Origin of the sequence: Paenibacillus endophyticus (genome assembly GCF_014192395.1) — a bacterium.
GTDB classification, from domain to species: domain Bacteria; phylum Bacillota; class Bacilli; order Paenibacillales; family Paenibacillaceae; genus Pristimantibacillus; species Pristimantibacillus endophyticus.
The window spans coordinates 239,054-354,396 of sequence record NZ_JACHXW010000003.1 but is presented as its reverse complement, the minus strand read 5'-3'; the positions used below and the strand labels follow the sequence as shown (position 1 = coordinate 354,396).

The following is a 115,343-nucleotide window of genomic DNA, read 5'->3' as shown; positions in this document are numbered from 1 at the left end:
ATGAGCGGCAACGTGGTTCCCTATGCGGATTCATTGGTGCATTTCCAGGTAGAAGGTGCGGGTAAGCTGCTCGGTGTCGGCAATGGCAACCCAAGCAGCCATGAATCAGATAAAGCAAGCAGCAGAAGGGCGTTTAATGGCCATGCGCTGGCTCTTGTGCAGGCAGGTCTTGGCCATGGAAGCATAACGCTTAAAGCAACGGCTGCAGGCTTGCATTCATCGGAAGTAGTCATTGGGGTCAGCGCCGTATAACGGAAAACGAATGAATATTGATGCAGCAAGAGAAAGGAGAATGGAAAATGGCGGTTGAAGCGATAGAAAAGTTGTTATCAAACGTAAAGGTTGAGGCGTTCATAAGAAGATACGAGAATGCTGCACAACTGGAGCAGTGCGAGATGACCTTGGAGGGAGCAAACGGGAGAACAGTAACGGCTGTAGGCGCGGAATGGAATGTAAGGCTGGATACAAAAGGCGATCCTGATCGGTTGGAGGGACTAGAGTTGACTGCAGTATTCCGATCAGCCGGTTATTCGGAGCAGACGGCTGCCTCGCTGTCGTTTTGCTTCAGCGACTGGTCGGAGCATAACTATGTGCTTGTTCCTGGAGCTGTATACAACGGCAACCGTTTCAACGTGCGCGAGCTGCCCTATGCGCCATGCTGGACCAAGCTTGCGGAGCGCGGTCCTGACATACCGACGACTATTACGGATGTTCCAAGGTTATCGGTTGACCGAGACCATGCATCTGCTTTTCATTTGCTGACCGGTGATGCTTCGACACCTGCAATCGGCGCATTCGACGAGAAGTCCGGCAATGGCTGGTTGTTTATAACCGAGCAAGCGACGAGCCTTGGCGACACCTCCATGCATATGGAGGAGAGCGATGACAGGCGTTCTGCCCAAATTTCGTTTCAAGCGCCGGGAGTCCGGCCTGATAGGAAGTACGAAATGACGACAACAAGCGTGCCAAGCACGGACAGGGGGCATGATTTCAAGCCAGGCGAAACCGTCGTATTGAAAACCAAGGTTTATCGGTTTCCATGCGATTCTGTAAACGGCTTGTTCGAGCAATTTGCAAAGGTTAGGCAGCAGGGCATGCCGAGCTCCCCGCTGGCGCCAAGTTTGCCGCTCTCCGCTGCGTGGGAAGTTCAGGAGCAGAAATACAATGCACTGAACTGGAATGAGCAGCTAGGCTATTACGCAGTCGGGACCATCGATATGAAGCATCAGGATTGGCAGATAGGATGGGTCGGCGGCGGTATGTCGAGCTATGCGCTGCTTTTGGAGGGCAATGAGCTTTCCGCTCAGCGGGCGCTGGACACGCTGCGGTTCATGTTCAGCAGCCAGACGGAGTCGGGCTTCTTCCATGGCGTCTGCTATAAAGGGCAATGGTACGGGGACGAATTCAGCGATGCTCCGGACCGGGACCATCCCGAGCAGTGGCATATATTGCGGAAGAGCGCGGATGCTTTGTATTTCATCATGAAGCACTTCATTGCTCTGGGGCAGGTGATGCCTGCATTCGTTATACCTGAGAGCTGGCTTGAAGGATGTAGACGGCTAGCTGATGCTTTTGTAAAGCTATGGCGCAGCTATGGGCAATTCGGCCAGTGGGTTCATTCCGGAACGGGGGATATTTTGGTTGGCGGATCGGCAGGCGCTGGAATTGCGCCTGCGGGACTAGCGCTGTTCGGTGCTTATTTCAAGGAGGACGCGTATATAACAGCTGCCGAACAGGCTGCGGAATATTTCTACCGCCAATTTACGAAGCAAGGAGTCACGACCGGAGGCCCTGGTGAAATATTGCAATGTCCGGACAGCGAGTCCGCGTTTGCGCTGCTGGAGTCCTACATGGTGCTGTTCGAAGAGACCGGTGATCAGGTTTGGCTCTCGCGTGCGGAGGAGGCAGCGATGCAGTGCATGAGCTGGTGCGTCTCGTATGATTTCCGTTTTCCACAAGGCTCAACCTTCGATCGGCTCGGCATCCGCACAACGGGCTCCGTCATTGCCAACGTTCAGAACAAGCACAGTGCTCCAGGCATTTGCACATTATCAGGCGATTCGTTGTTTAAGCTGTACCGGGCTACCGGCAACGGGCTTTATATGGAGCTGCTTAGAGAAATTGCCGGCAACATGGCACAATATTTGTCGCGGGAGGATCGTCCGGTTAGGGGATGGGATGGCGATGACATGCCGGCTGGCTATATGAGCGAGCGGGTCAACATGAGCGATTGGGAAGGACAGGCGTACGTAGGCGAGGTAATTCCGTATTCATGCTGGTGCGAGGTGTCTCTCATGCTCTCTTTTGCCGAGCTTCCCGGCATCTATGTGAACAAGAAAAGCGGCTCTGTGACTGTCATTGATCAAGTGGATTGCAGTCTTGTGGCTGCAGGCAAGGATGGATTAAAGCTTACCATTCACAATAAAACGAAGTTCCCGGCGCACATGAAACTGCTGGTGGAATCAGAGGATGAGGCGAAGCAGCCGCTCGGCCCATGCGCTTCCGTTTCATGGAAACGGGTTTCTGTGCCTGCAGGAGAAACGTTTGCACTTATCGTGTAATATTTGCGGTTATTCGAAAAATGTACAGCTGGATTATACATCGTTTGGCGAATTGTACACTTTGATTTTCATTACGTATTGGTCATGCTAAGAGTAACAGCAGCATTCACTCGGCGAGTCGGCTTATAGCGGAAGCCTTTCCCTGAAAGGGGTATCCGGCTAAGCCGGCTTCAGCATGAGCAAGCATCCTGCCGAAGACTGCCAAGCCCAGTGAGCGCATGCTATCTGAAATGAGAAAGGAAGATGAATGATGCCAAGAAAGCCCAAAAGTAAACGTATGTCCAAAAGTAACAAGCGGTTCATCAGCTTGTTATGTGCGGCAACACTGCTGCTGCCTGCATTGCCAATCTCTACCGCTTATGCTTCTATGTCATTAAATGTAACCGCTTACGGAGCAAACGGGAGCGATGAGCTCGATGATTTGGCTGGCATTCAGGCAGCCATTGATGGCGCAGAGGCTGGCGATACCGTTGTTATTCCGCCAGGCACCTACTACATATCCGATACAATTGAAAGCAAATCGGATATTAAGCTGATCGGGGAAAACCGCGATACGACAATTATCAAATATACGGGTGATTCCGTTGGTTATTTGATTTCGTTGAATGGCCGGAGCCATGTGGAGGTAGCGCAATTGACGCTCGATGGCAATGGGAACGCCAATGCCGATGGCGGCATCATCGCCGACGATACGGTTTCAGAGGGCAGTGGGGGACATTATCTGCACCATAATCGCATTATGAATATGACACGAGCCGAAGGTTTTGGTCCATTCGGGATTCTCATCGCCCATAATGATCATGCGGTCATAACGGACAACGATTTCAATGATATTGGCGTGGACTCGATGTGGGGAGCGGGAATGCGGGTTGGCTACGATTCCAATTATCCGACTATTCTTCGAAATACGATTGCGGATACCGGACGCGGAGGCATCTTCCTGAATGATGGCGTGGAAGGCGCAGTTGTCAGAAACAACGTTGTATCCGGTTCAGGGCATACAGATCACGGCTTGTCGATTGAGCTTCATACCAATGTAAACCATTCTTTGGTCGAGGATAATGTGGTCGACCACTGGCTAAGCGTAGTAAGGTCTGAGTATAATGCGATTCGCCGCAATACGATACAAACCGCTGGCGATACCGTTAAAGGCATGGGGCTGGAAATCATGTCCAATCATTCGATTACGACGGATAATCTCGTCGATGGTGGCCAGCAGGTCGGCATGCAGCAATCGCCGGGCACCGGTTATCAATACTGGGGCTTCAACACGATTCAAAACCTGGTGATGTGGGGCATGCAGCTTCAAGGCGAGGGTACGGGGGAGATCGAGCAAAACCAATACTTCTATAAGAATACGTTCCAAAATACGCAAACCGGCCATCCATCGGTCGCTTATCCAGGTTACGACGGCTATGCCGTAAGGATACACGGGAACTCGCGGAACATTACGTTCGACAGCAATGTCATTCGCGATAACGGCGGGAAAGCGATAGATATTACAGGCGCGGCAGGCGTCGACCGCATTAGCTTCATTAATAATACGATTACAGGCAACGCCGGCCCAACGATTGAAACCTATCCAGAAGCGGCAGTGGACTTGGAGTGGAGCGGCAATACGGTTAGCGGCAACGGGACAGATACACAGCTGGAGTCCCGTGGATTCGCAGATCCGAAGCCGACTGCGGACTTCGAAGCTCCGTTTACAGCCGAGACGGGAGAATTGGTCTCATTCACCAATGAATCAATGCCAAACGGCGGCACGATTGTCGAGAATCTTTGGGACTTTGGCGATGGTCTGCCAACAACGGACATCAACCCAACCCATACGTATTACGAGCCTGGCACTTACCGTGTAACGCTTGTCGTATGGAGCGACCTAGGCCGTGCGAGCTTGAAGGAGCAAGTGATTACGATTAGCGCTCCGCTCGATAAGGAAGCGCCGAGCGCACCAACCGGACTATCGGTTTCGTCGAAGTCTGACACAAGCATCAGCATCGCTTGGACGGCATCAACCGATAATGTCGGCGTGACCGGCTATGATATTTTGGCAGACGGGCAGCTTGTAGGCTCTACGGCTGATGCTGTAGCTTTCACGGCTTCGGGTCTGTCAGCTAACACGGCTTACAGCTTCACAGTTATTGCCAAAGACGCCGCCGGGAATCGGTCTGCGCCAAGCGCACCGCTGAGTGTCACAACGAACGGCTCTTCGTCGCCGGTTGAGACTACGCCGAAGATTCCTCCGATCAACCCTCATCCAGCCTCATATGCCGTTAAAAATGATGAGCTTGCTTCGTCAAACGGCAATGGCACGGTTACGGTTAAGGTGGAGAAAGGCATTCAAGATATTATCCTGCCCGTTGATGCAAGCACGCGGTTAGGCAGCAATGAGCTCGAGCTTAAATGGGAGCAGATTGCATTCACCGTACCAGCGGAGGTGCTGAAGCAGCTAGCTGAATCCGTTGCAGCGGCGGACCGGGCTGACAGCAAGATCGTGCTCTCGGTCAAAGAACTGTCGAAGGCCGAAGCCGATGCATTATTGGCGAAAGCAAACAGCTCTGCCCATTTGTCGGTCAAGGCTGACGGCTCCATATTTGATCTCACATTTGCACTGCGTAAGCGTGACGGCCAATTGTCGGAGTTATCTACGTTCACGAGTCCGATTGGCATTCGTTTGAAGACAGCTCAGCAACAAATCGGCAGTAAGCCAGGCATCTATAGAATTGCTGATGACGGCAGCTTGTCCTATGTAGGCGGAGAGTCAATAAATGGCGAGCTGGCAGGGAAAACGAACCATTTCAGCAAATATGCAGTACTGACGGTATCCAAAAATTTCACTGACGTACCGGATTCCCATTGGGCCTACGATGCGATTCATGAGCTTGCATCCAAAATGATGATTCAAGGCACGAGCGATGCTTCCTTCGAGCCAGGCCGCGAAATAACGCGAGCAGAGTTTACAGTCATGCTTGTTCATGCCTTGCAAGCACAGCTAGCGGAGGATGACGACGTGCAGCCGCCTTCTTTTACCGATGAGCAGAAAATAGGCGCTTGGGCGCTTAAAGCTGTTTCGCAAGCGACGCAAGCAGGCTGGATTAACGGCTTTGAGGATGGCAGCTTCCGTCCGCAGTCTGCCATAACACGGGCAGAAATGGCCGTTATTGCGGCTAAAGCACTTGCGCTGCAGCCCGCAGCAGAGCAAGCGGCGCCATTTGCCGACAACGATGCTATTCCGCAATGGGCGAAAGAGGCGGCGCATAATTTGGCGAGTGAAGGGCTGATCAAAGGGCGTTTAAACGGTGAATTTGCGCCTTCAGCAGCTTTGACACGCGCCGAAGCAGCAGCCATTATCGCTAACCTACTGAATCATTCCGAATAGCATTGTAACGGCGACAAATCCCGTCCTTCATCTGAGGGACGGGATTTGTGTAATTCTACTAATAATTAGGAGGAATTATTTGGACCATTCCTACTTTATCCACAAATACGTAAATTATATAGCGTTATATTGCATGGATTAGCCAATTGTACAGTTTCAATTGCGGAATAGATTTGGCATGATGGCTGTAGAAAGATGCAGGAGTGACGCCTTACTGTACATGTTAGAAGGGGGAGGCTGGTTGATGCAATAGGTCGCTTTTTGAAAGATACCGCTATACCATTCGATAAGGGAGAGGATGTTTGAAGATGAATTTCAAAACGATGAAATCGAAGCTGCTCGGTATTTCTTTATCTATTGCGTTGGTGCTTCCTATTATTCCATTGCCAGGCGCTTTTGCAGCGAGTTTAAATGTAACCGCTTACGGAGCGAGCGGCTCAGATGGGGCAGACGATAAAACGGCTTTCCAGAACGCGATTAATGCCGCTGTTTCCGGCGATACGGTATATATACCTGCCGGAACTTATCATCTAAGCGGTGCGGTTACGGGTAAAACAGGCGTAAAGATCAAAGGTGAAAACCGCGATACGACCATTATTAAATCCACCTCTACCGGGCAAGAAAGAATGTTCAGTTTCTATAATCTATCGAATGTCGAAATCTCCGATCTGACGCTTGACGGCAACAGCAACAATTCCGTGTTGTCCGCGGTCGTTTCCGAAGGCGGCAGCAATAACAAAATGAGCCAGCTGCGCGTAAAGGATTTTACCGCTTCGGCGGGATTTGGTCCATTTGCCCTGTATGCGATCGGCTCGCCGAATATCGAGATTAGCGATAATATCATTACAAATATCGGCGTAAACTCGGCTTGGGGCGGTGCAGTAAGAGCGGGCTGGGGCTCTAACTACGCGAAAATACTAAATAACACGATCCATGATACCGGTCGAGGCGGCATTTTCGCGAATGACGGCTGCCTATATGTTGAGGTTCGCGGCAATAACATTACGGGAACAGGCCATCATACGGAAGGCCTTGGCATCGAGCTTCACACGGATTGCGATTATTCATTAATCGAGGATAACCATGTCGATCACTGGATCAGCGCCGTGCGCTCCAAATACATCGCGGTCCGCAACAATGTGGTGAAAGCAACCGACGGCTCGGTTGGATACATGGGCCTTGAGGTTATGGTCGAGCACGGCGTTACGACAGGCAATCTTGTAGACGGCGGACAGCAAGTCGGCATGCAGCAATCGCCGGGAACAGGCTACCAGTATTGGGGCTACAATACGATTCAGAATATGGTCATGTGGGGCATGCAGCTCCAAGGCGAAGGAACAGGGCAAACCGAGCAATATCAATATTTTTATAAAAACACGTTTAAAGACGGACCGCGTGACAATCCGCAGGCTGCTTATGCCGGCTACGGCGGAAATGCGATCCGTATTCACGGCAACTCGCAGAACCTGACGTTCGACAGCAATCAGATCATCAACAATGGTCGAAAAGGCATCGAAATTACGACAGCTTCAGGCGTTGACCGTTTAAGCTTCATTAATAACACGATTACAGGCAACACGGGGGAGTCCATTGACCAATACCCGTCAAGCGCCGCGAATCTCGAGTGGAGCGGAAATATCGTTAGCGGCAACGGCACGAATACGCAGCTTACAAGCCGCGGCTTCTCGAATCCGAAGCCGGTAGCAAACTTCACCGCACCGGTAACCGTTCAATTGGGATCACCGATTACGTTTACGAACACGTCGACGGACAACGGTTCGATTTCTGAGAATCTATGGGATTTCGGCGAAGGTGTTCCAAGCACGACGGTAAGCCCTAGCTACACATACCAGAAAGCTGGCACATACCGCGTTACGCTCGTGGTTTGGGATAACGAAGGAAGAGCAAGCTTGAAGGAGCAAACAGTTAACGTGAATGCAGGCCCGCCGGATACAACGGCACCAAGCGCACCGGCAAGCCTGGCTTCCCCTTCGAAAACGGACGTATCCGTCAATCTGACATGGTCGGCTTCAACGGATAACATAGGGGTATACGGCTATGAGGTTTACCGCAACGGCACGCTGATTGGCACAACAACAGGTGTCGGCAGCACAGCTTATACCGCAGCAGGCTTGACGCCAAGCACGGCATACAGCTTCACGGTCAAAGCAAAGGATGCGGCCGGCAATCTCTCGGCGGCAAGCAACACGCTGAATATTACTACGAATGCGCCAGACACGACGGCACCATCGGTACCGGCAAACCTAGCTTCACCGTCCCATACGGATGTAAGCGTCAGCTTAACTTGGTCGCAATCTACCGATAATCTTGGCGTAACGGGCTACGAGATTTACCGTGGCGGCGTACTTGCTGGAACAACAACAGGCGTGGGCTCCACTAGCTTGACGGTTACAGGGCTTACACCAAGCACGGCATACAGCTTCACGGTCAAAGCGAAGGATGCGGCAGGCAATCTATCCGCAGCGAGCAGCGCCCTTAGCGTTACGACGAATGCGCCAGCCGTAAATACGTACATCAGTGATTTGACGTGGTCATCAGCAACAACGGGCTGGGGCAACGTACAAAAGGATAAGAGCAATGAGTCGCGTACCATTACATTGAACGGCGTTACTTACGCCAAAGGTATCGGCACGCATGCGAATTCCGAAATTACTTATAACTTAAACGGTAACTATTATCGTTTCCAATCCGATATTGGAGTGGACGATGAAGTGTTGGCCGTGAATAATGGCACCGTTACATTCGAGGTATGGCTGGACGGCGTCAAGGCGTACGACAGCGGAATCATGAATGCCAGCACGGCTACCAAAAGCATTGATCTGGATGTGACCGGCGTCTCTGTACTGAAGCTGGTCGTTGGGGATGCAGGTGATGGAACTGGTTACGATCATGCGGACTGGGCCAATGCTAGATTATCGTCCGCTTCCGGCGGAAACCCGAATCCAGGCGATACGACAGCGCCAAGCACGCCGGCGAATCTTGCATCGCCAAGCAAGACAGCAACGAGCGTGAACCTGACATGGGGAACGTCTACCGATAATGTTGCTGTAACCGGTTATAACGTTTATAACGGAAGCACTCTTGCAGGAACAACAACGGGAGCGAGCGCGACATCGGTCACGATATCGGGTTTGACCGCAAGCACGGCATACACCTTCACGGTGAGAGCGAAGGATGCGGCAAACAACTTGTCGGCTGCAAGCAATGCGCTTAGCGTTACGACTAATGCGGCTGCAGGAGACACGACTGTGCCAAGTGCGCCAGCCAATCTAGCATCTCCTAGCAAAACAGACACGAGTGTCAATCTGACTTGGAGCGCATCTACCGATAATGTCGGCGTGACGGGCTACAACGTATACAACGGCAGTACGCTTGCAGGTACAACAACTGGAGCGAGCGCAACATCGATCACCGTGACAGGTCTGGCTGCGAGCACGGCATATAGCTTCACGGTGAAAGCGAAGGATGCGGCAAACAACTTGTCGGCTGCAAGCAATGCGCTTAGCGTCACGACGAATGCCAGCTCTGGAGGCGGTACAGGCAACGGCTTGCTTGGGCAATATTATGCAGGCAACTTCGGAAGCTTGGAGATGGAGCGTACGGATGCCACGATCGATTTCGATTGGGGCGGTGACCGTCCGACCGTCAACGTTCCAGGAGAATGGTTCACTGTTCGCTGGACAGGTAAAGTACAGCCGCAATATACAGAAACGTATACGTTCTACACGCATACGGATGACGGTGTGCGCCTTTGGATTAACGGCGTGCAAGTCATTAACCAATGGCAGTCTATGAACGGCGAGCTAAGCGCAACAGTTTCTCTTACTGCAGGAGTGAAATATGACATCAAGATGGAATTTTTGGAGAATGGCGGAAACGCGCATGCATCACTCTCATGGTCAAGCGCTTCCCAATCGAAGCAAATTGTTCCGAATGCAAGATTGTTCCTGAACTAATGCAAGTGTAGTTAGAAGGACTTCTCCAACACAGTTATTCTGAGAAGGGCAGCTACCTAAGCATGTAACATAAGGTTGAACTAGAACCTTCAGCTCCACTTTTATAGTGGCGCTGAAGGTTCTTTTAGCATGTTATGGAGGCATAGTCACCCGAGTTCGCCGGTTAACGAAAGCAGGCGACGATATGCTCCGCGGGCATGAAACGGATAAGCTCATCGATAAGGAGTCGACCCAACTGTCCATTCGGGCATGTAAAGGAAATTGTAATAATATCCCATCAAATCCTCTCTTGCCCATGTAGTTAAGTCCTGAACGATATAGGCGAAAAGCCCCGTCAGGGCTTATTTAATTTAGAGAGTAAGCTCAGAAGCATGGCTAACTCCTGACCGCTCAGTTTGCTCATTTTGTCCGTAATGCGTGCCCGGTTCTCTGGCAAATGGTTCAACAATAGCGTTTGTCCCTCAGGCGTAATGGAAATGATGGTTTTTCTGCCGTCACTCGGATGGCTCGCTCTTTGTATGAAACCTTCATTCTCAAGCGGAATAAGCAGCAGTGTAACGTTGGATTTGGTGACGCCTATTTTCTGGGCAAGCATGGAGGGCAGAATCGTACCGCCTTCCTTCATGATTTCGACGAGGATACGAATTCTTGCGCCGTTTTGCCCTCTGGATTGCCAATATTTCTCCGAGACATCCACGAGCCTGGCGGTTGTTTCCACCAATGAGAAAAAAACCTGTGTGGGCAGAGGCAAATCATGTACATAATCTTGAAGGTCTTTCATCGTATTCCAATCACCGCCGATAAGTAGTTAAGTCCTTAACTAAAAGGAATGTACTATGCAAGGATAGATTTTGTCAATCGACTATCTAAAAGAAGGGGAGTAGATTCGAAATCATCGTTAATTGGTCCTATAACAAGATTTTGTTAGCTCAATCAAGCCGCTTTGCAAGTATTTGTTAAAGCGTTCAAGCTGTGTCAGGCCTATAGTAGAGGAAGTTGCCGAGCACCAAACCACAGCAGTCAAGCAGATAGAGGAGTGGCTAACCAATGAATACGAACATGGAGTTTGTTCAACCGCAGAAGGAAGCAGCAAGTTTAGGGCATCGCTTTAGAGCTAGCCTTAGGAATGAAGGCAAGCTGCTGCGCCGGGATTTGTTTTTGTATCTATTAGTATTTCCCGGGCTATTATATTTTCTTGTTTTCAAGTACATCCCGATGTGGGGAGTGCTCATTGCCTTTCAGGAGTATTCTCCTTATCTCGGTTTTCTTCATAGTGAGTGGGTAGGAGTGGAGCATTTCCAACGATTATTCGCTAATCCTGAATTTTACCGAATATTCAGAAATACGATGGCAATTAACGCTTTAAGCCTAATTTTCTTCTTCCCATTGCCGATCTTGCTTTCTTTAATGATGAATGAGTTGAGGCTTCAATGGTTTAAGAAGACGATTCAATCGATCGTTTATTTGCCTCATTTCTTGTCATGGGTAGTCATTGTAGGCATGAGCTTTCTTATGCTTTCGCAATCGGAAGGGGTTATTAATCAGCTGCTTGCTGCGTTCGGGCATGAGAAAGTAGATTTTCTGACCAATCCTGATTATTTCTGGGTACTGCTTACATTGCAGTCGATCTGGAAGGAAGTGGGGTGGGGAACGGTTCTGTTTCTGGCAGCGATCGCAAGCGTGGACACGCAGCAATATGAAGCGGCGAAGCTGGACGGAGCAGGCAGATTGCGCCAAATGTGGCATGTCACTTTGCCTGCAATCCGCAACGTAATTATCATTCTATTGATTCTTCGTATCGGCCATATCATGGACGTGGGCTTCGAACAGGTATACCTCATGATGAATGGCGCAGTGTCGGAGGTGGCCGAGGTGTTCGACACCTATGTCTATCGAGTAGGCATCTTGCAGGCCCAATTCAGCTACAGTACGGCAGTCGGGCTGTTTAAATCCTTTATCGGTGTGGCATTGGTCATATTTGCGAATTGGCTTGCAAAAAAATTCGGCGAGGAGGGCGTGTATTAATGAGCAAGATTCCCAAAACGGCGATTCGGGAAAGCGGCTTTGACCGTGCCTTTGGCGCTATAAACGTAACTATTCTGCTGCTGGTAGGCGCTTTATGTTTGTTCCCGTTCTATTATGTTTTCGTCATTTCATTCACGACGCCGGAAGAGTATCGCCAAGGAGGCTTGCTGCTATTTCCGAAAACGTGGACGCTCGTTTCCTACGAGTATTTGCTGTCAACCTCGACGTTTTTGAGGGCAACGGGCATCAGTGCGTTTCTGGCGGTCGTTGGTACGTTGTGCAGCTTGATCATTACCTCTTCCTTGTCCTATGGTCTTTCGCGAAAGCGAATGAGAGGCAGGAAACCGCTTATGTTTCTTATCCTGTTGACTACGCTGTTTAATCCAGGCATAATTCCGGGCTATTTAGTCGTAAAAGAGCTCGGAATGATTGACAGTCTATGGTCGCTAATCATACCGGTTATAACAAGCGGTTGGTATGTTCTGCTTATGAAGGGTTTTTTCGATTCAATTCCCGTCGGCTTGGAGGAGGCTGCCCGCATTGACGGCTGCAACGATATGAGCGTATGGTTCCGCATCATTCTCCCGCTTTCGCTGCCTTCACTCGCCGCCTTTGGTTTATTTTACGCGGTTTCATATTGGAACACGTTTTTTAGTGCGGTGCTGTTCATTAATGATACAGCCAAATGGCCGCTGCAGATCTTGCTGCAAAACATGCTGATCGATTCCTCGACAGCGATGGGAGGGGCGGCTGCCAGCGATACCGGCATGGCGAGCATCCCGTCCGAAACGAAAAAAATGGCGGCTGTCATCATCTCCACCATTCCTATTCTTCTGGTATATCCATTCCTGCAGAAGCATTTTGCAAAAGGGGCCATGGTTGGCTCTGTCAAGGAATGAGAGATATAATAAAAAGACCGATCAGGGAGGCAAAATGTAATGATTAGAAAGAGAAATTGGTTTGCGGGTTTAACAGCTGTTCTTGCTTTTACGCTCGTCATTTCCGGCTGCGGGGGCAATGGCAACTCAGCTCAGAACAACACGGGCAGCGAGGTGACAGACAAGGGGCCGACTGACTTGAGCGTGCTGACGATCTACTATCAGAAGGAACCGCCGGCGCCAGACAATCGGATTTTGAAGGAAGTCGAAAAGCGAACGAATACGAAGCTGGACATCACGTGGGTAACGCCAAACAATTTCAATGAAAAGGTAAACGTAACGCTGGCTTCCGGAAAGCTTCCGGATCTCATGCTTGTTACGGATACGAGCAATGCCGCATTTCAGAACATGGCCAAGCAGGGCGCGTTTTGGGATTTAACGGAGCTGATCAAGGATTATCCGAATCTAATGAAATTTCCAACGATTACGTTTACAAATAACCTTGTTGAAGGAAAGCTTTATGGCGTGCCGCGCGTTCGGCCGACTGAAGGAAATGCCCAGCCGTTAATACGGACGGATTGGCTAGAGAAGCTGAACCTAGCCGTTCCAACGACGATGGATGAATTATATGCGGTTATGAAAGCATTCAAAGACAATGCTCCGGATGGCCAAAAGGATACAGTAGGATTGTCCGGTTACGTCAATCAAGCCGATATGGGTCAATTTACTTTTATTCAGGAAGCATTTACGGGTACGGGCGGCAAGTATAAAGCCGTTGACGGCAAGCTCGTCGATATGACGTTTGACCCATCCATGCGTGATGCGCTGGAATGGCTGAAGAAAGCATACGATGAAAATCTCATTCCGAAGGACTTTGCTTTGCTTAAGCATGATCAAGCCAAGGATTTAGTGTATGCAGGCAAAGCGGGCATTTTCCCGGATAAGCCGAATCAAATACCGACGATGGTCAAAGAGCTTCAAGCTGCCGGCAAAGCGGATGCCGATTTGGAATGGACACCTTATTTGGAAGGGGTTAACGGAAAGTATGCAGCAAAGGGAACCGGCCACTTCGGGATGTTCGTCATTTCAAAAAGCGTGAAAGAGGAGAAAGTGAAAAAGCTGCTTGCTTTCCTCGATTACGGTGCGTCCGATGAAGGGCATGAGCTTGCAGCGTATGGCATGGAAGGCGAGGATTTTACTAAAGATGGCGTTAATTATGTGTTGACTGAGGCTGCTACTAACGATCTGAGCTTCCAGTTTATGCAGAACATATTCATGAAATATGATAAATATGGGAATTTAGGCACAGGCTTGCCTGCGGATAAGCTGAAGCATGAAAGAATGCTGATTGATCAAGCTGCTGATGCTAGCGTATCGAACCCTGTAGCGGGATTAATTACGGAGACGGGTTCGAAGCTAGGCAGCGATTATGATAAAAAGATTCAAGACTTGAAAACAAAGATCATTATGGGCAAAGCCGCGCTTGAGGATTGGGATGCTTTCACAGCTGAGCTACAAGCGGATCAAACCTATCAACAAATCATTGAAGAAATGAATGCAGCTTATCAAGCAAGAAATAGCACAAAATAATGACAGCGCCCTCAACTGCTCCCTGGAGAAGCTGAGGGTATGCTGTATTTAGTTGCCAGGCATGCAAAATGGATTTGTTTTCGGGGGTATGACATTGAGCAAGAGATGGACGTTGCGGGCTAAAACGGGGATGCTGCGAGGGGAATATTTTCGCAAAAGCTTAGTGCTCGTCCTGCTGATTACATGTATTCCTGCCATTATTATCGCAGCGAGCAACTATGTAATCGGCAAGAACGAAATCGAGAAGCAGGTATTCAAGACACATACACTCCGAATTGCGCAATTTGCCGATATGATGAACAGTCAGTTCGACCAGATTTCCATCGTAATGAGCCGTTGGTCGAACAATCCGATGTTCGGGAGCTATTTGGAAAATTATACATTTCTGGACCATATCGATGAAACACAGGAGCTTATGCAGACGATGACGGTCGTAGGCAGCTCAAGCCTACTGGTGAACGATGCGTATTTGTTTCTAAATGAGCAGCAGGCGCTATTGTCGGCAGATGGCATTGAATACTTGGAGCCGAGCAGCTTAGAGGCTTATCACGATGACCTTAGCCAAAACACAGGTCTGTTCTTATCATATAACCTTGCGATTAGTGCTCGGGGCAATACATCGCCAGTCTCGATTATATTCAAGCTGCCTTGGCATTCCAAGCATCCGTTCGGGGCATTTGTCCTTGCGATCAATCCGGCTGAAATCGAAAGAAACGTAGCTTATTTGCAGGCGGGCGATAAAGGAACGTCATTTCTGCTGCAGAGGGCGGGACAGTTTGTGCTTGAGCCCTCCGCGGGCCAAGCGGGGTTGTCGGCTGCTTTGAAGCAGCATGTGCTTGAGCATCATCCCGATCAGGGAACGTTCCCCTTCAAATGGAAAAAAGAAACGTATATCGTCTCGTTTGGCCAGGTTGAGCTTGCTGGATGGACCTACGTAACCGCAACGCCTTTAAGCGAATTGACGGAACCGGTCGTCCTCTCGTCTAGATGGATATTAATATGCAGCCTCGCTGGCTTGATGCTTGCCTTGCTGCTGTCATGGTATGCGTCACTTCGGCTATACAAGCCAATTGGAAGGCTGCTCGCCTTGCTTGGCACGGATAGAAACGGCGAGCCTGCCGCCGAGCGCGAAATGGAGTTTCTGGAACAGAAATGGATGACGGTCATGAATGAAACGAGAACGTTAAAGGAGAGGCTCCAGCAATCGGTGCCGTCCCTGCGCGAGGGATTTCTCCTACAGCTTGTCCAAGGCCATTTGTATGCGAGCAATGAAGCAAGCTTGAGGCATAGAATGGATCAACTAGGTTGGCCATCCGAGGATCGGCAATTTTCGCTGCTCTTAATTCAATTATCGGGCCTTCATGAAGACGGAGCTCGGTTTCGGGAAGATGACCGGCAGCTTATCTCTTTCGCAGCGGGCAACATCTCCGAAGAGCTGGCTTCCAGCAGAGGCATCGAAGCGAATCTTATTAATTTCCAGGACATGTCCGTCGGCCTGCTGTGCGCAGCCAGCATCCATATGACTGCAAAGGAACGCAAGGACATGCTGCAGGGTATGTCGCAGGCGTTAATCTCAACGCTTTCGGAAGTGCTAAGGCTGCGAGTAACAGTAATCATTTGTAGATGGACAGAGGAAATCGGCCGCATTCCTGAGCTGCTGGAGCAGACGAGGCAAGCGATCAGCTACCGTGCCTTGCAGGAAACCCACCAGATTATCGCTATGGAGGATCTTATCCCGCTGCAGCTAAATGATGCACAGTATCCATTCGTACAAGAGAAGGAGCTGCTGCATGTTATGCGCCTTGGTCTGAACGAGGAATCGGCATTGCTATTTACGGAGTATATGAATGAGCTGGAGCGGATCAGCATGCATGAGCTGAGCGTTCGGCAAGGGCTTCTGCAGCTGCTTGGGAGCGTAAGACATATGCTGATAGAGCTCGGTTTCGTGTCACATCCGCTGTTCAAGGAAGGGAATTTGTACGGCGATCTGTTGGCGTTGCCGGATATACTCGCCATGCGCGGCTGGTTTATGGACAAAATCATTAAACCGTACTTGGATGAGTTCAACCAAGCGCAAAACATAGGCGCTAGACGGGTTGTTGAAGAGGCGGTCCAGTTGCTGAAAAATGAATATATGCGTGATATATCGCTTGAAGAATGCTCGGAGCGGTGCCATACGAGTCCTTTTATGCTGAGCAGGTCGTTCAAGCAAGTGACAGGCTTCCATTATATCGATTACATTATGCGGCTTCGAATCGACAAAGCAAAGGAGCTTATTACAACAACGCCGCTCAAAATCAATGAGATTGCGGAAAGCGTCGGGTACCAGCATTCGTATTTCAATAAAGTATTTAAAGGCGAAACAGGCATGACCCCTACTGAATACCGGAAAAAATACAGCCACATCGAATAGGAGAATAGCTAATGACTAGACTATTTCAAACAAACGAGCATCGAGAGGTGCACTCTCTCGATGGCAGTTGGGATTTTGCAATAATCGGAGAGGGAGAGCCGAATTTAGGCCGCCTTTCATATTCGAATACGCTTATTGTTCCAGGCTGCTGGGAGATGCACCCCGATTTCTTGACTTATAGAGGAAGAGGCGCCTATCGGAAGCGAATTAGCCTAAAGAAAAAAACTTCGCTTCGCTTCGTGTTCAAAGGCGTGAGCCACACTGCGCATGTCTATTTAGACGGGCAGATTCTCGCGGAGCATTATAACGCTTATACGGCTTTTGATGCCATTGCAATAGACGTTGAACCAGGCGATCATGAGCTTACCGTCATCGCAGACAATCGGTTCGGGCCGGATTCCGCACTTCATATTCCGAATGATTATTACACGTATGGCGGGATTAACAGACCCGTTGCAATGGAGCAGCTGGACGAGCTTTATATCGAGAGGATCGCATTCACGCCGATCTGGGAGAATGGGAAGTGGAAAGCACGCATTCAAGGCTTTGTCCGTCATTTGCGCGAAGGCGGTCATCCATATCGCCTGCAAATCGAGCTTTGCGGCAGGAAGCTTCAGCTGGACATATGTTCGCCTATCGAAGCAGGCATAACCAGAATGGAAGGTACGTTTGATTTTAACGAAGCCGAGGCTTGGTCACAGGAAAGCCCGGTCCTGTATGAGCTGAAGTCGCAGCTCGTAGTAGACGATGCTGTTGTCGATGATCTGATTGAGCGTGTCGGATTCCGAGTCGTGACAACCGAAAAGGGGAAAATACAGCTTAACGGCAAGGATATTGTATTTAAAGGGGTTAATCGGCATGAAGACCATCCGATGGTCGGTTCGGCTCTACCGCTTCAGCTTATGGCGTTAGACGCTGATTTGATAACAAATATGGGCTGCAATTCGGTACGGACAAGCCATTATCCAAACGATGAGCGGTTTCTAGACTTATGCGATGAACGAGGCATTCTTGTGTGGGAGGAGAATCATGCGAGAGGGCTTAGTCTAAGCCAAATGCAAAACCCGAATTTTCACTGGCAATGCAAGCAGGTAAACCGCGAAATGGTGGAGCAGCATTACAACCACCCATCCATCGTCATATGGGCGATTCTAAATGAATGTGCAAGCAATACTCCCGAGGGACGTGAAATGTACAAGGAGCAGCTGGAGCAAATTCGTGGACTTGATGCCAGTCGCCCGCTTACCTTCGCATCCCATCATCGGGACAAGGAGCTTTGTTTTGATTTGGCGGATATCGTTTCATTCAACTTATATCCGGGCTGGTACGGAGATGAAGATCCGGGCGAGCTCTGCGATCTTGCCAGAGATTGGGCAGACGCAAGCGGCGGTTCAGGCAAACCGATGATCATGAGCGAGTTTGGCGGAGACGGCTATTACGGACATCGCGATGCCAGCAGGGTGCGCGGAACGGAAGAGCGCCAATCCGATATTATAGAAGCCAATTTATCTGCCTATACATCGAGAGGGCATATTTCTGGTATGTTCATCTGGCAATATTGCGATTGCAGGGTAACGGAAGGAACGGATTGGCTCATTACGAGAGCGGGTACGCAGAATAGCAAAGGGATCGTTGACCGTTACCGGAGGCCGAAGCTGGCTTACGCGACTGTACAGAAATATTTCAATCGCGAAATGGAGTAGTTCGATTTCATTTACAAATTTACCCTATAATGGTATGTTCAATGGATCGTTTTTCAATGACTGATTTGGTTTGAGAAATTCGAACAATGGATGACTTGATGAGGGGGGAATATGAATACGTAAATTTAAAATTTACCGCATGATTCTACTCTTAAGCTTGCTTGCACTGTTGACATCGGGATGTAAGTCCATATTTGAATCGAGATCGTCAATGATTGAACAGGGAAATATGCCAGCTGAAATGTTATTGACCCACGTTGATCTATTTAAGGGTGCTGGAGCAAAGTTTCAACCTTTCCTAGGCCCAATGTCCGGTGCGTTTGAGCTGAGCTATAAAGGAACAAAACCAAATGTATGGTTGGATATCGATATTTGGAAGCAAGGCAAAAAAGTATCATCGGGAGGCTCCATTGGCGATTTGTTTTTTCATCCTGATCTTCAAAAGAATCATAAAGTAGAAATCATCATATCCATCGAAGCCGTGTTCATTGATGGACAATATGAATTTAACACGATTAAAGTTAGAGCCGGAAACGATTCGGGATCGAGTCTCTCTACGTTTACTGTTCCGTGGGACAAATCATTAACATCAAGAGGCCTCATCTTTCCGAGCGACCCGCTAACATTCAAAGCGGATGATTCCATACCTGTATCGACGAGCACTAATATGATAAGTACCGCAGATTTATCGCCGGATTCTTTGAAAGGGCTTGAATCCGCTATTATTTTCACTTTAAGATTTGAGGATTAGCCGATGGAACACGCTTTAGCAAAACCATGCAAACAGAAGCACGATAAGCCATAATAGGGTAACCCTACACTGAACACTTTGAACATAGTGTTTAGCGTTGGGGTACCCTTTTCAACTATTAGAGTAAACAATTTCATGCCTTATGTTACTTTCAAGTAACTATATAACTCCAAAGTGCGTACTTTTTATTCCTCCCCGCAGCATGCACAATGAGGATGAGACCATAACGGATGAGGAGAGATACTTATGAGGGTACAGGAAACGCTGCCGCGCAAAACGGCACTCGTCGTTGGAGCCAACGGGGTTATTGGGAGAAATCTGATTGATTATCTCGAGCAGCTTCCCGATTGGGATATTATCGGCGTATCGCGGCGTGGCGGAGACACAAGAGGAAACGGGCGAACGCGATACGAAGCTGTCGATCTGCTAAATGAGAGTGAAACGCGCGAGAAGCTCGGTTGTTTAACGGAAGTCACCCATATCTTTTACGCCGCCTATCAAGACCGGCTTACTTGGGCTGAGCTTGTTGCCCCAAACCTCTCCATGCTCGTCAACGTCGTGGATGCAATCGAGCAGGCCGCGTCTAGCCTTCGGCATGTGAGCCTAATGCAGGGCTACAAAGTATATGGCGCACACCTGGGTCCCTTCAAGACACCCGCCCGAGAAACGGACGCCTACCATATGCCGCCGGAGTTTAATGTCGACCAACAGCAGTTTCTCGAACAGCGGCAGCCGGGAAGCAGCTGGACCTGGTCTGCGCTCCGGCCTTCGGTTGTATGCGGGTTCGCATTGGGCAATCCCATGAACTTAGCAATGGTAATATCCAGCGACCGGTTTCTATTTTTAACGAATTAATTCCCACATCTAATCGAGGCGTTCCAGACAAAATCTTGATCTTATCGCCATAAGCGCGCTCGGCATGCCGATCTCCCCATCTACACATGAGATGAAGAATCTCTTTTAGGCTCCAACCGTACTCGGTCAGCTCATACACGACTTTGGGCGGCACTTGATTGTATGATATTCGGTTAATGATGCCATCCTCTACCAGTTCCTTCAACTGCTGGGTTAGCACTTTTTGCGTTACCGCTGGGAGCAAGCTTCTCAGCTCGCCGTTGCGTTTCTTTCCGAACGTTAGATGGAAAAGGATGACCTGCTTCCATTTGCCACCGATAACCTCAAGCGTTACCTCTACTGCCGTATTGTATGTTTTCCCCGGTTCCAGCATATGTTCACATCGCCTCCCTGACCTTTACGATATCGTCTTAAGGCTATGCGCGCAAGTATCGCCTCTCCTGCAATCGTTCGAGATATCCGTTGTTTTTGGCCAACGTAATGGCTGTTCGACTCGATGCACGGTTTTTACCATTACGTTTTGTGTCTGAGCTGCTGGAATCGGCTGTAATATATATGACGAATCGCAAAACCGCAATCATATTCGAGAAAAAATAGCTGTACATATCCCAGCTGTTTGGTCCAATGATAAGTGATCCGAAATTTGTTCAATCAATAGAAAAAAATATTAATAAATAGAGCATGCTGTGCTAATCATTATATAGAAAGCTTAAGCTATCGGATATCAAGAGCTCAATAAAGACACGCTGTAATATCTTCGCATACCGGAGCGGCAGGAAAGGGGCCATCATTGGACTTTTTGCAGCCAAATAGCGTACACTATTCCCGTCGATAACATCATGCAAATGGAGGCTGAGAAATATGGGTAAAATTGCGATTTTCGGATTTGGCCGCATAGGCAGAATACTGCTGCGCGTAGCGCTTCAAGACAAGCTTTTCGTTCCGGTTTCGGTATCGGATATCAAGGACGTTGGTACACTTGCCGCGCTGTTCGAAGTGGATTCCAACTACAAGCGTTGGCACGAGGACGTATCCGCCGCAGAAGGCGCAATGGTCATTGGTGGGCGAGAGATTCTATATATTAATTCCTCGCAGGAAGTACCGGACTGGAAGGCGCTTGGCGTGGATCTCGTCGTCGATTGTACGGGCCGTGCCGTCGTTCGTTCCGTCGCGCAGGTGCATCTGGACCGCGGCGCGAAGCGCGTCCTGATCAGCGGGCCTAGCAAATCCCTCGATGATTGCGACGCAGTGCTGCTAAAAGGCATCAACCTCGACAGCTTCGATCCAGACAAGCACCGAATCATCAGCATGGCTAGCTGCACGACTAACGCCTTGGCTGCCGTCGTCAAGCTGGTCAAAGAAAACTACGGAATTAAATTTGGGCTGTTCTCCACGGTCCATTCCTATACCAATACACAATCGTTGACGGATCAGCCGATGCGCGACCGCCGGGACTCTTGGGCAGCGGCCGAAAACATCATTCCATCTTCGTCTGGCGCCGCCAAGGCGCTCAAGTTTATCTGGCCGGACCTCCAGATCACGGGCAAAGCGTACCGTATACCGACCCGCACAGGCAGCATTGCCGAGCTGAACCTGATCACGGAGAAGCCGTGCTCGGTGCAGGAAGTGAATGATATGTTCCGCCGCGCCTCGCGGGAAGGCGATCTGAAAGGCGTCATGGACGTGCTCGAAGGCGAATGGGCGTCGTCGCGCATCGTCGGTGACCCGCATACGTCGATCATCGATCTACCGCTCACGCATGTGGAAGGAGAACTCCTATCCGTCGCAACATGGTACGACAATGAATGGGGCTTCGCTACGCGTCTGGCGGAGGTTGCCGCGTTCTTGGCTAGTAAATAACAGATACTGCCCAGGCTTCCCGGTGACGGGGGAATTTTCTCCCCATGATAGAACAGAGAGAGCCGCTCATGTGAGCGGCTCTTCTTTTTATGAAACATGAGGAAAAGAAATTCCGGACCTATCAATCGTTCAGCTTCATTATCCGCTTAAGATTACGACAAATGGTCCATGCATGGCGATATGACCAGCCGGGCATACATTCTGTACCTTTTCTGAGAGTTAAACTTTTAAGTGGTCTCAAGCTAATCAAGGGTCTTCTGCTTTCTCATTTTAGAAAGAGGAGGGCAGTAGCTTAGAGAGTCGGTAAAGTGCTGGCTGCTTGTACAAGACTATTTATGATCCTCTCAGTGGCATCTGTTATGGCTGCTTTGGATATCTTTAACGATTGGATCTGCTTGATTGCCTCTTTCCCCGTATTCATCATTTCCATGATCAACTGTGTCTGCTCTACGTGCGTAGTTGCGTCATTTAGCTTGCTTTGCACCTTGTATAGCTCGCTTTCAAATGCACTCATAATGCTCTGAAGGATGACAGCCGTGTCTTTGTCAGGCATTAGGATTACTTCTTTCTCAAAGATGACTTTATTGCTGCCATAAGGATTAACGAGCGCTGCTTGAATGATTGCGGTTGCATTATACGTCCCTTCAGGAATGGAGACGGTCCCGTCTGGCGTTACACGGATATCAGGGCTTCCGGATACCTTCTTCCATAGCAGCGCTTGAGGAGGAATGTCTAAAGAATCTACCTGCAAGCTGTAATTATGCTGATAGCCGCCATTGCTTACCTTCACTGATTCCTGCGCCTTTAAGCGGATAAAAGCAATATTCATCGCCTGAATGGCCGGCACGTCATGTTCCAGCCTGCGTTGGAAATTTTGCAAAGTCAGCTGTATATCATAGGTATTGACGTTTAAATTCCTCAGCATCTTGCTGATTTTATAATAGGTTGTTTGCAACAGCTGATTATTGATTGCATCCATGAGGACGTCCAACATTTTTTGTTTATCTCTTATTAGTCCTAACTGTTCCATCGGAGACAATCTTGATACAAAATAAAGGATTTGACCTTCGATCCCTCTATAATCGTTGCCATCCCCAAATAAGAACGTTAGAACATCCTCGGTTGTCAGGTTCGTTACGCCGCCTGCCGCCGCTATCGTATTCAGCGCCTCCAGCGATTCAGAATCCGACAAGATTTCTACAAGCCCAGTTTCTTGCTCATTTACAGGGAGTGAACCAATCGCCAGGATGATATCAAACAGCTTTTTTTTCAACCAGGCCTGATCAACAGATGCAGGCAGCTTGGTCTTGATTTTGTTCCAAATCGGATCAATCAAGGATAAGTCTTCTATTTGGTCCAGCTCTGCAATCTCGGCGCTCAGCCTTCGTACATCCTCACGATCAGCAGGATCGCCTGCTTCAAGTGCGGCACGAAGTTTGCCGTTCCATTCCAAAAAAGGTGCTTCCGCCTCATAATTCACGGTAAAACGGCTGGTATGCCGAACAACATTCCCGTCCATATCCCTGGCATAGACCAGGAGTGTATGAGTGCCGCTTGGCAATCTGGGGGCAACCGCGGTCAGCGTCCCGGTTGACTCGTCATAGCTGGACGCTACAAGCCTGTCGTTTATTCCGATTCCAGTCATGATTGGATTAATGCCGGAATCTTTATCATACATATGAGCCGTGATTTTCGGCCAAGCCGTCGTTAATAAGTCTCCATCAATAGGAGTCACAGAATCGATAATCGGGCTAACCCGATCCTGAGGCAATGTTGTTGCCGAAGCTGCAGGTCCGTCCGTCGTCCAGCTGCCGTCGGAACGCTGCGCCTCCACTTTGAAGTTGTAAGTCGTTTTTGGCATTAGATCCGTTGCATCCAAAGAGGTGGTGTTGCCATCAACAGACCCAATGAGCAGGCTATTGCCATAAATGCGATAACCCAAGCTCTGAGCGGCGGGCGTCCAGGTTAAACGAAGTGACGCCACATCGACATTCTCCGCTTTCATGCTGCTTTCTTTCCAAATCGAAAGCTGGACGTTGAAGCTTCCATTGTACTCCTGCAATAGATTCATATCACGATCCAACACACCAATATACAAGGAATGAGCGCCATCTTTCAAATCCGAGGCATACGTAATCACCATGCCATGAATGTAATTGATTTGAATCGGATCAATGGGCTGACCGTCAACGATAATGATGATGTCGCCCATATCTGCCAGCGGAATACCTAAAACAAATTGGATGAGTGTAAAGCCCTCGGTAAGCAATGTACCGTCAGGCGGGCTAACATTTCCGATAATGGATGTTGATGCAGTTGGTTCTGTTGTTCTCCCAGTCTCCTCAGCATGGGCAAACGGGGAAATGCAAAGCAGGATGAATAAGGTAACAACGAGTATATAAGATAGCTTCTTAGATAAAGTGTTCATAATTCCCTCCTCAATCCAATTTATTAGATCTTGTAATAACATACCATTAAAGTTCTCGTTTTGAATAACTTTTTGTTTCTGTGGTCGCTGTACGGAAATATTTTTGGCTGGATGCGTATGACTGGCTGTAACAAGTGGAAGGGAGTTAATGGAGAGTGGGGAAATAAAAAAAAGGATGACTCCCGTTCTGCACCGGGAATCATCTTGGTGATAACGGATTGGCAATGCGATTTATGAATTTTTGAATGGTGTTAGGAATATTGATAAAGATATAATAGGATTGATTTTTTTAGTTTGAGGCGTATTTATGATACAAATCTATGTGAAATGGGTAGTATATTGTTGTAACGTGCACATCCAAATACATGTATGGTATGATAGAAGTAACGATTAAAACAGGCCAAAAGCAAAGCTGCCATAATGAAGGAGTTTTTATCTTGAATGATGCGATGATCATGTTGAAGAAAACGAGCCGTACTTTTTATATTCCCATCAGCCGATTGAAAGCAAGTTTGAAAGAAGCCGTCGCATCCGCCTATCTGTGCATGAGGGCAATTGATGAAATTGAAGATCACGAGACGATATCCGACGATTTGAAAGTGGATCTGCTGCAGGGGATTCATGAAGCGTTTCAGTCTTCGGATGTTATAAACGAATCTCAGAAGGTGCTAGCTCCGTACGGTGATGTGCTTGCGGACGTGACCATGCGGATTCATGAATGGGCTCAGCTTTGCCCCCCAACAGTCAATGAAGTCGTCTATCGTCATATTGCCAAGATGTCAAAGCAAATGTCTGAATGGGTCCATGTCAGCTGGATCATTAAAACAGAAGAGGACTTGGACAATTATACCTATAGCGTAGCAGGCATGGTCGGCGAGATGCTGTCGGAGATTTGGCTGTGGTTCGACGGCACGAAAACCGATCAGCACAAAGCAGTCGCCTTCGGCAGAGGACTGCAGGCCGTTAATATTCTACGCAATCGCACGGAGGATTTGGAGCGGGGAGTAGACTTTTTTCCAGATGGCTGGGGATCGAAGGAAATGATCAAATACACGCGTCGCAATTTAAAAATCGCTGATTCCTATATTGCGGACTTAAAGGGCGGTCCTGCTCTTGAATTTTGCAAAATCCCCTTAACGCTTGCTCATGCAACGGTTAATCTAATTGCCGCTGGCGGGAACAAGCTTACAAGGGATGCTGTTATGAAGCTAGTCGGCAGCATCAATTAAGAACGGAATAGAACCCGCACGGCTTAGAGCCTTGCGGGTTCTTATTTTGGCAGGGGGAGAACGAATTGAAGCGGATTTGCCGTATCGTTCTCGCAGGTGCTTATATGCATATTCAAGCGGTTTGGCTAGTTAATGCAGAGGGTAGAAGCGAATATACATTTTGAAGCATGGATAGATTGGGACTAAGCTTGAATGAAGAGCCGGGAAAAGTGCAGCGGTCATAATTGAACCGCAGAGACTGTATATGGATGGTGCAGTTCGTAAATGAACAGCCGATATAATGCGAACCATCAAAGTAAACATCCTCGTTGCGATATGCTTTGTTTGTTATATATTCCATTTGATATATCCTCCTTGGTTAAAGACCCTTTTATATGAGTATATGTATCTATTTCTATTGTTTATAACCTATTCATATTATTTTGAAACAATAGATTTGCGCATCCGTGAGAATCGTTCTTGACAAAACGACAGCTGGCTTTTACTATTAGTTTGAATTCAAACTAATTAGGAGTGGGCCCCGAATGGGAAAAGAAACCTTTATCGCTCGTTTTCCTTGGGAGCATGAGGATAGCAATACGTTATTGATTAAGCTTGCATTTACCAATATTAGGCGTGAGATTGAATCTGCCCTTCGACCGCTTGGATTGACCCCGCAGCAATCGCAGTCGCTTCATTTGCTGGCGATCAAGCCTGGGGCCATGAATGCGGATTTCGAGCAGCTGCTTTTTATCGACAAGTCGAGCGTAACGAGTCTCATCAACGGCATGGTGAAGCGTGGCTGGGTCATTCGCCGCGAGCATGACCAGGATGCCAGAATGAAGCGCATATATTTGACCGATGAAGGGCTTGCGAAATATAAGCAATCGGAAGAGGCGGTCCAGCAAGCAAAAAATAAATCAAGCAATCTGCTCACGAAAGAAGAAACGGTTGTTTTACAGGGTTTATTGAAAAAAATCATAAAAGCGTACGAGCAATAAAGTGTAGCTAGCTCTATTTTTTAAACATTTCGTTTGAATTCAAACGAAGAAGGACAACAGATTAAGGAAGGGTGTATCCAACTTTGGAAGCTGCAAGCACGACTAACAATGGCGAAAAGCTGATGCCTATTTTAGCTTTTACATTAGTATTTTCAATTATGAATGCATCGATGTTCAACGTGGTCATGCCCGTAATCAGCAAGGAGTTCGGCATAACGCCATCGCAGGTAAGCTGGCTGCTCACCGGTTATATGATCGTATACGCCGTAGGCTCCGTTACATACGGAAAGCTTGCCGATAAATACCGCTTGAAAGATTTATTAACGTTCGGGCTTATTTTCTTTGCACTCGGTTCAATTGTAGGTCTTTTGGCGTCTGAATATTGGATGATTGTATTGGGTCGTATTCTGCAAGCTAGCGGAGCCGCTGTCATTCCGGCTACTGCTATGATTGTGCCTGTTCGCTATTTCTCGCCTGAGAAGCGGGGAAGAGCACTTGGTACGGTAGCGGCCGGACTTGCGCTAGGAACTGCTCTCGCTCCGATTGTGGCAGGCCTCGTGACAAGCTTTGCCAGCTGGAGATTTCTGTTCCTGCTATCGATTATCCCGTTGCTGGCATTGCCTTTCTTCCGCAAGTACTTAGACAATCAAAGAGGCAAGGCTCAGAAAATCGACTTTCTAGGGGGAATCCTGCTCGGCGGTGCAGTCGCGCTGCTGCTGCTCGGAATATCTCAAGCCAATCTCTGGTTTGCTATAGGGGGAATCGTTCTGCTTATCCTGTTCATCATCCGCATACGAACAGCAGCAGAACCATTTATCCAGCCGAAGCTATTTCAGAATAAAAAATACTCCTTCGGATTGTTTATTACTTTTCTTGCGACAATGCTGAGCTTCGGTATGCCGTTTGTCACACCGCAGTTTCTTTCAAATCTAAATCAATTGTCCCCTGCCGTAATAGGCCTTGTCATGTTCCCGGCTGCGATTATCTCTGCACTCATGGGCCGCCGAGGTGGAAGGCTTGCCGATGAAAAAGGAAATTCCTTTCTCGTATATACAGCGATTTCGCTAAGCTTTACTTGCTTTGTGTTGTTATCCATCTTTGTTGGTGCTTCGCCATATTTGATCCTGTTTCTGCTGATGTTCGGCAATATGGGTCAAACCTTTATGCAAATCGCAATGTCGAACACGATCTCGCGGACGCTTACGAAAGAGCAAATCGGGGTTGGCATGGGGCTGATGTCACTGCTGAATTTCATTTCCGGCGCCATGACCACCAGCGTTATGGGCAGGCTGCTGGACGCGAAGGAAACTAGCTTTCATTTAAACCCGTTTGCCATTCATAAAGGGGCATTTCTATATAGCAATATTTTCTTTGCGCTTGCTATTCTGGCTGCAGTAATTGTGGGTATTTACTATTTCTCATTCAGTACTACAGGCGGTAAAACAGAGCTAAAGACGAAGCTGAAAGAGCGTGAATCGACTTCTACCACTGCTTAAACGTCTCTAAGCTATAATGTATTGCAGCTTTGGGCAAATTACATGAGTCACCTTCTTTCTTGCGATACGGAGCTTGAAGCATTCGGCATAAGCTCATGCATATAGTCGAAGGACAGCTATACCAAATGGTGTAGCTGTTTTTGTCGCTTGACAATCGCAACTGTATAAACTAATATTACAGTATTATAAAAAGTTACAGTTAAAAAGTGGTCATTGAATGAATTCCGCAAATAGATAACGGGAGTGTTGAACATAATGAAACAGAGCTATATGCCTTTATTTGAAAAAGTGTCTTTGAAAAGCGGAGTGCAATTAAAGAACCGCATTATTATGGCGCCGATGACGAATTTCTCATCGAATGAAGACGGAACCGTGTCGGAAGCCGAGCTAGCGTACTACGGACGCCGATCAGGCGGAGTCAGCTTGGTTGTGACAGCTTGCGTGTATGTATCACCGAATGGGAAAGGGTTCCAAGGCGAATTTGCCAGCGATCATGATGGCATGGTACCGAGCTTGAGCAAGCTGGCTGCGACCATCAAAGAAAAAGGGTCAAAGGCGGTCCTGCAGATTTTCCACGGAGGAAGAGAATGCCCGCCAGGCTTGGTTCCTAATGGAGACGTCGTGAGTGCTAGCGCGGTTGCATCGGAGCAGAGCGCAGGCGTAGTGCCGCGGGCACTATCGGAATCTGAGATTGAACGGATCATCGCTGATTTCGGAGAAGCGACGCGAAGAGCGATTGAAGCAGGGTTTGATGGCGTAGAAATTCACGGTGCCAACGGTTATCTTATTCAGCAATTCTTCTCCGCGCATTCGAATACGCGCAGTGACCGTTGGGGCGGAAGCATGGAGAACCGGTTACGTTTTCCGCTGGCAGTAGTGGATGAAGTAAAGCGGGTCATTCGCACCCATGCGAAGCAGCCGTTTTTGGTCGGCTATCGATTTTCCCCGGAGGAGGCTACTACTCCCGGCATAACGATGGAGGATACCTTTGCGCTTCTTGATGAATTGGCAAGGAAGGAGCTTGATTACCTTCATGTTTCCTTAATGGATTTCTGGTCTCTTCCGAAGCGAGGGGCTGAAGAAACAAAAACCCGCATGGAATGGATTCAAGAGCGGGTGGGACATCTTGTACCGGTTATCGGTGTAGGATCCATCCACACGCCTGATGAAGCTGTGAAGGCATTGGAGACCGGAATACCGTTAGTTGCAATCGGTCGTGAGCTAATCATTGAGCCTGACTGGGTAGAGAAGGTTGCACAAGGACGCGAGAATGATATTAAAACAACGCTCAACAAAGACGACCAAGAACGTTTGGTCGTGCCGGATCCGCTGTGGCAAGCCATTGTTCACACGCCGGGCTGGTTTCCTTTGGGCGATTAATATAGATGAGTGGAGACAGGCCGGAGCTAGCACCGGCCTGTTTTTTTTGACGTTTAGGAAAGCATTTGAGGTTGCTCATGCTTTCTTTATACGTTTCGACGAAACGATGGCGTCTATTGAAAGGATGCCGTCAGGCGTCTCTTCTTAAAATATAGGAAAGTATATCCTTAGGTGATACATTCTCCATGTTTCTCGGAATGAAACGCGCTGCGCCGCCATAGGACGGCGAAGCCGTTTCACCTTGCATGCAAACATTGCTTTTTGATGGCAGCGTATACAAGAAATTCGCAGTTGTTTTAGTACTAAAGTTATTGTATCATTATCAAATAGGTAGGCAACCTACCTAAAGGATTTAAGTAGCAGCCAACAGGCCATACTAAATAAAAAGGTTTAGGAGTGCAGCGCGTATGGAGCATTTGACACAAAAGAAGAAGTTAACCATTATGATTGCGCTGATGGCAGCGATGTTTTTCGCGGCAATTAATCAGACAATCGTAAGTACAGCCATGCCGAGAATCATTGCGATTCTGGGAGGCATTGAGTATTACACGTGGGTAATCACAATCTATATGCTTACCTCGACAATTGCCACCGTGCTTGTCGGCAAGCTGTCCGATATCTACGGGCGCAAGCCATTTCTCTTAGTAGGTATCGTGTTTTTTATCATAGGTGCCTTTTTATGCGGAACTTCTACAACCGTCTTTCAACTCATCACGTATCGAGGTATTCAAGGCTTAGGCGGCGGTATTCTGATGTCAGCTACGGTTACGGCAGTCGGTGATTTATTCGCTCCGCGGGAGAGAGCGAAATGGACGGGTATCATGATGGCCGTGTTTGGTTTCTCCAGCGTAATTGGACCGACACTTGGCGGTTTTCTGGTCGATCATATCGCGTGGAAATGGATTTTCTGGATTTTCCTTCCGCTTGGCGTTGTAGCATTCGGAATGATCTGGTCCATGTTTCCCAAAACAGCAAGGAAAACGACGGAATCGATTGATTACCTGGGTTCATTATTATTGTCATTGATGTTGATTGCCCTGCTGCTTGGCTTCTCATGGGCGGGAACGAAATATGATTGGGGATCAACGCAAATTATTGGATTGTTCGGGGCATCCGTCGTATTTCTAATCATTCTGCTGCTTGTAGAACGCAAGGCTAAAAGTCCGGTATTGCCATTATCCATGTTCAAGAACAGCATCGTGACGATTTCGAATTCGATTGGGTTCTTGATGAATGCCGGCATGATGGGCGCGATGATGTATCTTCCCTTTTTCGTTCAAGGCGTGCTTGGCATTTCTCCGACCTATTCGGGTTTCGTCAATATGCCGATGTCGATTGCAATGATTTTTCTTAGCACATTATCCGGACGCTGGATTTCCAAATCGGGCAAATACAAACGTTTCGCATTGGCAGGCATGCCGTTCATGGTTGTCGGTATGCTTATGATGGCCTTTATGAGCAATGTCGCTGTTGCGGTTGCCGCCATGATCGTTTTCGGAATTGGACTCGGTATTTCAATGCCGGTATTCACATTGACGGTTCAGAACGCTGTAGCGCCAACCCAGCTAGGCGTAGCGACTGCTACGGCAACCTTGTTCCGCAACTTAGGCGGCACGATCGGCATTGCGGTAATGGGTACGGTTATGAATTCCACAATGTCGAGCAAGCTTGAGGCTGCTGTGAAGGCAGGCGAGGGTCCGGATTTGACGCAGGTCGATGCTGATACGGCAAATCAGCTGTCCAGCTTCCTTAATCCGCAAATGCTGCTTGATCAGCCTAAGCTCAAAGAATTGCATGCAACGCTTCCCGAACAGGTACAGCCGTTATTTACTCACATTATCGAGATGGTGCGATCCGTGCTTAGCGACTCGCTCACTGTCGTATTTCTATTCGGTATGTCTTTGTTAATCGTCGCGTTTATACTTGTTTTATTCCTGAAGGAAATTCCGCTTCGCTCCTCGAATGATTCGAAAGCTAAGGCGGATCCGGAAACAACCGATCTAATCAAAAAAGAGCCTTCTCTGCAATAAATGCAAGAGCGGCTCTAATCAATTGGGATTTCGCCAGCGGCAGCTGCAGCTGGCGAAATCCTCTTTCTATATCTATAGGTCATCCGTTTTGTTCGCGTATTCCAAAAACTGAAATACTTGATTCAGCATCAGGATAAGCTGATCGGACTGCTCTTTGCCAAGATCGTCGATGATGCCCTTGAAAATCGAATGGAATCTGTCGATGGCTTTGGCTGCCAGTCTGTTTCCTTTTTCCGTTAATGTAATTTCCGTAATTCTGCGATCTGTTTGATCGGCCGTTCGAATTGCGCAGCCCTCAGCAATCAAGCGGTTGAGCATTTGTGTAACCGTAGGCGAGGTTACCTCTAATATTTTGCTGATTTCGGTGACCGTCGTAGCCGTTGTGCCATTGTCATTGTTTTGCTTTATGCTGACAAGCATTCGAATCTCACTCGCTTTTAGCCCGTCCCACATCGTTTTTTTACGCCAGTCAGCTCGCGCGAAGCGTTGGAAAACCGCGATAAGCTCGGATACGTTCTCGTATTTATTTTCGCCCATTCGATTCACCTCGGTGAACATAATTAATAGATTGATTAGGTAGCCTATGCAATTATAGTAACGTTTGACGGCAGAAGTCAATGCCCTACAAGAAATGAGGATGGACATGCATATGGATGAGGAATGGAAGGAGCTGTACCCGCTATTAAAGAGTGTTTACAAAAAAATGAAAACAGAATGGCACAAAGGACTCGATTGCAGTTTTTCTGTCAATCAAACCAGAATGCTTCAGTATCTGAATCGAAAAAGTCCGATGAAATCAACGGAATTAGCAGAAATGCTGCTGATCACAGCTGGCGGAGTCACGCTGATGGGGGACAAGCTGCTTGAGAGAGGATTAATCGAGCGAGTGCGCTGCGATTTGGATCGACGCGTTGTGCAAATCGCGATTACGGATGAAGGCAAGAACTACATCGAGTCCTTTGATGAACGGGATTCTGCTATAATTGCTTATATAAGTGAACGAATCTCAACTGAGGATTTGCATCATTTAAGTCGTATTTTCAAGCTTCTTGATCAATAGTAGAACGATCCAGCAATGAATAACCCGCTCGGAGCGGAAGGGGAACTAAGCAGCATGTCGATGGAACAGATGCATATGGTCAAAGATTTCAAGCAGCAAATTACGCGGTTCATGATGATGTACAAATTTGCTCTGCAGGAGCTTGAAACGAAGATAGAAATTCTAAAGGAAGAATTTCAATTGCTGCATGAGTATAACCCGATTGAGCATACGAGCTCGCGATTAAAGTCACCGAAGAGCATCATCGAGAAGCTGGTTCGCAAGCAATGCGAGTTTAATTTCACAAGCATTCGCAATGAAATTAAAGATATTGCAGGTTTGCGAATCAACTGCTCCTTTATTTCGGATATTTACAGGATTAGCGATATGCTGCAAAATCAGAGCGATTTGAAATTGCTGTCCGTCAAGGACTATATTAAAAATCCTAAGCCGAATGGCTATCAAAGCCTTCATCTCCTGATTGAGGTTCCGGTGTTTATATCCGACCGCCGCGAGAATGTATGTGTGGAAGTACAGATTCGCACCATTGCGATGGATTTCTGGGCGAGTCTGGAGCACAAAATCTATTACAAATATAAGCATGCGATACCGCCTCATTTACTGAACGAGCTGAAGGAAGCCGCTGATTCCGCCGCAGCGCTAGATAAGAAGATGGAGAGGCTGCATAACGAAATTGCAGAAATCAAGGATGAGCATGAAAATGATCTAGGCGAGGAGATGATTCGTCTGCTAATGGGCAATCAGAATGGGTCAATTCCGCAATTGCTGCAGGAACTCACAAAAGACGTTATGCGAAAATAATAGTCGTGAACCCATAAACAGCGTCATAAAGTGAAAGTAGTGCGTTATCGTGCTGCCAAGCGTAATGCGTTGTTGAAGGGTGGTCATGCGGAGATGGTCATAGCAAGCTTTCAAGCCTTCATTCAGGTGTTTGGTTTATCGATTTCCATGAGCTTAGTGGGCGGACTAATTGGACATTTTGTGAAAAATGGCATTATCGAAATGCCCAAGCTCGTCATTGAATATGACGAGATCGGACTTTCGCTTTCAACGAATTGGTTGATCAGATGGATCCAGCGTCTTTATTATTTTGTCATTTTCGTCATCGGCTTTCGGGATCACAGCAATGCGAAAAAAAAGATTTTTTTCGATCTTGGGTTTTTAGGTGATCTTCTAATTGCCATTGGAACAGGGATTCTGGCGAAAACAGCATTGTCGATGGCGGACACGTCCGATAACTTTGCGGTTGTCAGCAGCTCCCTGCTTGCAGGTTATGCAGGGTTAGCCTATTTGAAGGGCAAACAGAACAAAGAGTTTGCGGATTTGTTCCCGGAGGAAATGGATGATCCAAATCCGCGAACGCCTCCAAAATAACATGCAAGTTTATCAATGTTTTGCGTATAATGACCATAGCTGGTAACCCTGAAGCGATTATGAATCGTTTTCTGATCAAACCATGGTAAGGAGGGTGGAGCACGTGGGGAAAATAACGGTCAAAGTGACCCCTGATGAAATGCAGGAGCTCAAGAAGTTAGCCGAGATTGTCAAAAACCCTCACCTTCCGATGTCTGACCGCCGGATCGCTAAGACTCAGTATGAGTCGATCATCAACTTTGCGAAGAACAGCAACCGCGGCATTATATCTTCTGTCTAAAGAAAATGGCATGGCTTGAAGCTGCTCCTGCGGGGCAGCTTCTTTTATTTGGGGACGTTATGCCTGCAGCGGATGGCGTGGTTATAGCTTGGAACAAACGAAAAAGCAGCTCAGACGGACATGGTCCGTGCGGAGCTGCTTCTTATGGTTGTAGTCCTCATGTCACCTAAGGCAGTTCTATCGTTACTTCACGCTTGCTTGCTGCGGACCGGAGCACACCGTCAATGATCGCTTGGTTATATAGGATCTCCGCGCCAGGAATCGGTGCAGGGCGATTCTCTCTGATGGCGGCGACAAAGTCCCGCACCTTCTCGTCAAACAAATTCAGGCCATGGTCGATGACCGGAATGGAGGATTGAATGTGCTGGTTAACCACATCGTGATAGAGAGTCATGCTGCCAACGCTTCCGTCCCACACGCCGCTCCATGGACCTGAGCCGGCAGGCGTAACCTTTAGGCCTGCATCCGTACCGAGAAACATCGTTGCGCCAAGCGAATCCATGTGCATCGCCCAGCTGGTTTTGTAATTTAATATAATGTCTCCCTCAAGCCTGATCATGGCAACTCCAAAGTCCTCCACGTCGAAATTAGCGGCTTCGCGGTGGTAGAGTGGATTCGTGCCAAAGTGGTTCGAGGTATAAGCCGATACCGTTAGCGGCTTCGGATAACCGAGCGCATTAAGCGCCATATCCAGCGAATAGCAGCCGATGTCAGCCATTGCGCCTGCTCCTGCAAGCTCCTGGCGGATAAAGGTGCCGCCAGGCATGCCGCGCCGTCTGCCGCCGCCGGTTTCTACGAAATAAACCTTTCCTAGCTTTCCGGACTGCACGATTTCTTGGATTAAGGACATATTCGGGTCGTATCTTGGCTGGAAGCCTACGGTCAGCATCTTGCCGCTGCGTTCAGCGGCTTCAACCATTTCAATGGATTGCTGCAGCGTCACGGACATCGGCTTCTCGACCAATACGTGCTTGCCTGCGTTTAAAGCGTTTACAGACGTCTCGTGATGAGCAAAGTTCGGCGTACAAATGCTTACTCCGTCAAGCTCCAGCTCCAGAAGCTTTCTGTGATCCTCGAATGCAGCAGCGTGGACGAGCTCTTCCTGCTCGATAAAGGCCTGCGCTCTGCCGGGCAAGCTGTCAGCCACCGCGACAATCTCTACGTGCAAAGGCATTTTCTTATAAGCGGAAGCATGGGCTCTTGCGATTCCGCCGCTTCCTATAATTCCGATTCGGATAGGTGTGGTCATTGTATGTCCCTCATTTCATCAATATGCTCTTACTTTAGCACAGCTTATTCATGCATGAAATATGAGAAAAGGACATGGCTTCTCTAAAATTATGACATGTACCGGCTGCACCCGCGTTTCATTTTGTACAAAAAAATGCTCACGTTTGTCCATTGTGCGAGCGGCAGCTTTGTTTTACGATGAATGGGCTGCAATTGATAACGATTTTCATTTAAGTCGAACCAAGATTAGGTTAGAGAGGAAGTTGTGTATGCTTCGCCGTTTTTTCGCTTATTACAAGCCTTACAAGAAGCTGTTTATTTTGGATTTCAGCTGCGCCATATTGGCTGCGTTGCTTGAACTTGCTTTCCCGCTTGCTGTTAATCGGGTAGTCGATGATTTGCTGCCAAGCGGCAACTGGAAGTGGATATTATACTCTTGCGTCGGCTTGCTGGGTATTTATGTTTTCAGCGCCGCGCTGCACTATGTAGTCACTTATTGGGGACATAAGCTCGGTATCAATATTGAATCGGATATGCGCAAGCAGCTGTTCGACCGCGTGCAGAAGCTAAGCTTCCGTTTCTTCGACAATAACAAGACGGGGCATCTTGTTTCGCGGATGACCAATGACCTGATGGATATAGGCGAGATTGCGCATCATGGTCCCGAGGATTTGTTTATCGCCTTGATGACGCTGACCGGCGCATTCGCGATTATGCTGAGCATCAACTGGCAGCTTGCGCTTATGACCTTTGTCATCATTCCGCTCATGATTTATTTGTCGCTGTATTTCAGCCGCAAAATGTCGGCAGCCTTCAATCGGATGTTCTCCGATATCGCCGATTATAACGCACGCGTTGAGAACAACGTCAGCGGTATCCGCGTCGTTCAAGCGTTCGCGAACGAGAAGCATGAAATGGCTCGTTTTGCCGAAAATAATGGCCGCTTCCGCTTGACGAAGCTGATCGCTTACCGCGTTATGGCATGGAATTCCTCGATGAGCTTTATTCTAATGAGACTGATTTCATTGTTCGTGCTCGTATGCGGCACATGGTTCGTCATTCAAGGCGACATGAGCTATGGCGAATTTATTGCTTTCGTAATGCTGTCCAACGTATTTCTAAGCCCTATTCAGCAAATCAATTCCGTCATCGAAACGTATCCAAAAGGAATCGCAGGCTTCAAACGCTATTTGGAGCTGCTCGAAACGGCACCTGACATCGATGATGCACCGGATGCCGTTGCCGTTAACCATCTAAAGGGTGATATTCAGTTTAACAAAGTAACTTTCGGTTACGAGAACAAGGATAAAGTTCTAACTGGGCTAAACCTGTCCATTCGTGCAGGGGAGACGGTAGCGCTGGTCGGGCCATCCGGAGCAGGGAAAACGACGCTATGCAGCCTGCTGCCGCGATTCTATGACCTGGAGGAAGGCTCCATTCTAATCGATGACATGGATATTCGCCAGATGACGCTGGAGTCGCTGCGCTCTAACATCGGGATCGTTCAGCAGGACGTTTTCCTGTTTGACGGATCAATAAGGGAAAATATCGCTTATGGCAAGCTTGGGGCTTCTGAAGAGGAGGTTATGCAGGCAGCGCGCCAGGCCCAGTTGGAGGAGCTTGTCCTCTCGCAGCCTGAAGGTCTCGATACCCTTATCGGCGAGAGAGGCGTCAAGCTCTCTGGAGGCCAAAAGCAGCGGCTGTCCATTGCCCGCATGTTTTTGAAAAATCCGCCGATACTGATTCTGGATGAGGCGACCTCCGCGTTGGATACGGAGACGGAAGCTGCTATCCAGCTGGCGCTGGGGGAGCTCTCACGCGGGCGGACGACACTGGTGATCGCTCACAGGCTCGCGACTATTAAAAATGCGGACCGCATCGTCGTCGTCGCTGACCAAGGCATTGCCGAGCAGGGCAAGCATGAAGAGCTGCTTGCAGAGCGCGGCGCATACAGCCGATTGCATCAAGCGCAGTTCGGCACGTAGCAGGAAGCTATGAGGATTGGGTAAGGAGCTGCGGCAGAAGGGAGAGCAGCTTGTCTCTGGCTGCCGCATCCTCTATGTTCCAATCCTGCTCATCAAGCAGATAGCTGAATCCGTTTTTCACTGCAGGGAGATTGAACCAAACGGGGCTGTTCATCAGCTCCTCCATGGCTGCCTTGGACTCGGGACTTTGCGGAAGCATCATGAACACCCGGTCACCCGCGTATTGATGAATGGTTTTGGCCGTAATTTCCTTGTAGGGTCTGCCTGAATTCCAAATTTGCTGGACCTTGCCAGCAGGACGGAAGCCATCGGGATGGTAAAGGATCGAGGAAAGACCGATATTGCCCATAACGAATAAGCGTTTTCCCCTGTGGAAAACAAACACGGAAGCGGTCTCCTCCGGTCGTATAAGCGTCCGAAGCTGCTTCCACATCAATAAAGTATTGCTGTTATGATGAAGAAGCCACTGCTGGGCTTCTTTTTTTTTGCCAAACCACTTACCGAGCATTAACAGCCTGTCATTCAACGAGCCGCGGGAATTATAGGTAAGGGTTGGCGCAATTTGCGAGATTTGCGAATACAGCGCTTCGTCATAATGATCGAAAATGATCAAGTCCGGCGATAGCTTAGACGCCAGCTCTTGACTAAGCGGGTTATCCTTGCAGAAAATATGGTTCTCGATTAAAGGAATGCCCAGCATGTTCATGTCGCCAACCGTTTCACCGCAATAAAGAACCCGGCTCGGGTGCGAAGGGATACGGACTTCATGGCCGTTCCAATCTTTGACGAGAATGTTTTGGCTCATTGATATGGCATATTGCCTCGGCGAAAAGCCCGTCATAAGCCGAAAACGACGGCTGAAATAATATTCGTCGGTGAAGCCTACCCGTTCGGCAATTTCCCGGAGCGTGCTTTCCGTATGAGTTAACCACTCCTTAGCCCTATTGATGCGCAGCTCTGTCAAATAATCGAGTGGTTTTTTGCCGGTAAGCTCTTTGAATATGGACGTAAACTGCCAAGAAGGAACATTAGCCATATGTGCGAGCTGTTTGACGGTTATGTTATCTTGGAAGTTTGTTTGCATGTATTGAATCGTTTGCTCGACCGTTTGGGCAGAACTTTGCAGCTGGTCAACCTGCAAATTATGCTCGAGCAGAAATTCGATGATCTTCTGGAAATGAAGCTGCTGACGATGCGCTTCCAAGTCATGCTGGTTTGTATGTCCGACATACAGCTGGTTGAGCAAATCATTCCACTGCGTTTGCGGGTATATGCGCAGCTCTTGGCGGTCGGGGAATAGTGGTATCACATAAGGGGCTGCCTGGCCGCCTTCAATATGGAATATGCGAAATGAGATTCGGAAATATTCGATCTGGCTGTCATTAACGCTCTCGAACTGATAAGCTGCGGAGGGCGAGAGCAGGAACGTGCTGTCAGGCGAGAAGGAAGCGCTGAATGATTCCGTAAACAGCTTGCCGTTTCCGCTTTTAAATACTAGCAGCATGTAGCTGGAAGTCGTCTCCTCGGCTAAAACTGCGTCCGAAGCATAGTCGAGCAAGTCGACATCTATATAGTGAAAAAGCAAGGAGCGAAGCGGCAGACGGGCTATCGGTGCGGTAGACATGATGTTGCCTCTTTTCAGTAATGAGAATTATTATCAATTAAATTCATTATAGACAAAAAGAAGAAGCTTTTCAACAATAGCTGAAGAGCTTCTTCCGGATTTTATTTAAAAGCGAAATTTACTTTTTCAATAGGACGTTCGGCAGCTCATCGATTAACCATTCTCTGGAGATGGCGTCGCTGCTTGCTTTCAAAATATCAAAGTTGTATACTTGACCGCTTTGAACGGCCGGGAGCTTTTGCCAAATTTCGCTCTTGAGCAGATCGCTAGTGGATTCTTGGGCTGCAGGATCTACGGGATTGAGAATAAAGATACGATCAGCCGCGTATTGGGGCAGCAGCTCGGCGGAAATTTCGGCAAAGCCTGTTTCTTTGTCGATGAGATCTTGAATGATCGGCGTTGGCTTGAAGCCGCCTTCCTCATACAAAAATTGCGGAAGCCCTGCACCTGCCATGATAAATAGGCGGTTGCCTGGATACAACGTGAATACTGAGGCGGTCTCGCCTTCTTTCACTCCGTTCGCATGCAGCTCTGCCCACATATCGGACATTTTGACTGCATGTGCGGCCAGCCAATCCTCGGCTTCTTGCTTCTTATTGAGTAGATCGCCTAAAAAGCGCATCCGCACATCAAGCTTATCGAACGTATTAAAGGTTACGGTAGGTGCAACCTTCGAGATAGCTTCGTATTGTTGTTCGTCGGAATTGGAAAAAATAATAAGATCGGGCTTCAGCGACAAGGATTTCTCTACGCTTAGCGGAAAGCCGACATCTTCAACGTCCGGAAGCTGGTTTTCCATGACTGTACCTGTAATGGCATCAACCATAATGCCAATAGGCTTAACGCCAAGGGCAAGCAAATCACCGGTCGTTTCCCCATGATAAATGACGCGCTGAGGCGTAACGGGAACTTCGACCTCATGCTTCAACCAGTCGGTGAACACGCGGGTAGTTGCTGCAGCTTCCTCCGTTGCCGCAGGTACTTCCGTCGTTTCTGCGACAGGACTTGCCGCGTTGCTTTCGTTGGTGTTGCTGCTGCCACAGCCTAGCAATAATGCCCCCATTAATGCGAAAGTGCTCAGTAGAGCGACAGTTTTGGAACTTCGATACATGTTCGTTCTCCTCCGAAAAAATATTTGAGATAATGAGAATCATTATCGGTATAAAACAATCGTAATGGATAATCGTATTAGACTCAATGGACAAAATAAAGGAAGCCTTTTGGTTTTGTCCAAGTCACTTTTACGTGCATCATTCCTCAATAAATAAAATAAGGGTTGCAAAGCTGAACATTTCTGCCCGCGAGCTGGCGCATGCCGGGCAAATTCCTGGTGTAAAGAAAGCAAGCTGGTAGGCTGAATGATGTTTTAAGAGGTGGGTGAAGGATACTGGATCCTTTTACAGTTAAACGTCTTGCTTCTATAATGGATGGTTATATCGAGCATAAGGTGCCAGGGGATTTGCGCGTATCCGTCAGGCTGCGGCATGAGATTGTAGGCAATCAATTGACGCTTGCGGAGGAGCGCCCAACCGCTAAGCGAAACGAGTGGGATCGTGTCGATATTGTACAGTTTCGGTTAGAATCGCAAAAATGGAAGGTGTACGCGAAAATCGAGGACAATAAATGGTCATTTGTTGAAGTTATTTCCCCAAGCGAAGATTTCGAGCAGCAGCTGGAATGGGTTGAGATGGATCAGGAAGGTCTTTTCTGGAAGTCATAGATTGTCTGTTCCAGCCTTGAATGGTACTGTTAGCTCTGCATATAGCACATTCCGAAGCCAAGCAGGGGATGCCTCTTCTGGTTGAATGAACCTGCGGGTTATTCAAGAATAAGAAGGTAGCAGATCCATACAAAATATGCAACAGATTTAACAAAGAAATAGAGCAATAAGCCGGTATCCTATACGTGGATGCCGGCTTTTTTTGCTTGGATACGATGCTTGTTTGCAAAAATTGCGATAAATGCACAAATATAACGCAGACATAACACTTAATAATTTGCGGCAAATGAAAAAGCTTACATTTTCAATATAACCGTTGTGTATAGCTGAATGTATGGAGGTTAATGAAAAAATACGTTGAAAAAGTATCCGTAATACCGAGAGAAAATGATTTTTATTAATTTGCCGCAAATTATCATTATAAATTAGCCAATTTTTTGTTGACAGAGTGAAAAAATTGCATTACTATCAAAACATGAAATGAAGTTGGTTAGCTTATCTCACATCAATACTGCTGAGTAAGGCTTGGCGCAAAAAAAGACAACGGAGAGTGCGGACATGAGTAAGATTAGAATGGCATTTATCGGCGTAGGTGATATGGGCTCGCATCATTGCATCGGCTTTGACATGTTGGAAGAATGCGAGGTGTTGTATATATGCGACATGAATGAGGCGAATGTAGCGCGTACGATGGCTGAACTAACGAATAGCAAGCCGACAGTGTGTACGGACTACCGCGAGCTTCTTCAGAAAGAGGATTTGGACGCGGTCGTAATCAGTGTACCGAACTATTTGCATCGAGAAGTAGCGGTTGCGTTCTTGGAAGCAGGCAAGCATGTTTTTCTGGAGAAGCCGGTCGCCCATACGTTGGAGGATTGCGATGCCATCATCAAAGCGGCAGAGGACAATCAACGGATTTTGCAAATCGGCCTTGTGTATCGCTACTCCAATGTATACCGCAGGATGGCGAAGGAGCTGGAGCAGGGGCGCCTTGGAGATGTGAAGATGATGTGGTGCAAGGAGTTTCGCGATCCGTTCCCGCCAGCTGACTGGTTCTATGATAAATCGAAATCAGGCGGGGCGATCGTAGAGAAGGACTGCCATCACTTTGATATTTTCAACTGGATGATTAAGGCGAAGCCGGTGCGCGTGTTTGCTTCTGGCGGCCAGCATGTAATGAAGCTAGGCCAAGAAAACCGGATTACGAATTCGTACAGCCATTATCCTGCCAAAAATATTTCGGATCCTTCGATCGTCGACCATGCTTTTATTACGATTGACTACGACAACGGAAGCAAAGCCAACCTGGGCTTGTGCATGTACTTAAAACCAAGAAATTTAATGGGAGACGGACTTGAAATTGGGTTAATCGGGGAAAATGGAGGCCAAATGGTAGCCAAAAACGATAAGACCATTGATATTGTCGGCGGTGAAGATTTGACGAAAGACCATCTCGAGATTGACGTGACCTCTGACTCGATCATGGGCGGGCATACAGGCGGACAAACGCAGCGTAAAGCGTTTATTGCTTGTTTGAAGGAAGGAAAGCAGCCGTTCGCTACCGCACAGATTGGGCGAGATGCATTGCTTATTGCCCTTGCCGCGGAGAAATCGATTATTGAAGAACGGTATGTCTATTTGGAAGAACTAATGAGCTAAGGGGTGTCATGATGAAGAGTTTGAGGAAGTATGACACATTGTTGTTTTTTCTGTTCATAATGCCGTGGATCATCGGTTTTATTACCTTTTTCTTAATTCCGTTCGGAACCTCGGTCTTTTATTCGTTTACAGATGCGAAGCTGCCAGGAGCAGTTGAATATGAGTTTGTAGGTCTCAGCAATTTCATCCATATGATCGATGATCCTATATTTATGAAAAGCCTGCTGAACACGATGTATTTCGTCGTCTTCGGCGTTCCGATCGTAACGGCAGGCATGCTGGTTCTCGCTCTGCTGCTCAATTTCAACGTACGGGGCATCGCCTTGTTTCGTACCTTCTATTACTTGCCTACCTTAGTGCCAATCGTCGCAACGGTCATTATATGGAGACTCGTATTCAACTCCGAGTTCGGCATTCTGAATGCAGGACTTAGCCTGCTCGGAATGGCAAAGACGGATTGGATCGGCGGCGAACATACGATTAAGCCAGTTATTATTTTACTGCAGGTATGGATATCCGGCAGCGGCGTGCTTATATTCCTGGCGGCGCTCAAAAACGTTCCAATGCACTTATATGAGGCGGCTGATATTGACGGGGCCAGCAGATTGAGACGTTTTTTTTCCATTACACTGCCGATGATCAGTCCATCGATTCTCTTCGTTATCATTATTCAGACGATGTACAATTTTCAAATGTTTACCGAGGCCTTGCTGCTTTCAAAAGGCGGCCCGAACTACGCGGCTTATACGTTCGTGTATAACATTTACAAGTCGGCTTTTACGGATTTGAAATTTAGTATGGCCATGTCGCAGTCTATCTTTTTATTCGCATTAATTGCACTGGTCACGTTTGTCCTCATGAAGCTATCAAACCGCTTTGTGTATTACGAAGGCGAGAAATAGGGGGAACATATATGAATGGCGGACAAAAAATGAGCCTGAGCGGTACCGCGCTGAAATATTTCTTGCTGTGCGCAACGCTGATAGTATTTGCAGGGCCTCTCGTCTGGATGCTCTCCACGATGATGAAGACGAAGATGGAAACATATAAGATTCCTCCGTCCTTGTTTCCGGAGCAGCTGACCTTCGAAGCGTTCGATCGACTGTTTACCGTACAGCCGCTCATGTGGAAATGGATACAAAACTCATTCACAATATCGATTTTTGTCGCACTTGGAGCAGTGATATCAAGCTCTATTGTAGCCTATGGTTTCTCGCGTTTTGCAACCAAATACAGGGACAAGCTATTTCCAATTGTATTGCTTACTTTGATGATTCCTCCATCTATAATGATGATTCCATCCTATGTGCTTTTTGCAAAGCTGCATTGGATCGATACATGGCTGCCGCTTATCGTACCGGCATGGCTTGGTGGAGCTTACTACATTTTCTTGTTCCGGCAGTTTTTCCTCACGATTCCGCAGGAGCTTGATGAAGCGACTTATCTCGATGGCGGCAATCGGTGGACCGTTTATGCCAAAGTCATTATGCCGCTTTCAAAGCCAATCATCGTGACGACGATTATATTCGCATTCGTGAATTCCTGGCTCGATTTCCTTGGCCCGTTCCTTTATATCAAGAACAATGAGATGTTTACGCTCAGCGTAGGGCTTCAACTGTTGATCGGGCAAACCAGTCAGGATTTCCCGGCGCTTGCTGCCGGTGCATTCATAAGCATTATCCCGATTGGGCTGCTGTACTTCTTTGCACAGCGGTATATCGTCGAGGGGGTGGTCCTTACAGGATCAAAAGGATAGCTCTAGTAGTCAGGTCCGTATTTATCGTTTTCTAAACTATCTGTAAAAGGGGAACTTTACATGAATACGAAAAGCAAATGGTTGTCCAGCGCTTGGATCATGGTTTTGGCAATGGCTATTATATTTACAGGCTGCGGAAACAATACGAACAGCAACTCAGATGGGGCGAACAAGCCTGACGCCGGCAGCAACGGGAACTCGGCATCCACAGAGCCTGTAACGATTACTTATTCCCAGTGGGGAACAGCTGAGGAACTGCTGCGCACACAGGAGCTTCTTAATACATTTATGGCAGCGAACAAAGATATTAAAGTAAAACTGGAAGGCAAGGATTGGGGCAGCTACTGGGATGGTTTGACAGCCAATGCTGCTGGCGGCACGCTGCCGGACGTGTTCAAAACGAGCTATGCCTACATTGAAAAATATGCAGAGCTAGGTATTTTCAAAGAGCTGGACAGCTTATTGACGGCGAACGCATTTGATCTTAGCAATATTGATGAAAGTCTGCTTGGCCTTCATAAATATCAGGATAAGCAGGTATCTCTTCCGATTGATGCGAATGTCATCGTCTGGTATTACAATACGGCGTTGTTTAACGATTCCAAAACGAATCCGTATGGTGCTTCCACGCCGAGCCTAGAGCCTACTTGGGAAGAAATTGTAGATATCGCAACAAAAATGACGCTCGATAAAAACGGCAAAAATGCCGGTGATGCGGATTTTGACGCAAAAAATATTGCGCAATGGGGCATGTCGATCTCTCCAGGCTCAACGATGGACTGGTTCCTTGAGCCTGAGCTTTGGTCGAACGGTGCAAAGCTAGTGAATGAAGACGGCTCGCTAGCCCTTGATACACCTGAAGCGCTTGAAGTGTTGAACTTCTTTATCGACTTGACGAAGAACAAGAAAATTAACACGACGCCTGCGCAAATCGAAGGACTAGGCGGTCAAGTCAATCTTAGCATCACAACAGGCAAGGTTGCCATGAATCCAGGCGGCAACTGGAATACAACGAATTACAAAGAAGCAGGCATTAAATACGGTATTGCTTACTTGCCGAAATTCAAAACTAACCAAACGGTTGTGCAGCCGGCAGGCATGGCAATCAGCGCCAATACGAAACATGAAGACGCAGCTGTCAGATTGCTTTCGTGGCTTGCAGGACCTGAAGGTCAAACAGAGCTAGCGAAGCAAGGCTATTCGATTCCAGCGAACAAGGCCGCTGCTGATGCGTATATTCAAACGGCAGGCAACGAGAATCAAATATTTTTGGACGCTCAGCAATACGGGATCATTTCGCCATTCACGGCAAAGAAAACCGATCTGGTTTGGACGTACGGAGAGCAGGCTTTGAAGCTACCGCTTTCAGGCGAAGGCGATCTGCAAGCAGCCATTAGCGATTTGGCTTCCAAAATCAAATAGGCCAATCTTATTTCATTCATCTTTATGAAAAGCAGGGCAAACGCAATGGAGCGTTTGCTCTGCTTTTTTGCTTAGACAGCGCTTGTTTTCTTGACATCCTTAGTCGAGGAATATACAATTAATTTTGCGGCAAATTTTAAGATATGTATCTAATTTGCCCCAATAATTATACTTGTATAGATTTGGATTTGTGGGGAGAGGGCTGGAAAATGGCTAAGCTGAAAGATATCGCAGAGCGGGTAGGCGTATCCATCTCGACCGTTTCACGAGTGATGAAAAATGACTCCAACCGCTCGGTTAGCGATGAAACGCGCAAAAAAATTTGGGAAACCGCAGAACAGCTGGGGTACCGAACCAATCGCGTACCGAAGACCAAAAGAAATGACTCCAAGAGCTCGTACCATATTGCCTGCGTTGTCGCGATTCCACAAAATAAATATAATAATCCTTATTTTTCCGTTATTCTGGAAGGCATTGAAAAAGCGCTTGCCCTAGCAGGAATGCGGCTTGAGTTCGTCTACAGCCTTGAGAAGGAGACGGATGTCGAGGCGCTGCGCTCCCTTGTGAAGGAACATCGAATTGACGGCATGCTCGTCGTGGAACGAATTGATTCAGAAGCTTATCAATGGATAAAGGCTAACGTAAGATCGGTAGTCGGAGTCGATCTATCCGATAAAGACGTTCCCGTTGTCAGTTATGACCGCGAGGCAGCGGCTAAGGAAGCCGTACAGCATCTAATTGAGCAAGGACATCGGGAAATCGGCTATATCGGAGGCTCCGAGCTGGACGATGACTTCCGTGACGAGAAGCGTTTTTTGGGATATCAAAGCGCAATGAAAGAAGCGGGGCTGCCCATTTATGATCATTGGGTCATCGACGTGAAATGGGATGTGGCGTTAAGCTACGAGCTGACGAAACAAGCCTTCGAGAAGGATGATCATTCGCCGACCGCTATATTTGCAGCGAGCGATATGATGGCGATAGCAGCAATGCGGGCAGCAACGGAGCGAGAGCTGAAAATTCCGGATGACATTGCCTTTTTTGGCGTGGACAATATTGAGATTTCGGAATTTACCTCGCCGCCATTATCAACGATTCATGTTCCAAAGCTGGAAATGGGGATGTTTGCTGTTAAGCTATTGCTTGATTATTTGGAAAACCAATATACGATTCCGGTCAAAATGATCATTCCATACAAATGTTTGCTGAGGCATTCAACGAGATCCAAAATCGTACGCGAGCTGGAATCATCGAAGTAAAGGCAGTTAGTAGCTGAAATCCCCTCTATCCAATTGGAAGAGGGGGTTTTTGCGTCTACCTGTGCTATAGGATTTTGGATAGCTTGCGGTATTCCCGGGGGGAAATGCCTTCATGTCTTCGAAAAATTCGGCTGAAATAGTGGATATCCGAATAGCCGACGTGATCACCGACGATCTCGATGGATAAATCAGACTCGCGAAGCAGTCTGCGGGCTTCTCTATGGCGCACCGATTGTACGAATTCGCTTGGCGGCATGCCGGCCATTTGCTTGAAGAGCTTTGCCGCATGATCGACGCTCATGTTCATTTGCTCAGCTATGGCTGTGTTAGACCAAGAGGTGGCGGGCGCTGCTTCAATCCGTTCCATGAGCGCTGCCAACCGTCTCCCATGGAGGGTCGCTTGCGTCAGCGTGCGGGATAAGGGAGTGCGCAGCAAATAGGCGAGAATATTCAACATCAGTCCTTTGCAGACCAGCTCATAACCGAGCGCACGCTTGGTAAACTCTTCAACGAGCTGCTCCATCAGTTGGACACATGCAAGCGGCGGCGTGTAGACGGGATGCTCCGTTAAATGGGCTTGTCCTTCTGCGACGGCTTCGAAACAAAATTTATCGGGCCAAACGCTCAATTCATTGACGACCATATCCGCTTCAGTCTGGATGTCTAGCTCATTGAAAAAATCGAAATGAATGCCGAGGAAACGGACGCCTGCGGCAGCTATGACCTCATTCTGGTGATAGACGCCAGAGGGCAGCAGGATGAGCTGCCCGGCTTCGAGGATGTAATGCTGTCCCTGCATGCGCGTGGCTGCCTCGCCATGGCAGACGTAAAGCAGCTCGAAATCATACAGTCTTCGCTCAGGAAGAATCCCCGCAGGCATATGTTGAAACTGAGCGTAGTGGACGCTTGGCGACCATTCGCTCATGCTTGCCGTTCTTTGTTTTGGATAGTGTGCTGGATCGTTATTCAAGCGTTATCATTCCTTCTAGAAATTCCCTTCGAAAAAGAACGGAATAGTCCAAATAATCGCTATTTCAGCTAAATAAATATACTGAATGATCATGTATTATATGTATTATCACATGTGAGTGACTAATATTCAACATCACGTAATTTGTTAAAAAGGAGCTCTAATTATGGATGCTGCCGCGTTTCAGGAAAGTGGAGTCTACTATTGCAGACAGCTGCATATCGATTCGGATAGCTTGTCCGCTGCTTCTATCGACTGGGAGAGCTATGATGCGCTGGATTTGGTTGAAACGGTGACGGGAGCAAAGCCCAAGGAACGAACCGAAGTAAGAGCATGTTGGAGCGCGGCATATTTGCACATCCGCTATGAATGCAGCGATTCTTTTGCCAGATCAACCTTTACAAGACGAGACGAGCCGCTGTATGAGCAGGATGTCGTGGAGCTGTTTATTGACGAGGCAGGGGACGGCAGACGTTACATTGAGCTGGAGGTAAGCCCGCATAATGTCGTGTTTGATGCTCTCATCTCACATGATGGAGAGTCCAACGTAACGGATACCGATTTGGCGTGGCAGTTGGACGGTCTGGTATCCACAGCCGAGCTGCTAGATGGGAATACGCGTGTATATACGATTCATATTCCGGCCGGCAATTTCAAACGTAAGCTTGAGTCCGGGTTGATCTGGCGCGTGAACTTTTACCGTATTGACGAGGACCCTGACGGATGCCGTGAATATCAAGCATGGCAGGCGACCAAAGCGGTAAATTTCCATCTCCCTCGCCAATTTGGCAGGCTGGTATTTATATAATCATTCAAATAGGAGGCTTTCATATGAAAAAGGGCATAAATATTTGGTCGTTCCAAGGTGACGCGAAGATTGCTGATTGTATTCAAACGGCTAAGAAAGCGGGTTTTGACGGCATTGAGCTTTCACTGAATGAGACCGGTGAGCTTAGCCTTGCCGCCTCGGACAAGGAAATCAACGTCATTAAAGAGAGATTGCAAGAGGCTGAGCTGGAAATCGCGGGCCTGGCCACAGGCTTATATTGGTCTTATTCAATGACAAGCGCAGATGCGGGGACGCGAGAGAAGGCGACTGACGTCTGCAAGAAGCAGCTTGAGCTTGCGGCAGCATTAGGCGTGGATACGATTTTGGTTATTCCAGGCGCGGTAGGCGTCGATTTTATTCCGGGCAGTGAGGTCGTCGATTATGAGCATGCGTATGATCGCGCGCTCGAATCCATCAACAAGCTGGTTCCTTTCGCGGAGAGCGCAGGGGTGTCCATCGGCATTGAAAATGTGTGGAATAAATTTCTGCTTTCGCCGCTAGAGCTGCGTTCCTTCATAGATTCGCATAACTCGGAATTCGTAGGCTCCTATTTCGATGTAGGTAATACAGTGCAAAACGGATATCCGGAGCAATGGATTCGCATATTGGGGCACCGCATTAAGAAAGTGCATTTCAAGGATTACCGTCGTCAAGCCGGCGGACTGCACGGTTTCGTCGATCTATTAGCCGGAGATGTCAACTATCCTGCGGTTATGGAGGCGCTGACCGCCATCGGATACAGCAACTATGTAACAGGCGAGATGATACCTCCGTATACGCATCATTCCGAGCAAATCATATACAACACTTCTCGAGCAATGGATGCCATTCTCGGACGTCAAATCGGATAAATTCAAATCGAAAATCGGAGGTCATATCATGTTAAAGGTTGGATTGATTGGGTTTGGGTTTATGGGACGCATGCACTTTGACAATTATGTACGCCTAGCGTCAGAGGGAGCGCCGGTGCAGCTCGTTGCAATCTGCGACCTGCTCATTGAGGAGCTTAAAGAAGGCAAGGCTTCCGGCAATATGGCGACGGAGCAGGAGGTTTATGATCTCTCCCCATACCGCCTGTACGATAACATCGCCGCGATGCTGGAAAACGAGGAGCTGGATATCGTCGATATCACGCTGCCTACTTATCTGCATGCGGATCTTACTGTATCGCTGCTTGAAAGAGGTTTGCATGTATTATGCGAGAAGCCGGTAGCAGGAACCTCGGAAGACGGTTATCGCATGGCTAATGCAGCCGAACAAACAGGCAACACGTTGATGATCGGGCAATGCCTGCGGTTCTGGCCTGCTTATGAATATTTGAAGGCTGCTGTTGCGGATGGCCGTTATGGCAAAGTTACCAGCGGATATTTCTTCAGGGGCTCAGCTGCGCCAAAGGGCTGGTTCCTTGACGGCAGCAAGAGCGGCGGTTGTTTGCTTGACATGCATATTCACGATGCGGATATGGTGCACTGGCTGTTCGGCAAGCCTGAGAAGGTATCAACGCTTGCGCGCAACGTAATTCCGGGCAGCGGCTACGATGTCGTGTCCACGCATTACAGCTATCCCGATGGCAAAGTGCTGAATGCGCAAGCCGATTGGACGCTGGAAGGGGATTATGGCTTCTCGATGACTTACCGCGTCAATTTCGAAGGCGGCAACTTGGTTTTTGAGAATGGCCAGGTGAAGGTCAATCCGAACGACGTGCCGGGCTTTGTGGCCGAACTCTCTGAGGATATGGGGTATTATCGCCAGATCAAATATTTCATCGAATCGGTGAATGAAGGCAAGGCCGTGTCAACATGCATGCCATCAAGCGCTGTCGGCACGCTCGAAATCATTGAGGCGGAGCTTCGCTCAGCAGATCAGGGCGGAACTTGGGTGTCGCTATAAAAGGGTTAGAGCAATGCTATAAATAGGCATAGAATAGGGGCAGTTTCAGCAGCTACGGCTGATGGGACTGCCCCTTTTGGCTTGATATGCCGGCTTGCCTGGATTCATGGCGTTGCGCGGCGTCTCAAATCCCATAAAGCTGGCGATATAAGGTTGGCGTCATGCCTTCATGCTCCATAAACCGTTTATTGAAATAGCTGACGCTCGGATACCCCGCATCTTCGGCAATTTGCCCGATGTTCGTATCTTTGCGCTCAAGCAGCCATTGCTTCGCCATCTGCAGCCTGGAGCGGGTGATGAAGTCCATTGGCGTCATCTCCATGACGCTGCGGAACAGCTTGCAGAAATAATAAGGGCTGACGCCAGCCTGCTCGGCCCATTGCTCCAATACGAAGGGCTGTGCGGCTTCCTGCTGCATGAGGGGCAGCAGTTCAACGATTCGATTGCCTGCGCTGCTCGCTTTGTTGCCGGATATCGGCACGGCTTGTTCGACAAATACGGCAAGAATGGCATAAGTGAGTGCGGAGAGCTTGGTCGGATGCAGCATGCGATGGGTCTCGGCTTCGACGAGCAAATCCTCGTGGGCCTGCTCGAAGGCGGACCGCTGCCTAACTGTCCAAAGCTGGCTTTTGTGAAAGCCTCTTTCAATCATGTAATCCTGCAGTCCCGTTCCGTAGAAATGAAACCAGCGGATATCCCACGGGTCATCCTTGCTGCTATAGTAATGCTGGCGCTGCAGGGGGAAGTATAATACGGCTTCTCCTGCTTCGAGCGTGTGTACCTTGCCATCCCATTCGACATAGCCTTTGCCGGAAACGACATAATGGATGTTAAAATTGTTCAAAGAGCCGGCTTCACGAAGGGAATAATGCTCTGGATGGCTCCAATAATTGCCGACCGATTCGGGAAAGCAAAAGAATGGGTTATTCGGCAGCGTAAGCAGGTGGCTTTGCCTTTGCATGAGGTGCACTCCAATGACAATATAGTTTTAATGTATAACAAAATAATATCATTTTATTTTTGCGGATTCTACATTAAACTAAAAACAAGCACAAGATAAGCGTTTGGTTTTTGTGGAATAACGGACGGCTACGGCTTGCTACCGTAATAATGACAGCTGCGCATAAGTGCTTTGAATCACAATATAGTCATAAATTAATGATTTGAGGTGGCTGATGAAATGACAACGAAAAAACTGAAGTGGGGCATTATGGGCTGCGCTGGCATAGCCAAAAGAGCGGTAATACCGGGTCTTCATCTCTCCGAGTTGAACGAGGCGTCGGCCATTGCCAGCCGCGATGAAGAAAATGCAAAACGAACGGCTGAAGAGCTGAATATTCCAACCGCATACGGCAGCTATGAAGCGCTGCTTGAAGATGATGCCATCGACGTTATTTATATACCGCTGCCTAATCATTTGCATCGTGAATGGGCGATCCGCGCTGCGGAAGCGGGCAAACATATTTTATGCGAGAAGCCGCTGGCTTTGACAGAGAAAGAAGCGGCGGAAATGGCGGAAGCGGCAGCGAAGGCAGGCGTGCTTTTATCCGAAGCCTTTATGTACAGATATCATCCGCGCTATGCGATGATCAAGAACATCATCGATGAAGGGCGAATCGGCGAGGTTAGAAGCATTCGCAGCGCCTTTACTTTCAATAATGCGGGGCACAAAGAAAACGTCAGGTATCGCAAGGAATGGGGAGGCGGCTCATTGTACGATGTCGGCTGCTATCCGATTAATGCGGCGCGCTTGCTTCTCGGCAAGGAGCCGGAGGCTGTAACGGTTCAGGCTATGTTCTCGGAGCAGCATGACAATGTCGATATGATGGCTTCTGGCTTGATTGAATTCGGCGGATCGGTCTCACTGACCTTTGACTGCGGCATGTGGGCTGCATTCCGCAATCCGCTCGAGGTACTCGGAGACGAGGGAATCATCGAGGTTCCTTCCGCATTCGTAACGGGCGAGCCGGGAAGCGGCAATTTCTATGTGAGCGCTAAAGGCGAGCGCAAAGAAATTGTGGTGCCGCATGTAAACGCGTATACGGAGCAAGCGGATCAAATGGCGAATGCGATTCATGGCAAGCAGACAATTCTATATGGCGCAGCAGACGCTTTGGCCAATATGAGAGTCATCGATGCTTGTCTGGCATCTGCTCATTCGCGCACAAGAGTTACACTTTAGGAGCATCTAATAGAGGAGGCTATATAACATGGAATATATTCAAATTAAAGGTTCCCCGAAGCAGGTATCCCGATTAATGAAGGGCTCGGATTATTTCTATCATCATTCCTACGAGAAAGCGGCTGCAAACCTGGATGCTTTCATAGCGATTGGCGGCAACTCTGTCGATACGGCGCATATTTACTGCGGCGGACAGAGCGAGGAAGTTATTGGACGGTATATGCAGGAACGTGGAAATCGGGAGCATATGGTCATTCTGACCAAATGCGCACATCATGACCATAACGGTCCACGCGTGAACAAGGAAGCGATTCTTGCCGATTTGACAGACAGTCTCGCGCGGCTGCAGACCGATTATATTGATCTTTATGCGCTGCATCGTGACGATCCTGCCATACCGGCGGGAGAAGTTATCGAAATATTGAACGAGCATATCCAAGCAGGCAGCGTACGGGCGATTGGGGTATCGAACTGGACATGGCAGCGGATCCAAGAAGCGAATGCGTATGCCGATGCCAAAGGGCTTGTCGGCTTCACGTTCAGCAGCCCAAATCTAAGCCTTGCGAAAGCGAACGAGCCATTCTGGTCCGGCTGTGTTTCTGCGGACGAAGAAACAATCGCTTGGCATGAACAGCAGCAGTTTCCGCTGTTATCTTGGTCCTCGCAAGCGAGGGGCTTTTTTACAGGCAGATTCTCGCCGGAAATTCGTGACAATGCCGATCTTGTACGCGTATTTTATAGCGACGATAACTGGGAGCGCTTGGAGCGCGCGAAGCAGCTTGCTGCTCAAAAAGGCGTCAGCGCGATCCAGATTGCGCTTGCGTATGTGCTTAATCAGCCGTTTCCGACCTGCGCGCTAATCGGTGCGCAGTCCATCGAAGAGCTTCATTCCTGCGACGCGGGCTCGCTTATTGCGCTGACGAAGGAAGAAATGGAGTGGCTGGATTTGGCTGCTCAGAAAGTATAAGCTTGCTGTATATGCAAGAATGGAAGGGCTACTCTACGCGGGTAGCCCTTTCTTTTTTGTATGCTCTCGGGCTAAGGCCGTAGGCGATACGGAATAAATCGGCAAAGTGATTGTAGTTGTTGAAGCCAACGTCAAGCGCTGCCTCAGTTGCGGTTCTGCCCATATGCTCCATGAGCAGTGCAGCCTGCTGAAGACGCAGTCGATTCAAATGCTCGATAATCGTCCCGCCCGTCTCCTGTTTGAATAGATGAGATAGTCTGGAGAGTGACAGTGATGCTGCGCCGGCTACATCCTCGAGCCGAATCGAGCGGGTCATATTGCGAGATAGATATTGCAGAGCAAGCTCAATTCTAGGGTCAAGTCTTTTTTCAAGAAGGCGAGCAGCAAGCAGAATTATTTCGCGCAGCGAATTCTCGCACAGCATATGCCAGAAGCTTGCCTGCTCTCTTGAATCTGTCAGCACATTCTGAATCGTTTGCATTACTCGCTGGAAGAGCTGACCCTCCGGAATGTCAGCGATAATGATTTCGTGGTTCGGCAGGTAGTCGATTTCAGGTAGTTTTTGAAAATGAGCCCAGTAGAAATGCCAGCGTTTGCCCTTCGAGGTTCCGTACTCATGCGGAATGCCGGAACGGAGAAACGCGATTTGGCCGCTTTGGCAAAGCTGTTCTTCCCCGGCAGTCCGCAAGTAGCCTTCTCCTTCCAACGTAAAAAATAGGAGCCAATCCTCCATGCCGCTTGGTCTACGATGCTTGTAGGTGTCCGTTTCATCAAGGCGTCCGCCGAATAGATTGTTGTACGAGGAGCTTATATCAGACTTTGTCTTGTCTGCTGGGATTTAGGCAAGGCGCATTCCTCCATGAAATAATAAATAGCAGAATACCGTTAGTTTTCAGCAGTAAGCTTGCTTCCTTAAAAATAGCGATAGTCTTATGATGATGTCAAGAAGATTAAATGAAAATCAGAGGAGAGAGGCATAATGGCTAATCCGTTCATTTCTTTAAATGAAGAGCAGCGCGAGCAATTTCGTACAGAAGGTTACCTTATCGTCAAAGGTTTGTTCACGGAGGAGGATGTGCGTACCATTGAAGATCGCTTTGAAGCGATTAGCCATCAAACGATACCTGGCTTGTTCGAGCCTGATCTGAGCGAGAACGCTGATGATCCGCTCAAGCGTTATCCGCGTGTCATGCATCCGCATCGCTTCGACGAGGTCGCTAAGCAATTTATGCTTCATCAGCCCGTGATGAATGTACTTGGCGAGCTGTACGGCGAGGAAGCGCTGGCAGCGCAAAGCATGTTCTATTACAAGCCTCCTGGCTCGCGCGGCCAAGCGCTGCATCAGGACAATTTCTATTTGCAGGTTGAGCCGGGCAACTGCATTGCGGCTTGGACGGCCATCGATGCGGCAACGGAGGAGAACGGCGGATTGCTTGTCGTCCCGAAAACGAGCGAGCATGAAATAAGCTGTCCAGAGCTAGCAGATTCTTCGGAATCATTTACGACCCATTACGTTAAGCCGCCTAAGGAGCACAAAGCGATGCCGGTTATTATGGACAAAGGCGATGTTTTGTTTTTCAATGGGAACTTGATCCATGGCTCGTACCGCAACAAGACGAAGGATCAGTTCCGCCGCGCCTTTATTTGCCATTATGCGAACGCTTCAGCAACCCATATCAGCAACCATTACCGCCCCCTGCTTCGTCAAGACGGCACGCCTGTCGATTTGGAAATCAATCCGAACGGAGGGCCTTGCGGCGCTGAATTCGACATGGCGTATCCTCACTAATGATGAACAATTGGCGGAATAAGCTGCTGGTCGAAATGTCGTGGTGGGGGATGGAAGGATTAGCTGGAACGGCAGGATACGCGGCAACGACAGAGGAGAAGATTAAACGAATCGCGGAAAATGGCTTTGACGGCATAAATGCTTTCGTTCCTTCCTCGGATGACAGCCAATTATGGAAGGAAAAGCTTGAGCAATACGGCTTGTCCTTCAGCGTAAACGCATACCCTGCGTCCACTGCGGACATGTCGGCTTTTATTGAGAAAGCCATCCAATTCGGCAGTGTGGACTATATAAATGTCCAAGTGATGAAGCCCTTCCTTACCGGAGAACAGGCACTGGAGCTTCTGTCTGGAATTGATGCGCTATCTAGGCATGCAGGGATTCCGATCTTCATAGAGACACATCGCGGCACCATCACCCAGGATTTGATCCGTACCCGGCAATTTCTTGAAGCGCTTCCGGAGCTTCGGCTTACAATCGATTACTCGCATTATGTGGTGGCTGGCGAGCTGCATACCATTTCCTCGGAGGCGGAAGAGATGCTGCAAAGCCTGCTGCCGCACGCAGGCAGTATCCACACGCGGATATCAAACGGCGAGCAGGTTCAGATCGATCCAGGCGAAGCAGGCGAGCACCCGATGCTACCCCATTTTGCAAGATGGTGGGAAGAAGCCATGGATCAGTGGCGGGCAGCAGAGCGAAGGGAGAGTGACCGCTTCCCCGTTGTTATCGAGCTGGGACCGGCACCTTACGCGATTACAAGAGATGAGGCGGGCGCTAGGCGGGAGGAGCTTGGAGACCGGTGGTCTCAAGCGTTGTATCTGAAGCAGTTGGTGAGGCAGCTTTGGCAGAAGGGATTGCAATAAGGGAAGAACTTTGGGGTGAGCGAAGCTTACCCCTTATTTAAATTTTTGGCAAAATACATATTTGGTCGCAAGCATATTAAAACTTGACTCTTGCAAAAAATTGTTGGGCACCACACCTCAACTGGTTACTTAGAACTGGAATTAAATCCAAAAAGTGACCTGGAAGAATTTGCAGAAGTTTTTGCAGGTTACAAAGACTTGTATCTCATCCATAGCGCCCATTATGAAGACAAAAAAGATTCAACAGACCCCATGGTCCAGCATGTACTGTATTCTTTGGAACAAAAGGGGAATTTGATAGCTCAATTCGAAAATTTAAAATCTAGGAAGTCGGTAAACGGTGAATCTCTGCTGGAGAAAGTTTATGAAGAAACTTCCAAACTGAATAAAGAGCTTTACCCGGATTTCAGCAATCAAAACAACCTAAATGTAAAATAGAAAGTCCTTTCTCAATAGAAGGGACTTTCTATTTTTTTTGTAGTTTCATGATAGGCTATTCGTCATCACCGGTTACGGTAACCTCGAGTACATTGGAGCTTGCCTCCCCGCTAAAGCTTCTTCCGCCTGCGTCATACGTGAAGCGCGCTCTTACATAACCAATCACATCATCGGAGAGAATCGCGTCGGTAACAATTGCCGAGTATACGATCTGCAGGCTTGCGCCAGGCGGAACGCTGCCGAGATACCAAGTTCGGTTGCCGTCATAAGCTTCCGGGCCTAAGCGGGCGCCGTCTACGCGATAGGTTCGTGGCAGCAGATCGACGCCGAAAGGAAAGTCGCTTGTGAAGTAGACGACAGCAGCTAAATTGCCTTTGTTCATGAGGACAGAGCGAACGGTTATCGTATCGCCATACTCAACCACAGGCGGCATTACGCTGCCAGTCAGTTGGATGACAGGTGCAGCTACGGCCGTAGCGACCGTGTTCGAAAGGCTGGTATTGCCTACGACCCTGCCATCTGCAAGGCGAAACGTATAGGCGACCTTTGCCGAATTGATCAAGGGAGCGGTAGATGCGAGCTGCAGCGGTATTTTGGCTGCAAAGGTAACGATGGTTTGAGAATTTCCGAGCAGCGTACCGAGATTCACGCCATCTTCGAATGAAGCGCCAGGCTGTGGAATGCCGTTCAGTTTCAGGCTGTTTGCCATAAATAATATGCCTGCAGGCAGAATATCCTCGAGAACGGCATCGACTGCGGTCGTCTGGGCGTTCCTAATGGCTACCGAATAGAGCAAGATATCGCCAGGCACGGCGATGGTTTGGTCGACCTGCTTGTTAATCAGGATCTCCGGCTTGATGAGAATGACGGAAACTTCGTTCGATTCCGTATAGGTCTGCGCACCGTTAAGCAGGTAGCGGATTGTAGCTTGGCTAATCGATACATATTCGGTTTGATCGGTGGTTTGCGTACGGTACGTGACGATGACGGTCGAATTCGGCCGTAAGGTACCGAGTGGAAAGCCTGATCTTGGATCGGCTCCCGGTGTAATAATTCCGTTTATCGTAACGCTGCCGGGGACAAAAAGTACCCCGACAGGCAGGTTGATAAAAGCAAAGGCATCTCTAAGGCTGAGATTTCCGTCGTTCACGACGGTTAGCTCATAGGTGACATAATCGGAAACGAACGTTTGGTTCGTGCTTGCCCGGAGGCGTGCGTACAGGGAAAGGGCATTGACGGGCGTAACGAGCGTATTGGAGTACGTACTGCTCGTTATTGAACGCCCTTCCGCTGTTTGGAAAACCGCATCAGCCCGGGCTTGGTTAACCAGCTGCAGCGTGGCTGGAATCGACACGACGATAAGCTGGAATACGACGCGAGCAGAAGCTAAGGGCGCCAAGTTTCCGACAGCGATGCCGATGTCCGGATTCGCTCCGGGAGCAGGAGCGCCGTTCAGCAGCACGCTGTTTGCAACGAAGGCGGTCCCTTCCGGAAGCTTGTCGGTTAGGGTTACGGTTCCTGTCACATTTCCGTTGTTAGTCAGAAGCAGCTCATACGTAATCGTGCTGCCGAGCAGTGCTTCACTCTCGAAAGCACGTTTGACAATGGCAACTTGCGTACCGATTAGCGCGGTATTAACCGTATTCGAGTAAGTGACAAGCTCGACGCTTCCGGATGCAAATTGCACGAAGGACTGATTTTGAAGCATTGGGTTGCCGGCAGGTGACGGACTCATATCGTGACGACCACCACTTCGAAGCTAACCGTTGAGCTGGCACCTGCGGCAATCGTACCGACTGAGATGCCGGAATTTGGGTTAGCTGCAGGCACTGGCGAAAAGTTCACGAGCACGCTGCCGGCCGTAAATACGGTTCCCACTGGTACGGGATCGACGAGAATGACATTGTTGACCGGTGCGATGCCGTTATTGGTTACGACGATCGTGTATAGAATCGTATCGCCAACTACGGCATCAATGACCGATGCGCTCTTCACAGCCGTTACATTCGGTGAAGAAACCGGAATCGACAAGACGTTGGACAATATCGTACCCGTCAGCAAACGGCCATCAGGCGGCGAATAGGAGAAATTAGCCGAAGCTTGGTTGATAAGCTGCTGCGGAGAAGGCAGTGCATCGACGGTTACCTCAAGAGTGATCAACACGCTGATTGATCCGCCGGCAGGAACGGTTCCCACAGGTATGCCGGTCGAGGGATCAATGCCCGGCTGCGGGACGCCGTTGATGAGTACGCTGTTAGGTATGAAAGCCGCGCCGGTTGGTATCGTATCGAATACGGTTGCTTGGGCATCGATATTGCCTGTATTCGTAAGCGTTAGGGAGTAGGTAATCGTATCGCCGACCGTTGCATTCGAAGTATTGGCCGTTTTGAGAAGCGCCAGAATCGGTTGATAGACAGGCGTTACAAGCGTGTTGGAGAAAGTATTACCTGAGAATGCGCCTGAAGTAAAGCTGATTGTCGCTCTGTTGCTCAGCGTGGCCGGGCTCGGGAGTGAAGTCACGAGTATGTTGAAATCGATCAGGACGGTTACGCTAGGCGCGATCGTCCCGATAGAGATTCCGACAGTCGGGTCTGCAGCAGGCCTAGGCGTGCCGTCGACGACAACGGTTCCTGCGACGAAGGCTGCGCCGGCCGGGATCGGATCGACAAGGAGCACGTTATTAATATTCACGATTCCGCTGTTCGTTACAGCAATGCGATATGTCACGGTATCGCCAACGACAGCATCAATAACGGTCGTGCTTTTGACAGCTGCCACGTTAGGCGCTGATACCGGAATCGATAGCGTATTCGTATTGAAAGCTCCGTTCAAAGTCCGCCCGTCCGGCAACGTGAAGGAATATGTCGCGGAAGCTTGGTTGACGAGCTGCTGGGAAGGCGGCAAAGCATTGACGACTACCGAGAACATGACGGAGGTCGGAGCAGATACAGCGCCTAGTACGATGCCCGAAGCAGGATCCGCGCCAGGCAGCAGCTGGCCGTTGACGATGACGCTGTTCGTGACGAAGCTTGTGCCTGCCGGAATCGTATCGGTCAGCGTTACGTTGCCTGGATAATTCCCGGTGTTTTGCACAAGAATGGTATAAACGACGGTGTCGCCTATCGTTGCATTGATGGTATTTGCACTCTTTGTGCCAGTCAGAATAGGTTGATAAACGGGAACGATGACAGTATTGGAGAACGTGACGCCGGAGAACACGCCTGATGTAAAGCTGACCGAAGATCGGTTGCTAAGCTCAGCAGGATTCGGCAGCGAGATGACGGTTACGTTGAAGCTAACGATTACGGTTTGGCCCTGAGCTATCGTGCCAATGGCCACGCCGGTCGCCGGGTTGGCAGTTGGTCGGGCTACGTTGTCGACTAGCACGCTGCCGGGAACCAAAGCACTGCCGACAGGCAAAGGATCGGTGAATATGACATTATTGACGGCGGCAATGCCGCTGTTAAGAATGGCGATGGAATAAGTAACGACGTCACCGACGGCGACGGACGTTGATAATGTGCTTTTCGTTACGCTGACGTTAGGCGCCGATACGGAAATAACAACCGTATTCGAGCTGCCGCTGCCGCTGAGCGGCCGGCCGCTTGGCAGCGTGAAGGCGAAGGTTCCATTCGCTTGGTTCGAGAGCTGCTGCGGATTCGGCAGCGAATCGACGATTACCGAGAATACGACCGGAACGGTTGTATTCGGCGCTACCGATCCAACCGCGATACCAGAAACAGGGTCTGCTCCAGGCTGCGGCGCACCTCCGACGAGAACGCTGTTGGCCACGAAAATTGTTCCTGCCGGGATATTGTCCGTCACCGTAACAGTACCGGGATAATTGCCTGTATTGCTGACGTTTATCGTGTAGCTGACCGTATCGCCGACCGTGGCGTTAATGGAACTCGCGCTTTTGGCAAAAGAAATGATCGGTTGGTAGACTGGCGTGTTGACGAGATTGGAAATCGTATTTCCCGAGAATACGCCCGATGTAAACGTGACGTTCGCTTGGTTGCCGAGCTGGCCGGAAGCGGGAATAGAGATGACGCTCAACTGGAAAGTGACGGTTACCGTAGCTGAAGCGATAATGGAACCGAGAGATATTCCGTTGACAGGGCTTCCCGGTACAGGCGTCCCGTTAACCGTCACACTGCCTGACACGAATGCAGCCCCGTCCGGAAGGGGATCTGTCAATACGACGTTGTTGATGGTTTCGATTCCGCTATTGCTGATGGCTACCGAATAAGTAATGGTATCGCCAAGCGCAAGATCAATGGCTGTAGTGCTTTTGACGACGGCAACGTTCGGCGCCGATACGGGAATCGATAGCGTATTGGACACGGCTGAGCCATTCAGCAGCCTTCCGTCAGGAGGCGAATACGTATACGTCGCGGATGCTTGGTTAACGAGAAACTGCGGGCTAGGCAGCGTCGTTACGATAGTTGAATAGGTTACCGGAATAGTGGCGCCTGGAGGGACAGAGCCTACGTTGATGCCGGTCACTGGCGAGACTCCAGGCTGCGGAACGCCTCCGACCACTACGCTATTATCAGAGAATGTAGTACCCAGAGGAAGCAGGTCAGTTAAGTTCAGAAGCGCCTCGACATTCCCAGTATTGCTCACAAGAACGGTGTAAGTAACCGTGTCTCCGAGCGTTGCGTTCGCCGTATTGGCGCTGAGCACCAAGCTGATTTGCGGCTGCGTGACCGGTGTGGTCGTCGTGTTGGATGAGGAAGAGGCCGAGAACGCGCCCGATGTAAAACTTACTGTTGATTGGTTCGTAATCTGTGATGGTACCGCCATCGTTACGCTCACCTCGAATGTTACGGTAGCCGAGGCGCCCTGAGCCAAGGTACCGATTGGAATGCCGGAGGATGGCGATGCATCCGCCCGGGGAGTGCCATTAACGCTTACCGTTCCGCTGACGAAGGCTAGATTCGAGGCGAGCGGATCATTAAGAATAACATTGTTGACCGGAGCGATACCGTTGTTGGTAACGACTGAAGTATAGATGAAAGAATCGCCAACGACTACAGCGGTTGGAAGTAACGATTTCACAACGGATACGTTCGGCGGTGAGACCGGGATGGAAACACTGTTCGAAAGTGAATTCCCGAATATTTGCCTTCCGTCAGGGAGCAAATAGTCGAATGCCGCACTTGCCTGATTCACGAGAAACTGGGGAGTCGGCAGCGAAATCACCGTAACGACAAAGCTGACCTCGAACGTGGCTCCGGCAGGCACGGTGCCGATTGGAATGCCGTCTGACGGGCTGAGACCGGGATAAGGAACCGAATTGATCAAGACGCTGTTCGTATCAAAGGCTGAGCCTGCCGGGATATTATCTGTCAATACAACGTTCGCCGCGGCATTGCCGCTATTGGTTACGTTAATCGTATAGGTGTACGTATCGCCGACAGTGGCGCTAGCCGTACTAGCGGATTTGGCAAGGCTAATGATTGGCTGAAAGACGGGAATACTGACCGGCTCGGAAATCGATGATCCAGTGAAAGCACCTGACGTATAGGCGACGCCTGCACGATTGGTATACGCAGCCGGATTAGGCAAAGAGACGGCCGCGAGCTGGAACATGATGGTTACGGAGGCTGACGGGCTGATGGTGCCAAGTGAAATACCTACGCCCGGATTGGCACTGGATGGAGCTCCGTTGATCGTCGTGCTGCCAGCGACAAAAGCGGTGCCGCTTGGAATATCGTCCGAGACGATTACGTTGCTGACAGGAACGATGCTGTTATTGGTGACGATAACGGTGTAAATGATGATATCGCCTATTGCTGCTGCGGTGTTGCTTGCTGATTTGGTGATGGATACATTCGGCGCTTGCGCGGTCAGTGTTGTCGTATTGGACAAGCTGCTTCCGTTAAGCGCTCTTCCACTCGGCAATTGATAGGAAAAGCTTGCCGTTCCTTGATTGACTAAGGTCGGTGGCGAGGGCAGCGTGTTCAGGGCGACTTGGAATAATACCAATGAGCTGCCTGCAGGCACAATGGAACCAAGAACGATACCGGTTACCGGGCTTTCTCCGGGCCTGCTGATACCATTTACGACTACGCTGTTTGGCACAAAGGACGTACCTGTCGGAATGTTGTCTGTCAGGGTGGTCTGAGCCGCGAGATTTCCGGTATTGTTAACGATAAAGGAATAGGTAACGATCTGGCCTACGGTTGCGCTTGTGGGCGACCCGCTTTTTGTGATGCCAATTATAGGCTGGTACACGGGTGTAGCTATGCTGTTGGAAAGTGAAAGACTCGTAATTGAGCCTGAATTATAGGAAATGGAAGCTTGATTGGCAAAGCTGCCCAATGCCGGAACGGTAACGGCGGTAATGGCGAATGTAACCGTAACGGAGCTGCTTGGTGGAATAGCGCCGATGCTAATCCCGCTTGAAGGGTTGGCTGTCGGCCGGGCTGTTCCGCCTACGACAACGCTGCCTGCGACGAAAGAGGCGCCTGCAGGAATAGCATCCGTCAATATTACGTTAGTGATAGCGGCGATTCCGCTGTTCGTAACGACGACGGTATAGGTCATGCTTTCTCCTACCGCAATATCGACGAAGCTTGCGCTTTTCACGGAAGTTACGTTCGGGAGCCTGACCGGGATCGTTATGGTATTGGAGGCGAATGAGCCTGTAAATATCCGACCATCTGGAATTTGATACGAAAAGGATGCAGTGGCTTGATTCACAAGCTGCGGCGGGGAGGGCAGCGAGTTGACCTGCACTTGAAAGGTAACCGTTGATGCTCCTCCCGCAGCAACGGAACCAATCGCTACGCCAGCAGGCGGATTGGCACCGGGCACAATTACGCCGTTGACGCGGAAGCTGTTCGGAATATAGGTCGTTCCCGCAGGAATATTATCGCTCAACGTGACGGTGGCAGCGTTGCTGCCTGTATTGGATACCTGCAGCGTGTAAGTAACTTGATCGCCTACCGTCGCATTTTGCGTATTTGCGCTTTTGACCATGGATAGATTAGGAGCATATACCGGTACCGTAACGGTATTCGACGGAATCACGCCGGTTATGATCGGTCCGCCGGCAACGCTCTGGAAGGTGAAAGCAGCGTTGGCTGTACTGGAAATCTGAGCGCTGGCAGGCAATGATGTAACAACCGCTTGGTAAGTGACGGTGATTGAAGAGGCTAAATTCAATGAACCGAGCGGAGCGCCTGTTCGAATGTCAAAGGTAGGCTTCGGTACGCCGCCAACGACAACGCTGCCTGGAACAAAGGTTACGCCGGGAGGCAGCGTGTCGGTTAGAACGACGCTTGCGGCATTCGCCGTGCCTGAGTTGCTGACGGTGACGGTAAACGTAATGACGTCTCCGATTGTAGGTCCCGTTGCATTCTCGCTGAGTACTACATTAATAATCGGTGCATTGATATCGACCTGGATTGCATTGGCGTTAAGCACGTATGCATCGCCTGAGGTTGTTAATGAAAGCACGGCAGAGCTTTGGTTATTCGTTAATCTAGCCGAGATATCGACATTTGTAATATCCCAGCCCTGCCGACCGCCGACGATATTAGACCCTGGCGCTCCGTTCGTTTGATTGCGGTTGCCGAACGTTCCGGTAGTATTCAATGCGCCGGCATTGTTATTGATCTGTGAAGCGAAGAAGTTGTTGGCGAAATTGTTCGTTCCCGATAAGGCGACGAGAGTGGCGGCGGTTGGACCGAATAAGGCTTGATCTCCCGTCCGGTTGGCATCGCCTTCTTGCGCGCTGAACAAAGCCCTGCCGCCTAATGCGCCTGAGATTGGCGTAGCGAATCCGGTGATTGTCGTATTAACGGGTCCGGATGTGCTTTGCACGAGTACGGCGCCTGCCCTCAGAGACATATTGCGGAAAGGAAGGGCAGGGTTCTGGTAAATAACCGCCAATGTCCAGCCGGCATGATTCGCTGTGGAATCACCGGGAATCACGATTGTACCAACGACGCTGCCGGTTGAATAAGTGCCAGCCATGCCCGCTTGGACAAGTGAAGTCACATTCGCAGAGCGAACGTAACCGAATGCGCCGCCTCCGAGGTCAAACGTATTGCTCGTTGCCGCATCCGGCGACACGCTTGCTGTGGCAGCAGGGGTAATAAAGGTAACGGGATTGTTGATCGCGGCGCTCAGGTTCACGCTTCCGTTAATGTAGCTCCCGCCCCATATGAGCTCTGCGTAAAGTATGGTGCTGCCTACGGGAAGGACAAGCTCAGCAGCGGCGCTGTTGACTAAATAGTTGCTCGTCGTCCCAAAAGGGTATGTGCCAAAACGAACGGCAGTGTTCGTTGTGGTGAAGGCGCCGATACTGTCGGAGGTTCCCGGGACGCCTGCTGTTTCCGAACGGCTGAGACCCAGCGCATTGCCCGTGAACGTAATGGCGCCGGTAGCATTAAAGGTTGCTCGGACGACCAGAGGTATTGGATTCACCCCCTTTGAATGAATGAATTGCAGCGCGAGTTGCCCATTTTACCCATTCTCCGCTGGTTAAGCTAAGTAGACCTTGTTTTAATTGTATGTGTGAACCTTGAAAAACCTGTTTGTACAACAAAATTTATGCGTGCCCGTCTCCATTGGATACAAATGCATGCCATCTGACATCATAGGGAAGATAAAGCGATTCAATCCTTGTGAAGGTTTAATATTGTCCAACCGCAGGAACTAAATTTGTCTAATTAAACGCTTACATCCAGCGCTTATAATGAAAAAAACGCTTACAAGGAGTTGGGTTTGCGGGAATGGAACAGAAACGGATACAATGGTTGTCTAGTATAGAAGAAGATCGATGGGAAGATAAATCGGCAAAAATCGCAGCTGATACAGAGATCGGCAAACCTAACCTTACGGTCACGGAGGACCAGTATCAATGGTTGGAAGGATTCGGCGGCTGCTTCAACGAGCTTGGCTACGTCTCATTGAAGCATTTGACGGATGAGGAACGAGGCAAAGTAATGTTTGACCTCTTTCATCCCGAGGGAGAGCAAGGATTCAGCATTTGCAGACTGCCGATCGGTGCGAGCGATTATGCGCTGGAATGGTACAGCTTGAACGAAAGCGATGGAGATTTGTCGATGGAGCATTTCTCCATTGACCGTGATCGAGAATATTTAATTCCCTATATATAAGAAGCCTTGAAGCTTAATCCGAATTTGCAGCTCTTCGCTTCGCCATGGAGCCCGCCGACGTGGATGAAGTTTCCGAAGTCCTATAACTACGGAACGCTTCGCTGGGAGAAAGAAATATTGGAGGCATATGCACTCTATTTCGTTCGTTTCGTGCAAGCCTACAAAGAAGAAGGCATAACCATCCATCAAGTGCATGTTCAAAACGAGGTTGTCGCCGATCAGAAGTTTCCATCCTGCGTATGGACGGGCGAGCAGCTTCGCGAATTTATCCGAGACTATTTGGGACCGGCATTCGAGCAGCATGGCTTGGATACGGAGATTTGGCTGGGCACCATTAATGCGCCAGAAGAATGGGATGAATGGCTGAAAAAGAAGTCATCGGATTTCAACGCCTACGCGAACACCGTCTTAAGCGACCCGGAGGCGTATAAGTACGTGAAGGGCGTCGGCTACCAATGGGCCGGCAAGCATGCCATACAGCGCACGGTTCAAAGCTACCCGGAGCTTCGCTATATGCAAACCGAGAATGAATGCGGTGACGGGGAGAATACTTGGTTTTATGCCCGGTATGTATTTAATCTGTATCAGCATTACTTCGTGAACGGAGTGAATGCTTATATTTATTGGAATATGGCGCTCGAGCCAAGGGGTCGAAGCACTTGGGGCTGGGAGCAGAATGCGATGCTTACGATCGACAAGGAGAACGGAAGCGTTACCCGCAATCCTGAATTTTACGTCATGAAGCATTTCTCGCATTTCACATCTCCGAGTGATAGACGGGTCGGATTGCAGGGGCCTTGGGCAGGCAATGCGATTGCGTTCAAGAAACCGGACGGATCGCATGTTGTTATTGTCACGAACCCGTTCAAGGAACAGCGGGATCTGCGCTTAGCCATCGGCGGCACAAGGCTGCCATTCCGGCTCGAACCTGAATCCTTTCATACGATCGTGGTCCCAATCGGATGACGAATGCAAGCAGACTAACGCCAGCAATTACGTGGCGTTAGTTTTTTGCGCCATATTGGCTCGAAATCATTGGAGGAGTTGTACAGCTATGATTTCCAAACTTTTTAGGCTGCTGACGGAGCCATTCCGCCGAAGCATCCGCAACAAATTAATTTTTACGATGATTTTTTTATCGGTTGTTCCCATTATTGCGGTAACGGCATTGGCAGCTGAGAATAACCGCAAATCGATGGAGACGGAAGTCATTAGCACGAATTTATCCAATATGAAGTGGACAGGCATTTATTTGGGCGAGCAATTCGCGCAGCTCAACAACCTCGTCTATACGGTGCTAATCAGCCCTCACTTGAGCGACTATTTGGCGAGCACGGAAGGCTCGGTGCTGTATAATCCCTATGCCGCGCAAAAAAACATAATGGACACGCTCAACAACTTATTTTACTCCGCGGGCAATCACGTTGTCGGAGCCGGGCTTTATCTGAGAGAGCCGGGCAAGCTGTTCAATATCAATGCCAACCAGTACGACCTTAAGTCTACGACAATTACCCCTTCACCCTACAAGAGGCTGTTTGAGGAGGACAAGGACTTCATTATTCAATCGACAAGCGGCGATGAGGGACAATTCCAGCTGGTACGTAGCATTAACCGGTTCGAAAACCGCGATAAGCTGGGAGGCATCTCATTGAATATCCGGTGGTCCATGCTGGATCAGACACTCGCTTTGATCGGTCGAGGCGAGGAGCATAGGGTATTTATTGCTGGCGACGACGGCAGCGTGCTCTATCAGCCTGTCGGGGAAAAACCATCCGATGAAATCATGGACCGCGTAAAGCACGCCACTGAAGGACAAGGCTACTTCAAACTGCCCAAAGCCTACGTGTTTTATAACACGATCGACCCGGTGGGCTTAAAGCTTGTGACGATCATCCCTACCAGCTTTATTAACAAAAGCGCGCAATCGACCATGCGATTCGGACTTATCGTCGGTGCCATCTCTATCGCCGTATCCATATTGATTGCGATCCTACTCGCATGGCGTACGGCGACGCCAATCGTCACGCTAGCGCGTTCGATGCAAGGTCTTGGCTTGATCAAAGAAACGGAGCTGCCGCAAAGCAACCGCGTGGATGAGATCGGACTTCTGGAGACAAAGCTCTACAATATGTCCTACCGGATTAGAGAACATATCAAGACGGAGTACAGCATCAACCTCGAGAAAAAAACAGCGGAGCTTAAGGCGCTGCAGGCGCAAATCAATCCGCATTTTTTGCAAAATACACTCCAGATGATCGGCAGCATGCTGTTCACCAAAAAACCAGCAGAAAGCTACGAAATCATTAGATCTTTAAGCGATATGTTTCGCTATGTCATCCGAGACCCTAACGATCTTGCTAGCCTAAAAGCCGAGATGGAGCACTTAAATAATTACATGCTCATTCAGAAGCAGCGTTTCTCTTCGAGGCTTAGCTATTCGATCGATGTCGACGAGCTTGCGCTCGCCTGCTCGATTCCGAAGCTTACCCTTCAGCCAATTGTGGAAAATGCCTTCTTCCATGGCTTGGAGAATAAATCAGGAAGCTGGGAGCTGTCCGTCTCCGTTGCGCATGCGCAGGATGCGGATGCGGTGCATATTCGCATCCAAGACAACGGGGTAGGCATTCAAGAAAAGAAGCTCGCGGATCTGAAGCGGAGGCTGAACAATCAGAGCGGACAGGTGTGGACGAGAGGCAACCGCATCGGCATACAAAATGTCGCTTCCCGCATTGCGATGCATTTCGGGACATCATACGGGATAACGGTAGAGAGCGAGCATGGAGCGGGGACGCTGGTAACGGTCATCATACCAAAGGAAGCAAGAGGTGAGCTAGGTGATAAAAGTATTGATCGTTGACGATGAAAGCTGGACAAGAGATATTATTAAAGCCTTTGGAGATTGGGAGCAGCTCGGCATGGTCATTGCCGGGGAAGCGGAGGATGGACAGGATGCTCTTCGGCAGACGGAGGAGTTGGCGCCGGATATTATCATTACCGATATGCGGATGCCTGGAACGGACGGCGTCCAGCTGCTACAGCTGCTTAACGTCCGATTTCCTCAGATTAAGACGATCGTCGTAAGCGGTTATGATGATTTCCAATATGCCAAGCATGCTCTGCGATACAAAGCGATGGACTATTTGCTAAAGCCCGTGGATCCAAAGGAGCTTAATACGGCGCTGCTCCATTGCAAGAATAGTCTGGAAGCTGCGCAATTGGATCGCGGAGCTTGGTCGCTGGACTTGGATATTTCCATAACGCTGGGCACATACAAGCAGCTCGTAAAGTCCCATTACAATGAACTGAACAAGGAAGGCATAGTGTCGACTCTTACCCAGATGATGAATGAGATTGAAAAGATCGGAAACGGTAAGCCGGCTATTCTTGAGCAAGTGATTCAAGAGATGATTCTGCTGCTCAAAGAGCTGATGATTGCTAATTCGCAGGACACTGATCGTTTGAGCGCGATTTATGGGCAGGAAGTGATAGGATCCAGTACAGCGACGTGTACGTTTCTCACTCTTTATTATGAGGAAGCCTTGGATCAGCTCATCCTGCATCGCAAATTCAAAAACAAATTGAATTTGGACGAAGTACGGCATTACATGGATAAGCATTATTCCGAGTCGGTAACACTAGAACAGCTAGCAAGAGCTTTTTTCGTAAGCAAGGAGTATTTAAGCAAAATGTTCAAGCAGGAGTATGGCCGCAATGTAACGGATTATATGCTGCATTTGCGTATGGTGAAGGCTAAGGAGTGGCTGCTCGACGAAACCATTCCCATTAAAGCGATCGCAGAGATGGCGGGTTATGAGGATATCACCTATTTCTACCGCGTATTCAAAAAGCATTTTGGCATAGCGCCAGGTGAAATGAGAAAAAACAGCGAGGTTTAAAATTGTCCAACGAAAGTGTCTAATTCCGTCCAATTATACGCTTTCAAAAATCTATTACAATGAAAGCGTAAACAAAACAAGCTTCTGGGAGGTCAAATTAGATGAAAAAAATGATCAAGGGTCTACTCGTTACCGTACTTGCTACTACGCTGCTTGCAGGCTGCGGCAATAATGCAAATAATGCGGAAAGCACGAATGAAGGGGCAAGCGGCGGGGGAGAGGCCAAGAGCGTCAAGCTGAAAATGTTCATCGCGCAGCCGCGCTTCAAAGAGCATTATGACAAATATATCGCGGATTTCGTAGCGAAAGAGAAAGCCGAGAAAAATATCGACGTTTCCGTTCAACTGGAAATGCCGACTGCCGATAACGCTGCTCAAATCTTGAAAACAAGATTGGCTTCGAATGATGCGCCTGATATTTTCGCTCTGCATGCGATCAACGAAATTCCTTCCTACTATAAAGCCGGATACTTGGAAGACTTGTCCGACCAGCCTTTCGTGGGCAAGCTGCTTGACAGCGTCAAACCATCCGTGACGACAACGGACGGCAAGGTTGTAGCACTGCCGCTTGAAACTCTGTCTTGGGGCTACCTGTACAACAAAAAAATATTCACGGAGCTAGGCTTGACGCCGCCAACGACATTAACAGAAATGAAAGCCGTCGTCGAGAAGCTGAAGTCCAATAATGTAACGCCTTTTGTGCTCTCTTATAAAGAAGCGTGGATTCCGCAATTGGTACTGCCGCTGGCGGCTGGCGCGATTATCAACACGAAGGATAAAGATTTCATTGAACGTATGAACAAGGATGAAGGCTCCTTCACAGAAATGAAAGAGATGTTCGATATCTTTGATCTCATCAACGCCAATGGCACGGAGAAAGCAACAGAGGTAGGCGGCGATGACGGCGCGGCGGCATTCGCGGCAGGTAAAGGCGCAATGTGGCTGCAAGGTCCTTGGTATGCAGAAACGATTCTGAAATCGAACCCGGATTTGGATTTCGGAGTGGCTCCGCTTCCAATCAACGACGATCCTAATGCGACTTTGATTAACCTGAGCGCATCTACTTCGCTGGCTGTTTCGAAGACGACTAAAAATAAAGAGGTTGCGCTTGATTTCATGAACTACGTGCTTGACGATACGGCTTCGAACGGTTTCTTCCAAGCGCTGAAGTTCAACCCGCTTGCAAGCGTTCATACCTACGAAAGCTATCCATGGGTGAATGATGCGACAGCTTACGTCAAAGAAGGAAAATCCTATCAGGATCCAGCTATACCGCAAGCTGTTAAAGACGAGGTAGGCAAAGGCTTGCAAGCGTACTACGCAGGCCAGATTTCACAGGACGATGTGCTCAAAGCGCTTGATAAAGCGTGGAAATCGTACAACAAAGTAAACAAGTAATGTAGATATGCCTAGGGATGAAGAGGAGAAGGTTTCCCGTCTTCGCTTCATCCCTTCTATACTTAGAGACACATAGGAGAGGGGCGGATACTGTGCCGATCAAGAGCTACAAAAAATACATCTCGCTGTTAACATTCGTCGGGCCTGCATTTATTTTATATGCCGTCTTCCTGCTTATTCCAACGCTCGGGGGCATGTACTACAGCTTCACGGATTGGAACGGATTAAATAGAGATTATGATTTCATTGGCTTCGGTAACTTCGTCGAGGCGCTTAAGGAAGATCCTGATTTCGTATCTTCGATATTTTTCACGTTGAAATACGTGCTGTTCATGGTCGTGCTGCAAAACGTATTCGCGCTGCTGCTAGCCGTTTTTATTGAATCACGCAAAAAGTCGAAGGGCTTCTTCCGTACGATCTTCTTTATGCCCAACATGATTTCTACCATTATCAGCGCTTTTATGTGGACCTTTGTGTTCGCGCAGGTTATTCCGCAAATTGCCGAAAAAACGGCGATCTCGTTTTTGGACCAGGCTTGGATCGGCGATCCCCAAATCAGCTTTTTCTCCATATTGACCGTATCGCTATGGAATGGCGTCGGATACATGATGATTATTTATTTGGCCGGTTTGCAAGGCGTGCCACAAAGCTTGAAGGAAGCAGCGGTCATCGACGGCGCTTCCGCTTTCCAAACGTTCCGTAACGTCACGCTTCCAATGATTACGCATGCGATTACGATTTGTTTCTTCCTGACCTTGAATGGCGCATTCAAAGTGTTTGAGGTTGTGTACGGCTTAACCGGCGGCGGTCCTGGACGGAGCACGCAGGTCATTACGATGAATATTTATGAGGAAGCCTTCTCGAACAACTTCCGGTATGGGTATGCCAGCGCCAAATCGGTTATCTTGTTCGTCATCATCCTCATTTTCACATTGATTCAAATTCAAGTCATGAAGAAAAGGGAGCTGGAAGCATGAATCAGAAAAAACCAACGTCGATTCTCATTACGGTTCTGCTGTCCATCGCAGCGGCCATCTCCTTTTTCCCTATTTACTTAGCGGTAATCAATTCTTTCAAGACTCAGGGGCAAATGTTCGCATCATTCGTTTCCTTGCCTACGAGCATTTCATTCGACAACTACGTAAACGCGTTTAAACAAATCAATCTGCTCAACAGCACGCTCAATTCGATCATTATTTCAGTGATCGGCATCGGCGGCATCGTGTTATGCGCGTCGCTCGCCGGCTATAAGCTATCCCGAACCAGCGGCAAAATAAGCAGCATCCTATTTTTCCTGTTTATCGCTTCGATGCTCGTTCCATTCCATTCGATTATGATTCCGCTAACGAGAATGGCTAAAGCGTTATCGGTGCAAGGGACTACCTACGGGCTAGCGATCATCTACATCGGGCTTGGCGTCAACATGGCGGTCTTCCTGTACCATGGCTTCGTAAAGTCGATACCGAGAGAGCTTGAGGAAGCTGCGCAGATCGATGGCTGCAACGAATATCAAACGTTTTTCCGCATTATATTTCCGCTGCTCGTGCCCATTACGGTTACGATTGCGATTCTGGATTTCCTTTGGATTTGGAATGATTTCCTGCTGCCGCTCCTAATGCTGACGGACGTTGAGAACTACACGTTGATTCTGTCAACGAATACGTTGTTCGGAGAGTACAACAAGGAATGGGCGCTCATCCTTGCAGCACTCGTACTGACGGCAATTCCCGTTATCATCATCTACTCCTTTTTCCAAAGATTCATTATGCATGGGATTGCCGAAGGTGCGGTTAAAGGTTGATTGGAGCGGGATAATCCGTCTTTATTAATCCAAAAAACGACGCTCGTGAGTGCGGTCAAGGAAGCGGGCTTATGGCATGCTGAACAGGAGCTTGCTTTTCCGATTGTCGTTAAATCAGGCAAGAACAAAGCGGGCAGCTTTATTCGCTATTATTTCAACTACTCGGCTGCCGCTGTTTCATTCCCTTACGTGCAGGGCAGCGGCGTGGAGCTTATGTCAGGGTGCAGCATCTTGAGCGGCGAGACGATGGAACTGCAGCCTTGGGGCTTTCTGGTGATTAAAGAAGCGATCTAAGAATAGAGACATGCAAAGGCTGGAGCAGGATTGACTTGCTTCGGCCTTTTTTGTAATAGAGGAAAGGATATCATTTCACCATACTTTCTCTCTATTTTTAGCCGCCAGAGGAGGGATTCAATCGATTATGCTTGCGTAAGCTAATAGGCGTTGGTGCATAGCTATAGGCATATTTCCTTGACGAAATCAAATTGCTTATGTACCATTACTTACGAATAGTAACTACGGTGCGAGAGATAGATAACGATAGGTCTGCCGCAGGAAAACGAACGAAAGTGGTGTTAGTCATCAAAGAGGAAACACATCAGTCTGGCTTGCTTCCCACAGAGAATCAGCCGCTTGATTTTGAATTCGGCATTTATACGTTGGGAGATTTAAGCACGAGTCCCGCCAACGGATTATTGGCGAGTCCGCGTGCTCGGATGAAAGAAATTGTAGCCGCTGCGATGCTGGCCGACGAGGCAGGCATTGACGTGTTCGGCGTAGGCGAACATCATCGGCTTGACTTCGTTATATCCTCCCCTCCCGTCGTTTTGGCTGCCATCGCTCATGCTACAAAACGGATAAAGCTGACAAGCGCGACAACGGTTCTTGGCACATCGGATCCGGTGCGCGTATTCGAAGACTTTTCAACCTTGGATTTGCTCTCCGATGGACGTGCTGAAATCATTGTAGGCAGAGGAGCGTACGTCGAATCTTTTCCGTTGTTCGGCTACGAGCTTAGCGAATATAAAGCGTTATTCCAAGAAAAGCTCGGCTTGCTGTTATCGCTGAATGAACAAGAGAGAATCAGTTGGTCCGGGCACTATCGTTCGTCTTTGAAAAATGCAGAAATTGCGCCGCGTCCCTTCCAGTCTCGTCTGCCTGTATGGGTCGGAGTGGGAGGCACCCCTCAAAGCGCGGAGCTTGCCGGTCAATCAGGCACCGGGATGGCCCTCGCGATACTTGGCGGCGATCCGGCAAGATTCAAGCCGCTTGTTGACCTTTACCGGTCTGCAGGCCTTCAAGCTGGTCATATGCCGGAGGCATTGCGGGTCGCCATCACAAGCCATGCCTATATCGCAGACACTATTGAGAAGGCAAAGGCTGAATATTATCCATATTATGCGAATTACGTGAGCAGCTTCATGAGTGGACAAGGCAGAGGCGAGACGATGACACGTGAGCAGTTCGATTTGCTTGCGAGTCCGATGAGTGCGTTAGCGGTAGGCAGTCCCGAGCTCCTAGTCGAGAAAATTTTGGCTCAACATGAGCTGTTTGGGCATAACCGCTTCATGGCACAGTTTGATATCGGAGGCATTCCATTCTCAAAGGTGGCCGCGTCCATCGAGCTGCTTGCCGTTAAGGTCATGCCCGTTGTTCGCAGGGAACTGCGGAAATCCTCCATGGATCGTGTGCGTTAATGCTATCTGCATCCAAACTGAAGGACTGTTGCAAGCCATCACAGGCTAGCTTCGGTTCTTTTTTGATGGATATACGCACGCTTACGGCGTGGAAACCGGCACCCATTCTTCTTGTTATTGGCAGGCTGACTCAGGCGGCATCAGTCTCATTTGGATGGCTTCGGATTAAAAGGCAATTCGAATAGCTGAAATGGCTTTGGTGATGGTACAATAATAGGAAAACTGACAGATAAGGGAGAGGCGCATGAAGGCTTCCAAGCTAGATGAGTTAAGACAAGATATAGACCAATTGGACCAAGAAATGATTTCCTTGCTTGCAAAGCGGTTTCAATTGACGGAGGAAGTGGGTATTTATAAGGCAACCCATAAGCTTGCTGCTCAGGACTCCGGCCGCGAACAGCAGCAATTTGATAAGATAAGGCGTCTGGCAGAGAGCCGGAAACTTGACGGAGAGCATGCTTCAGTCATTTACCGTTGCATTATGGATTTAGCGATCGCCAGACATAAGGAGATTGAGCAAGCCCATAAAGAGAGCGCATCTATCCTTTAAATCGCATGTCAGAATCTACCGTTTATTTCATGAAGAAAGGAATGGTATCGTTGATCATATACGAGAAAGAGGACTCATATATCTGTATTGCACAGCATGACCATGCTAGAATTTCTGGCGATCTGCTCAGTGCTTGGGCGGATGAACTGTTCGGCAGCGAGGATAGGAGAGAGGAGCTTAATCTGGCAGCCTATGAGCATGACAGCAGCTGGATTGAGCTTGACCGGATTCCGCTTTGGAACGATGCGGCAAGCGCTCCATTTTCGTTCCGAGATTTTCCAGGCAATATACGTTTCGTCTTCTACTCCAAGGCAATCGACCGCCTGCAGGAAACAAGTGAATATGCAGCGCTGCTGGGCAGCATTCTTTACACAACGCTAGCCGAAAGATTTCGCAACGAAGATACGATCTCCTTTGTCGAAGGCGAGTTTGCTCGGCAAAGCGTCATATTGGAGAAATTGCAGTTAAACGTGAATCTGCTCCAGGAGCATGCCAAAGCACTGCTGCTATGCGACGAGTTATCTTTGTTTGCATGCATGGAGCCGCCGGGGACGCCTCGCGAGCACTACGAGTGGTTTGCGAATGGATTTCCATATTGGTTCGACCGCACGGGCGGAACGAGCTTGATCGCGGAATGGAAAGATGAACGGACGATCGCGCTGGAGCCGTATCCGTTCAGCAGAATCGTTGAAACGAGGTTGTTTTACAAGGAAGTTGGCAAGGCTGAAGCAGCGAAGCTTGGCATTTCGCAAGTCTACCAGAAGGCTGAGCTTCGTGAGCAGGTCATAACGATTGTCCCGAAATGATGATGGTCATGAATTACACGTAAAAGAGGCGATTCCCAACCAAAGGAGGATCGCCTCTTTTTTGAACGGATTTCCATGGTTATTCACGGCAAAAAAATACCACCATGCAGCTGTGCAAGGAGGTATTTCTATAACTTCATGAAATGGTGCAAACAGTGCTGACTGCTTAGGTGCCTGCTTTAAACAACGTTGCGATCGAACCGCCTTCGGTAATGATTTTGATAGCGGTAGCGAGCAGCGGTGACATTGGCAAAACGACGAATTTATTGGACCGTTCTTCTCCGATATCAATCGTATCGGTGATGACAACCTCGCGAATGTTCGGGTGGTCAAGCTTCTCTAACGCATTGGCTGAGAAAAGGCCATGCGTAGCACATATGTATGAATCATGCGCGCCTTTTTTCTTAAGCGCCTCTACCACGTTGACGATCGTGCTTCCCGTGTCGATTAAATCCTCGATAATAATCGGAGTCATGTTTTCTACGTCGCCGATAATATGCGTGATCTCCGATTGATTGTGCGCTGGCCGGTTTTTAATCATAATGGCAAATGGGCAATCAAGCAGTCCTGCAAGCTTCTCGGCTGTCGTGGCTCGTCCCGCGTCTGGAGATACGACGACTGGATTCGTAATTTTTTTCTCTCTTAAATATTCGATGATTAGATCCAGCGCGGTTAAATGATCGACAGGTATATCGAAAAAACCTTGGATCGGATCGGCATGAAGGTCGACGGTAATGATCCGGTTCGCGCCGACAGTCGTCAGGACATCCGCAACCAGCTTAGCTGATATCGGTTCGCGCGGTGCAGACTTTCTCTCTTGCCTTGCATACCCGTAATAAGGCATGACGATATTGATCGTTTTGGCTGATGCGCGTTTCGCAGCGTCGATCATGACAAGCGTCTCGATCAAATGCTCGTTGACAGGATGCGAAAGCGATTGGACGATAAATACATCGCAGGTACGAATGGATTCACCGTAGGATACGTGTATTTCCCCGCTTTGTTGTCTCGAAATCGCAACATTGCCGAGCGGAAGATCCAGCTCCCTGCACACTTCGGCGGCTAGCCTTTCGTTTGAGGTGCCGGAAAATATTTTGACCTTTTGCATGTGATCCTCCTTAGAGATAAACAAAATTCATCAGATTACGACAGTCTTTGCTCAATCATAACAAACAAAGCAAATGAGAACAAATATTTCAGCTATTAATCTCGGATTGGCAGTCGCCGGATATATTCTTTGGTCAAATGCAGTTTTTCCTAGTATGAGCGAGCTCAAACGAGGACAAGGCTGCATAATGGAAGCGCTATAGGAAAACGGCTCTGTTTTTGCAAAAACGGCAGGTGTATAATGGTTGCTAAGAAGGGAGTGGGGGCATGTCCGCAGAAATCAGAGCTTATGAGCTAGTTGCGTTGAAGGAGATCGCTGAGACGCTGAACAGCACGAATGATATGGATGAAATGCTGAACGACGTGCTTGCCAAGCTGCTTCAGGTAACAGGCTTTACGACAGGCTGGTTGTTCATGATGGACAGCCACAGCGAAGAAATATACGTAGCTACCCATAATTTGCCGGAAGGACTGCGAGCAAACAATCAGGAAGTGATGTGCGGCTCCTTGTGCTGGTGCGTTGAGCGCTTCAAGCAAAACAAGCTGGAGCAAGCAGTCAATATTATTGAATGCTCGAGAATTATATATGCGATAAACAATGATCTAGGCGATACCGAGGGCATTTCTCATCATGCCACGGTCCCTCTTCATGCAGGAACGGATCGATTCGGTCTATTAAACGTTGCCCAGACAGGTAAAAGCCATTTCTCCGTGGAGGAGCTGGCATTGCTTCAAGCTGTGGCTTATCAGATCGGCACGGCGATCAAGCGGATTCGGCTCTACCAGGTGCAGGAGAGGCACGCTCTGCATTATGCCAAGCTAGGCGATGTCATTCAGCGAATAAACGCAATTCAGGATATTAACAACTTGCCGCTCCAAGCTGTCAGACATATCGGAGATACGTTCAATTGGCAGCATGTCTCGCTGTTTATGTATGAGCAGCAGCAATTGTCGCTGCGGGCTACATATATGGATAAGCATGTGAAGAAAGAGTGGCTGACTCTTGAGATTGATCAGGGCGGGACTGTCAGCACGGCTTTCCGCGAGAATCGAATCGTAACCTTATCGAACTGTCATCAGGTGCCGAGCTCGTCCCTGTCGTCGATCGGTATTCCGCCCTTTTCATCAGCTGTGGCTATTCCTCTGCGGATTAGGAGCAGACCGATAGGTGTGTTATTTATTAGCAGTGAGCTTGGCAGGCAATTTGACGATTATTTGGAAGATTTTTTATATTCTTTGGGTGATCATTTCACGCTTAGCGTTGAGAATCTTCGCGTGTATGAACAGCGGCGCGAGTTGGCGCGCATGGAAGAGAGGAACCGGATGGCGCGAGACCTGCATGATTCCGTCATTCAAAAAATCTTCTCATTGTCATTTCTTGCCAAAGGCGCGGAAACCGTTCTTGCCGGCAAGGAGCCAATTGTCGAACGCTCGCTTCAAGAAATTAGACAGCTGTCCCAAGAAACGTTGAAGGAAATGCGCACGCTGATCTGGCAGCTTCGTCCTGCCGGCTTGGAGCATGGCCTGCTGACGGCTTTGAAGCAGTATGGAAAAAACATGGGACTAACCGTTTATGAGCATGTGGAAGGCGTACGCGAATTGCCTAGAGCGATTGAAGAAGCATTCTGGCGAATTGGGCAGGAGGCTATGAATAACGTAAAGAAGCACGCCGATACAGAAACTGTCCATGTGATGTTAATGAAATCCGAGCGGCTTGCAAGCATTGAAATTATTGACAAGGGACGCGGTTTTTCACCAGAAAAGCGCAAGGGCAAGCTGACGATGGGGATGCTAACCATGAGGGAGCGGGCTGAGACGCTAGGTGGTGAATTATCCATTACAAGCATCATGGGACATTCGACCAGTGTAAAGGCTACAATTCCGGTCGCGACCGAAACAGAAATGTGGAACGAGGAATGAGGAACGGTAGTGAAGATCAAAATACTTTTAGTTGACGATCATCAAATTGTTTTGAAAGGCATTTCTTTTTTTCTGAATATGCAGCCGGATTTTGAATTGGTCGGCGAAGCGCACAATGGGCAAGAAGCGGTGGAGAAAGCGGAGGAACTAAATCCCGATGTTATTCTGATGGACCTCAACATGCCGATTATGGATGGCATTGAAGCAAGCACGTTGATCGCCAAGCAGAAACCCCATATTAAAGTACTCGTCCTGACAAGCTTCTCTGATCGCAGTCATATTGTGCCGGCGCTTCAGTCAGGCGCAATTGGATATATGCTGAAGGATGTGGAGCCTGATCAGCTTGCTGAAGCGATACGCAGTGCCTATAAGGGTAATATCCAGCTCCACCCCGACATTGCGAGCGCGCTGTTGGCGGAGGTTGCGCCAAATGCCCAACCTGTTAAAGAGGGTCCTGGTCGCGAATTAATGGAGCAGTTAACTCCCCGTGAGCTTGAAGTGCTGCAGTTGATTACGAAGGGCATGAGCAACAAGGACATTGCATCCGCCCTGACAGTAGCAGAGAAAACGGTAAAAACGCATGTAAGCAGCATTTTGAGCAAGCTTAATATGACCGATCGTACGCAAGCTGCGATTTACGCTGTGCAGTTAATGAATGAAAGTGAATAACGCATAGCAGTCAGACTATAGTCGTAAGACCGCGTCTCCGTCTATTCCGACTTTTTTTAATTATTTTTCAGTCTAATTGCCGATGTTTCCTTCCGGAAAACTATATACAATAAAGGTACTTACTAAAAGTAAATCACATATCCTGGAGGGAAACACAAAATGAGTACAGTATTATTTGTTAAAGCGAACGATCGCGGAATTGAAATGGCAACTAGCGTTAAACTATACCATGCATTTCTGGACAGCTACAAAGCTAGCCATCCTGAGGATACAGTAGTTGAGCTTGATTTGTTCCAAGAAGAGCTGCCATATATGAATGCGGATATGATCAACGGCAACTTTAAAGCTGCTCGCGGCTACGACCTTACGGAGAGCGAGCAAGCTGCTGTAACGGTTTCCGATAAATATATCAACCAATTCCTAGCTGCTGATAAAGTTGTATTCGCATTCCCGCTTTGGAATTTCACGGTTCCAGCTGTTCTGCACACATACATCGACTACCTGTCGCAAGCTGGCAAAACGTTCAGCTACACGGCTGAAGGTCCAGTCGGTCTAATCCCTGACAAAAAAGTAGCGCTTCTTAATGCTCGCGGCGGCATCTATTCTGAAGGCCCAGCTGCTGGCGCAGAAATGGCATTCAACTTTATGCGCAACGTAATGGGCTTCTACGGTGTGAAAAACCTTGAAAGTGTCATTATCGAAGGACATAACCAATTGCCTGACCAAGCGGAAGCTATCATCGCAACTGGCCTTGAGCAAGCGAAAAAAGTGGCAGCAGGATTCTAATTTCTACTTCCTTATTAGAGACAGCCGGACTAACGTTCGGCTGTTTTCTGTGTGTACAGGCAAATTTCCTTTATTAAAAGGTTGACTTGATAGGTCTGACCATGTATAAATTATATAGACCAATCGTTATAATCGAGGAGTGAATGGATGTCAGAAAAAATAAATACGCGACATAATATCCTTGAGACGGCAGCAAGGCTTTTTTTTACGAAAGGGTATCATGCAACGGGCTTGAGCCAGATTATTAAGGAAAGCGATTGTCCGAAGGGCTCGCTTTATTATTATTTTCCAGATGGCAAGGAAGAGCTGGCGCTGGAATGCATCAACTGCACGAGAGAACTCGTGATCGAGAAGTGGTCCAGCAAGTTCGCTGAGTTCGATGAGCCTTCTGATGCGGTTCAGGCGTTTGTCCTTGATATGGCGGAGGATGCCGAGAAGTTTGATTACAAGGGCTACATGCCTTTTAGCTTCTGGATGGCGGTAGAAACGTCGTCGATCAGCGAGAAGCTTAGGAGTGCGGGACAAGCTGTGTTTGCCTCCTGGCAAGCGGTCATTTCTGACCGTCTGATTGCCGCAGGCATGGAAAAAGGGAAAGCGACGGAAATCGGAGTCGTTATAATCTCGCTTTTGGAAGGCGCGCTCATACTTGCATTGACGAATCGCGACAAGCAGCCGCTTCTGACTGCAGCGAAATGCTTGCCGTATGTCATTAACCAATGCCCTTCCTTCTGAGTGAAAGGCAAATACAAAGATAGGTAATTATAGGAGAGTGGAATGCTTGCAAGCAACAATGACAGAAACGAAACAACAGCCAGGACAGAAATTTAAAGTCATACCCATTATGATATCCCTGCTTTTAGCAGGCTTCGTTGGGATGTTCAGTGAAACGGCGCTAAACGTAGCGCTTACCGATTTAATTGAAGTATTCAACATTACGGCACCGACGGTTCAATGGCTGACAACCGGCTATTTGCTTACACTCGGTATATTGGTACCCGTATCGGGGCTGCTGCTGCAATGGTTCTCCACAAGGCAGCTGTTTATCGCTGCGGTCAGCTTTTCAGTGCTCGGAACGCTGGTGGCCGCGCTTGCGCCTAGCTTTGAGGTTCTGATGACAGCACGCGTTATTCAAGCGATTGGCACGGCACTTCTGCTGCCGCTTATGTTTAATACGATTCTCATTATATTCCCTGCTGAAAAACGCGGGGCGGCAATGGGCGTAATCGGGCTAGTAATTATGGTTGCTCCCGCAGTAGGTCCTACTATTGCTGGTCTTCTTATTGAAAATTTAAGCTGGCACTGGATTTTCTGGTTATCGTTGCCGTTCTTGGTTATAGCGCTTCTGTTCGGCATCCTGTTTATGCAGAACGTATCTACGATCACAAAACCGAAAATCGATATTTTCTCGCTCGTATTCTCGACACTCGGCTTCGGAGGCATCGTGTTTGCATTCAGCAGCGCAGGTGAAGGAGAAGGCGGCTGGACGAGCACGAAGGTCGTTTCGTTTATGATTATCGGTATCGTCGCGCTTGTCATCTTTGCGATTCGCCAAATTATGATGAAGCAGCCGATGATGAACTTGCGTGCCTTCAAGCATCCGATGTTCGTTGTTGGAACGCTGATGGTCTTTATCTGTATGATGGTCATCCTGTCATCCATGCTCGTACTGCCGATGTATCTAATTAGCGGTCTTGGGCTAAGCGCATTGACAGCAGGGCTTATCCTGCTGCCAGGCGGTCTTATCAATGGTATTATGTCTCCAATCATGGGCGGCTTATTCGATAAATTCGGCCCGAAATGGCTGGTGATACCTGGGCTTGCTATCGTTGCAGCCGTGCTTTGGTTTTTCTCGGGCATTACAACTGCGTCCACAATCGCGCTGATCATTGTGCTGCATTCTTGCCTCATGATCGGTATTTCTATGGTGTGGATGCCTGCCCAGACGAATGGTCTTAATCAGCTTCCACGCGAGCTGTATCCAGATGGTACGGCTATTATGAACACGCTGCAGCAGGTGGCGGGCGCGATCGGAACAGCTGTAGCGGTAAGCATTATGACCGCAGGCATGAACAACTTTATGAAGGATGTCGCTGACCCGACAGATCCGGCCAATGCACCGCTTGCCATGACGGCCGGCATTCAGAATGCATTCATATTCGCAATGGTGGTCGCTATCGTTGGTTTGATTGTAGCTTTGTTTATTAAACGCGTTCATGTTGAGAAGCAGCATTAGTTTTTAGTGCGATTAGTCGTTAACCACATGATTAGACGTTAGCCAAACAGCTAACGTCTTTTTTTGTATGCACTTGAAAATTGGTTGGTTATATTAACAACCAATTGGACGGTTACAGCATGTCGACTCGGAGGTATGCTTATCATATTACAATCGGTAAATAATATTGTTCTGCATGGAAAAGGAGACGATTGACGATATGGGTGAGCAGAAGGTTAAGGTAGCCGTCGTACAAGCAGCTCCTATTTTGTTCGATAAAGAATCTGCCTTTCGAAAAATAGCTGGTTACGTCCAAGAAGCAAAAGGGAATGGTGCTAAGCTTCTGCTATTTCCGGAAGTATTTATTGGCGGCTACCCGCGAGGTTTTTCCTTTGGCGCCAGGGTAGGCAGCCGAACGATGGAAGGACGCGAGGATTGGGCAAAATACGGGAACAGTGCCATTACAATTCCCGGTACGGACACGGATCTATTAGGAGAGATTGCAAGAGAAGCAGGCGTTTATTTAATTATTGGCGTTGTAGAGCGCGACCAAGAATACAGTCAATCAACGCTATACAACAGCATCGTTTACATTGGTCCCGACGGCAAGCTGCTTGGCAAGCACCGCAAACTCATTCCAACGGGTTCTGAACGATTATTATGGGGACAAGGCGACGGCAGCACCCTGACCGTTATTGATACGCCCTTTGGCCGAATTGGCGGCTTGATTTGCTGGGAAAACTATATGCCGCTTGCGCGAATGGCGATGTATGCCAAAGGCATCGATATATTGGTAACGCCGACAGCTGATGCGCGTGATACATGGCAGGCAACCCTTATGCATATCGCTTGCGAAGGGAGATGTTACGTGCTGTCGAGCAACCAGTTCGCCACCAAGGATTCCTATCCGGAGAGCCTCAACGGGTATGCTGAGCTTGCTAATGATCCAACTATTCTTTGCAGAGGAGGCAGCGCGATTGTAGGTCCTTTGGGCGAATATGCAGCTGAGCCTGTATATGATACGGAGACCGTTATATATGCAGATCTGGATATGGCATCCGTTACGGCAAGCCGGTTCGACTTCGATGCTGCAGGACATTATAACAGACCGGACGTGTTCCAGCTGCAGGTGAATGAAGCCAAGCAAAGCATCGTAAGCTTTAGCTGACTGTTTTGGCTATGTTTGCTTAGCGAAACCAGGTGAATGCTGGCGAAGCAAGTTTTGCTTCACAAAACAAAGCATATGCTCACGAAGCAAGTTTTGCTTCACAAAACAAAGCACATGCTCACGAAGCAAGTTTTGCTTCGCAAAACTTTTAGGAGATGATCGAATGGAAGTGCCAGTTGGCGTATGGATTGCGGCGGGCATCATTGTCGCTATATTAGCATGGATAACCTTTTGGATAACGAATAAAGCATATTCCCGCAGGTGGGAGGATCATGATTCGGAGGATAATGGCAATCGTTTTTAATCAAATCGAACGGATTCATACATCAAGCGCGGCTCATACTCCCTTCGTTTATAAATTAATGCTACAATAGTAGAAAAACATGAGGGGAAGTAAACGGGCGCTGCATGAACGCATGACCCGGAATAAACGATGGATGAAACTGAACCTCCAATTACAAAGCCTTGTGCAAGCTGTAAGCAGATGAGGCCGCTGTCAGAGTTTTTGCGTCGGACAGGCAGACGGGCTAGTGCAGGATCACGGCGCGGCGCTTGCCGTACATGCCGAAAGGCTCGTATTGCGAAGCTAGAGCCGCAGACTATCGCCGCTCAAGGCGAGAAAGTCAAAACAGAAGTGGAAAAAGCGCGACAGCTGCGCACCACGCCGCACATGCCAACGATACCGCTTCCTAACGACCCGGCAGCGCTGAAGAAAACGCGCCAGGGTACAGTTTGGATGAGGGGGAAGACGGACAAGGGGCGGCGATGGTATCAGGAAATAGAGCTGGAGCTTGCAGTAACGCTTGTTAACGAGCATGCTGCGGTTATCGTCAATCGGCATACGATTAGACGGTTGTTCAGCAATAAGGAATTTCGGCGGTACATTTTAGAGCGAGATAATCACATTTGTTATTTTTGCGGTGAATTCGGCGATACGATTGATCATATGCTGCCTCGCGCGAAAGGCGGACATACCACACCGCTCAATTGCGTGTGTGCCTGTAACGCCTGCAACCAGTCCAAAGCCGATCAGGACCTGCATGCTTTCATGAACAACGAAGGACCTTTTTTCAAGGAATGATTCCCCCTTGCGACAGGTCCTTTTTGATATGCACAATAGTTTAACTTCGTTATAGACAAAGCTCAAAGTCAAAACTAATGCTTAAGCTCGAAACTAAAACTCAAAACTAAAACTCGAAACTAAAACACAAAACTAAAACACAAAACTAAAACAAAAAACGCAAAACGCAAAACGCAAAACGCAAAACGCAAAACGCAAGCTAAAAGCGCTTATCTCAATGCTCTTAGCAGACCCTGCTCCGCCTTACACGGCCATGCGAAGAGGTTTCTGGTTATTGGAAAATAACTTCCGCTTGAATGAGCACCTTCTCATAGCTAGTGTTTGGGTTTAGGATTCGCCATAGCATTTTATCTACGGCTCTTTTGCCAAGCAGTTCTTTGTCTACGTTAACGGTAGCAAGAAATGGCACCTCGGGATACGTATTGTCAAAGCCGGTAAAAACAAGGCTATCAGGTATGCTTATGTCCATTTGACGCAGGATGTCCAACGCTATCTTGGCCAAAATGTCATTTGCGCATACGAACACCTCAGGCAAGCCATGCTCTGTAAAGGCAGCTTGAAGCGTGTCTTGAATCTGCTCAATCCCTGGTCCGTTCAAGGACGGAATCTGATTCAGTTCAATGCCGTGGTCATCGAGAGCGGAGCGAAAGCCAAGGAATCGTTCATAGAAGCTGTGTGCATCGCGTATGTTCCCCAAAAACTGAAAGCTGCGATATCCTTTCCGTATGACATACTCCATGATCTCCCTCATGCTCGATAGGTTGTCCGTAAAGACTGAATCACAATGAAAGCTTGGCTCGACATGATCAACCATAACGATGGGGATGCCGATTCGTTTGATTTCTTGCAAAATTTGCGTAGAAATCGTACCGACGGTTATGACGCCCATGATTGCTTCCGGCTTCAGCAAGGAAAACATGGACTCATCCGAGGGCTCGGTCAAGGTCAGTATATTGATTCCTTGTTGATTCAGGCGGGAGGAAATGCCGTTAAATACGGGACCCCAATAAACGGAATCCATATTCTGATAGCGAACGTTCGGAAATAGCACAAGAACCGTTCCCGTCCATTGACGCGGTTCCATTGTGTGTAGCTCATTGGACAACTGTCCGGCAGGGGCATCCTTGAAGTAGCCAAGCTGCCCTGCAGCTTTATAAATAAATTCTCTCGTTTGCGGGCTGACGCCGGATTTGCCGGAAAGGGCGCGTGATACGGCGAATTTGGAGAGGCCCGTAAGGTCGGCGATGGATTGTATCGTTACTTTTTTACGCATGGATTTCAGCCTACTTTGTTTGGAGTATTGAGATGATAAGCCTATTGGCTTAATGCTCTGTACGATAATCATTTGATATCTATTTTACAGGAAACGAATGTGTAGTAAACGTTATTTTTGAGATTCGTTTAATTGTTAGTTAGTTTTCTTGAGTGTTATTTTTGTTATGTCATAGTCAGCTGCCGATAAATAGAAGCGTTGGATCGATTATTACTCTAATATTATAGTTTTATAGCAAAGATTATCAAATAATAAACACTAATAAAATAACAAAAACCATTGACCGTTAGGCAGGATGTGTTAGAATATGTTAGGTGAAGTTGGCGTGATAATAACAAAAAAACGAGCCTGACATTCGGGAGGACACAATGAGAGCGACACAACAAGTACTAAATAATTGGAGATTTAAAGCTTGCGAGGAAAAGGAATGGCTACAAGCAGTCGTTCCGGGCTGCGTGCATACCGATCTGCTTCGCAATGGGAAGATCGAGGATCCGTTCTATGCGACGAATGAGCATGACCTGCAATGGATTGATAAAATAGATTGGGAATATGAATCGCAGTTCGATGTGCCTGTGGAGCTGCTGCAGTCGTCTGTGCTGGAGCTTGTTTTTGACGGTCTGGATACTTATGCAGATGTATACCTGAATGGACAGCATGTCCTGTCCGCAGACAATATGTTCCGAGCGTGGAAGGCTGACGTGAAGGCAATCGTGAAGCCTCAACAAAATCAATTGCATATTAAATTCCGTTCACCCGTTCAGGAGGACCTTCCGAAGATCGATAAGCTGGGCTACAACCTTCCGGCTTCGAATGATCAATCCGAGCTTGGCGGGCTTGGTGCTCAGAAAGTTAGTATTTTTGCACGGAAAGCGCCTTATCATTATGGCTGGGACTGGGGTCCTCGATTCGTAACGAGCGGAATATGGCGGGAAGCGAGGCTTGAAGGATGGTCGAACAGCAAAATTGCCGACGTGCATATCCAGCAGGATGAAATAACGGCCTCACAAGCCGATTTGACGGTTTTTGTAGAAATAGATGCGGAGTCTGCTTGGCGCGGTACGGTTAGAATAAGCACGGAAAACTTTACTTGGGAACAGGAAGCGAGCATTGAACAAGGAGTCCAGACCATAGAAATCAAGGCGGTTATCCCTGATCCCAAGCTTTGGTGGAGCAGAGGGCTTGGTGATGCGAATCTTTATACCTTCACGGCTGAGCTACTAAATGGTGAGGACTTGATCGCGGCTCGCTCTGCACGAACTGGCTTGCGTTCTGTTCGCCTAGTGCGCGACAAAGACGAAAAGGGAGCCAGCTTTTATTTTGAACTGAACGGTGTACCTGTCTTTGCCAAAGGCGCCAACCATATTCCGAATGACAGCTTCATTACAAACGTGACCGACGAACGCTATCGTCATGAAATCGTGGCGGCAGTTGAATCCAACATGAATATGCTGCGCGTATGGGGCGGCGGTATATATGAGCAGTCGGTTTTCTATGAGCTGTGCGATGAGTATGGCATTATGGTATGGCAGGACTTTATGTTCGCATGCAGCATGTACCCAGGCGACCAGGCTTTTCTGGACAATGTGCGCCAGGAAGCCATTGAAAACGTAAAACGCCTGCGCAACCATCCTTCGGTCGTACTTTGGTGCGGCAACAACGAAATCGATTCTGCTTGGGCGCAATACGATGAGAACGGCGGCTGGGGCTGGAAAAAGGAATATACGCTTAACCAACGGGCCGTCATATGGGCAGATTACGAGTCGATCTTCCATGAGATTTTACCGGAAGCTGTCACGGCGTTTGCGCCAAATACGCCTTATTGGCCATCTTCGCCGATGATCAACTTGACAGGCGATATAAATCAGCATGCGCATCCGCTATCCACGGAGGGGGATATCCACTACTGGGGAGTTTGGCACGCCGTCGAGCCTTTCGAGAATTATAACGTAAAGGTCGGACGATTTATGAGCGAATACGGCTTCCAATCCTTCCCGGAATACGATACGGTCATGACTTTCGCTACCGAAGCGGATTTGGCATTGGATTCAAAAGTAATGCGGGCCCATCAGAAGAACGGTGACGGAAACCGCCTGATTAAAGAGTACATGGATATATATATGAAGCAGCCAAAGGACTTCCCGGCATTTCTATATATGAGCCAAGTGCTGCAAGCCGAAGCGATGAAAATGGCCATTGAAGCGCATCGTCGCAATATGCCTTACTGCATGGGGACTCTTTATTGGCAAATGAATGATTGCTGGCCAGTAGCTTCTTGGGCAGGCATGGATTATTACGGCAAATGGAAAGCGATGCAATATTACGCGAAAAGAAGTTTTGCCGACACGATGCTTTCTTTCGATCGGACGGATGAAGGTGTCGTGCGCGCATACGCAATTACGGATCTGCTTTCGCCGATAGTCGGTGAGCTGCGGTTGACGCTTTACGATTTCGCTGGAACAATCGTGAAGCAACTTACAACTGAAGTCTCTTTGGATGGAAACAGCTCTGTCGTCGTCGCTGCAATTCATGAGCAGGAATGGATAGCGGGCTTCGAAGCCGGAAGAGTCGTCTTGTACGGAGAACTGCTGCAAAATGGCATCCAGCTGGACAGCAAGACGTATTATTTCACCAAAGCGAAGGAACAGAAGCTATCCGCGGGTTCAATATGCATATCGGAGGTGGAAGGCAGCGACGGCACCGCCTTTAGGCTGAGCAGCAATGTCCTCGCCAAGCAAGTTTGGGTGAAAGCGGAGCATGAGGGCATGTTCGATGATAATTTCTTTGATCTTATCCCAGGCGTAGACAAAGTAATCACATTCTCATACCGAGCTCATGATGAACTGGCAAGCAAGCCTGCTGCTGCAGGGACGGTTCAGGTTCGCTCCATGATCGATTTCTTAGCAGAGGATTAAAGATAAATCTTCTCCAATAAAAGCGCTGAATGATGCTTGTTATGGTCATTTCGCGCTTTTTTTTCATGTCTTACACGGGAATTATTGATGAAATATGTAGTTCATTAAAAAAAGTAAGTGTTGTTGCAACCTTTTTTTGTAAAGCCCGTCTATGAGGAAGGGACGTTCCAAATACTTGATGAGGTGATAACCATGACGAACAAATTCAAACTCGTTACACTAGCAGCAACAGCTGTTCTTACCCTATCCATAGCCGGTCAAAGCTTTGCGGCAGCATCTTCGTTCTCGGATATCGCGAATGTAATTGCTAAGGATAAAATTATCTCTTTGCAAAATAAAGGTTTAGTGAAGGGCGTTAGCACGGACCGCTTCTTTCCAGACGCAACGCTAACGGCAGCGCAAGGCATTCAACTAATCGTGAACGCGCTTGAACTGAACATCGATACGCTTCGCTTTATTAAAGAGCCTCATGCCACTGATTATTTCCCGAAAGCAAACGATGACGCTTGGTATGCGGATGCGCTTATCATCGCAGCGAATAATGACATTGGCTTGCCAACTGATCTGGACCCTGGAAAAACGTGGACAAAGGAAGAGTTCACGCATCAGCTTATCCTTGCGATTGAGAAGCACAGCAACCTGCCGATGATTAAGATCATTCCCATGGCGTTTAATGATCAGGCTGAGCTTTCGGTATCCTATGACGGCTCTGTACAAAGAGCGCTTGTTCTTAAAATCGCTGAGCTTGATGCAGCAGGGAATTTCAATCCTACCGATGAAATTACACGTGCGGATGCAGCAGTTCTCATTTACAATGCACTCGCCTATATTGATGCGCATCCCGCGCCATCAGCTGAATAAGCACGAAAAAGAAACGCGATTGCGAAGCGGAGCCTGAAAGGGCTCTTCTTTTTACATCTTTACTTTACCACTTAAAAGTATTAATGTATTATAGTGATAAAGTTATTTATTATAATCGTGAAGGTGATCTAACTTATGAATCATAATATCGAGGTTCGCGCACGCAAGGCGCTGGACCAAATGAAGCCTTATTCCCCAGGCAAGCCGGTTTGGGAGGTTCAGCAGGAGCATGGTTTGGAGCGTGTCATTAAGCTCGCTTCCAATGAAAATCCGCTTGGACCGTCGCCTTTGGCGCTGGAAGCCATGAGGGAAGCTTTATCCGAGCTGCATAGATATCCGGATGCCCAGGCTCTTCGTTTGAAGCTAACCATTGCAATCCATTATGACCTCGTGCCTGAGCAGGTTATCGTAACAAATGGAGGAGACGAGCTCATCACGTTAATATCGGAAGCATTTCTGGATGCGGAAGACGAAATTGTTGTGCCTAGCCCGACCTTTAGTGAATACGCATTTGGAGCGCAGCTGTTAGATGCTCGAACCGTAACGGTTCCTTTGAAGTCCGATTTCCAGTATGATGTGCAGTCGATTCTAGCGGCTGTAACGGATCGCACCAAAATCATCTACCTATGTTCGCCGAACAATCCAACAGGAACTTTTTTAGCGGAAAAGGATTTGACGTTTATTCTCGATTCGCTGCCGAAAAGGGTACTGGTTGTAGTGGATGCCGCATACAGCCATTTCGTGTCGGATGAATCCTATTCGGATGGCGTTTCATTGGTAAGAAAGGGATATCCGCTGCTTGTCTTGAACACGTTCTCCAAAATTTATGGGCTAGCAGGCATACGAGCTGGCTATGGCATAGCGCCGGAATCGATTATTCAGAGTATATTGAAGGTTAAGGAGCCTTTTAATGTAAATGCATTAGCACAAGCAGCCGCAGCAGCAGCAATAGGTGATACCGATCATGTGAAGAGATCACAGCAGCTCGTATGGGAAGAAAGGGAATACCTCTACCAAGCGCTTAATGAGCTGGGCTGCGGCTATACGGAGAGCATGAGCAACTTTGTGCTTGTCGAGCTTGGTGAGCGCGCAGAGCGCATTTATGAGCAGCTTATGGCAAGAGGAATAATCGTGAGACACGGAAAAATGTGGAATCTGCCGCTGCATGTACGAATATCGATCGGTACGAGGGCAGAAAACGAAAGTTTGCTTGCTGCGCTGAAGGAATTGTGGAAGCAAGAACTTTGATGCTAATGCTTCCTGCATGATAAAGAGACCTGCTCTGGAGAATGCTCCGGAACAGGTCTCTGCTGTATTAGGCCTAGCCGATAAATTCTTGTACCCAAGAACCATTGTAATAAGCTACACCGATCTTCGAAAAGCTGCCGTTTAGAATGTTTGCTCTATGCCCAGGACTGTTCATCCAGTCATTCATGACGCGTTCAGCGGTCGGTTGACCCTTGGCAATGTTCTCGCCGGCTGAGCTGTAAGTGATCTGGAATTGTCTCATCATGTCAAAAGGCGATCCGTACGTAGGAGAATTATGATCGAAATAGTTGTTATCGGACATGTCCTTTGCTTTGACCATGGCCATGTTGGCAAGCTTGCTGTCCATCGATAATGCGCCTAAACCTGCTTTGGAACGTTCGGCATTGACGATTTGCAGCACCTGCTGCTCAAATTGTCCTGTAGCTGCTTTTTCACCGCTAGGATTTTGAGTTGCGGGAGCTTGAGTGCCCGGATTTTGAGTTGTCGGATTTTGGGTCGTAGGCTGCTTGGTTACAGGGTATTGAGTAGTTGGATTTGTTGGATTTTGGATTCCCGTTCCATCGCCGAATAGCCAATCCGGGAACGTAAACTGCGAGCCTCTAAGCGTGCCTGAAGGTCTTCCTGGCATTGTTGTGGCAACCGACGAGGCTCGCGTAACATGCGGTGCTGCGGTAATCAAAGGCGCTTTGTCTTTGGCATACTCATGGGCAGACTGTTTGTGCATCATGTTAGAGCCCGACGAACAGCCGGTAACGACTAATAATGCAGCAATCGCAACGAACTTCTTCATGTAAGTACACCTCGTATGATTAGAATAGAGTGCTTGTCACGCCTTTATATTTTCCCCGGAGGACCGAGGCTATCCCAAGCTTTAATAAAAGATTTTGGTTTTTTTGGAGGAAGGACTTGCGTTATGCAAAAGCCTATGATATATTGTTAATACAAATAACAAATTTAAACCTTGAATTCACATATTGAAAAGGGTTGTCATTTGTATAATGATACTTTTCTCAATGTGTGATTTTTAGTTTTTCTGGAAAAAACATGTTAAAAAACTTATTGGAGGTTTTTATAATGGAACAAGGTACAGTAAAATGGTTTAACGCAGAAAAAGGTTTTGGTTTTATCGAAGTTGAAGGTGGAAATGACGTATTCGTACATTTCTCCGCAATTCAAGGCGAAGGCTTCAAATCCCTTGACGAAGGTCAACGCGTTGAGTTCAACGTAACTCAAGGCAACCGTGGACCACAAGCAGAAAACGTTGTAAAACTGTAGGTTTTACACATCAAGAGCCCTTAACAATCGTTAAGGGCTCTTTTTTTATAGGCCAAAGGAGGATTGTACAATGTATTTTCGTAGAAAATCGTTAGAAGATCATCCTCAAGAGAGCACAGTTATTTGGACCTGTGAGAACGATACCTGCAAAGGTTGGATCCGTGATGATTTTGCATTCGAACATGTTCCAGCTTGCTTTCTTTGTCACTCGGTTATGGTAAGAAGCGAAAAGATGCTCATTACGTTAAACAACTCTAATAAAGACATAAAATCATTAAAGCCAGGCAAGCTAATTTCTTAGAATGAATATTGCCCATATGAAAAGGACGCTGAATCGGTCATCCGACTCAACGTCCTTTTTTTGATGCTTAACGCAAGTTGTGAATATTAATTTCTGGATTCACGTCTGCTTCATAATCAATACCGTCCGTCTCGAAGCCGAACAGCTGGAAAAATTCACGGCGATAGCCTTCCAGATCGGATAGCTCGTACACGTTTTCGGTGGACAGCTTCGCCCATACATCCGCAACCTCGGCTTGAATCTCTGGTCTCATCTCCCAATCGTCGACACGAATCAGACCTTTTTCATCAACAGCCGTTTCGCTGCTGCCGTAAAGTCGTTCAGAGAACAAACGGTACATTTGCTCAATACAGCCCTCATGAATGCCTTTTTCTTTCATGACTTTATAAAGCGCGGAAATATATAGCGGAACAACCGGAATAGCCGAACTGGATTGTGTAACCAGCGCTTTGTTGACTGAGACGAATGCGCGGCCGCCAGCTGCGCCGAGCTGCTCATTCAATCGCTTTGCTGTAGCTTCCAAATCGTTTTTGGCAGCTCCGATCGTGCCTTCGCGGTATACCGCATGCGTAATTTCTGGTCCGATATAGGAATAAGCGACAGTTGTCGCGTCTTCTGCAAGCGCACCTGCTGCTGAAAGCTCATCGATCCACATTTGCCAGTCCTCGCCGCCCATTACGGCAATCGTTTGACGAAGCTCATCCTCGGTAGCCGGCTCAATCGTAGCCTGTGACACCTCACCGCTGTGGAAATTGACGGTTTTGTTCGTATACGTGCCGCCTAGCGGCTTAATGACAGAGGAGAAGGTTTCGCCCGTTTTGGGATGAGTACGGCGCGGTGATGCAACGCTGTAAACGACAAGGTCGATTTGCCCAAGCTCCGTGCGAATTAAGTCAATTGTTTTCGCTTTGATTTCATCGGAGAAGGCGTCTCCCACAATGCTGTACGATTTGCGGCCTGCAGCCGCAGCAGCGTCCTCGAAAGCAGCTGAATTGTACCAGCCTGCTGATGCTGTGCGAGCGCCTTCAGCAGCTTTGTCGAAATAGACGCCGATGGTGTTCGCGCCTGCTGCAAAGGAGGATACGATGCGTGAAGCGAGACCGTAGCCAGTCGAAGCTCCAATGACCAATACGTTCTTAGGACCTGTTATGGCAGGCTGAGCGCTTACATAGTCAATTTGGCGCTGTACTTGCTGGGCGCAGCCCTCGGGATGTGCAGTTGTACAAATAAATCCGCGTGTTTTCGGTTGGATAATCATATTGGAATATTCCTCTCTATTATGAAATTTTGTGAGTAAGCGTTATGTAGTGGGACAACTCTATCCTATTTTACAGATTTTTAGGACAGAAGGGAAGTTCTTAGAAGGCAGACTGAGCAGTTTTTGTGTGAAAATAGAAGGAAGGTAAGAAACAAATAAGCGCCAAGGCAGCATATGGCTGACTTGGCGCTTATTTATGTAGAAATTAACGGCGGCCTGCGAGCTGCTGCTCTGCGATTTGAACGAGCCGGCGAGTAATCAATCCGCCGATGGAGCCCATATCACGCGTTGTCATATGGCCATAATAGCCGTCTTGCGGAAGTTGTATGCCAAGCTCTTGAGCTACTTCGAATTTCAATTGCTCCAGCGCTGCGCGCGCTTGTGGTACAAGAAGTTGATTTGTGCGGTTTGCCATCTTTTCTCAGCCTCCTTCTTGCATCTATTATGCGAAAGTGCAAAGGAGATTATTCGTGAATTCCGCCTAAATTTACCTCCGATTTTTGGAGTAGTTTCATGCTAGAATGGTTAGACGGAAGGAGGCGCCGTTATGTTTGTAAAACCGATGCTTATGACAGAGCATGCTCAGCCTTTTGATGATGATAATTATATATTTGAACCGCTAATTGACGGGCACCGGCTGCAGCTTTCATTCATTCATAGCAAGCCGAAATTATATACCAAGCATTGTAACGACGTGACTAGGCAGTATCCCGAACTACATAATGTTCCTTTGCGAGAGCCGGCTGACGTATTATTGGACGGCGAGGTTGCATATGTGAACCCGGATTCGGGCGTTTTCGATTACCGCGTCCTTCAGGAAAGGTATCGCATCAAAAAAGAGCCGACGATCCGAGAAGCAAAACGGACAAATCCCATTATATTTTTCGTATTCGATCTGCTGTATTATAACGGACTTGATATGAGAAAACAGCCGCTGCTGGAGCGGAAGAGGCTGCTTAACATGGTTTTGGAGGATAATGCCTATTTCAAAAAAATGCAATACGTCGAACGGGAAGGCTCAGCGCTGTTCGATCTTGTCAAAAGCTCTGAATTGGAGGGCGTTGCCTGCAAACGGAAGGATAGCATCTACATGGAGGGCAAGCAGGAAGATTGGATGCAGGTGCTCAATCGCGAATACAAACATTTAGCGATGTGAGCGTGAATCCATGAGAAGACAGCTATATGTAAGTAGGTGAGCAAATGAAAAAGGATACGCTTAGCATAAGCTAGCAGTATCCTTTTTCATTAATATTAAATTGTTTCATTTGTTTTCCACATGGTTAAGTAGATAGTAAACAAAAGACTGCAAACCCTAAAAAAGCAGCTGCAGCCCATCATGTTTATTCATTATATGCAAGAATCCTAGCTAAGAACGCGTCTTGCTGTTACATATTTTTTTGCCCAATAGCTGCTTCCAAGGCTCGTTACCGTAACGCCTAGACTAGTGGAGCTGTGAATGATTTTGTTATTGCCAGCATAAATAGCGACATGGCTAATGGACTTGCCGTTTGTATTGAAAAATACAAGATCGCCCACGCTTAAAGAACCTTTGGTAACCTTCTCGCCAACTCCTGCTTGCGCAGAAGAAGAGCGTGGAAGTTTAACATCCAGGCCTTTGTACAAAAACTGGGTGAATGACGAGCAGTCGAAAGCGTATGTAACGCCAGCTGGTGCGCCGAATTTATAAGGTGTGCCGATATATTCTTTGCCTGTCGAAATTAGATCTAGCGTTTCAGGTGTTGCTGCATGCGCCTTTGGCGCAAATGTGCCTAATGTGATTGCCGACATGACGACCGCGCTGCAAATGCCTGCTTTGGCAATCGATTTCAGTAAATGTGATGTTCTCATGCTGTCAGGATGTCCCTCCGCGTTTCGTTTTATGTGTATTGACTATAACACATAAAAAAACGGCGAAATTCGCAAATGAGAGCGAACGGGTAGCGATTACAGGGATTCTGAGAGTTTATGAGAATTAAATGAAAAAATACTCATAATTAAAGATAGACAGCGGAAATTAAGGCATGTTCACGCCTCTTGCGCTTACTAGCAAGCTGTACCATTGCTCTCGCGTCATGATTTCTGCTTGTTGAACGGCATCTTTACATGCGTTAATGCGCTGTGGATTTATCGTGCCGATTACCGGCTGAATACGAGCGGGATGCTTCATCAGCCAAGCGAGTACGATGGATTCTGGCGTTGTGCCATTCTCATCCGCAATTTGTTTCACCATAGCTGCCGTTTGAACTTCTGCTTCACTTGCATTCTCCGAAACTCTACCCGAGAATCTGCCTTGGGCGAGCGGTCCCCATGCTTGAATTTGTATGTCCTCCATCTGCATGAATTCCATCAAGCCTTCAGAGAAATTATCCTTTAAACCAGCTTTCTGGTTCACATGAATGCCTTGATCAACCCAGTCATGACGCAGCAAGCTAAGTTCCAACTGATTCACAACAATCGGATCCGGGAGCGCGCGCTGGAGGAAACGAATTTGGCCAGGACTCATATTGGAAACGCCGAAGTTACGTACTTTGCCTGCCAGCTTCAGCTTAGTGAAGGCTTCGGCTATTTCATCCGGCTCCATTAGCGGATCTGGACGGTGCAGCAGCAGAACGTCAAGGTATTCTGTTCCAAGCCGCTCCAGAATTCCGTCTACCGATGGCAGGATATGCTCCTTCGAGAAGTTGAAACGACCAGGCAATACGCCGTCTGACAGCTGAATGCCAACCTTCGATTGGATGACGATCTGCTCACGAAGCTTAGGCTGCTGCTTCAACACTTGTCCGAAAATAGATTCTGCTTTGCCTCTCGTATAAATATCGGCGTGGTCATACATCGTTATGCCGATAGAAAGAGCGGCATCAACGGCAGCTTCGGCCTGACGTACATGATCAGTTGTAATCGGGTCTGCAAGATCCCAGCTTCCGCCAAGCCCCATACATCCTAGTGCTAAACGGCTGTCCGATATTCCTCGACGCTCTAAGGGCATCAATTTCATTGTTCATCTACCTCCGAATATTTGGATTATGCTTAGACGGTTTCTATTATACCTTGCAATTTCTTTTGATATAAGCACTGAAAAAAAGTTCACTAACTAACTTTGCAGCGCAAAAGGCGAGCAATAGGCGGTTAACCGTGGTTTTATTTGCAAGCGCTTCATAATGGTGCTACATTACTATGTATGAAGGACAGTACACTTTTACTATATTTCAGGAGGCTTTCCGAATGGCGTTCATTACCTGCAACTTTTATTCCGAAGCACTAGGCCTAAGCACCTCAATGACTGTTATTCTGCCTCAGCAAACGACTTCCCAGATCGGCCTTACCAATCGCAGCAGTCAAAAGCTGCACAAAACCTTGTATTTGCTTCACGGACTCTCCGATGACGATACCATTTGGGCACGGAGAACTTCGATTGAACGCTATGTAGCCGAGCTTGGCCTTGCAGTCGTCATGCCGAATGTACATCAAAGCTTCTACACGGATATGGAATATGGCAATAAATATTGGACCTTCCTTACAGAGGAGCTGCCGGTCATCGCCCGTTCCTTCTTCCCCCTCTCAGACGCAAGGGAGGACAATTATGTTGCAGGCTTATCCATGGGAGGTTATGGCGCATTCAAATGGGCGCTGAGGCACCCGGATCGCATTGCTGCCGCGGGCAGCTTGTCAGGTGCGCTAGATATGGCCAATCATATTAAAGACGCAGCTATGCCGCATATGAACTCCTATTTCCGTCTCATCTACGGCGATAAGGATATTACAGGATCAAATGAAGATTTACTGCATCTCGTTTTGGATCAGCGGGATTCCGCTCAGAAGCCGCTGCTCTTCCAATGCTGCGGCACGGAGGATTTCTTGTATACGAATAATTTGGCTTTCCGAGACGCTGCGAAGCAAGCGGATTATCCTTTGACATACATCGAAGGGCCTGGCACTCACGAATGGGGCTATTGGGATACGCATATCCAACAGTTTTTGAAATGGCTTCCGATCTCCGAATAAGCATTTAGATCATAGGATAAAACGCACCGAATATGATGTATTCGGTGTGTTTTTTTGCGTACAGGACTATGATTCGAAGCGTGTTGCAATATTTTCCGAAATAAGGGTTGCAAATTGTATCCGCTCCCATTATGATTTGTTTAGGATTAATATTTTTATACATGAATAAATAAATATGTTAATTCAATTAAGGGCGATTTATCCACCCACATAAAAAGCGAGGTTGATTTTTTTGGCAAATCGGATAACGATCAATACCGACCTAACGTCGGGTACGATTAACCGCAATATTTATGGACATTTCTCTGAGCATTTGGGACGCTGCATATATGAGGGCATTTGGGTTGGGGAGGATTCTCCAATACCGAACACGAACGGAATCCGCAACGATGTTGTTGCAGCGCTTAAGCAATTGAATATTCCCGTGCTTCGCTGGCCAGGCGGCTGCTTTGCGGATGAATACCATTGGAAGGACGGCATTGGCCCGCGCGAGTCACGCAAACGGATGATCAACACGCACTGGGGCGGAGTGGTGGAGAACAACCATTTCGGTACGCATGAGTTTCTGATGTTATGTGAAATGCTGGAATGCGAGCCTTACATCTCAGGCAATGTTGGAAGCGGCACGGTTCAAGAGATGTCTGAATGGGTGGAATATATGACCTTTGAAGGCGTTTCGCCGATGGCCGATTTGCGTCGCGAGAACGGTCGCGAAGAGCCTTGGAATGTCAAATATTTCGGAGTCGGCAATGAAAATTGGGGCTGCGGCGGCAATATGCGCCCTGAGTATTATGCAGATCTATACCGTCGGTATCAGACGTATGTGCGCAATTACGGTGAGAACAAAATTCATAAAATCGCTTGCGGTCCTAATGTCGACGATTACCGTTGGATGGAAGTGGTCATGCGTGAAGCGCATGGCATGATGGATTCTATCTCTTTGCACTATTACACGATTCCGGGTGCTAACTGGTCAGAGAAGGGTGCAGCTACGGGCTTCTCTGAGGATGAGTGGTACAGCACGCTGAAGAAAGCGCTTTGGATGGACGAGCTGATTACGCGCCATTCTACGATCATGGATAAGTATGACCCTTCCAAACGCATTGGTCTTATCGTTGACGAATGGGGTACATGGTTTGACGTTGAGCCGGGAACGAACCCAGGCTTCCTCTACCAGCAAAATACGATTCGGGATGCGCTCGTTGCAGGCGTGACCCTTCATATTTTCCATGATCATTGCGACCGGGTGCAAATGGCGAATATCGCTCAGGTGATTAACGTTCTTCAATCGGTTATTTTGACCGAGGGAGAGAAGATGCTGCTTACGCCGACGTACCATGTTTTTGATATGTATAAGGTGCATCAAGGCGCTGATTTGCTGACTACTGCTATCGAAAGCCAAGATTACGCGCATAATAACGAGAAAATCCCTCAGGTTTCGGTATCTGCCTCTAAAAACGCCGAAGGCCGCATTCACATCAGCCTATGCAATTTGGATAATGATGCGGCTGCCGATGTAGAGATTGATTTGCGCGGCTTAGCTGGGCTAGGTGTCGCTGTATCGGGCACAGAGCTGACTGCTTCGATTAAAGACGCGCACAATACGTTTGATCAGCCAGAAGCGGTAAAACCGACTGCTTATCATGCTTTCACGGTTAATGGCTCCACAATAAGCGCGAAGCTCTCGCCCATGTCAGTCACAGTGCTTGAGCTCATTTCCGAATAGGAATCATATAGCTATGAGCAATCGAAATGAATGCAAGGGATGCCGGGATGATTACCGCGTGACGGACGAGCAAATCGATCGCATCTTGTCAGCGCCGATGTTTCAATCTGAGATCAGTGTGCCTGATGACATTTACGAGGAGCGCTTGCAGGCATGCCGGGAATGCCCGAAGTTTCAATATGGCACCACCTGCACAGTATGCGGCTGCTTCGTCCGTATCGCTGCCAAATACAAGGACCGCGCATGTCCGAATCCGGGAGACAGCCGCTGGCTGAAGCATGCGTAATCAAATATGACATCGAGTCAGAAGACTGCCCACCGCGCTAATGGTGGGCGGTCTTTTTGTGATTGGAGGGAGGCGATGTCAAATGTACGGCGGAAATTCATAACTTTTAGCCTGATATTACAAATACAATCGGAATTCAAGTTTGTAAAATAAAGGTATCGACAGCACGCTAAGCTTCAATTGCGGTTATGCGGCAATGGCATGCAAGGTCGACAGCGTTTTCCTCACAGGGATGGTGATACGAAACGTATCGCGTATGGACATGAGCAGGCTATACGTATTTTTCGTGAAGACAACTACACATTATACATCGAAAGGGTCGATTGTTATGTTGAATTGTAAGCGTTTTATTTCAGTTGGGATCATGATTATGCTGCTTGCGATGGCATTGCCGAATTTCGTTTTTGCAGCAGAGACTCCTGTTTTTACGCTGCAGCAGGAAAAATCGGATCGTGAGATCCGAGTTGTTTTGACAGCCGATCAATTATCCGATATGTATGCCTTTGAAGTGAAACTCTCCTTCGATAAGTCAAAGCTGCGATTCAAAAGCGCGGCAAGCGGGATGACGGGTTATACGATTACACCGATTGTGGAGGGGGGCCAACTGGTATGCGCAACGACAAAAATCGGCAAAAAAGCAGGTGAAAACGGGAAGCTTGTTCTCTCTACCTTATTGTTTGAGCAATTAGGTACTGGTTCTGCTGACATTAAGCTTACAGATGTGAAACTCGTAGACAGCAAACTTCAGCCGCAAACGCTAAAACCGGAGGTCAAGCTGGCTGCCGTACTTAACGGCACGGGGACGGTCATGAAGGATATCAATGGGCACTGGGCCAAAGCAGCCATCGAACGCGGCGTAGCGCTTGGATTCATAAACGGCTATAGCGACGGAACCTTCCGTCCTAACGCTCAGGTATCCCGTGCAGAGTTCGCAGCTATGCTCGTTCGAGCCCTTGACTTGAAGTCAGGCAGCGCCGGGAACCTGACATTCAAGGATGCTGACGGCATTCCAAGCTGGGCGGCAGAGGAAGTTGTCGCTGCGGTTGCAGCAGGCATACTTACAGGTTACGAGGATCAGACGTTTCGCCCAAGCCAGCCGATCAACCGGAGTGAAATTGCGGTCATGGTGACAAGGGCGCTCAAATGGCCGGTTGATTCGGCGCAAAAATCCGTTTTTGCCGATCGTGAGCAAATTCCGGCATGGGCTGAACCTTCTGTCGCTCTGGCGGCACAAGCGGGCGTTATCAAGGGCAGAGGAGCCAATCTTTTTGCGCCGGCTGCGAATGCGACTAGGGCAGAAGCGGTAACGCTGCTGCTGGCGATCATGGATTTGAAATGAAGACGCGTTGAAGATTGTACGTGATCAAGAAACAATGGAGTTGATGCATTGAAAAGCTCAGTCGTAATCATTGGCATGTTTATTGCCGCAACGCTCTTTGGCATGCTGCTTATTTTCCAATCGGACGAATCCAGCGAAGCTGAGGGGAAGAAGCTAAATGCTTCTTCCCTCGAGAGCGTCCTTAGCGTGAGTCAAGAAGCGGCATTGCACCGTAAGGCAACATCAGGGGTAAAGGCTCCAACCTTTACCCTGAAGGCGGTGGATGGGAATACGTACACATTAGGCGAGACGTATGAAAAGCCGATTGTTTTGCAATTTTGGGCCAGCTGGTGCGAGGCATGCAGCATTGAGGCGCCAACCTTACAGAAGCTTCACGAACGGTATCAGGGCAAGATCGATTTCTACGGCGTGAATTTATCCTCAGAAGAGAAGCAAGCTGATCAGATTAGTGATTTTATCCAAAAAAATGGGTGGAAATTCACGAATCTGCTGGATGCGAACAAACGAGCCTCGTATTTGTATGAACTGCATGCATTGCCTACGACATTTATTATCGATACGGACGGCACGGTGCTGGACACCTTCCATCTGATTGATCCGCTGGAATTCGAGAGCAAGCTGAACATGCTGTCCGAAGGGAGGTGAGCAGAGCTAGAGACTAATGCAGGAAAGAAAAGAGCAGGCAAGGCACGAAACGCAAGTCTGCAAGACCGCAAGACCATAGATTGAGGGAGTGAAGCAGGATGAGGTTCAGCGCAAAGCTGAAGACATGGATGGCAATACCGCTCATTTTTTCCATGTACGCAAGCCTGTTTATGCCGGCCATGCATGTGGAGGCTTCAAATGAGCCAGAACCGGGATTTTTCGAGGATCATTTCAATCGTTCGGTCATTAATGAGAATTGGCAAGTGGTTGACGGGGCATGGTCCGTGCAGAACGGTATGATGACTGCCGACAGCGGCTCAGGCTCGAAAGCGTTAATTAAGGAGAATGAATTACAGGATGGCAGCATGGAGGGAGACATTAGCTTCCCGGATCGGAAAGGCGACGCAGGATTTCTTCTGCGGACGATAAGTGCAGCACCGGGTGCAGACAATGTGAAAGGTTATTATGCAGGCATATCCGCCCAAGGAACCGGCAGCGTCTTTCTGGGGCGGATGGATAATAAATGGACCGAGCTGAAGCGAGCCTCGATTCCCGTCAATCCCAATACGAGTTACGCCTTTAAGGTGAGCGCTATCGGCTCGCAAATTAAGTTCTATGTGAACGGAGAGCTTGTTCTGGAGCAAACGGACACAACCTATACGAAGGGGCAGGCAGGCGTAAGGCTGTATCAGTCCAAGCCCACCTACGACAATATTCGCATAGCCGACGATAAAGGAGCTGAACGTTTCGTGGATGCTTTTGATTCGGAGGTTGAATCGGTCGCCCTGCCGAACTGGCAGGCGCTCAAAGGCAATTGGAAGCTGCAATCCGGGGGTATTACGGTGAACGCAGGCCAGCGGCAAGCTCTATTCGTGAAGGATACGCTCTTTCATGATTTCACGGTAGAAACAGACATCTCGCTGCAAGACGCCGCAGGCTCGGCAGGACTCGTGTTCCGGAGCCAGCCTAATATCAAAGACGGGCAGGCAGACGGTTATTATGTTAGTTTGCGAGGAGATGGCAGCCTGGTGCTGAGCCGGCTTCACGAAGAATGGACCGAGCTTAAGACTGTCAAAGCATTGGATACCGTTAACCTTCAAACGTTTTATCAGCTAAAGGTCGTCACTTACGGCTCCGGCATCAAAATATTTTTGGACGATATGCATAATGCCGTTATGGAATACGAAGACGACAGCGAGCTGAAGTGGTCTTCGGGAGGAATCGGAGTGTGGGCGAATGATGCACAATCCGTGTTTGATAACTTTATCGCGACTGATTATGCTGTCCCAGCCGAATCGTTCAAGGAGCCGGTAGCGAATAAGGACCCGCTTGCACAAACGCCGTTTGTACCGCTGCCGTTAGGCTCGGTGAAGGCGGATGGATGGCTGCTCACCCAGCTTGAGCTCATGAAGGAAGGAGCAACCGGGTATGCGGAGGATTTATATGGCGAGCTAAACACGAATTCGGAATGGCTCGGGGGAACTGCGCCAGAATCGAATTGGGAACGTCCTGTTTATTATGTGAAAGGTTTGGTGGCCCTCGCCTATACGCTTGATGATCCGGAGCTAATCGCGAAGTCACAGAAGTGGGTAAGCTGGATTCTGGCGAGCCAGCGCGAGGACGGGTTCTTCGGCCCTGCCAGCGACAATGATTGGTGGCCGCGCATGGTAGCGCTTTACGTGCTCAAGGATTATTACGAAGCGACCGATGATGAGCGGGTGCTCTCATTCCTTACGAATTACTTCCATTATCAGCTGGATAACCTGGACGCGCGGCCGCTCAGAGATTGGGGCCAAGTCCGCAGTGGAGACAATCTGAATGTCGTACTATGGCTGTATAATCGAACTGGAGATCCGTTCCTGATTCAGCTGGCCAAGAAGCTGCGTACGCAAGGGACCGATACGACAGACGTTTTTACGAACAACAATTTCCTCACGCCAGCTAAGAGCAACCCCGACAACTTCTACACGCAGCATACAGTCAATGTCAATCAATCGATTAAAACCTCAGCCATTTATTCTCAAGTCTCGAATAATGAAGCGGATAAATTGGCTTTTCAGGCCGGGAATAAGCATCTCGACCAATTGCATAATCAAATTACCGGCATGAATTCGGGCACGGAGATGCTTGCGGGTCTGTCATCGACGCAGGGCGTGGAATTATGCGCCATCGTAGAGCGGATACATAGCAACGCTGTCGCTGCAATGATTACGGGTGACCCCCAAATCGGAGATGCACTCGAGAAAATTACGTTTAATTCGCTTCCAGGCTCCATGAGCAAGGATCTGAAGACGCACCAGTACTATTCGCTTCCGAATCAGGTGCAGAGCGGCGTGACGGATCATGGCTTCAAGCAAAATTACGACAACGGAACGGTGCAATCGCCGTATTCTGGATTTCCGTGCTGCCGCTTCAACATGCATATGGGCTGGCCTTATTTTGTTAAGGATATGTGGGCAGGCACGTCCGATGGAGGGCTTGGTGTTATCGCATACGGACCTAGCCGTGTCTCGGCTGTCATCAAAGGCGCGAACGTAACGGTGAAGGAGGCAACGAATTACCCGTTCGAGGATGAGATTGCATTCACGATCGAGGAGGCTTCCGAAAGCGTGGCATTCCCGCTCAAGCTCCGTATACCAGAGTGGACAAAGAACGCAATCATTACCGTTAATGGACAGCCGCAGCCTGCTGCGAAATCTGGAGAGTACTATACAATCGACCGGCAATGGAAAGAAGGCGATACCGTTTCATTGACGCTTCCAATGGAAATAAAAACCTCGACTTGGATTAACAATTCCATTGGAATTGAACGCGGTCCGCTTGTTTTTTCCCTCAAGATCGAAGAAAACTGGGTGGAAAAATCGAATCCAGCACCTCATATCAAAACATCTGGCTTTAAAGAGTACGCGATTGATGCCAAGTCGCCTTGGAATTACGGCTTGCTGATCGACCGTGACAACCCTGGAGCTTCTATCGAGGTTGTCACCTCCGAAATGCCGGAAAATCCTTTCCTGCAGGAGACGACGCCAATCAAGCTGATTGCCAAGGGCAAACGCATTCCGGCTTGGGGCAAAGCGCCTAACGGTGTCTCGGTAGCTGAGCCGCCTGTCGGTCCCGTCTACTCCGCAGAGCCGACAGAAGAAATTACGCTAGTTCCGTTCGGAGCGGAAAATTTGCGAGTGTCGTATTTCCCGGAAGCAACGGAGGATGCTGGCGCTATTCCGGCCAAATATGAGGCGGAGCAGGCAAAGCTGTTCAAAGCGACGGCTCGCACGAATAACGTGCACGCATCCGGGTCCAGCTATGTGGGAGGCATTGATTACGCCGACAGCTATGTCAGCTTCGATCAGGTTGAGGCTCCGGCTGCAGGGACTTATAAGATGTTCATTTGGTACGGCCAAAATACCGGCAATTACCAGCCGGCGACGGCCCAAATCATCGTTAATGGCGGTGAAGAGCAGTCCGTGAAGCTTGCAGGCACGATTAATTGGGGCAGATTCATGGCAACGAGCGTTAACGTAGAGCTGAAGGAAGGCACGAACACCATTACGTTCATGAGGGACACAGGACCAAGCTCCGGCTTCTATGAGCTTGATTACATTGCGTTGTCTTCAGTCAGCGATGAACAAGATGAGCCCGCAGCAGCTCCCAAGGCTGTATGGAGCGGGGCTGCAAGCTTGGAGAGCGGTGAACAAGCCACGTATACGCTAGCCGTTCAAGGCGTTACGGATAGCGTGTACCAAAACGTCTACGCGCAAGACGTGACGGTTACTTACGATCCGAGCAAGCTTAGCTTCTCAAGTGCCGTATCGCTGCGCGAGGGATTGGCAGTGCTTGAGCCGAAGGAGCTTGCGCCGGGGAAAATTCGCATTTTAGCCTTCGGAGAGGGAGTTGCTTTGACGCCGAATGAAGCATGGCTGAAGCTTTCCTTCCAAGCCGCAATGCTGGAAGAGGCAGCAGACACGCTTATCTCGGCAGTCGACATGAGTCTGGCTAACAGCGAGGGGCATGAGCTGCCGATTTCTGGAGCACAGCATTCCGTGCATATTCAAGCGGCACCGGCGGACAAAACCGCATTGAATGAAGCTATTTCGACCGCCCAAGCTGCCTATGACGAAGCGGTCACGGGCACGCAGACAGGGCAATACCCTGCGGCAGTCAAGCAGCAGCTGCAAGACGCGATTAACAAAGCGAAGCTGACTGCGGAAGACGCGCAAGCTACAAAGGCTCAAATCGCCGCAGCCATTCTGAAGCTATTCGAAACGCTTGAGCTCTTCCGCTCAGGCATCATTAAGCCGACTGACGGCGACATAAATCATGACAATAAACGCAGTATTGGCGACCTGGCTATCGTTGCTGCCGCTTACGGCAAGTCGAGCAGCGATCCGAATTGGGAGCAATACCGCAACGCAGATCTAAACCGCGACGGAATCGTAGATATCGAGGATTTGGCCATGCTTGCCGCGTGGATAACGGGCTAAACGGACCAAGGAGGAAGACGCATCACTTCCTCCACCTGATTTATTCTTTTCCATATGAATATTTGGAGGTTCTGCGCATGTTGAAACGAAGTAAAGCAATCAGTATGATCGTGGCGTTATCGATGTTGTTCACTTTATTATCTTCTGCCCTGTCTTTCACGCCCCGCGCTGCGGCGGCGGAGGAAGCGTCTGCTCCCGAGTATCACGGCTTGAAGGTTGAATATTGCCTTGCAGGAGGGCCCCCTGATTTCAGCTTCGGTACCTTTAAAGGAACGGGTTATGACCCGAATTTGGACATTTCCAATCTGGAGCCATCGATCAAAATGTACACCGGCCAAGAAAATCGGGTCGGTATTAGATGGACGGGATTTATTGAGCCTGCATACAACGAAAATTATACATTTTACATTACCGGAGATAATGGGTTCCGTTTGTGGATTGACAATAAGCTGACCATTGACCATTGGGCAGCCGATTGGGATAAAGAACAAACCTCGCTTCCGGTCGCTTTGACTGCCGGGCAGAAGTACAGCATCAAGCTTGAGCTGTTCGAGGACAACGGCGGATCGAACGTGCATATGCGCTGGTCGAGTCCAAGCGTTGCGAAGGAGCCCGTGCCGACGGAGGCGTTCTACCTGCCTGACGGCTTCGCGCCGGGAGGTACGGTGCTTGAGGACGGCTTGCATGCGGAGCTGCCTTTTCCGGAAGCATTGAAGCCGCTAACGCCTGAATTTTTGAACCATTTGCGGGTTAGCATCTCGACTGGCAACATCGCGATTGCATCAGCGGCACTGAAGGAAGGTGACGATAAAGTCATCGCGGTTACCTTCAAGGATCCGCTTTATTCGAAGGATGTCGGCAACGTTAAAGTAAGCTACGACGGACTCGGTGGACTGACGACGCAGGCTGGATCAGCGATTCCTGGCTTTGACAAACCGATGCTGAACGGCTCGAAATACCAGATCATGTCGCCTTGGGCGGATGACGTGGACAAAGAAAACGTGCTGCCTGAATACCCTCGGCCGCAGCTTGCACGCGACGAATGGATCAATTTGAACGGAGAGTGGGAGTTCGAGGCCGCGAAAAAAGGAGAAGCCATTCCTTCAGGCAAAACGCTGAAAGAGAAAATCCTCGTGCCGTTCGCAGCGGAAGCGAAGCTCTCGGGCATTAATCGGGTGGAAGACCTGATGTGGTACAAACGCAGCTTCACGATTCCAGACAATTGGGATGGCCAGCGCGTAAAGCTTCATTTTGGCGCGGTAGACTATTTGGCTACCGTATACGTGAATGGACAGCTTGCCGGCAGCCATAAAGGCGGCTTCACATCGTTCAGCTTCGATATTACCGATTATCTGGCGCCTGGCGATAATGAACTGATTGTTAACGTGCTGGATGAGACGGATATGGGGGCCGATCAAGCCGTTGGCAAGCAAACCGTCAAAAAGCTCGGCGGTATTTGGTACACATCCGTATCGGGGATCTGGCAGACCGTATGGCTGGAGCCGGTAGCTGAAGCGCATATCGACAAGCTGGATATGGCGACGGACATCCATGACGGCGTATTGAAATTAACGGCAGCGGGCAGCGGCATACAAGGTGAAACGGTCGAAGCTGTTGTTCTCACAAACGGTGAAGTTGTAGGCTCTGCAACGGGAGCCATCGGTTCGGAGATCAAAGTGGCTGTACCGAACGCTCGCCTGTGGTCGCCGGATGACCCGTTCCTCTATGACTTAAAGGTGTATGTGAAGGACGGCGGCCAGACGATCGACGAGGTAACGAGCTATTTTGGCATGCGGGAGATTAAACTCGGGAAAGTAGACGGGATAACGCGCCCCCTGCTGAACGGTGAGTTCGTCTTCCAAATGGGGCCGCTTGACCAAGGCTATTGGCCGGACGGTATCTATACGGCGCCTACTGACGAAGCGCTTAAGTTTGATATTGAAGCGGTGAAGCGCGTAGGAATGAACACGATCCGCAAGCATATTAAAGTGGAGCCGGCAAGGTGGTACTACTGGGCAGATAAGCTCGGCGTGCTCGTATGGCAGGATATGCCGAGTCTAGAAGATCGGCAAGGCAATAAAGGCGCAGATATTACGCAAGCTACCAAGACGCAATGGTTCAAAGAATACAAAGAAATGGTCGATCAGCTGCGCAGCGTAACGTCGATTATCATATGGACCGTGTTCAACGAAGGCTGGGGGCAATTTGACCAAGGCGGCCAGCAGACACGGGATGCGACAGCATACGTAAAGAGCCTCGATTCTACGCGGCTTGTTAACAGTACGAGCGGCTGGTGGGATGCTGGGGCAGGCGATTTGCTCGATGTGCATCGATACCCTGATCCAGGTGCTCCGAACCCTAGCGATACAAGAGCAGCGGTGCTCGGAGAATATGGCGGCTTAGGCTTGCATGTTCCGGGGCATGAATGGAGCCCGCTTGTATTCTCGTACCAATTAATGAACAGCAAGGAGCAGCTAACCTCTACGTATGTGAATTATGTGAACAGGCTGAAAGCAATGAAGGAAACGGGCTTAAGCGCAGCCATTTACACGCAAATTACAGATGTGGAGTACGAGATTAATGGGCTTCTATCTTATGACCGCAAGGTGGAGAAAATAGATTTCAACCGCATTGCGACCGCTCACCGCGAGCTGATTGGCACGGCTACCAAAGTGGATCTGCTGGCCGAGCTCGAGGTTTCGGAAACATTCCTTGGCAAAGCGAAGCCGGGAACAGGAGCTGGCGAATACAAGCAAGCTTCCATCGATGTTTTCGCTGCGTTAGTTGAAGCAGCTAAGGAAACGGTACAGGATGAGCAAGCGGGCCAAGCGGCAATTCAGCAAAGCCTAAAGGCTCTTCAAACGGGCCGTGCACAGTTTTTCACCGAAGTGAACGCCCCAATTCCTGCAGGCTCGGCAGTGGATGGGTTCGATGCCGCTGCGCTAGATTCCGCATGGAAGATTCTAAGAGCAGATAACACCAAATGGTCATTGACCAGCAAGCCTGGCTTCCTCAGCTTGGCTACATCAACCGGTGAAACGTTCCAAAATACGAATACGCTGCCGAACATTTTTCTACAAGATGCTCCAGCGGGAGACTTCACCATTACGACGAAGATCGATGCGGCTGTTCGGAAAAACTTCCAGCAGGCAGGGTTATTACTCTGGCAGAATGATGACAATTACGTTAAATTAGGCCATGTATGGGATACGGAGGGTGCAACCGGTAAAAGCATAGAGACCGCATATGAGAAAAATGCCGTCTACACTAAAGCGGCGAATATGGCGAAGCATCCTGGTTATGACACCTCGTATTTGCAGTTGAGAAAGATCGGGAACATCGTCTCTACATTTTACTGGGACGGGACTGCTTGGAAACCGGCTGCCGATCCGGTCACGGTCAGCTTAAGCAATTTGAAAATTGGTTTCTATGGCTTGTCCGCAGGGGATCAAACCTCTGTGCAGGCGAACTTCGATTATTTCTCAGCAGGTCCAGTAACGAATGCAGATAAAGCCGCGCTGCAAGCTGCCGTGGCTGCCGCTGAAGCTCTGCTTGCTTCTGCGGTTGTCGGTACGGACCCAGGACAATATCCGCAGTCGGCTAAGGATGCTTTTGCGGCAGCGGTGGCAGCAGCCAAAGCAACAGCGGCTAATCAGGGGGCTGCCCAAGCAGAAGTGGATGCAGCCATCGGTGCACTGGTGCAGGCACAGGCTATATTCACTGCGTCAGTCATACCGGTAACAGCTAACGCTGCTGCAACGATATCTGGTGTTTCGCAGGTAAGGGCTGGCCAAACCTTTGATCTTTTGATTGGCAATACAGGCATTACAGCTGAGAATGCTCAGACCTTGTATGCGCAAATGCTCACTGTCAGCTTTGATCCAGCGAAGGTTGCGTTTGTTGAAGCGGCGTCTTTACATGCGGGCTTTGGCGTCCTTGAACAAAAAACAATCGAGCCGGGTAAAGTGAGAATCATTGCAGCAGGCCAAGGGAATGGGCTTGCAGCCAACTCGCAATGGTTGAAGCTCAGCTTCCTGGCAGCAGCTTCAGGCGCGTCTGGTTCTGCGCAAATTACAGTAAGCGGTGTAGAAGCGGCAAATGGTGAAGGTGACGAGCTTATAATAGAAGGAGCGTCGCACGCGATTCAAATAAGCGCTCAGGTGGACCTGTCAGGCTTGAACCAAGCGATTGCGGCAGCTGAAACGATTTATGAAGGTGCACAGGTTGGTACACAGCCTGGACAATATCCGCATGTGGCTAAAGCAGCTTTGGGAGCAGCTATCTCGAAAGCAAAAGCGGTAGCGGTTAATCCGAATGCAACTGAACTTCAGGTAGCTGCGGCAATAACGGAGCTCGGAGCAGCCGTATCTGCCTTCCAAGCATCGGTATTATCTGGTGATATCAACAACGATCAGAAGATTACGATAGGCGATCTGGGCATCCTTGCGTCAGCCTATGGGAAAACAAACGCTGATCCAAACTGGCTGCAATTCAAGAAATCGGATCTTAATGCAGACGGTAAAATCGATATTGAAGACATTGCTATGCTAGCAAGGTGGATTTTGGGCTAACGTACGGTTTTTTTATCTAGAACGAAAAAGGTGACTGGCAGCGATACGCTGTCAGTCGCCTTTTTGTTTGCACGGCAGCAGCTCTAAAATTGCGGAGCGCGATGGTGATGGCCGTATTTTTGCTGCGGCATGACTTGGTTCGGATTGGCGGCTTGCTGCTGGACAAATCCTTGATTGGCAGACGGATTAGCTGCGGACGCGCCTTGAACGGGGTTATAGCTGCAATCGGTCGGAGGACCTAATACGACGGTGTTTTTGATCGGTGCAAGCGTCGTTTTGAGCGCAGCTTCATCGAGGCAATAAGTATAAGCAAATACGTTGGTTGGCGTTAAACGCAGGATGTCAGATCCATAAATGATATCTGGCACGTTGGCATCAAAAATAGCGAGAAGATGCGTGTTGTCCTGCGTAGCAATTTCATAATGCCACCAGCCCTGTGGAAGGTTGACCACTTGCCCAGGCGTGATAAGGTAGCGGACATACTGCTTCGTGAAGGGGTTCAAGAGGGAGATCTCTACCGCTCCCGAAATGCAATAAACCAGCTCGGAAGCATTCTGGTGGTAATGCGGCTCGATGACATTTCCTTTGCTAAGAAAAATATCGAGCAGGGATATGTTTTGCAGCGTATTTAATTGATTAACGGATAACAAATTGAGGTAGTTGTTAGCATCCTTTTTGAAGATCGGGTTGGTGTTGACATCGAAAGCAAATTGCGTCCCGGGTGACGTGTAGTCCATCTGCGTGCTCATTCGAATATAATGCCCCTTTTCATTAAGCTGATGAATCTTATGAGGTAGGGTATGTGTATGCCTAGAAGGGTGTGAATACTTTTGCTAAAAAAGAAGCCCCCCATGAGCCGGATTGGGCTTTTGGGGGGCTGTCTCGTTATTTATAGGCTCTGTCTCGTTATTTATAGGTTGGAAGCCAGCTGCCATGCGCCTCAATCAGATCATCACAAAGCGATACGATATCGTCCATGGAAAGCTCGGCAGAAGTATGCGGATCAAGCAAGGCTGCATGGTAAATGTGATCGCGCTTGCCAGTGATGGCAGCCTCGATGGTGAGCAGCTGCGTATTGATATTGGTGCGGTTCAATGCCGCCAGTTGCGGCGGAAGATCGCCTACATACGTAGGAGTTACTCCGTTTGCATCAACGAGGCAAGGCACCTCAACGCAGGCTTCCTTAGGCAGGTTAGTAATCAATCCGGTGTTCATGACGTTGCCGCCGATTTGGAATGGATTGTTGGTCTCAATGGCCTCTAAGATGTAGGAAGCGTATTCATGACTGCGGCAGTGCTCGAGATTGCTGTCATTGACAAGCGATTCACGCATCGTTTTCCAGCCTTCGATTTGGTTCACGCAGCGGCGCGGATATTCATCGAGCGGTATATTGAAGCGCTCAATGAGTTCGGGATAATTGCGCTTAATGAAGTAGGGATGGTATTCAGCGTTGTGCTCGGATGATTCCGTAATGTAATAGCCGAATTTCAGCATCAGCTCATAACGGACCATATCATGATGCTTCTCCTTTTGCTTTTCGGCTGCGCGGCGTTTAATTTCTGGATATAGATCAACGCCGTCCTTGCTTGCTTCAAGCAGCCATGCCATATGATTGATGCCTGCGATTTTGTATTTGACGCCAGTCGAATCCATATCCAAATGCTCGAACAAATGCGGCAAGCATACTTGTACGCTATGGCAGAGACCGACTGTCTTTACGCCGCCGTACGTATTCATCACATTGGTTAGCACGGCCATCGGATTCGTATAGTTCAAAAATAAAGCATCCGGACACACTTCATTGATGTCGCGGGCGAAATCGAGCATAACCGGAATGGTGCGCAGGTTGCGGAAAAGGCCGCCAATGCCTACCGTGTCCGCTATCGTTTGGCGCAGACCGTACTTCTTCGGTATTTCAAAATCTGTAATCGTACATGGATCATAGCCGCCTACCTGGATGGCATTAACGACGTATTTGGCGCCGCGAAGAGCTTCTTTACGGTCTGAATACGCTTTAATTTGGCAGGTGCTGCTGCTCGTTTTTTTGAGATTAAGCAGGATTTGCTCCGATTCATTCAGTCGTTGTGCATCGATATCGAATAAAGCGATCTCAAAGCCTTGCAGCGCAGGTGTCTGCATGACATCGCCTAGAATATTTTTGGCAAAGACGGTGCTGCCTGCTCCGATGAAAGTGATTTTGGACATTAGACATTAGCCTCCCATTAATTGATTGCTGTCTCCTTTAGTATAAAGAGGACTTTGGGAAATGAATATGGAAGGAAAGAAGGTTTATATGGAGAAATGTCGCATTATTTAGTATGATGGGCGGAGATGATTTCAAAGGGGTGCTGTAATGGAATCGCATCATACATACTCGATTAATCTGAACAGATCTCCGTTTAAAGGTGAAATGTCAGTCTTATTTGCTGGCAAGGGGCAGCCGGTTGCCGGTCATTTTATCGGTCCGGCCGTTCATGATTATTTCTTGATCCATGTTGTCTTAGATGGCGAAGGTGTATTCGAGACGCTTGGGAAAGCGTATACATGCAAGGCGGGGGATGCATTCGTCATTTTCCCGGACATATTGGTTAAATATCAGTCTAGCATGACCAATCCATGGAGCTATGCTTGGGTCGGCTTCTCGGGCGATATCGTGGAAACGTCGCTCAGCTCAATCGGCATTACGCCTGACTATGCGGTAATACGAGAATTTTCCTTATCTGCTGCGCAGAAGATGCTTAGAACGATTCGTAAAAGTATGGATAAAAAGAATTCTCCTGCGCTTGGCAATATGGAAGCGTCAGGCTGGCTAAGGCTGCTGCTGCACGAGCTAGGGAGTAAACATATCGGCGATGCGGAACAGTCTGCCATTCCCGATTCCCATTCCTTCCGCCAAATTGACCAGGCGATCCGCCTGATGTCGCTGCAGTATGGACAGCAGCTGTCGATCGAAGGGATTGCCCGCACGCTCGGCTACCATCGCGCCCATTTGACGCGGCTGTTCAAAGAGGCGACGGGCTTGTCTCCGATGCAATATTTGCTAAAAGTACGCATGAAGAAAGCCGAGGAGCTGCTCGGGAGTGAGCTGACCGTCGCCCAAATCGCAACATCTGTCGGCTACAATGATCCGTTGTTTTTTACGAAGCAATTCCGCAAATGGAGCGGGCAATCACCCTCGAGCTACCGTAAGTCGATAGTGGGGGGAGTAACCAATCATACAACGTAGAAACCAACCAATCACAAAACTAAGAACGAATAAACCAACCAATCACAAAACTAAGAACGAATAAACCAACCAACCAATTAACAATTAAGAATGAAGAAACCAAACATTCGAGCAAGTAAGAATGAAGAAACCAAACATTCGAGCAAGTAAGAAACAAACTAATTTGTTTGGAGTACATTGCACTTTATGCAATAGAAACCTCACATGAGGGTCAATCTTACGGGCTACGTTGCAGTGAGTGCAGCAGAATTACTTTTTTTAGTGAGTAATAGGCTGCTATACAGCCAAACTGTTGCAGAAACTGCAACGTAGCGAAAAAATGGTTAGTTTAACGACGATTAAAGTGTATAAAGTGCAACGTAGATCAGGTAATGGTTGGAGAAAATACGAGGAAACAGAGTGATAGAGAAGAAGAGCAGAAGAGCAGAAGAGTAGAAGAGTAGAAGAGTAGAAGAGTAGAAGAGTAGAAGAGTAGAAGAGTAGAAGAGTAGAAGAGTAGAAGTTCAACAGAGCAACAGAGCATCTCGTTAGAGTACGTTGCACTTTATGCAACAGAAACCTCACATGAAGGTCAATCCTAGAAGCTACGTTGCAGAAAGTGCAGCAGAATCACTCTCTTTCGAGAGTAAAAGGCTGCAAGACAGGCAAACTGTTGCAGAAACTGCAACGTAGCAAAAGATTGGTTGCTTAAACGACGATTAGAGTGTATAAAGTGCAACGTAGATCAAGGTGATGGTGGAGAAAATACGAGTAACAGAGCAACAGAGCAACAGAGCAACAGAGCAACAGAGCAACAGAGCAACAGAGCAACAGAGCAACAGAGCAACAGAGCAACAGAGCAACAGAGCAACAGAGC

At 48.6% G+C, this 115,343-nt stretch carries 86 protein-coding genes and 4 pseudogenes (1 of these 90 cut by a window edge); 69 read left to right on the top strand and 21 right to left on the bottom strand.

Annotated features, from left to right (window positions below; genetic code table 11):
• From galA to FHS16_RS31645, 4 genes are all read left to right on the top strand, one after another.
• Positions 1-252, top strand: the 3' end of a protein-coding gene (gene galA, locus FHS16_RS07075) for a beta-galactosidase GalA (RefSeq protein WP_183560312.1). It extends 2,118 nt beyond the left edge of the window; only the last 252 of its 2,370 coding nucleotides appear in the window; its start codon lies beyond the left edge, outside the window; it ends in the stop codon at positions 250-252.
• A 47-nt stretch (positions 253-299) separates the two neighbouring features.
• The gene (locus tag FHS16_RS07070; protein ID WP_183560310.1) at positions 300-2,561 is read left to right on the top strand and encodes a glycoside hydrolase family protein; all 2,262 of its coding nucleotides are present in this window, start codon (positions 300-302) and stop codon (positions 2,559-2,561) included.
• Between the two features lie 247 nt (positions 2,562-2,808).
• Entirely contained in the window at positions 2,809-5,940 is a 3,132-nt protein-coding gene (locus FHS16_RS07065) for an S-layer homology domain-containing protein (protein ID WP_183560308.1), read from the top strand.
• A 308-nt stretch (positions 5,941-6,248) separates the two neighbouring features.
• Positions 6,249-9,917 (top strand): NPCBM/NEW2 domain-containing protein, encoded by a 3,669-nt coding sequence (locus FHS16_RS31645; RefSeq protein ID WP_246431639.1) that lies wholly within the window; start codon positions 6,249-6,251, stop codon positions 9,915-9,917.
• Between the two features lie 334 nt (positions 9,918-10,251).
• Here the strand turns inward: FHS16_RS31645 and FHS16_RS07040 are convergent, their stop codons facing one another.
• On the bottom strand, positions 10,252-10,698 hold the full coding sequence (locus FHS16_RS07040) for a MarR family winged helix-turn-helix transcriptional regulator (protein WP_183560306.1): 447 nt from the start codon (positions 10,696-10,698) through the stop codon (positions 10,252-10,254).
• Positions 10,699-10,964: 266 nt separating this feature from the next.
• Between FHS16_RS07040 and FHS16_RS07035 the strand changes: the two genes are divergently transcribed.
• The 7 genes and pseudogenes from FHS16_RS07035 to FHS16_RS07005 form a co-directional block, all read left to right on the top strand.
• Positions 10,965-11,942 carry an ABC transporter permease gene (locus FHS16_RS07035; RefSeq protein WP_376769656.1) on the top strand — a complete coding sequence of 326 codons (978 nt, stop codon included), beginning with the start codon at positions 10,965-10,967 and terminating at the stop codon, positions 11,940-11,942.
• Positions 11,942-12,841 (top strand): carbohydrate ABC transporter permease, encoded by a 900-nt coding sequence (locus FHS16_RS07030; RefSeq protein WP_183560304.1) that lies wholly within the window; start codon positions 11,942-11,944, stop codon positions 12,839-12,841. The genes FHS16_RS07035 and FHS16_RS07030 overlap by 1 nt, the downstream gene beginning before the upstream one ends.
• A gap of 39 nt (positions 12,842-12,880) precedes the next feature.
• Complete coding sequence (locus FHS16_RS07025; protein WP_246431638.1) at positions 12,881-14,410, top strand: type 2 periplasmic-binding domain-containing protein; 1,530 nt, start codon at positions 12,881-12,883, stop codon at positions 14,408-14,410.
• 94 nt (positions 14,411-14,504) lie between these two features.
• Positions 14,505-16,823: an AraC family transcriptional regulator gene (locus tag FHS16_RS07020; RefSeq protein WP_183560302.1), complete on the top strand. Its 2,319-nt coding sequence runs from the start codon at positions 14,505-14,507 to the stop codon at positions 16,821-16,823.
• 11 nt (positions 16,824-16,834) lie between these two features.
• On the top strand, positions 16,835-18,526 hold the full coding sequence (locus FHS16_RS07015; RefSeq protein WP_183560300.1) for a glycoside hydrolase family 2 protein: 1,692 nt from the start codon (positions 16,835-16,837) through the stop codon (positions 18,524-18,526).
• Positions 18,527-18,737: 211 nt separating this feature from the next.
• Complete coding sequence (locus tag FHS16_RS07010; RefSeq protein WP_183560298.1) at positions 18,738-19,277, top strand: hypothetical protein; 540 nt, start codon at positions 18,738-18,740, stop codon at positions 19,275-19,277.
• 246 nt (positions 19,278-19,523) lie between these two features.
• Positions 19,524-20,102 (top strand): annotated as a pseudogene (locus FHS16_RS07005) (NAD-dependent epimerase/dehydratase family protein); the annotation flags it as partial.
• Between the two features lie 58 nt (positions 20,103-20,160).
• Here FHS16_RS07005 and FHS16_RS07000 read toward each other — a convergent pair.
• Positions 20,161-20,505: pseudogene (locus FHS16_RS07000) on the bottom strand (winged helix-turn-helix transcriptional regulator); the annotation flags it as partial.
• Between the two features lie 488 nt (positions 20,506-20,993).
• On the opposite strand from FHS16_RS07000, the gene FHS16_RS06995 reads away from it, so the two are divergent.
• A complete protein-coding gene (locus tag FHS16_RS06995; protein WP_183560296.1) occupies positions 20,994-21,992 on the top strand; it encodes a type I glyceraldehyde-3-phosphate dehydrogenase in 999 nt (332 codons plus the stop codon).
• Positions 21,993-22,284: 292 nt separating this feature from the next.
• Here the strand turns inward: FHS16_RS06995 and FHS16_RS06990 are convergent, their stop codons facing one another.
• On the bottom strand, positions 22,285-24,420 hold the full coding sequence (locus FHS16_RS06990) for a fibronectin type III domain-containing protein (RefSeq protein ID WP_183560294.1): 2,136 nt from the start codon (positions 24,418-24,420) through the stop codon (positions 22,285-22,287).
• A gap of 449 nt (positions 24,421-24,869) precedes the next feature.
• Between FHS16_RS06990 and FHS16_RS06985 the strand changes: the two genes are divergently transcribed.
• The 5 genes from FHS16_RS06985 to FHS16_RS06965 all read left to right on the top strand — a co-directional run bounded on the left by FHS16_RS06985 (position 24,870) and on the right by FHS16_RS06965 (position 31,535).
• On the top strand, positions 24,870-25,649 hold the full coding sequence (locus FHS16_RS06985) for a squalene/phytoene synthase family protein (RefSeq protein WP_183560532.1): 780 nt from the start codon (positions 24,870-24,872) through the stop codon (positions 25,647-25,649).
• Between the two features lie 524 nt (positions 25,650-26,173).
• The gene (locus FHS16_RS06980; RefSeq protein WP_183560292.1) at positions 26,174-26,629 is read left to right on the top strand and encodes a MarR family winged helix-turn-helix transcriptional regulator; all 456 of its coding nucleotides are present in this window, start codon (positions 26,174-26,176) and stop codon (positions 26,627-26,629) included.
• A gap of 122 nt (positions 26,630-26,751) precedes the next feature.
• On the top strand, positions 26,752-28,125 hold the full coding sequence (locus FHS16_RS06975; protein ID WP_183560530.1) for an MFS transporter: 1,374 nt from the start codon (positions 26,752-26,754) through the stop codon (positions 28,123-28,125).
• 255 nt (positions 28,126-28,380) lie between these two features.
• Complete coding sequence (locus FHS16_RS06970) at positions 28,381-29,505, top strand: NADH-dependent flavin oxidoreductase (protein WP_183560289.1); 1,125 nt, start codon at positions 28,381-28,383, stop codon at positions 29,503-29,505.
• A 407-nt stretch (positions 29,506-29,912) separates the two neighbouring features.
• Complete coding sequence (locus FHS16_RS06965) at positions 29,913-31,535, top strand: MDR family MFS transporter (RefSeq protein WP_183560287.1); 1,623 nt, start codon at positions 29,913-29,915, stop codon at positions 31,533-31,535.
• A gap of 72 nt (positions 31,536-31,607) precedes the next feature.
• On the opposite strand, the gene FHS16_RS06960 is transcribed toward FHS16_RS06965, so the two are convergent.
• Complete coding sequence (locus FHS16_RS06960) at positions 31,608-32,072, bottom strand: MarR family winged helix-turn-helix transcriptional regulator (RefSeq protein ID WP_183560285.1); 465 nt, start codon at positions 32,070-32,072, stop codon at positions 31,608-31,610.
• 112 nt (positions 32,073-32,184) lie between these two features.
• On the opposite strand from FHS16_RS06960, the gene FHS16_RS06955 reads away from it, so the two are divergent.
• The 4 genes from FHS16_RS06955 to FHS16_RS06940 all read left to right on the top strand — a co-directional run bounded on the left by FHS16_RS06955 (position 32,185) and on the right by FHS16_RS06940 (position 34,249).
• Positions 32,185-32,595 carry a MarR family winged helix-turn-helix transcriptional regulator gene (locus FHS16_RS06955; RefSeq protein WP_183560283.1) on the top strand — a complete coding sequence of 137 codons (411 nt, stop codon included), beginning with the start codon at positions 32,185-32,187 and terminating at the stop codon, positions 32,593-32,595.
• A gap of 54 nt (positions 32,596-32,649) precedes the next feature.
• Positions 32,650-33,396 carry a GTP pyrophosphokinase gene (locus FHS16_RS06950; RefSeq protein ID WP_183560280.1) on the top strand — a complete coding sequence of 249 codons (747 nt, stop codon included), beginning with the start codon at positions 32,650-32,652 and terminating at the stop codon, positions 33,394-33,396.
• Between the two features lie 30 nt (positions 33,397-33,426).
• A complete protein-coding gene (locus FHS16_RS06945; protein ID WP_183560278.1) occupies positions 33,427-33,969 on the top strand; it encodes a hypothetical protein in 543 nt (180 codons plus the stop codon).
• Between the two features lie 103 nt (positions 33,970-34,072).
• On the top strand, positions 34,073-34,249 hold the full coding sequence (locus FHS16_RS06940; protein WP_183560276.1) for a hypothetical protein: 177 nt from the start codon (positions 34,073-34,075) through the stop codon (positions 34,247-34,249).
• A 166-nt stretch (positions 34,250-34,415) separates the two neighbouring features.
• On the opposite strand, the gene FHS16_RS06935 is transcribed toward FHS16_RS06940, so the two are convergent.
• Positions 34,416-35,498, bottom strand: a complete 1,083-nt coding sequence (locus FHS16_RS06935) for a Gfo/Idh/MocA family protein (protein WP_183560274.1) — start codon at positions 35,496-35,498, stop codon at positions 34,416-34,418.
• A 250-nt stretch (positions 35,499-35,748) separates the two neighbouring features.
• On the opposite strand from FHS16_RS06935, the gene FHS16_RS06930 reads away from it, so the two are divergent.
• Positions 35,749-37,464: an ABC transporter ATP-binding protein gene (locus FHS16_RS06930; protein WP_183560272.1), complete on the top strand. Its 1,716-nt coding sequence runs from the start codon at positions 35,749-35,751 to the stop codon at positions 37,462-37,464.
• 7 nt (positions 37,465-37,471) lie between these two features.
• Here FHS16_RS06930 and FHS16_RS06925 read toward each other — a convergent pair whose 3' ends face one another.
• Both FHS16_RS06925 and FHS16_RS06920 read right to left on the bottom strand, forming a co-directional pair.
• Positions 37,472-39,088 carry an ABC transporter substrate-binding protein gene (locus tag FHS16_RS06925; RefSeq protein ID WP_183560270.1) on the bottom strand — a complete coding sequence of 539 codons (1,617 nt, stop codon included), beginning with the start codon at positions 39,086-39,088 and terminating at the stop codon, positions 37,472-37,474.
• 118 nt (positions 39,089-39,206) lie between these two features.
• Positions 39,207-40,199 carry an ABC transporter substrate-binding protein gene (locus FHS16_RS06920; protein ID WP_183560268.1) on the bottom strand — a complete coding sequence of 331 codons (993 nt, stop codon included), beginning with the start codon at positions 40,197-40,199 and terminating at the stop codon, positions 39,207-39,209.
• A 140-nt stretch (positions 40,200-40,339) separates the two neighbouring features.
• Between FHS16_RS06920 and rpsN the strand changes: the two are divergent.
• The 7 genes and pseudogenes from rpsN to FHS16_RS06885 all read left to right on the top strand — a co-directional run.
• Positions 40,340-40,441, top strand: a pseudogene (rpsN, locus tag FHS16_RS06915) (type Z 30S ribosomal protein S14); the annotation flags it as partial.
• A gap of 31 nt (positions 40,442-40,472) precedes the next feature.
• Complete coding sequence (locus tag FHS16_RS06910; RefSeq protein WP_446685744.1) at positions 40,473-40,808, top strand: DUF3024 domain-containing protein; 336 nt, start codon at positions 40,473-40,475, stop codon at positions 40,806-40,808.
• A 558-nt stretch (positions 40,809-41,366) separates the two neighbouring features.
• Positions 41,367-42,467 carry a Gfo/Idh/MocA family protein gene (locus FHS16_RS06905; RefSeq protein WP_183560262.1) on the top strand — a complete coding sequence of 367 codons (1,101 nt, stop codon included), beginning with the start codon at positions 41,367-41,369 and terminating at the stop codon, positions 42,465-42,467.
• An 11-nt stretch (positions 42,468-42,478) separates the two neighbouring features.
• The gene (locus FHS16_RS06900) at positions 42,479-43,369 is read left to right on the top strand and encodes a carbohydrate ABC transporter permease (RefSeq protein ID WP_246431635.1); all 891 of its coding nucleotides are present in this window, start codon (positions 42,479-42,481) and stop codon (positions 43,367-43,369) included.
• Positions 43,370-43,380: 11 nt separating this feature from the next.
• Positions 43,381-44,223, top strand: coding sequence for a carbohydrate ABC transporter permease (locus FHS16_RS06895; protein WP_183560259.1), 843 nt, complete (start codon positions 43,381-43,383; stop codon positions 44,221-44,223).
• Between the two features lie 60 nt (positions 44,224-44,283).
• Entirely contained in the window at positions 44,284-45,645 is a 1,362-nt protein-coding gene (locus FHS16_RS06890) for an ABC transporter substrate-binding protein (protein ID WP_183560257.1), read from the top strand.
• A gap of 209 nt (positions 45,646-45,854) precedes the next feature.
• On the top strand, positions 45,855-46,904 hold the full coding sequence (locus tag FHS16_RS06885; protein ID WP_183560255.1) for a LacI family DNA-binding transcriptional regulator: 1,050 nt from the start codon (positions 45,855-45,857) through the stop codon (positions 46,902-46,904).
• A 64-nt stretch (positions 46,905-46,968) separates the two neighbouring features.
• Here FHS16_RS06885 and FHS16_RS06880 read toward each other — a convergent pair whose 3' ends face one another.
• Positions 46,969-47,874 (bottom strand): AraC family transcriptional regulator, encoded by a 906-nt coding sequence (locus tag FHS16_RS06880; RefSeq protein ID WP_246431634.1) that lies wholly within the window; start codon positions 47,872-47,874, stop codon positions 46,969-46,971.
• 166 nt (positions 47,875-48,040) lie between these two features.
• Between FHS16_RS06880 and FHS16_RS06875 the strand changes: the two genes are divergently transcribed.
• Genes FHS16_RS06875 through FHS16_RS06865 form a run of 3 tightly spaced genes read left to right on the top strand, consistent with a single transcriptional unit; the run spans position 48,041 to position 50,593 of the window.
• Positions 48,041-48,682, top strand: coding sequence for a carbohydrate-binding family 9-like protein (locus FHS16_RS06875; RefSeq protein ID WP_183560253.1), 642 nt, complete (start codon positions 48,041-48,043; stop codon positions 48,680-48,682).
• Between the two features lie 23 nt (positions 48,683-48,705).
• Positions 48,706-49,554: a sugar phosphate isomerase/epimerase family protein gene (locus FHS16_RS06870; RefSeq protein WP_183560251.1), complete on the top strand. Its 849-nt coding sequence runs from the start codon at positions 48,706-48,708 to the stop codon at positions 49,552-49,554.
• Positions 49,555-49,582: 28 nt separating this feature from the next.
• A complete protein-coding gene (locus FHS16_RS06865; RefSeq protein ID WP_183560249.1) occupies positions 49,583-50,593 on the top strand; it encodes a Gfo/Idh/MocA family protein in 1,011 nt (336 codons plus the stop codon).
• Between the two features lie 124 nt (positions 50,594-50,717).
• Here FHS16_RS06865 and FHS16_RS06860 read toward each other — a convergent pair whose 3' ends face one another.
• A complete protein-coding gene (locus FHS16_RS06860; RefSeq protein ID WP_183560247.1) occupies positions 50,718-51,554 on the bottom strand; it encodes an AraC family transcriptional regulator in 837 nt (278 codons plus the stop codon).
• Positions 51,555-51,773: 219 nt separating this feature from the next.
• Between FHS16_RS06860 and FHS16_RS06855 the strand changes: the two genes are divergently transcribed.
• Together FHS16_RS06855 and FHS16_RS06850 are read left to right on the top strand one after the other, a co-directional pair.
• A complete protein-coding gene (locus FHS16_RS06855) occupies positions 51,774-52,775 on the top strand; it encodes a Gfo/Idh/MocA family protein (RefSeq protein WP_183560245.1) in 1,002 nt (333 codons plus the stop codon).
• Between the two features lie 28 nt (positions 52,776-52,803).
• A complete protein-coding gene (locus tag FHS16_RS06850; RefSeq protein WP_183560243.1) occupies positions 52,804-53,742 on the top strand; it encodes an aldo/keto reductase in 939 nt (312 codons plus the stop codon).
• 28 nt (positions 53,743-53,770) lie between these two features.
• On the opposite strand, the gene FHS16_RS06845 is transcribed toward FHS16_RS06850, so the two are convergent.
• Complete coding sequence (locus FHS16_RS06845) at positions 53,771-54,553, bottom strand: helix-turn-helix domain-containing protein (protein ID WP_312890798.1); 783 nt, start codon at positions 54,551-54,553, stop codon at positions 53,771-53,773.
• A gap of 168 nt (positions 54,554-54,721) precedes the next feature.
• On the opposite strand from FHS16_RS06845, the gene FHS16_RS06840 reads away from it, so the two are divergent.
• From FHS16_RS06840 to FHS16_RS06830, 3 genes are all read left to right on the top strand, one after another.
• Positions 54,722-55,531: a phytanoyl-CoA dioxygenase family protein gene (locus tag FHS16_RS06840; protein WP_183560241.1), complete on the top strand. Its 810-nt coding sequence runs from the start codon at positions 54,722-54,724 to the stop codon at positions 55,529-55,531.
• Positions 55,531-56,397: a sugar phosphate isomerase/epimerase family protein gene (locus FHS16_RS06835; RefSeq protein WP_246431632.1), complete on the top strand. Its 867-nt coding sequence runs from the start codon at positions 55,531-55,533 to the stop codon at positions 56,395-56,397. Before FHS16_RS06840 ends, FHS16_RS06835 begins: the two co-directional genes overlap by 1 nt.
• 90 nt (positions 56,398-56,487) lie before the next feature.
• Positions 56,488-56,835: a hypothetical protein gene (locus FHS16_RS06830; RefSeq protein WP_183560240.1), complete on the top strand. Its 348-nt coding sequence runs from the start codon at positions 56,488-56,490 to the stop codon at positions 56,833-56,835.
• A gap of 55 nt (positions 56,836-56,890) precedes the next feature.
• On the opposite strand, the gene FHS16_RS06825 is transcribed toward FHS16_RS06830, so the two are convergent.
• Positions 56,891-58,570, bottom strand: coding sequence for a DUF11 domain-containing protein (locus FHS16_RS06825; protein WP_183560238.1), 1,680 nt, complete (start codon positions 58,568-58,570; stop codon positions 56,891-56,893).
• Entirely contained in the window at positions 58,567-65,274 is a 6,708-nt protein-coding gene (locus FHS16_RS06820; protein WP_183560236.1) for a CLIPPER-2 domain-containing protein, read from the bottom strand. The genes FHS16_RS06825 and FHS16_RS06820 overlap by 4 nt, the downstream gene beginning before the upstream one ends.
• Before the next feature lie 308 nt (positions 65,275-65,582).
• Between FHS16_RS06820 and FHS16_RS06815 the strand changes: the two are divergent.
• From FHS16_RS06815 to FHS16_RS06770, 10 genes and pseudogenes are all read left to right on the top strand, one after another.
• A pseudogene (locus tag FHS16_RS06815) lies at positions 65,583-66,935 on the top strand (glycoside hydrolase family 30 protein).
• An 88-nt stretch (positions 66,936-67,023) separates the two neighbouring features.
• On the top strand, positions 67,024-68,826 hold the full coding sequence (locus tag FHS16_RS06810) for a sensor histidine kinase (RefSeq protein WP_183560234.1): 1,803 nt from the start codon (positions 67,024-67,026) through the stop codon (positions 68,824-68,826).
• Entirely contained in the window at positions 68,804-69,865 is a 1,062-nt protein-coding gene (locus FHS16_RS06805; RefSeq protein ID WP_183560232.1) for a response regulator, read from the top strand. The genes FHS16_RS06810 and FHS16_RS06805 overlap by 23 nt, the downstream gene beginning before the upstream one ends.
• A gap of 101 nt (positions 69,866-69,966) precedes the next feature.
• Entirely contained in the window at positions 69,967-71,262 is a 1,296-nt protein-coding gene (locus FHS16_RS06800; protein ID WP_183560230.1) for an ABC transporter substrate-binding protein, read from the top strand.
• A 92-nt stretch (positions 71,263-71,354) separates the two neighbouring features.
• Complete coding sequence (locus tag FHS16_RS06795) at positions 71,355-72,239, top strand: carbohydrate ABC transporter permease (protein ID WP_183560228.1); 885 nt, start codon at positions 71,355-71,357, stop codon at positions 72,237-72,239.
• Positions 72,236-73,063 carry a carbohydrate ABC transporter permease gene (locus FHS16_RS06790; protein WP_183560226.1) on the top strand — a complete coding sequence of 276 codons (828 nt, stop codon included), beginning with the start codon at positions 72,236-72,238 and terminating at the stop codon, positions 73,061-73,063. The genes FHS16_RS06795 and FHS16_RS06790 overlap by 4 nt, the downstream gene beginning before the upstream one ends.
• Entirely contained in the window at positions 73,064-73,357 is a 294-nt protein-coding gene (locus tag FHS16_RS06785) for a hypothetical protein (protein ID WP_183560223.1), read from the top strand.
• Between the two features lie 314 nt (positions 73,358-73,671).
• The gene (locus FHS16_RS06780; RefSeq protein WP_246431653.1) at positions 73,672-74,760 is read left to right on the top strand and encodes an LLM class flavin-dependent oxidoreductase; all 1,089 of its coding nucleotides are present in this window, start codon (positions 73,672-73,674) and stop codon (positions 74,758-74,760) included.
• Positions 74,761-75,004: 244 nt separating this feature from the next.
• On the top strand, positions 75,005-75,310 hold the full coding sequence (locus FHS16_RS06775; protein ID WP_183560219.1) for a chorismate mutase: 306 nt from the start codon (positions 75,005-75,007) through the stop codon (positions 75,308-75,310).
• 50 nt (positions 75,311-75,360) lie between these two features.
• Positions 75,361-76,116 carry a DUF3891 family protein gene (locus FHS16_RS06770; protein WP_183560217.1) on the top strand — a complete coding sequence of 252 codons (756 nt, stop codon included), beginning with the start codon at positions 75,361-75,363 and terminating at the stop codon, positions 76,114-76,116.
• A gap of 166 nt (positions 76,117-76,282) precedes the next feature.
• Here the strand turns inward: FHS16_RS06770 and FHS16_RS06765 are convergent, their stop codons facing one another.
• Positions 76,283-77,224 carry a ribose-phosphate diphosphokinase gene (locus FHS16_RS06765; protein ID WP_183560215.1) on the bottom strand — a complete coding sequence of 314 codons (942 nt, stop codon included), beginning with the start codon at positions 77,222-77,224 and terminating at the stop codon, positions 76,283-76,285.
• 266 nt (positions 77,225-77,490) lie between these two features.
• Here FHS16_RS06765 and FHS16_RS06760 point away from each other — a divergent pair, with 266 nt between their 5' ends.
• From FHS16_RS06760 to FHS16_RS06725, 8 genes are all read left to right on the top strand, one after another.
• Positions 77,491-79,143, top strand: coding sequence for a GAF domain-containing sensor histidine kinase (locus FHS16_RS06760; protein WP_183560213.1), 1,653 nt, complete (start codon positions 77,491-77,493; stop codon positions 79,141-79,143).
• A 9-nt stretch (positions 79,144-79,152) separates the two neighbouring features.
• A complete protein-coding gene (locus tag FHS16_RS06755) occupies positions 79,153-79,812 on the top strand; it encodes a response regulator (RefSeq protein ID WP_183560211.1) in 660 nt (219 codons plus the stop codon).
• Between the two features lie 159 nt (positions 79,813-79,971).
• Entirely contained in the window at positions 79,972-80,598 is a 627-nt protein-coding gene (locus tag FHS16_RS06750) for an FMN-dependent NADH-azoreductase (RefSeq protein WP_183560209.1), read from the top strand.
• Between the two features lie 147 nt (positions 80,599-80,745).
• The gene (locus FHS16_RS06745; RefSeq protein WP_183560207.1) at positions 80,746-81,330 is read left to right on the top strand and encodes a TetR/AcrR family transcriptional regulator; all 585 of its coding nucleotides are present in this window, start codon (positions 80,746-80,748) and stop codon (positions 81,328-81,330) included.
• A gap of 58 nt (positions 81,331-81,388) precedes the next feature.
• Positions 81,389-82,831 (top strand): DHA2 family efflux MFS transporter permease subunit, encoded by a 1,443-nt coding sequence (locus FHS16_RS06740; protein WP_183560524.1) that lies wholly within the window; start codon positions 81,389-81,391, stop codon positions 82,829-82,831.
• 199 nt (positions 82,832-83,030) lie between these two features.
• The gene (locus FHS16_RS06735) at positions 83,031-83,978 is read left to right on the top strand and encodes a carbon-nitrogen hydrolase family protein (RefSeq protein ID WP_183560205.1); all 948 of its coding nucleotides are present in this window, start codon (positions 83,031-83,033) and stop codon (positions 83,976-83,978) included.
• 163 nt (positions 83,979-84,141) lie between these two features.
• Positions 84,142-84,282: a hypothetical protein gene (locus FHS16_RS06730; RefSeq protein WP_183560203.1), complete on the top strand. Its 141-nt coding sequence runs from the start codon at positions 84,142-84,144 to the stop codon at positions 84,280-84,282.
• Between the two features lie 129 nt (positions 84,283-84,411).
• Positions 84,412-85,059, top strand: coding sequence for an HNH endonuclease (locus FHS16_RS06725; protein WP_183560201.1), 648 nt, complete (start codon positions 84,412-84,414; stop codon positions 85,057-85,059).
• A gap of 271 nt (positions 85,060-85,330) precedes the next feature.
• Here the strand turns inward: FHS16_RS06725 and FHS16_RS06720 are convergent, their stop codons facing one another.
• Complete coding sequence (locus tag FHS16_RS06720; RefSeq protein ID WP_183560199.1) at positions 85,331-86,332, bottom strand: LacI family DNA-binding transcriptional regulator; 1,002 nt, start codon at positions 86,330-86,332, stop codon at positions 85,331-85,333.
• Between the two features lie 368 nt (positions 86,333-86,700).
• Here FHS16_RS06720 and FHS16_RS06715 point away from each other — a divergent pair, with 368 nt between their 5' ends.
• The 3 genes from FHS16_RS06715 to hisC all read left to right on the top strand — a co-directional run bounded on the left by FHS16_RS06715 (position 86,701) and on the right by hisC (position 91,356).
• Entirely contained in the window at positions 86,701-89,247 is a 2,547-nt protein-coding gene (locus FHS16_RS06715) for a beta-mannosidase (RefSeq protein WP_183560197.1), read from the top strand.
• A 192-nt stretch (positions 89,248-89,439) separates the two neighbouring features.
• Positions 89,440-90,108: an S-layer homology domain-containing protein gene (locus FHS16_RS06710; protein ID WP_183560195.1), complete on the top strand. Its 669-nt coding sequence runs from the start codon at positions 89,440-89,442 to the stop codon at positions 90,106-90,108.
• A 135-nt stretch (positions 90,109-90,243) separates the two neighbouring features.
• Positions 90,244-91,356 (top strand): histidinol-phosphate transaminase, encoded by a 1,113-nt coding sequence (gene hisC, locus FHS16_RS06705; protein ID WP_183560193.1) that lies wholly within the window; start codon positions 90,244-90,246, stop codon positions 91,354-91,356.
• A gap of 73 nt (positions 91,357-91,429) precedes the next feature.
• On the opposite strand, the gene FHS16_RS06700 is transcribed toward hisC, so the two are convergent.
• The gene (locus FHS16_RS06700) at positions 91,430-92,167 is read right to left on the bottom strand and encodes a CAP domain-containing protein (protein WP_183560191.1); all 738 of its coding nucleotides are present in this window, start codon (positions 92,165-92,167) and stop codon (positions 91,430-91,432) included.
• Between the two features lie 284 nt (positions 92,168-92,451).
• Here FHS16_RS06700 and FHS16_RS06695 point away from each other — a divergent pair, with 284 nt between their 5' ends.
• Entirely contained in the window at positions 92,452-92,652 is a 201-nt protein-coding gene (locus tag FHS16_RS06695; RefSeq protein WP_053377054.1) for a cold-shock protein, read from the top strand.
• A 70-nt stretch (positions 92,653-92,722) separates the two neighbouring features.
• Complete coding sequence (locus FHS16_RS06690) at positions 92,723-92,953, top strand: cold-shock protein (protein ID WP_183560189.1); 231 nt, start codon at positions 92,723-92,725, stop codon at positions 92,951-92,953.
• 67 nt (positions 92,954-93,020) lie between these two features.
• Here FHS16_RS06690 and fabV read toward each other — a convergent pair whose 3' ends face one another.
• Together fabV and FHS16_RS06680 are read right to left on the bottom strand one after the other, a co-directional pair.
• Positions 93,021-94,211, bottom strand: a complete 1,191-nt coding sequence (gene fabV, locus FHS16_RS06685; RefSeq protein WP_183560187.1) for an enoyl-ACP reductase FabV — start codon at positions 94,209-94,211, stop codon at positions 93,021-93,023.
• A gap of 205 nt (positions 94,212-94,416) precedes the next feature.
• Complete coding sequence (locus tag FHS16_RS06680) at positions 94,417-94,626, bottom strand: alpha/beta-type small acid-soluble spore protein (RefSeq protein ID WP_183560184.1); 210 nt, start codon at positions 94,624-94,626, stop codon at positions 94,417-94,419.
• Between the two features lie 132 nt (positions 94,627-94,758).
• Here FHS16_RS06680 and FHS16_RS06675 point away from each other — a divergent pair, with 132 nt between their 5' ends.
• Positions 94,759-95,367, top strand: a complete 609-nt coding sequence (locus FHS16_RS06675) for an ATP-dependent DNA ligase (protein ID WP_183560182.1) — start codon at positions 94,759-94,761, stop codon at positions 95,365-95,367.
• A gap of 206 nt (positions 95,368-95,573) precedes the next feature.
• On the opposite strand, the gene FHS16_RS06670 is transcribed toward FHS16_RS06675, so the two are convergent.
• Both FHS16_RS06670 and FHS16_RS06665 read right to left on the bottom strand, forming a co-directional pair.
• Positions 95,574-96,059 carry a C40 family peptidase gene (locus tag FHS16_RS06670; RefSeq protein WP_183560180.1) on the bottom strand — a complete coding sequence of 162 codons (486 nt, stop codon included), beginning with the start codon at positions 96,057-96,059 and terminating at the stop codon, positions 95,574-95,576.
• A 166-nt stretch (positions 96,060-96,225) separates the two neighbouring features.
• A complete protein-coding gene (locus tag FHS16_RS06665) occupies positions 96,226-97,206 on the bottom strand; it encodes an aldo/keto reductase (protein WP_183560178.1) in 981 nt (326 codons plus the stop codon).
• A 227-nt stretch (positions 97,207-97,433) separates the two neighbouring features.
• Here FHS16_RS06665 and FHS16_RS06660 point away from each other — a divergent pair, with 227 nt between their 5' ends.
• The 7 genes from FHS16_RS06660 to FHS16_RS06630 all read left to right on the top strand — a co-directional run bounded on the left by FHS16_RS06660 (position 97,434) and on the right by FHS16_RS06630 (position 111,261).
• Positions 97,434-98,213: an alpha/beta hydrolase gene (locus FHS16_RS06660; protein WP_183560176.1), complete on the top strand. Its 780-nt coding sequence runs from the start codon at positions 97,434-97,436 to the stop codon at positions 98,211-98,213.
• A gap of 232 nt (positions 98,214-98,445) precedes the next feature.
• Positions 98,446-99,939: an alpha-N-arabinofuranosidase gene (locus FHS16_RS06655; RefSeq protein WP_183560174.1), complete on the top strand. Its 1,494-nt coding sequence runs from the start codon at positions 98,446-98,448 to the stop codon at positions 99,937-99,939.
• A 13-nt stretch (positions 99,940-99,952) separates the two neighbouring features.
• Positions 99,953-100,225 (top strand): DUF6171 family protein, encoded by a 273-nt coding sequence (locus tag FHS16_RS06650; RefSeq protein ID WP_183560172.1) that lies wholly within the window; start codon positions 99,953-99,955, stop codon positions 100,223-100,225.
• Between the two features lie 328 nt (positions 100,226-100,553).
• Positions 100,554-101,564, top strand: coding sequence for an S-layer homology domain-containing protein (locus FHS16_RS06645; protein WP_183560170.1), 1,011 nt, complete (start codon positions 100,554-100,556; stop codon positions 101,562-101,564).
• Between the two features lie 48 nt (positions 101,565-101,612).
• The gene (locus FHS16_RS06640; RefSeq protein WP_183560168.1) at positions 101,613-102,209 is read left to right on the top strand and encodes a TlpA family protein disulfide reductase; all 597 of its coding nucleotides are present in this window, start codon (positions 101,613-101,615) and stop codon (positions 102,207-102,209) included.
• A gap of 98 nt (positions 102,210-102,307) precedes the next feature.
• Positions 102,308-106,690, top strand: coding sequence for a beta-L-arabinofuranosidase domain-containing protein (locus tag FHS16_RS06635; protein WP_183560166.1), 4,383 nt, complete (start codon positions 102,308-102,310; stop codon positions 106,688-106,690).
• Between the two features lie 77 nt (positions 106,691-106,767).
• Positions 106,768-111,261: a PA14 domain-containing protein gene (locus FHS16_RS06630; RefSeq protein ID WP_183560164.1), complete on the top strand. Its 4,494-nt coding sequence runs from the start codon at positions 106,768-106,770 to the stop codon at positions 111,259-111,261.
• Between the two features lie 83 nt (positions 111,262-111,344).
• Here the strand turns inward: FHS16_RS06630 and FHS16_RS06625 are convergent, their stop codons facing one another.
• Positions 111,345-112,010 carry a cupin domain-containing protein gene (locus FHS16_RS06625; RefSeq protein ID WP_183560162.1) on the bottom strand — a complete coding sequence of 222 codons (666 nt, stop codon included), beginning with the start codon at positions 112,008-112,010 and terminating at the stop codon, positions 111,345-111,347.
• Positions 112,011-112,167: 157 nt separating this feature from the next.
• Complete coding sequence (locus FHS16_RS06620) at positions 112,168-113,466, bottom strand: alpha-glucosidase/alpha-galactosidase (RefSeq protein ID WP_183560160.1); 1,299 nt, start codon at positions 113,464-113,466, stop codon at positions 112,168-112,170.
• A gap of 148 nt (positions 113,467-113,614) precedes the next feature.
• Here FHS16_RS06620 and FHS16_RS06615 point away from each other — a divergent pair, with 148 nt between their 5' ends.
• Positions 113,615-114,487: an AraC family transcriptional regulator gene (locus FHS16_RS06615; protein ID WP_183560158.1), complete on the top strand. Its 873-nt coding sequence runs from the start codon at positions 113,615-113,617 to the stop codon at positions 114,485-114,487.
• The last annotated feature ends 856 nt before the right edge of the window (positions 114,488-115,343 follow it).

What these genes read in the sequence shown, in the direction of transcription:
- FHS16_RS07070 (WP_183560310.1), top strand. Translation starts at nt 300, where the DNA reads ATGGCGGTTGAAGCGATAGAAAAGTTGTTATCAAACGTAAAGGTTGAG.
- FHS16_RS07065 (WP_183560308.1), top strand. Translation starts at nt 2,809, where the DNA reads ATGATGCCAAGAAAGCCCAAAAGTAAACGTATGTCCAAAAGTAACAAG.
- FHS16_RS31645 (WP_246431639.1), top strand. Translation starts at nt 6,249, where the DNA reads ATGAATTTCAAAACGATGAAATCGAAGCTGCTCGGTATTTCTTTATCT.
- FHS16_RS07040 (WP_183560306.1), bottom strand. Translation starts at nt 10,698, where the DNA reads ATGAAAGACCTTCAAGATTATGTACATGATTTGCCTCTGCCCACACAG.
- FHS16_RS07035 (WP_376769656.1), top strand. Translation starts at nt 10,965, where the DNA reads ATGAATACGAACATGGAGTTTGTTCAACCGCAGAAGGAAGCAGCAAGT.
- FHS16_RS07030 (WP_183560304.1), top strand. Translation starts at nt 11,942, where the DNA reads ATGAGCAAGATTCCCAAAACGGCGATTCGGGAAAGCGGCTTTGACCGT.
- FHS16_RS07025 (WP_246431638.1), top strand. Translation starts at nt 12,881, where the DNA reads ATGATTAGAAAGAGAAATTGGTTTGCGGGTTTAACAGCTGTTCTTGCT.
- FHS16_RS07015 (WP_183560300.1), top strand. Translation starts at nt 16,835, where the DNA reads ATGACTAGACTATTTCAAACAAACGAGCATCGAGAGGTGCACTCTCTC.
- FHS16_RS07010 (WP_183560298.1), top strand. Translation starts at nt 18,738, where the DNA reads ATGATTGAACAGGGAAATATGCCAGCTGAAATGTTATTGACCCACGTT.
- FHS16_RS06995 (WP_183560296.1), top strand. Translation starts at nt 20,994, where the DNA reads ATGGGTAAAATTGCGATTTTCGGATTTGGCCGCATAGGCAGAATACTG.
- FHS16_RS06990 (WP_183560294.1), bottom strand. Translation starts at nt 24,420, where the DNA reads ATGAACACTTTATCTAAGAAGCTATCTTATATACTCGTTGTTACCTTA.
- FHS16_RS06985 (WP_183560532.1), top strand. Translation starts at nt 24,870, where the DNA reads ATGATCATGTTGAAGAAAACGAGCCGTACTTTTTATATTCCCATCAGC.
- FHS16_RS06980 (WP_183560292.1), top strand. Translation starts at nt 26,174, where the DNA reads ATGGGAAAAGAAACCTTTATCGCTCGTTTTCCTTGGGAGCATGAGGAT.
- FHS16_RS06975 (WP_183560530.1), top strand. Translation starts at nt 26,752, where the DNA reads ATGCCTATTTTAGCTTTTACATTAGTATTTTCAATTATGAATGCATCG.
- FHS16_RS06970 (WP_183560289.1), top strand. Translation starts at nt 28,381, where the DNA reads ATGAAACAGAGCTATATGCCTTTATTTGAAAAAGTGTCTTTGAAAAGC.
- FHS16_RS06965 (WP_183560287.1), top strand. Translation starts at nt 29,913, where the DNA reads ATGGAGCATTTGACACAAAAGAAGAAGTTAACCATTATGATTGCGCTG.
- FHS16_RS06960 (WP_183560285.1), bottom strand. Translation starts at nt 32,072, where the DNA reads ATGGGCGAAAATAAATACGAGAACGTATCCGAGCTTATCGCGGTTTTC.
- FHS16_RS06955 (WP_183560283.1), top strand. Translation starts at nt 32,185, where the DNA reads ATGGATGAGGAATGGAAGGAGCTGTACCCGCTATTAAAGAGTGTTTAC.
- FHS16_RS06950 (WP_183560280.1), top strand. Translation starts at nt 32,650, where the DNA reads ATGTCGATGGAACAGATGCATATGGTCAAAGATTTCAAGCAGCAAATT.
- FHS16_RS06935 (WP_183560274.1), bottom strand. Translation starts at nt 35,498, where the DNA reads ATGACCACACCTATCCGAATCGGAATTATAGGAAGCGGCGGAATCGCA.
- FHS16_RS06930 (WP_183560272.1), top strand. Translation starts at nt 35,749, where the DNA reads ATGCTTCGCCGTTTTTTCGCTTATTACAAGCCTTACAAGAAGCTGTTT.
- FHS16_RS06925 (WP_183560270.1), bottom strand. Translation starts at nt 39,088, where the DNA reads ATGTCTACCGCACCGATAGCCCGTCTGCCGCTTCGCTCCTTGCTTTTT.
- FHS16_RS06920 (WP_183560268.1), bottom strand. Translation starts at nt 40,199, where the DNA reads ATGTATCGAAGTTCCAAAACTGTCGCTCTACTGAGCACTTTCGCATTA.
- FHS16_RS06905 (WP_183560262.1), top strand. Translation starts at nt 41,367, where the DNA reads ATGAGTAAGATTAGAATGGCATTTATCGGCGTAGGTGATATGGGCTCG.
- FHS16_RS06900 (WP_246431635.1), top strand. Translation starts at nt 42,479, where the DNA reads ATGAAGAGTTTGAGGAAGTATGACACATTGTTGTTTTTTCTGTTCATA.
- FHS16_RS06895 (WP_183560259.1), top strand. Translation starts at nt 43,381, where the DNA reads ATGAATGGCGGACAAAAAATGAGCCTGAGCGGTACCGCGCTGAAATAT.
- FHS16_RS06890 (WP_183560257.1), top strand. Translation starts at nt 44,284, where the DNA reads ATGAATACGAAAAGCAAATGGTTGTCCAGCGCTTGGATCATGGTTTTG.
- FHS16_RS06885 (WP_183560255.1), top strand. Translation starts at nt 45,855, where the DNA reads ATGGCTAAGCTGAAAGATATCGCAGAGCGGGTAGGCGTATCCATCTCG.
- FHS16_RS06875 (WP_183560253.1), top strand. Translation starts at nt 48,041, where the DNA reads ATGGATGCTGCCGCGTTTCAGGAAAGTGGAGTCTACTATTGCAGACAG.
- FHS16_RS06870 (WP_183560251.1), top strand. Translation starts at nt 48,706, where the DNA reads ATGAAAAAGGGCATAAATATTTGGTCGTTCCAAGGTGACGCGAAGATT.
- FHS16_RS06865 (WP_183560249.1), top strand. Translation starts at nt 49,583, where the DNA reads ATGTTAAAGGTTGGATTGATTGGGTTTGGGTTTATGGGACGCATGCAC.
- FHS16_RS06860 (WP_183560247.1), bottom strand. Translation starts at nt 51,554, where the DNA reads ATGCAAAGGCAAAGCCACCTGCTTACGCTGCCGAATAACCCATTCTTT.
- FHS16_RS06855 (WP_183560245.1), top strand. Translation starts at nt 51,774, where the DNA reads ATGACAACGAAAAAACTGAAGTGGGGCATTATGGGCTGCGCTGGCATA.
- FHS16_RS06850 (WP_183560243.1), top strand. Translation starts at nt 52,804, where the DNA reads ATGGAATATATTCAAATTAAAGGTTCCCCGAAGCAGGTATCCCGATTA.
- FHS16_RS06840 (WP_183560241.1), top strand. Translation starts at nt 54,722, where the DNA reads ATGGCTAATCCGTTCATTTCTTTAAATGAAGAGCAGCGCGAGCAATTT.
- FHS16_RS06835 (WP_246431632.1), top strand. Translation starts at nt 55,531, where the DNA reads ATGATGAACAATTGGCGGAATAAGCTGCTGGTCGAAATGTCGTGGTGG.
- FHS16_RS06825 (WP_183560238.1), bottom strand. Translation starts at nt 58,570, where the DNA reads ATGAGTCCGTCACCTGCCGGCAACCCAATGCTTCAAAATCAGTCCTTC.
- FHS16_RS06810 (WP_183560234.1), top strand. Translation starts at nt 67,024, where the DNA reads ATGATTTCCAAACTTTTTAGGCTGCTGACGGAGCCATTCCGCCGAAGC.
- FHS16_RS06800 (WP_183560230.1), top strand. Translation starts at nt 69,967, where the DNA reads ATGAAAAAAATGATCAAGGGTCTACTCGTTACCGTACTTGCTACTACG.
- FHS16_RS06790 (WP_183560226.1), top strand. Translation starts at nt 72,236, where the DNA reads ATGAATCAGAAAAAACCAACGTCGATTCTCATTACGGTTCTGCTGTCC.
- FHS16_RS06775 (WP_183560219.1), top strand. Translation starts at nt 75,005, where the DNA reads ATGAAGGCTTCCAAGCTAGATGAGTTAAGACAAGATATAGACCAATTG.
- FHS16_RS06765 (WP_183560215.1), bottom strand. Translation starts at nt 77,224, where the DNA reads ATGCAAAAGGTCAAAATATTTTCCGGCACCTCAAACGAAAGGCTAGCC.
- FHS16_RS06760 (WP_183560213.1), top strand. Translation starts at nt 77,491, where the DNA reads ATGTCCGCAGAAATCAGAGCTTATGAGCTAGTTGCGTTGAAGGAGATC.
- FHS16_RS06750 (WP_183560209.1), top strand. Translation starts at nt 79,972, where the DNA reads ATGAGTACAGTATTATTTGTTAAAGCGAACGATCGCGGAATTGAAATG.
- FHS16_RS06745 (WP_183560207.1), top strand. Translation starts at nt 80,746, where the DNA reads ATGTCAGAAAAAATAAATACGCGACATAATATCCTTGAGACGGCAGCA.
- FHS16_RS06740 (WP_183560524.1), top strand. Translation starts at nt 81,389, where the DNA reads ATGACAGAAACGAAACAACAGCCAGGACAGAAATTTAAAGTCATACCC.
- FHS16_RS06735 (WP_183560205.1), top strand. Translation starts at nt 83,031, where the DNA reads ATGGGTGAGCAGAAGGTTAAGGTAGCCGTCGTACAAGCAGCTCCTATT.
- FHS16_RS06730 (WP_183560203.1), top strand. Translation starts at nt 84,142, where the DNA reads ATGGAAGTGCCAGTTGGCGTATGGATTGCGGCGGGCATCATTGTCGCT.
- FHS16_RS06725 (WP_183560201.1), top strand. Translation starts at nt 84,412, where the DNA reads ATGGATGAAACTGAACCTCCAATTACAAAGCCTTGTGCAAGCTGTAAG.
- FHS16_RS06720 (WP_183560199.1), bottom strand. Translation starts at nt 86,332, where the DNA reads ATGCGTAAAAAAGTAACGATACAATCCATCGCCGACCTTACGGGCCTC.
- FHS16_RS06715 (WP_183560197.1), top strand. Translation starts at nt 86,701, where the DNA reads ATGAGAGCGACACAACAAGTACTAAATAATTGGAGATTTAAAGCTTGC.
- FHS16_RS06710 (WP_183560195.1), top strand. Translation starts at nt 89,440, where the DNA reads ATGACGAACAAATTCAAACTCGTTACACTAGCAGCAACAGCTGTTCTT.
- hisC (WP_183560193.1), top strand. Translation starts at nt 90,244, where the DNA reads ATGAATCATAATATCGAGGTTCGCGCACGCAAGGCGCTGGACCAAATG.
- FHS16_RS06700 (WP_183560191.1), bottom strand. Translation starts at nt 92,167, where the DNA reads ATGAAGAAGTTCGTTGCGATTGCTGCATTATTAGTCGTTACCGGCTGT.
- FHS16_RS06695 (WP_053377054.1), top strand. Translation starts at nt 92,452, where the DNA reads ATGGAACAAGGTACAGTAAAATGGTTTAACGCAGAAAAAGGTTTTGGT.
- FHS16_RS06690 (WP_183560189.1), top strand. Translation starts at nt 92,723, where the DNA reads ATGTATTTTCGTAGAAAATCGTTAGAAGATCATCCTCAAGAGAGCACA.
- fabV (WP_183560187.1), bottom strand. Translation starts at nt 94,211, where the DNA reads ATGATTATCCAACCGAAAACACGCGGATTTATTTGTACAACTGCACAT.
- FHS16_RS06680 (WP_183560184.1), bottom strand. Translation starts at nt 94,626, where the DNA reads ATGGCAAACCGCACAAATCAACTTCTTGTACCACAAGCGCGCGCAGCG.
- FHS16_RS06675 (WP_183560182.1), top strand. Translation starts at nt 94,759, where the DNA reads ATGTTTGTAAAACCGATGCTTATGACAGAGCATGCTCAGCCTTTTGAT.
- FHS16_RS06670 (WP_183560180.1), bottom strand. Translation starts at nt 96,059, where the DNA reads ATGAGAACATCACATTTACTGAAATCGATTGCCAAAGCAGGCATTTGC.
- FHS16_RS06665 (WP_183560178.1), bottom strand. Translation starts at nt 97,206, where the DNA reads ATGAAATTGATGCCCTTAGAGCGTCGAGGAATATCGGACAGCCGTTTA.
- FHS16_RS06660 (WP_183560176.1), top strand. Translation starts at nt 97,434, where the DNA reads ATGGCGTTCATTACCTGCAACTTTTATTCCGAAGCACTAGGCCTAAGC.
- FHS16_RS06650 (WP_183560172.1), top strand. Translation starts at nt 99,953, where the DNA reads ATGAGCAATCGAAATGAATGCAAGGGATGCCGGGATGATTACCGCGTG.
- FHS16_RS06645 (WP_183560170.1), top strand. Translation starts at nt 100,554, where the DNA reads ATGTTGAATTGTAAGCGTTTTATTTCAGTTGGGATCATGATTATGCTG.
- FHS16_RS06635 (WP_183560166.1), top strand. Translation starts at nt 102,308, where the DNA reads ATGAGGTTCAGCGCAAAGCTGAAGACATGGATGGCAATACCGCTCATT.
- FHS16_RS06630 (WP_183560164.1), top strand. Translation starts at nt 106,768, where the DNA reads ATGTTGAAACGAAGTAAAGCAATCAGTATGATCGTGGCGTTATCGATG.
- FHS16_RS06625 (WP_183560162.1), bottom strand. Translation starts at nt 112,010, where the DNA reads ATGAGCACGCAGATGGACTACACGTCACCCGGGACGCAATTTGCTTTC.
- FHS16_RS06620 (WP_183560160.1), bottom strand. Translation starts at nt 113,466, where the DNA reads ATGTCCAAAATCACTTTCATCGGAGCAGGCAGCACCGTCTTTGCCAAA.
- FHS16_RS06615 (WP_183560158.1), top strand. Translation starts at nt 113,615, where the DNA reads ATGGAATCGCATCATACATACTCGATTAATCTGAACAGATCTCCGTTT.